This window comes from Metabacillus sp. 84, assembly GCF_050107715.1.
In the GTDB taxonomy this organism is placed as follows: Bacteria; Bacillota; Bacilli; order Bacillales; family Bacillaceae; genus Metabacillus_B.
Window position 1 is genome coordinate 1 of sequence record NZ_JBNILN010000011.1, and the last position, 111,201, is coordinate 111,201.

Here is a 111,201-nt window from a genome sequence, read left to right on the forward strand (position 1 = left end):
GCAATGAGATGCCCCTGTCTTGAAGGCTGTTCAAAACAGAAATGGACTGCGAACGTTTAGTCATTCAAGAATCCCACCCGTCACACCGTAAGGTAGGGCTTGCGGCTTTAGCCGTGGGAGTCTCAAAAGGTATCTTGTTCTCTCCTGGCAAACGAAAATAAACAACACAAACTTGAGTGCGGAAGAAGCGGCAAAGATGATCAAGGAAAAATTCCAATTATAGGATAGAAAAACCGCTTGGATGCCCAAGCGGTTTTTGGTGTTAAATTTACTGCTAATTTATTTGTTATTTTATATAACATTTGAACTGTTATTTGAACTACTTACTCTAAAAGTTCCGGACTTTTTTTTCCCATTGGTTCAAGACTGCTGCGTTAGCTGTATTTCCGATTACATTCAAAGCGGTTCTAAATCCATCTGTAAGCCGGTCTACACCAGCAACTAGACCGATGGCAGCTAAAGGTAGATCTGCTGCGGCCAGTACAGTAGTCATCATGATGATTCCTGCACCGGGAACTCCTGCTGTACTGAACGATACGAGAAGCGCACTGACAAATACCGCCATGATGAGAGAGGGCGTTACAGGCACATCAAACAGCTGCGCAACAAACAAGGCATTAAAGCCTTGAAATACTGCCGCTCCATCCCTTTTAACTGCCGTTCCAAACGGAAGGGCGAAGCTTGCAAGGGTTTTGCTCATCCCATAGCGGTCCTGGATATTTTCCATTGCCACCGGGAGGGATGCGTTTGAGCTTGCTGTTCCAAAAGCCAGAACAAAAGCGGGCGAAAGACTTTTAAAAAACAAGGCCGGTTTGGCCCCTGCCGCAAAAAGCAAAAGGGCATACAACCCAATCATAAAAAATACCGCCATGATTAACCCGATTACATAAAGGCCTAATTTTGCTACAATATCCAGACCTTGAGTAGCAGCTACGGAGGCAAGGAGGGCAAAGACACCAACCGGTGCAGCCTTTAAAATAATCTCAAGGATTTTGCCTGTGATCTCATATAAACTTTCAGTAAAGGAAAGAAAGGGACGGCCTTTTTCCTCGCTGATCAAGTTTATGGCTGTACCTATAAGAATCGATGAAATAATGACCTGCAGCAGGTTTGCCTCTGCAAGAGCCTCAAACGGATTCATCGGGATAATGCTTACCAGCCATTCCAGTATCGACTGGCTTTCCCCGTTTTCAGGTCCACCGCCCGGCAAGCCTGTTACCCCGGCTCCCGGCTTAAGCAAAAACGCAATAAGCATGCCAGCCCCCAGGGCAATAATGCTGGTTACGATATAGAGAGGGATGAGTTTCGCTGTATATCTTCTGATTTTACCTGTCCCTTTCACACTCGTCAGCCCGATAATGAGAGAGGTAAACACGACCGGCACTACTATAAATTGAATGAGTCGAATGAAAGCATTGCCGATTGGATTAAATACATATTGATCAGCCGGCTTTACAAATTCCGGGAAGAAGACATTCAGAATCAAGCCGAACGCGATTCCCGCTGCCAGGCCGATAAGAATACGGGTTGAAAGCTTCATTAAAACCAACCTTTCATATAGAATTAGTTTACATCCAAAAGAATCTTACCACGTATTCTTCAAAGAATCCCCCAATATGCATCATTTTAGCCTGAACTGCACTTGAGGAGCCTGACAGAAAGCGCATTCAGAACAAAAAGATAAGCGGCCTTCAAGCGGTCCTCCAGCACAGCATAGAATGACTGCCCTGCTCTGATACCTTTAAGCGGTAAATACAGGGGAATTGGAAGTGGAAGGAAGCTTGCTTTGTCTCCGCTTAAAAAAAAAGTGCTCAAAGCAACGCTATGAGCACTTCAAGAATGTTCAGTTTTGTCTTAACGAAGCAAAGCTTTCCCTTTCTAAATGAAGACGCAAACCTGCCGCCCGTTGAGCGGCAGAGCATAGCGAGTCAGGACACAGAGTTCGAAGTAATGGCTGCAGTGTCTGTCAGGAGCTTCTTCAGTTCCCTGTAAACTGAGGCTGGCGCTTTTCGAGAAAGGAAGAAATGCCTTCCTTATGATCGCCCGTTTGCCTCATTTTATATTGGGAGGAGGTTTCAAGGCTAAGGATAGCCTCCAGATTTCCTGCGCTTCTGGAGGTAAAGATTCTCTTTGTTTCAATCATGGCAGCTACCGGCTTCTCGAGCCATTCAGAAACCTTTTCTTCAACTGCACTCCTCATATCTCCCGCGGCCATCTGATCAATCAGGCCGGCCTGCAGAGCTTCCTCGGACGACAGTCTCCTGCCCTCCCAAATCATATGCTTCGCTTTGGTTTCTCCCAGTCTTTTTTCCATAAAGAAATGGCCGCCTCCATCCGGAATTAGCCCAATGCCTATGAAATTCATAGATAAAATGGCCGTTTCATGTGCAATAATATGGTCGGAAGCTAGGGCAAGACTGAACCCTAAGCCTGCTGCTGCACCGTGGACTGCACTGATGGTAAGCTTAGGCATCGTATAGAGCTCGAGTATCATCTGCGAGATGGTATGCATAACCGATGAAAAAGCGGATTGATCCATGTCAGACAGCATGGATTTAATGTCGCCTCCTGACGAGAACCCTCTTCCTGCTCCGGATATAACCAAAATATCAGCATCACTGTCTCTTACTTCTTTGAAAGCTGCCAGCAATTCGGACAGCATCTCTCCGTCCATTGCGTTTAATACATCAGGTCTGTTTAATTCAATTCTGGCAGTACGTCCCTCATAGGCAATCTTAACCGTGTTCATTGCTTCATCCCCTTTTACATTCTTTCAATGATCGTGGCGACAGCCATTCCGTGGCCGATGCAAATCGTCACCAAGCCAAGGCGGCCGTTTCTCCGCTCCAGTTCGTGCAGCAGGGTCGCCATCAGCTTGACACCAGTTGCCCCCAGCGGATGACCGAGTGCAATAGCCCCGCCATTAACATTTACTTTCTCTTTATGTGCCTCCAATTCCTTCATCCAAGCTAAAACGACCGGTGCAAATGCTTCATTAATTTCAACTAAGTCGATATCATCAAGTGTCATTCCCGCTTTTTGGAGTACCTTTTTAGTAGCTGGGATCACGCCATCGAGCATGAGAATCGGATCTGATCCGACCACCGCATTTGCGAGGATTCTGGCACGGGGCTTGAACCCGAGATCCAGCGCCTTTGATTTTTCCATTAGAAGGATCGCTGCTGCACCATCACTCATTTGGCTCGCATTTCCAGCTGTAATACGCCCATTGTCTTTAAAGACGGGCTTCAGGGCGGATAATGCCTCAAGCGAAGTATCTGCACGGGGCCCTTCATCCTGTGTGACCGTGATGTTTTTTCCTTCCTTATCGATTCCCGGAACAGGAGCTATTTCCTGATCAAACCGACCGGATTTTTGTGCATCAAGCGCTTTTTGGTGGCTTCGCAAAGAGTAACGGTCCAGCTCCTCTCTCGTAAGACCGTATTTTTCAGCAATCAGCTCCGCAGACACTCCTTGATGAACGAACTCGTATTTTTCCTTTAAAGACCTCGGGATGGTTTGTTCATTCCCGTCGCTTAAGATGGGAACCTTGGACATGCTCTCTACCCCTGCCGCTACTGTTATGTCCATGTCCCCGGATGTAATCTCCTGGCAGGCAAATTGGATCGCCTGAAGCCCTGAGCCGCACATCCTGTTGAGCTGGACAGAGGGAACCGCTACCGGAAACCCTGCATCAAGCGAAGCAAGACGTCCGATATTCAGCCCCTGCTCCCCAATCGGGCTTACACATCCCATAACTATATCCTCAATAAAAGCGGGGTTTAAATTGGAACGGGCTGTTAACTCCTTTAACATTCCCGATGCGAGGTGCACAGGGTGCGTGTTCCGGTAAACCCCATTCCTTCTTCCTGCAGGGGTTCGTACCGCCTCTATAATGACTGCTTCTCTGTTCATCGCTTACTCGTCTCCCTTTGCTCCTTATAATTGTAGAAGCCTTTTCCGGATTTCCGCCCAAAATGACCCGCTTCGACCAGCTTCCTTAATATCTGAGGGGGCAAAAACCGTTCGCCGTAAGCTGCAGCCAGTCCCTCACTGACAAACAGCATCGTATCAAGTCCTACTAAATCTGCCAGTTCAAGCGGTCCCATCGGATAGTTCAGCCCAAGCCGGATTGCTTTATCGATATCCTCCGGACCGGCCACATGTTCTTCATGCATTCTTATGCACTCCAGCATATGTGCAGTAAGCGCTCTTGTCGTGACAAATCCCTGCCTGTCCTTAACCAGAACCGTCTCCTTGCCAATTTCCCGGGAAACGTTCTGTACAGCTTCAATGGTTTCAGCGTTTGTTTCTTCACCCTGCACAATCTCAATCAGCCTCATGACCGGGGCAGGATTAAACCAGTGCATTCCCAGTACTTTCTCCGGGCGGCTTGTGGCGGACGCAATGGCTGTTACACTTAATTCTGACGTATTTGTTGCTAATATCGCCTCTGGAGGAGCGAGTCGGTCAAGCTCTTCAAAGACCAGCTTCTTCAACGTCATGGATTCCGGAACGGCTTCAATAACCAGTTCCGCATCCTTAACAGCAGAGCAGACATCATGAACAGGCCGGATGTTCTCCATTGCTGCAATCACTTCGTGCTCCTCCATTGTTCCTGCTTTGACCAACCGTTTTAAGCTCTTTTCAATCGATGCCTCCGCCTTCTTTAACGCTTCTTTTGAAGAGTCATAGAGAGCAGCCTGCTTGCCCCCCATAGCCAGAGACTGAGCAATTCCACTTCCCATCAGCCCGGCTCCGATGACAGCTGTATTCTTTAATCCCATCTGTCTTCCCCCTAAGTTTTACAATCCCATCCGTTTAGCGATAATGGACTTCATAATTTCGTTTGTTCCGGCGTAGATCGCCATCACCGGGATATCCCGGTATCGTCTGGCCACTTCATACTCTTCCATGTAGCCATATCCTCCATGTAGCTGCATCCCTTCTCCTGCGACCCGTTTAGCCATATCTGTAAGCCACCATTTAGCCATAGAAACCTTTTGAACGGCATCCTTCCCCTCCATATGGTCCTGAATGGCTTCGCTTAAAAAGGAACGCCCGATTTGCACCTCAGTGGCCATTTCAGCAAGACGGAACTGGATGGTCTGAAGCTTGCTGATCGGATTTCCAAACGCCTCCCTTTCCTTTACATAGGAGGTCGTAAGCTCTAAAATTCTCTCAGCAGATGCCTGTGCGCAAATCCCTGCCAGAAGACGCTCCTGCTGCAGCATTTTCATCAAATAGTAAAAGCCCTTTCCTTCTTCTCCCAGAAGGTTTTCTGCGGGCACCATCGCGTCCTCAAAAAATAATTCTGCCGTATCCTGTGCGTGCAGACCAACCTTGTCCAGCTTTTTGCCTTTATGAAAACCAACCGTATCTTTCTCTACAACGAGCAGGCTGATTCCTTTATGCGCCGGGACAGCGTTCGGATTTGTTTTGCAAACCACTAAGACGATGTCCGCATGGATGCCGTTTGTAATAAATGTTTTCTGCCCGTTTAGCCTGTAGCAGCTTCCCTCCCGCACGGCAGAGGTTTGGATCCCGGCAAGGTCAGACCCCGCTCCGGGCTCGGTCATCGCAATCGCCGCAATAATATCTCCGCTCACACAGCCCGGAAGCCAGCGCTGCTTTTGCCCACGGGTTCCATACTCATTAATATAGGGAACCGTAATATCGCTATGCAGACCGAATCCTATGAGGCTTGAACCAATCTTCTCCATCTCTTCATTTGCAATGGCCGTGTATCCGAAATCTGCATTCAATCCTCCGAATTCTTCATCCACCCAGGGGCACAAAAACCCCTCTCTTCCGGCCTTTATCCAGAAGGACCTTGGAATCATCTTTCTTTCTCCCACTGGTCATAATAGGGAGCGGCTTCCTTTTGCAGAAATTTCTTCAGCGATTTTCTGAATATCGCATGCTCCTCTTTTATAAATGCAGGTGCTGTCATTCCTATTCCATCCTCTCTGCTAAGCTTTCGTCTGACCGGCCAGCTGCTCCCTCAGCAGGAATTTCTGAATTTTCCCGCTCGCATTCCTCGGAAGCTCATGAGTGAAAATATACTTGCGGGGACGTTTATACGCGGCAATCCTGTCACTGTTTTTGCAGAAATTCTCCAGGTCTTCCTCCGTCAAAGCCGCGTTCTTCCTAACGATATACGCAACAACTGTTTCTCCCCATTTTTCATGCGGTTCGCCCAGAACGGCTGCATCAAGCACCCCTTCGTGTTCATGGAGCGCATCCTCTACCTCACGGGGGTATACATTTTCACCGCCGCTGATGATCATATCGTCGACCCGGTCTGCAACGTATAAATATCCATCTCTATCCAGATAGCCGAGGTCGCCTGAATGATACCAGCCTTTATAAAGCGCCTTTTCACTCGCTTCCGGCCGTTGATGGTAACCGGCCATCACAGAGGGACCTTTTACTAAGATTTCTCCAACCTGATAGGGCTCAAGACGGTCTTCCGGTTCAGATGGGCCATCTTCCTTTGGGGTTACGATAATCAGTTCATGTCCAAAACAAACTCTTCCTGCTGAACCTGCCTTGGCCAGCTGTTCATCCTCTGCAAGGAAAGTCACGGCAGGTCCCATTTCTGTCATTCCATACGCTTGAACGAGATCGATTCCGGCTGTCTCCTTCAGCGCTTTTACAAGAACAGGCGCCATGGGAGCCGCCCCATACAGACCGACCCTCATGCTGGTGAAGTCCGCTGAATTCAGCTCTTCCTGAAGAAGCATATTCCACATGGTTGGCGCTCCGAACATGATGGTAATCTGTTCCTTTTTGATGACTTCCAAAACTTTTACTGGGTCAAAATGATGAATGATCACGTTTTTTGCACCGATCAGGACTCTCGGGAGAAAACAGCAATGGAGCTCAGCACAATGGAACATGGGAGCCGCCGTAAGTCCGCAGTCGTTCGGTGACAGCCTCAATGCCATCGCACATACCATAGCCTGATCAATCATATCCCGGTGCCGATGCAGGACTCCCTTCGGCCTGCCGGTTGTACCGCTTGTATACATAATGGCGTATAAATCATTCTCGGACACTTCTGTCTTGATTTCTGAAAAAGGAGCTTTTTTAAGCTCATCATAAAAATAGGCAGCATATTCCGGCGGTCTGGAATCGATGGACCAGAATAGCGTAAAGGGGAACTGTTCCTGAAGACTATCAATCTCTGGAGCGAGAGCGCTTTCGAACAAAACGAGTTTAGGAGTGCAGTCTGTCAGAATATAGGCAATTTCCTGCTGCTTCAGCCTGAAATTAATCGGGTTCAAAACCGCCCCGAGTTTGGCACAGGCGAAAAATACCGTTGCCAGTTCAGCACAATTAAAAAGGCAAGTCGATACCCGATCCCCTTTTTTCACTCCGGCATTAGCCATTGCGTTTGCACATTGGTTAACCTCTTTTTGCCACTCGGTAAACGTTCGCCTGATGCCGCGTGAAACATCTGCCAGCGCCTCTTTATCCCTTCCTTTTTCAACCGCCAGGTCAAAAAGCTTCCCGATTGATGAATACATCCTATCCCCTCCGATAATTTGAAATCGCTTTCATTTTTGTGCGCAATCAAAACAGCTCTCTTTATACTTTTCTATCACCATACAATATTCCTCCTTTTTTGGAGGGCAAAATTAGAGGGAAGCCAATGGGATCGTAAAGCTCGTGAAGGAGCAGTCCAGACGGGGCACCCTTCCCGCTGGAGTACCGCCTTTTGGCTTCAAGCATTAACTTAGCAAGGGAGACACTGGAATGCGTCTTCCTTGCTGGATTGATGTTTCCTTTAAGACAGCCCTGTCTCAAATCAAATGCTTCATCATCAAAACTTGGAGCCCTTTATTCCGATCATTGTAAGTATAGCCTGCTTCTTTAAAGCCGAGGTGCTCATAATAGGGCTTGTTTGAAGCTTTTGTTGTGCACCACAGCCCGCTGATTCCTAATTGTGCCAGCAGGTTTTCCCCGAAAAGAATAAGCGTCTGTCCCCTCAATTCGTTTCTGTGGTCAGGATCAATTGCGAGACCCCTCAGACGGTACATTCCATCCCCTTTAATTTTAGTATGCTGTTCCTGGTAGAAGGAAGCCGCTCCTACGAGCTGATCCTGTGCATATGCCCCTATATGAATGGTCTCATGATTCTCATCACCATCGTATTTACACTCCTCCAGTGGTGTCACAGGCAAAATAACCCGCTGCCGAAGCGCTGCTGCGTCTGCAGAATGAATCTGTTTAATTTCAAACATAATCTATGCCCCCTGTCCCTTTTAGTAAAAACCGAAAGGAAGTATTAGTTTAAAAGACGTTAGGCAGGTTGTAAAGTTACAGATTGATATTCAAAGTCTTCTAAAGTCTGCCTATCGAGAAAAAAGGCTCTTCCCTTTTACGTTTGGTTTATTGCCCCTGATTTCCGCTTCTCGCTGCCTGAGCGGCTTGCGGCGGAAGGTGCCTGACGTCAGCGGGACAGGTGAGACCCCGCATGGGAAGAGGCTCGCCGGCCCGCCCATCCGGCTTTTTTTCCACAAAGAAACCCCCGGTCACATCGGGGGTAATCCACTCCTATATTTTTTTGGAATAGGACTATTTAGACAGCCCCTGCCTTTATACCTTCACAGCAAATAATTCTTTCATGATTCTGATTTTCTCTTCTGTATAGTGTTTAAATCCCTCGTTATACGATTTGGGATCCTTCGGGTTGCTGAAATGTGAGATCTTCCCGGTTTCAGGATGGCGGAATTTGCTGGCAGCGCCGCACCCCAGACCTAAAATGGTTTGCTGTTCTTCCATAATCATGATGTTGTACAGCGAATCCTGGCCCTCAAGTGCATAGCCAACGTTTTCCAGATTGCCGAGAATGTTTTTTTGCCGGTACAGGTAGTATGGTTCGTACCCGTTTTTCTTCGTCCACTCAACAGCCAGAGTCATCATATCACTTGTTTCTTCACGGCTTGCGACTTTATAGCGTTTTTTATTTTGTGTCATTTCAGAAGCACGCTTGAATGAGAGGGTATGGACGGTAAGGGATTCAGGCATGAGCTTTTCCGTTTCCGATAAGGAATGGCTCATTTCTTCCACCCCTTCATTCGGGAGCCCGATAATAAGATCCATGTTAATATTGTTCATTCCATGTTTTCTTGCCAGATGGAATTTATCAATCGTTTCCTCCACCGTATGATGGCGCCCAATTGCCTTTAAGGTCTCTTGTGTATAGGACTGTGGATTGATGCTGATCCGGTCGATGCTGTATTTTTTCAGAACGTCGAGCTTATCTGGTGTAATGGTGTCTGGACGGCCTGCTTCTACTGTGATTTCACGGATGTTCTGTATGCCGGGAAATGCGTCCGTCATCCTTTCATACAGGCTGTCCATTTCTTCTGCTGTGATGCTTGTCGGAGTTCCTCCGCCATAGTATACAGTTGTGATTTTAATGCCGCTTTCCTTTAGATATTTACCGATTTCCTCCATTTCATAATGCAGACCGCCAAGAAAGGAATCCACTCTCCCCTGCTTTCCATTCATGGCAAAAGCCGGAAACGTGCAGTAAGCACATTTGGTCGGACAAAAAGGAATGCCAATGTAGATGCTGATTTCTCTGCTTAGGTCATGGAGGTCCGGAATTACTTTCAGCTGTCTGTCTACAATCGTTTGCATCAATTGGATCTTTTGCTCTGTAATCAAATATTCGTCACGCAGCTTTTGATGGGCTGCTTCCTGTCCAATCCCATCCTTCAGCATTTTATGAAGAAGCTTAACCGGTCTCATACCCGTCAGAATTCCCCACTGCTGAATCATCCCCGTTTGTTCCTGCAAAAGCATCAGATAAACGTGGGAGAGTGTATTTTTCACCTGTCTAAATCGGTCTTTTTCAGTTGCATAGCCTGTGAGGTCTTTTTCCCGGACCGCTTCATGACTGTTGGATCCGGATGCTAATACACCTGAAATACAAATCCTGTTTCCGTCCTCTTTTATAGTAAATGAAGCCGATATTTCAGCCTCTTCTTTATCAAAGAGTAATTCGGTTTCTTCAAAGAATAAATTTGAGATCAGCGTAAGGGGCCGCTGGAAGCGTTCATCTGTTATTCCATTTATTTGAATGCGCAACATGATCACCTTTTTACATTATTAGTTCTGTTAAAAAACTGCTCTTAGTTTACATGAAGGCCGTTTGGAAAACAATCCGCTAGTCACAGAATTCCTCTATGACCTGTGCCTTCATTTCTTCGATTGGAAAATGGTCTGGATAGCTGCTGTTCATCAGCATGATGCCATGCAGGGTTGAAGAGAACAAAAGCGACCGTTTCCTTGGTTCGGGTACGCCGAGCTTTTCGAATATCGTACACTGGAATTCAAACTGCTTTTCAAATTCCTCTCTAAGGCGTGCTGCATATTTGGCAAGGATTATATCATGCTGGGGCTGCGTTTGGATATTCAGAAAAAAGCGGTAAAGCTCTGGCTGACGGAATACGTTTTCAAGTGTTTCTTCGGCAATATAGCAAATCCGGTCCAGAGGCAGCTCTTTTTCCTCTGCCCCTTCTGTAACCGCGCGCATATTTTCAATCCGCATCTGCACCATGGCAGCCAGCAGACCTTCTTTTCCTTTGAAATAATGATAAAGAAGGCCTTTGGAAACCTGCGCCATCTTTGTTACCTCTTCTATCGAAGTAGAGTGATATCCCTTTTTCATAAACAGACTCATTGCAGCTGCTAAAATTTTTTCGCTCGTTTCTTTTCTGATTTTCATAAAAGCTTCAGGGGTTCGAGGCATTATTGGCTGGCTTCCTCCTTCATAAAAGCTAAGATGTAATCCGCTATTTCCTCAGGATGGGTAAGGGTTGACATTTGATCAGCACGCGGAATAATAACAAATTCGATGGATGGCACTTGTTCATACCATTCTCTTATTTGATACATATCTTCAAATTCCTTTGTGCCCTGGATAAATAAAGTGGACGCCTGCATTTCCTTCAGCCGCTGAATGGCAGGAGGCTCGGGCCAGATTACTTCATAACTTTTCCATTCAGTCGTTGCTTTTTTTAAATAATGTTCCATCATTTCTTCAAAAAAGGCAAGTTGTTCAGAAGCGCTGATTACCTTATGGTGGGGTCCGTCTATTATAAACTTGGTCATTTCTGAAATGTTTTTCGCATCATTTACTTTCTGCACCCAGGTATTGTACTTATAGGTATACTCATAGCCGGTTAAAGAGGGAGAGATTAAAATCAATTTCTCAATGCGGGAAGGGTCGGTCAGGGCAAAATCGGCTGCAACTTGTCCTCCCCTGGAGTGTCCGACAATTGTGGCTTTTTCAATATGATAATTGTCCAGAAGCATCTTCAGATCTTTGACAGGGTCCATCGGCTCCAACGGAGAAGGAGACTTGCCTGCTCCGCGTACATCGTATGCAATGACTTGGCACGTCTCTAACAGAAAGGGGATGATAAAACCCCACTCACGTAAATCCTGTCCGGGTCCATGAATCAATACAACGGGGCGGCCGCTGCCTTTCACTTCGGCATGCAAATCCATATAAGCCCTCCTAAATTATCTGACACGTTCATGCTACCTTATGATTGAACACTTGGTCAATGAAAAACAGGCTGTTTTTACAACCTTTCCTTCTTTTTAATATTAAAATGACATATAATCTGATAGCCTATTTTGAATTCCGGAGGGATGGCAATGGCAATAAAGCCGCCGATCTTGCAGCGGGGGGATACGATTGGCATCGTGACACTCGGCACACCGCTCAGTGCGGAAACAATCAACCAGGGGATTGCCATTTTGAAGAATCTGGGTTTTAAGGTGGTGCTTGGAGATTATGTGTATGCTTCTGAAGGTTATTTAGCAGGAACAGATGAGCAGCGTGCCGCCGATTTAATGAAGATGTTCTCAAATTCTGCTGTTAAAATGATTCTCCCTTCAAGAGGCGGAGTGGGTGTGGCTGGTATTCTCCCTTACCTTGACTATTCCGTTATCCGCCAAAACCCAAAGATTTTAAGCGGCTACAGTGACATTACCGTTCTTCAAAATGTGTTGCTGCAGTATGCTGATTTAATTACCTTCCAAAGCCTTCTGCTGCTGGATTTCGCACCGGAAACTCCAGCCTATAATTTTCAGCAGTTTTTTGCAGCGGTTGCGACCCTTCAGTCTCCAAGGCAAATCGTCAACCCGCCCGGGATTCCTCAAATAAGCAGAATCCCAGGCAATGTATCAGGAGAAACGGCAGGCGGTAATCTGACTTCTTTTACCGATACAATCGGAACCATCTATGAAGTGGATACAACAGGAAAAATTCTTATCCTCGAGGAAATCGAGGAACCGGTAAACAAAGTCTACCGGTATGTTAACCATTTAAAGCTCGCGGGTAAATTTGAGGACTGTGCAGGGATTGTGCTTGGAGAATGTACGAAATGCGAAGAGGCTTATGGCAAAACGTTCGAGGATTTAATCCGCGACTTTCTTATTCCATTAGGAAAGCCTCTTATGACCAACGTGACGACCGCTCACGGGTATTACAAAGCCGCCATTCCCATTGGAGCAAAAGCGAATTTAAATACAGAAAACAACACTTTTACAATTCTTGAGCCTTCCGTCAGGCCTCTTTAAAGCGAGCAGCCCCACCGCGTTGAGTAATGTTAAGCTATACTATTTCAGCCAGCAGCCCATGGGGGGATTTATGTTTTTCCTGTACAAAAAAAGCCGACCTGTCAGGTCAGCCATTCGTTACCGGTTCAGCTTGATTTTTTCAACAAAACCGAGGCGGTACTGTTTTCTAAAATGCTCTTTAATCATATAAGCAACTCCGGATTCTTCATTTGACCGCGTTATCCAGTCAGCTGCCTTTTTCACTTCAAACGGCGCCTGGCCCATAGCCACGCCCAGCCCGGCATTGGCGATCAGTTCGCGGTCATCTGCGCTATCTCCGATGGCTACCACTTCACTCATGGAAATTTCGAGATTCCGGCAAAGCAAGCTTAAGCCGGATGCTTTGGACACGCCTTTTGCCGTTAGGTCAAACCTCAGTGGATTGCGGTCCGTAATGGTTATCTCGCTGAACGTTTCATTCAAAAAGAGTATGGCAGCCTCCTTCTCGCGCTTGTTTTGAAAGAGGACCTCCATTTTAGGTGCATCGATCGGTTCATCCCTTAAAGCATCTCCAAGCGACTCTACATATTGATTCGGATAAAATAATGGTTCAGATGACTGGATGACCGTACTTCCGGTCATATGCGGTGTTACCTTTACCCTGTTCCCTATGCTGTACCGTTCGTGAATAATCCGGATATGACACTCATAATTTTCAAGAATCTGCACAAGATTGAAGGTCAGCTTTTCTCCAAGCCGCCTTTCAAAAAGCGGCTCATCTATTTTTTCTGCGATGAAAGCGCCGCTGTGGGTAACAAGGGCGGATTCGATTTTTAAGGCTCTGGCAAGCTTTCTTGCAGACTGGAAATGGCGATTGGTGACAAGGGTCACATAAACGCCTTTATTCTGGACGAAATCAATGGCTTCTTTTGTTGCCTGATGAAGGCGGCCGTTTGAACGGAGCAGTGTTCCGTCTATGTTTAATGCAAGCATGCGGTAAACCACGCAGGCTCCCCCTCTCTGGATGTTTGAAGCTTTCCCTTATCAGCGTATTCAGGGAACGAGGGGGCTAGAACAAGGCGGTTTGTTTCAAACAGATTTTTCTCTGCAGCTGCCTATTTCACACTGATCCGTCCGAGAAGCTTCGATGCGTTCTCTATGCTTATAGAAGTCTTTTCAGGTAGAAAATCTCTGACTGAAAGTCTCCTCCTCTTTTGGCCCAGGGTCCGTTAACGCCATTGAATTCCGGAGAAAGATTCACCCCTCTCCTCATCAGTTCATCTCCGTGATGCGGCTTGGTTTGTCCATTGATTGTGTAAGAAGCATCCGGATCCAGTCCGGCAAGTTTAATGATTTGCCCGTTTTTCGGATTTGGAGCTGCAAGCATTTTATACCACCCTGCCAGCGCCTCTGACCGGTCCTTTGAAACAACCATCCAGAGCAGTTCATTGGAGGTGAACGGGCTGCGCAGTCTGTAGAAATCTCCATCCCGGATCAGCGTTCTGTATTTCTTATAATTCAGGATTTGGATCTTTACTTCTTCTTTTTCTTCAGAGGTCATTTGATTTGGATCCAGTTCATATCCGAAAGTCCCGAAATATGCAACATCCCCGCGTGTTTTAAGAGACGTGTTTCTTAAGGTCTGGTGATTTGGAATAGCAGATACGTGGGATCCCATGCTGTAAAGCGGATATACAAAAGAGGATCCGTATTGAATTTTCATTCGCTCAGCTGCATCGGTATCATCGCTCGCCCAAGCCTGCGGTGCATAATACAGCATTCCCGCATCAAAGCGGCCTCCTCCTCCCGCACACGATTCAAAAAGCACGTCAGGAAATTCAGACGTAAGCCTCTCATAGAGATCATAAACTCCAAGAATATAACGGTGGAAAAATTCTCCTTGATGTTCAAAATCCAGAGAGGCGGAAAAAGCTTCTGTAATGTTCCGGTTCATATCCCACTTAATGTAGCTGAGCTGGGCAGATTTGATAAAGGAAGACATCCGTTCATACATATGATCAACGACTTCTCTCCGGGTGTAATCGAGAACCCATTGGTTCCGCCCATATGATTTAGGCCGGTCCGGATCATGAACAACCCAGTCAGGGTGCTCTCCGAACAAAAGACTTTCCTCATTCACCATCTCCGGTTCGAACCATAGGCCGAACTTTAACCCTTCTGCACGAACGGCTTCGGATAATGCTTCCATTCCGTCCGGAAGCTTATTCTCATCGGTAAACCAGTCGCCAAGCGATGTCGTATCATCATCTCTTTTGCCAAACCAGCCATCATCCAGAACAAAAAGCTCGATTCCCAGCTCTTTTGACTGCTTGGCTATCTGGATAATTTTTTCTGCATTAAAATCAAAATAGGTTGCCTCCCAGTTATTGATCAGAACCGGGCGCTCCTTTTTTTGCCAATTTGAGGATATAAGATGATGACGGAATAGGTCATGAACACTCTGTGTTAACCCGTTTAAGCCTTGATCCGAATACGTCATTACCGCTTCAGGTGAATGGAAGGTTTCTCCCGGATTTAGCTGCCAATTAAATTGGAATGGGTGAATCCCCATCATCACCCGTGCTGTATCGTAATGGTCCACTTCGATTTGGGCAAGAAAATTCCCGCTGTAGATAAAATGAAAGCTGATGGCTTCCCCAAGCGTTTCCGTTGTTTCAGGCCGGCGAAGTGCCAGGAATGGATTGTGATGATGGGAGCTCGCTCCTCTGGCACTTCCAACCGATTGGATTCCGCTCTCAAGCTTACGTTCCTTTATATGACGCTCTCTCGACCATGCCCCCGAAAGCTGCATCATCATATATTCACTGTCGCTCAAATCCAATGAAAGACTCATTACCCGTTCAAGCCTGATTTTCTCATTCCCGATGTTTTCAAGGACCGTTCTTCTGGCGATAACAGGCAAGTCCTGAAACAGCGTATAGTGAAGGGTCAGCTTTAAACCAGCCGTTCTGTCAATGAGGGAAACCTCAAGGTTCTCCGCTTCCCCGGGCTTTGAATAGGTAGCCGGCAGCCCTGGTATCCGCTCTTTGCCTTCAGTCACAGTGTATCCTTCAAAATCAAACCGGTGGATGGAGCTGCCGCTTTCTCTTTTAATGGAAAGAGCCGGTTCCCTGAAATCTGTTGTTCCATAGCCCGGGTATTCCTGTTTTACCGTTTCCAGGGAAAAAGCGGGATCAGCTTTTTCAGCATGGCAGCTCGCTGCAGTGGGTATTCCTCCGTCCTGAAAATGCGAAAAATCAGCCTGGTGCTTAATGGCTATTCCATAATACAAGTGCCCGAGCTCCCCGTTTTTCAATACATGAAAGATGTAGCTTATTTTCCCGTTTGTTAAGTGAAATTGCTTCGCTTCTGTATTAATATGAATACTCATCGACTGTTCCTCCTCTTAGCCTAGCATCGGCTGGTCCAGTAAGCTGATCATGCTGGTATCCGTACCCTCGAGCTCCAGCACAAGGATCTCGTTTTCTCCTTCTCTTAAAAGCGGTGCAGGGATATATAGCCGCTGCTGTGGACCTTGCGGCTGCCAGTAGCGGCCAAGATTGAAAGAATTCACCCATACAAATCCTTTCGTCCATCCGGTCATATCAACAAATGTGTCAGCGCGTTCCTGAACGTTTACTGTACTCTTGAAAAACTTTGGGAATCGATGATCCGATCCGGCTATCCATTCCAAGTCACCGCCCTCCAGACTGAGCGGTACCACTTCCCAGTTAAACCAGTATTGTCCGCCAATCCAAAGATTCTCAATTATCCCTTTACGGTCTTTTAAGTGCTTGCCGTAATTGACCCGGCCCATATTTTCCACCAGAATCTCAAGGGTATTCACAGGAAGATCAAATGGCAGCCTGATCATTTTTTCCTGATCATTGCGGTACACGGTTTTTACATGCTGTCCATTGATATAGATGAACGCCCTGTCCCTGATCGGGGAGATATCCAGCTCCAGATCACCTTGCTTTTCGACGTTCGTACGATATAAGATCAGGCCATAGTTTTGTCCATACACTTCCATGGAACGGGGGCCGGTCGTACTAACCGGGGTTTTACTGGCGATTGTATGAAACAGGCTCGTTTGCTCGGTAAGCAATACCTGCCCATACGTCTTTTTAACAGCAGGTGCCGGAATTTCTTCAGGAACTTCCACTATTTTCTTAAGAATTTTCTTGACCTCAAAATACTTCTTAGAAGGGTCCCCCCATTCTGTCAGCAACGCATCATAATCATAGCTTGTGATGGTCGGCGTATAAGCCTCATAATGGTTTGCCCCGTTCATAAACCCGAAGTTCGTTCCTCCATGGAACATGTAAAAATTAACCGACGCCCCTTTCGAAAGCATCTCTTCATATACAGCTGTCATATCGGCTGAATCCCGTCTATGATGCTCACCGCCCCAGTGGTCAAACCAGCCTATCCAAAATTCTGCGCACATGAGCGGAGACCCGGGCTTGAAGGATTTCAGCTTTTGAAACGCATCCTCTGCCCTTGATCCGAAATTCAAGGCAGTTACAGCATTTTGCAGGGAACCGTGCTTGATATATTCAGGACCATCAGATGTAAAAAGCAGTACATCGATGCCCGACGTTTTATACAAATCCTCTAAATAGGTTAAATAGACTTGATCATTCCCGTAAGCCCCATATTCATTTTCAATCTGCACCGCAATGACAGGCCCGCCATTAGTACTGAGGTACGGAACAAGCTTCGGCAGCAGAACTTGAAAATAGTCTGTCAGATGCTCCAGGAAAGCCGGATCTGAGCTCCGGAGCTCCATATCCTTTCCCTTCAGCAGCCATGCCGGGAGACCTCCGAACTCCCACTCCGCACATATATAAGGTGCCGGTCTTAAAATAACATGCAGCTTCAGCTTTTGAGCAGCCTTTATAAATCCTTCTATATCGGCCAGCCCCTCAAATCGAAAGTACCCTTTTTCCGGTTCGTGAACGTTCCATGGAATGTACGTCTCAACCGTATTCAAGCCAAGCATTTTCAGTTTTTCAAGACGGTCCTCCCAATACTCTGGAACGACCCTGAAATAATGAATGCTTCCGGATAGGATTACAAATGGCTTGCCGTCGAGCCAGAACCGGCCGTCTTTTTCTGTAAGCATGTGTACCCTCCTTATTTAACCGCGCTTCCAAGCATTCCCGAAATAAACTGTTTCTGCAGAACAAGGAAGAAAATAATAATCGGGATGGTTGCGATGGAAACTCCGGTCATGACTTGTCCATAATCGATATAGGAGAGACCAAGCAGACTGGAAAGAGCAACAGGGAACGTATGCATAGATGAATCGTTCAGGACAACGAGCGGCCACAGGAAATTGTTCCATTGTGTCATAAATAGAAAAATAGATGCTGCAGCAAGTGAAGGCCGCATTGCAGGCATAACTACCTTTGCGAAGATTTTGAGCTCACCTGCTCCGTCAAGGCGGGCTGCCTCAATAAGCTCAGTCGGAAAGGCCAGGAAATTTTGCCTCAGCAGAAAAATCGCAAACGGATAGCAGATCTGCGGAGCAATCACCGCAAAATAGGTGTTAAGCAAGCCCGCAGAAGACATCATCTGGAATAGCGGAATCAAAGTAGCCTGATAAGGGATCATCATTGAAAGCAAAAATGCAGTGAAAATCAGGTTTCTCCCCTTAAATTCGAACTTAGCAAGAGCATAGGCTGCTAATGAGCATACGATCAGGGCCGAGACGACATAAATCAGCGATACAAACAATGAGTTAAACAATACTCTCGTTACATCAATGGTGGAGTTAAGGTTTTGCAAATTCTCTGCAAACTTTGTCCCAGGGAGAAATGTCGGCGGGTTTGTAAACATTTTTCCTGATTCATTTGTAGAACCAATGAACATCCAGTAAAAAGGAAAAATGGATATAATCAGAAACACGCCCAGAAGCACATACATTCCAATCTTCTGCGGAAGATTCCGGCTGTTTTTTTGATGAGCTGCAGCTGTATAGCTGGATGTTTTCATTATCGATCACCTGCCACTTTAAATTGGATGAAGGTTAAGACCGCCACAAGGACCACGACTACATAGGCAATTGCTGAAGCATAGCCGAACTGGAAATATTCAAAGCCATTTTCATAGATGTACAGCCCAAGCGTCATTGTCGCATCTGCCGGCCCCCCGTTCGTGAGGTTGAAGGGCTCATCAAACAATTGAAGCGTACCGATTGTACTTAAGGTTCCGGCGAATAAAATGACAGGCTTTAACTGTGGAATGGTAATGTAAAAGAATTGTCTTATTTTACCAGACCCATCAAGAGATGCTGCCTCATAGATTTCTTCTGGGATGTTTTGAAGTGCTGCCAGGAAAATCACCATATTGTAGCCTGTCCATCTCCACGTCATAGCCAGAATAATGGATGCCTTTGCCCAAAAACCATCAGTAAGCCAAGGGACTGCCGCAATGCCAAGGTAGCTTAGGGCATTGTTAATTATCCCCTCTTCCTGAAGCATAATCGAAAAAAGGATCGAGTACGCAACGAGAGAGGTTACTGCGGGAAGGAAGAAGGATACCCTGAAAAACCCCTTCAGCTTCAACAGCTGGCTGTTCAGGGCACCTGCGAGGATCAGGGCGAGCAAAAGCATTACCGGCACCTGAAAAATAAAAATGATAAATGTGTTTTTAAGCGCTGTCCAAAAGATTTCATCATTGAACAGGCGGATGTAGTTGTTTAAACCATTAAACACATAAGCCCCCGCTTCAAATTTTTGAAAACTCAATATGAACGAGGCGATTACCGGATACACGGTGAAGATGATAAACAAGATCAGTGCCGGTGCCAGAAACCAATATGGAAACATACGTGAACGAATCATTAGCAATCCCGCCTTTTCGAGAAGGAGCTCATAAGCTTCTTCTATTTTTTTAAAGCATTCTGTTTTTCAAGCGTTTTTGCGCCGCCTTGAAGGCCTCCTGGATAGAAAGTTTGCCGCTCATAGCTTCTGATTGGGCTTTAACGGCTTCATCCTTCGCGTATGGGAAGGATCCGGTGTAATTGACGGAAGGAATATCGTCCATCTGATCAGCCAGAGTCTTCCAGATTGCCTGTCCCCCGAAGAAGCTGACCCCCTCAGTAAAAACAGGTTCATCATAGGTGGATGTAAGAGAAGGGAAAAGACCGCCCTTCATCGCCTCAACCTGCGTCTGTTCATCTGTAGAGAAATATTCCAGGAAATCATAAGCTGCTTCAGGATTTTTTGAGGATTTCATAATCGTATAGTTGCTGCCTCCAAGGTTTGAAGCACGGTTGCCCCCTTCTTTAAACGCCGGGAGCGGAATCACTCCCCATTTCCCTGCAGATTCTTTTCCCTGCTGTTCAATGGAACCTGCAAGCCATGCTCCGGATGGGGCTGTCGCTACATCCCCCTGCACCATGGAACCAATCCAGGCATCCCATCCTACCGTATTTTTAATAAGATCTGCTTCTTTCAGCTGTCTATGGACTTCCATTGCCCGGTAGGATTCAGGAGAAGTTAGATTTGGCTCCTCATTACTATCAAAATAAAAGGTCCCTTGCTGATTCAGCATCATTCGATACAGCCCGTCATCTCCATTTAAATCAAGGCCAATCATATCTTTTCCGGTTTTTTCTTTAATGGTTTTTCCGGCTTCCGCATAGTCCGTCCACGTCTTAATGTCTTCAGCTTCTATACCGGCATTTTCGAAAATATCCGTTCTATAGAACATTCCTGTAGGTCCGGCATCAAAAGGGAACGCATACAAATCCCCTTCCTTTGAAACCAGATCTCGTTTAAACTCTGGAAACTGGGCCGCTTTTTCTTTATCAAATCCCTGTTCAGTCAGATTCAGAAAAGCATCCGGGAAGGAATGAATGTATCCTTGAATCCGGTCATCCTCAACAAGGACTATGTCCGGGAGTCCCTGCCCCCCTGCAAGCAGGCCAGTCGTCAGCTTTTGATAAACATCTGCTGTACCCATTTCGACAATATCGAGCTCAAATTCGGGATGGTCTTTTTGGTAGCGCTTTTCCGCAGCCTCAAGGACCGGTACATTGACGTTCCATACCCACGCCGTCAGCTTATTAGGATTTTCCGCCTTGCTTCCCGAACAGCCTGCAAGCAAACCAAACAATAGGATCAGACATAGCCTTACGTTTATTTTTTTCATCATTTCCCTCCTCCTTTAATATCCCGCTGAGAAACCATTACTTAATTAAATTACAAAACTAACTTTGCAAAGGTACACCGCCCCCGGCTGCTGAACTAACAAGCATGCATCCGGAGGCGTGGCCGTATGATGCTGCGCGCCTGCGAATCCCGCCTGCTCCATCTCAAAGGAGGAACCTCACCCCTTATATCTATAAACCTTATAAAATCTCTTTCCGGTTCTCATAATGAATAGAAAACATCTCAGCCAGAATGAGTGTAACTGAGCCAATAAGGGCCGCATGATCACCAAGACCTGATTCCACAATCACTGTTTCCTTTGCATCATCATTAAGCGCCCGCTGCTTCACCACTTCTCTAATCGGATCCATAATAAAATGGCCCGCCTTTGAAATCCCTCCGCCGATAATAATTTTGGAAGGATTCATGATGTGAATCAGATTGGTGATAGCGGTTCCAAGATACCGTCCGGCATTCCTGAAAATTTCAATCGCCAGTTCATCTCCCTGTAAAGCTGCTCTGTAAAGCAGCTCTCCGCTTATCTGGTTTTCATCTCCTTTTATCAACTCAGTGATCAGCGTTTTTCTGCCAAACGAAATCTCTCTCATAGCTGCCCGCTTTAAACCATCATGTGCGGCTAACGTTTGAAGACATCCGTAATTTCCGCACGTGCATTTCGGTCCATTTAAATCTGCAGCCGTATGTCCGATTTCTCCAGCAAGCCCGTGCCGCCCCCTGAATAATTTGTTATTCATGAGTATTCCTGCACCGATGCCGTAGCCCACATTTACACAGATCAGATCCTCCGCCCCTGCCCCGTTGCCGAACCAGGATTCCCCAAGCGCCATGGCCCGGGCATCATTTTCAACTTTTACCAGAGTTTGAAATTCTTCCTCCAGCCGCTGCTTCAGGGGAATATTTTTAAGGTGAAGATTCGGTGCAAAGAGGGCCACACCTTTAGAGGCATTCACAATTCCATGCATGCCGATCCCGATGCCAATCAGTTTATCGTTAGAAATCTCTGCCTCTTTTATTAGTTTTCTAAGTTCGGAGATCATCATGCCTACTAAAGCTTCTTCCGTCATGGAGTGGTGAATGGGAACGGTGCTCTGGAGGACAATTTTCGCTTCAAGATCCGTTATCGCGAAGCGAATCTTACTTACACCTACATCTACTCCGGCAACAAAGAAAGAACGGGAATTAATTTTCAAAATAATCGGTTTTCTCCCCCCGCTCGAAGGTCCTTGCTTCCCTTCAACTACCAGCCCGGCCCGCAGCAGCTCATTGGCAATATTCGTTACTGTAGGAGGTGTCAGCTTTGTTTTCTTTGCAATTTCTGCCCTCGATATACCGCCAGTAGAACGGATAGTGTTGAGAATTAAAGATTTGTTAAGCGATTTCATTAATTGAAAGCTTCCAACGAGATGACTCGTCATCCGTTCACCCCCTGCTATTAACCTGACCAACTTCCAGAAAATTAATTATTTTAATAATGTTAGTAAGAAAGCACTTACATGTATTATGGCAAGCGTTTTCAAATTTAGCAAGAGCGGATTGAATCTTTCTCTTTGGATTTACGGATTTTCTTCGGCCTTGTACACGCAGCGGATTCAAAATTTAAGGCCCGGACACGCTTTGGCTATGCTCTCGACTGGGTGTCTGAAGCTTTTTCTATTGTATGGTATTCCGGTAAGGAAAAGCGTTCTCTTTTCAGGCTCTAAGTTTTTCCTAAAACTTCTTAGCAGGAGGCGGAATGTGTTTCTCTTTTTAGCAGCTATTGCATCGATTGTCACATGGAGTACAGGATCCCTGGAGCTTTCTCCGTCAGAAAAGCCGAATGAAAAGAACAGGCCAAAAATAGTGGCCTTATTGTCCGCTTGGACCTTATCAACGTTAATTATGACCATTTCACTCTTTCAGACGGTCCAGTTTTGACAGCCTTCCTCCTATGGATAGGCTTATTTAGTTTTTGCGAATTAGGATCGGATTCTACGAAAAAATTGTGTCGAATGATATCGAAAAGTCTTTATATCTGAATTTCGGACAATATATTGAAAGTACGGACAATATCTTTATAAGTACGGACAATAAAATGAAAGTACGGACAATATCTCATTGAGTACGGACAATAAAATGAACATCCAGGCAGATACACTGTAATTCCGGCCGGTAACCTCTTTCAGTTACTCATAATACCGCCACAAAGCAAGGTGTTTTAACAAACCATCAAGTTCTTAGCCCGGACACCTCACATTTTTTTACCTAAACACTTAAATCAAAGCAAAAAAGCCGCTTAACCTTACTAAAAGCGGCTTCACAAGAGAATCTTATAAGCAGAAACCTCAATTCACAGCTAAATGAGATTTCAGCTTAGGAAAAACGAGCTCTGCAAAACGGTATGCTTCTTCAAGGTGCGGATAGCCTGACAAAATAAAGGTATCGACACCCGCTTCTTCGTATTCTCTTAACCGTTCCGTCACGATATCAGCATCCCCGACAATGGCAGTTCCTGCCCCTTCACGAGCCAGCCCGATTCCTGCCCAGAGGTTTGGTGAGATTTCAAGATCTGAACGGATTTTCGAACCGCCGTGAAGAGAGGATTGAGTGGTTTGGGCAGCAGAATCAAAAGTGCCGTGCCGTTCCGCAAACGTCCGGATTACTTCCTCATTCACATGACTGATGAGCCGCTCCGCAGCCTCCCAGGCTTCCTTTTCCGTTTCCCTGACGATCGCATGAAGGCGGATTCCGAAGGTAAGCGTTCTTCCTTCCGCAGCCGCCCTCTCCTTCATTTCTTCAATTTTTTCTTTAATTTGGGAAGGCGGCTGTCCCCATAGCAAATAGACATCTGCATGCTTTGCTCCAACCGCTTTTCCGGCCGGGGAAGAACCGCCAAAGTAAAGCGGCGGGTATGGAGTCTGAACAGGAGGCTCCGGAATGGCTGCACCCGTAACATCCAGATGCTTCCCATTGTAATTTACCCGTTTTCCTTCCATAACCTGTCTCCAAATATCTAAAAATTCATCGGTAACTTCATATCGTTCGTCATGGCTATGGTAGCTTCCGAATCCTGCTTGTTCCGCAGGGTCGCCTCCTGTTACGACATTTAATAACAGGCGCCCTCCGGAAAAACGATCAAATGTAGCAGCCATTCTTGCGGAAAGAGTCGGAGACATCAATCCGGGTCTAAGCGCAATCAGGAATTTTAATTTGTCCGTAACGGATGAAAGATAGGAAGCGGTTACCCACGAATCCTCACAGTTTGCTCCTGTAGGCAGCAGTGCCCCATCGTATCCAAGGCTGTCAAGCGCACTGGCAATCTGCTTCAAATACGCTATGCCGCTTTTCCTTTCTCCCACCTTTGTTCCTAAGTAATGGCCGTCTCCTGCAGTCGGAAAAAACCAGAATATGTTCATTTTTTACCCCTTCCTGTCTCTATAGAAATCCTTTCTCCTATCCAATTTATGTTTTTTTGGATGGGACATGCCGAACAATCTATACATTCATTTTAAAGTTGATAATTCCGATAAGTCAAGTAAACTATCTAAAAAGACTGGAAATTCAAATTTTTTATATTTAAAGGGGATCGTTGTTGAAGTTTTCCGGCAATAAAATATGGATTTTTAACTTTTCGTTCAAAACTTTAAAAACTGGCTGCAGGGGTTCAGCGGGGACTGTGGAGCGAGGCCAAAATAAAAAACCGCCTTAAAAGGCGGTTTCATTATCCCTATTCCACCGCGCCGTATAGTTCTTCCAGCGGTTTCATGATGATTTTATTCAGTTCGGCGATGATCATGCTCATGCGCTGCTCGGCTTCCATCAGTTTGGCGATGGTCGGGTTCTGTTGAACAAGTGCAACCGACTTTTGAGCCTGATCGACTTCTTCCTGTGAGATTTCCTCCCCGGCCATTTGCTTTTGCTGAAGCTTAAGCTGGATGTCCCGGAAGTTATCGAACATATTTTTAGCAGCTTCGTCTGCGTTCACCTGATCATACAGCGCTCTCAGCTCTTGATATTCTGTGCTTTCACGCAGCGCTTTTTCGAGACCATTGGCCTCATTGTATAGGTTCGTTGACATGTGATCGCCCTCCTTCAATTTCGGTCCATGTTTCGGACCCCTTCCAACTATAACAGAAATGCTTTTGTTTTTCATAGATGAACCCGTCTTCTATCCCTGCATTGTTGCGATGACTGCTTGAACGACGCCAATCATTCCTCCGAGCAGGGCACCCAAGTAAGTAATCATTTTCAATTCGCTGCTCGTAATCGAGAGAACCATTTCCTCGAGCCTCTTAGTGGAGAACGTATCAACCTGCTCCTTGACGATCTGTTCCAGGTTCATCTGTTTCAAGAGGCTGTCCATGTTCCCGGTAATGCCTCCTATTGCTATCGAGACTATGTTTGGAATCAATGATTCCCGGATGGTTTGATGATAGGGAGCGGTTATTTCATAGACCGACTTCCCATAAATTTCTCTGATTCCCAGTGCCTGAATGGCACGGTTTTTCATATCTGCAGCTGCTTCATCAACATTCAGCTTTGCTTTCACTTGTTTAAACGTAAGCTTTTTAGCCTTCTCCCATTCGCTCGTAATCAGGTCGCCTATAAATGCTTCGGTTTCCCCATTTTTCAAGAACTTAAGAAGCTCGGGCTGAACAAGATCCGTTAAGTTCATGTTTCCGGTAAACATTTGAATCATGCTGCCGAGGCGGCCCCGTTCTGCAAGGAAATCATCAATCATATTCCGGATTCTGTTCCGCCCCTCGTAGCTTTCAAAATATGCAATGCCTGAAAGCACAATATAGCGGGCCACTTCTTTTGCCTTTGCATCGAGCTTTTCCTCAAGCGCGGGCGGCATAAGCTCTGACAGGGTTTTATCCTGATTTTCTTCCTGAAACTTTCTCCACTTTTCATCAATGATCGAGATGACCAGTTTTTCAGTTTTTTCATCTGCCTGATTGACCCCTGCCTTTTCCAGTACAGCAAGCAGCGTCTGTTCTTTTTCCATCCAATCAAACACTGTATTTTCAGCCCACTTCTCAAGGGCTTGTCCGAATGCAGATTCGGTCATTTTCTTTTTAAGCCCTTCGGCTGTCAAAAGATGCTCAATTACCATTTTGCCCATCTGTTCTGCCATTTGATCTCTTCGCTTCGGGATAAGGCCAGGTGTGAACGGCAGTCTCTTCCCGAAAAGATAAACGGGGTTATAGGGTCTGAACAGCATCTTTATTGCAAGGTGGTTAGTGATGCCGCCAATTGCAGCTCCAATGGCAATCATTAAGATAAACGTCAGCAATACATTCATTTCAACACTCCATATCTTCACATACTTTTCCTTTAATCCATAAACTGCTTATACGGACATATGCCTAGAACAAATTATAGTTCTAGTTAAGCCATTCGGCAAATGAGGGATTGTGATGAATTCGATAAAAACCGATATTTTTCTCCATGATGACCCGTTTCCATCTATTCAAATCAGCACAGGACTTCTTCAAAAATCAGGATGGTCTTCCTATCCGCGGCAAACCTCCCTGCTGATTGGAAGGAATAGTGTGGCCGTCCGGGTCGTAATTATAAATGATAAGAGTATTTTTCTGTCCCTGTCCAAGAGCATTCTGGACGCGTCCTCATTGCCGGATATCCTCTTCAGCGGCAAGTCGCTTCATGCAAGCATGAATCAAGAGAGCATTTCACTCGGCCCTGTTTTTGCTGTCCTTACGGGAATAAAGGCATCTGACGGAAAAATAGCTCTTGGAAATATGGAGGAATATTGTAAGGAGCTTGCGGCCTATTGTAAGGAAAAAGGGGGACTTTTTTATCTTTTTTCTTTAAACGACTGGAATGGGAAACCATTAAAGGGCTGGATTTACCATGATGAAACATGGCAGCGTGCTCCGGTTCCGCTTCCCTCTGCGGTTCACAACCGGCTGCATGAGCGGAGGACGGAGCAAAATCTTTTATTCACCGCAGCGGCCGCAGAATTTGATCAGCTCGGAATTTCTTATTTTAATTCACGCTTTTTAAACAAATGGGAGGTTCATGAATGGCTGGAGGCCGATCCGGTCCTCATGCCTTATATTCCAGCTTCCAGGAAACTAGGTTCAAAGAGAGACTACGAAGAGTACATCAAATTGTACGCGGATTTTTTCATCAAACCGATTTATGGAAGCCAGGGGAAAAAAATCTTCCGTATCAAGGAGACGGACAGCGGCTATTTACTTGATGACACTTCATCAATTGGTCCCCCATCCGCATTCAACGAAACCGAAGAATTATTCAGGCATATGCATCCCCGGCTATCCAGAGAGCCATATATGCTCCAGGAAACCATCAGGATCATTCACTACCGCAATAAGCCGATGGATTTCCGTATGCTTTGCCACAAAAAAGGCGGACACAACTGGGCAGTGACCTCCATGACAGCGAGGGTATCCTCTGAGAACTCGTTCGTTTCAAACCTCTATCAAGGAGGCGCTGCTTATTCCGTCATAAAAATACTGAATGAACTATATGGTGAAAGAAAAGGACGTAGTCTGCGGCATATGCTTTCCGAGCTGTCTATTGAAATTTGTCTTGCTGTGGAGCGAGCAGCAGCGGGCTGCTATGGTGAGCTCGGAATTGATTTAACGCTGGATGAGGACGGCAGGCTTTGGATGATTGAAATTAACTCTAAACCTTCTAAAAGCTCAGAATATGTAACGGGGAACGTAAAGGTTAGGCCATCCGCTAAAGCAGTAGCGGATTATGGATTTTATTTAAGTATGCAAAGCGGGGTGTAATGGGAGTGGAAAAAACATTAGGGTTTATGACGCTTCACCACGATGCTGAGAAATCGTATTCGACAGAAATTGCTAAAAGAGCCGAGGCCTATGGTTTAAATGTTTTCCGGTTTTGTCCAGCAGATATCCAGCCAGGCACCGTGCTTGTCAAAGGCTTTTTATATGGGAACGAAGGATGGAGCCCCACTCTTCAGTCCCTGCCGGCTTTTATTTATGACCGGTGTTTTTACAGCAAGGACTCACGCTCCTCCAAGTCCCGTCCTATAGCAGAATGGCTGAAAAACAGGCCTGACACCATTTTTTTAGGAAAGGGGCTGCCCGATAAATGGTCAGTTTATGAAGCGATTAAAAAAGACTCCACCTTATCTTTTTATCTGCCGGAGACTTCCCTGCTGCATACAGCCAAGGATGTTCTTCCGCTTTTGTTAAGAGAAAGACAGTGCATGCTTAAACCGGTTTACGGTTCACAGGGCCGCGGAATTATTGCTCTAACGTTAAGCGGCAAATCGCTTGAAGCTGTTTATCACAGCGGGGTTCATAAGAAAAGTAAGACCTTTCCTTCGATTGAAGACTTTGAAAAATGGATGGATTTATTTTTAAAACAAGCCGCTTCTGCCTATATGGTTCAGCCTCTCCTTCCCCTTTCAGACCGGAACCGGTATCCTTTTGATATAAGGATTCTGATGCAGAAGGATGATAAAGGAATGTGGACAGAACGCGGACGTGGAATCCGGAAAGGATATCAAGGATCTTTTATATCCAATCTCGGCAGCGGAGGAGAGAGCATTTCCTATGAGGATTGGCTGTCCAGATTGTCCCGCCGCCAAGCTTTTCTTTTCCAGGATGACCTTGCCACCATTCTGAAGGAGATGCCTCCAGCACTTGAAGCAGCCTTCTCCCCATTATTTGAGCTCGGTATTGATATCGGCTATTCGAGAGACGGATCCATCTGGATTCTTGATGTAAATTCAAAACCCGGAAGACAGCTGATTATGCAAACCATCCCTGAAAAAAGGAACAGTCTGTTCGAGGCTCCCCTCGCTTATTGCAAGTATTTGATGCAGACTGACAGGAGCAAAGCAAACCCGATTTGATGTACCACTATTACTCGTACTAGATGAAAGGAGTTTGAATCCCTTTATGCCGGATATGTATTCGCTTTACTTACTTGATAAGGATGACAGCGGACCTGAGTTTCTATTTCCTTCGGGCCATGATGTCTTTCAGGATGTAACCCATGCAGCGTTTGGAACATTCTGCCTTCCCTGCACATCAGAATTTAAAGAGAATGATGATAACAGCATCGGCCTGCATCCGGCACTTGCAGAAAAACTTAAGCTCCCATTTGCGGGGAAAACACGGATTCTCATCCATGACGGCATCTTGTACCTCGGTCCGCTGATTGGCATATTTACAGCTGGGTTTACAGATTCCCTGCTGAGGCCAATAGGGGAACGTTCGTTGTTTTTTGCAAAAATGATGAGCATGGATCAAACAGCCGGGATGTATACGGTGGTTTTTGGAGCTCATCACATTAATTGGGAAAGCGGCACGGTTAGAGGCTTTACATACGGCCAAAAAGGATGGAGCGAGCTTGAATTGCCTTTCCCGAACGTCGTGTATGACCGCCTGCCAAACCGAAAAGTCGAAAATCACCAGGCTTTGAAGCTTGTTAAACGCCGTCTCATAGAAGAGTATGGAATTCCCTGGTTCAATCCGGGCTTTTTCAATAAATGGGATATCCATCAAACACTTTCCAGCATTCCGGAAGCTAAAGGGTTTTTGCCGGAAACGGTTCTTGGACCGTCTCTTGAGCAGCTGGAGCAGATGCTCAGCTCCTATAGAAGCATTTACCTTAAACCTTCAAACGGCAGCCTTGGACTTGGTGTATTTCAGCTCATGTATGACAGAAAAAGGGAATGCTACACCTGCAAATACCGGGATGAAGCTTTTCAAAATAAACTGAAGCGATTTCCCTCACTCGAACATTTTTTTAAGCATGCTTTTAAAGAGAGAACACTGGAAACCTATCTTGCGCAGCAAGGAATCGATCTTATCCGCCAAGAGCAGCAGGCAATCGATTTCAGAGTGCACACAAACAAAAACGCAGAAGGTGAATGGAATGTAACAGCAATTGCTGCCAAGGTTGCCGGCCGCGGCAGTGTGACCACCCATTTAAACAGCGGAGGCATTGTTAAGACGCTTGAAGAGCTTTTCGATGATCCACAGAACCGCATCCGGGTTCTGAATGATCTGACGGAGGCATCGATCCTGCTCAGCCGCTGTATTGATCGGGAGATATCCGGATTTATTGGAGAAATCGGCTTTGATTTAGGTCTGGATCATCAAGGGAAAATATGGCTGTTTGAAGCAAATTCCAAACCGGGACGATCGATCTTTTCCCATCCAAAGCTAAAGGACGGGGATTTGCTGACAAGAAGGCAATTTCTGGATTACGCCATGTTTTTAATGAGAAAATCGATTGAATCCCCTGAGGACATCGTCCAATGACAGCCATCCAGCCGAGGATTGCCATCCTGACATCACCCGGCAAAAAGAAGCGGTCCTTTCTCGGCAGTGAACGGTATTTTAAAAAACTGATTGGAGAAGTCTCGCGTCTTGGAGGGCTTTGTTACGTTCTAACTCCGGAAGGGATAAAAGAAAAATACGCGGAAGGTTACAGTTTTTTTGCTGAGAAGCACCAATGGAGGGTCATCAAAGCTCCGCTGCCGGATGTTATATACAACCGCATCCCTACCAGAGCAGCAGAACAAAACGCTGCCGATTGCCTCAAATCACTCCAGGAAAAACGGGGGACAATTTTTAACCCCGGTTTTTTTAACAAGTGGGAAGTCTTTCAGACTCTTAACGGGATTCCCCTTCTGCGCCGGTTTTTGCCGATCACGGCTATGGCGGAAAGGCTTGAGGACATAAAAGAGTGGACAGAAAGGCTCGGACAGATTTATTTAAAGCCTGTCCATCAGTGCAAAGGGAAAGGGATTATCAAGCTTACGGCACTGTTCGGGCAAAGCGTCCTTGCTGAAACCATAGATGACCCTCCTTATCAAACGGAATATGCTTTGATCTGGAGGCAAATCTCGGACTTCCCTGTCCTTGTTCAGCAGGCGATTGATTCTGATTTACTTGATGGGAGGAAATATGATCTCCGCCTGCTTGGACTGTTTAACGGGGAAACCCACGTTTTGGCAGGAACAGGGGTCAGGGTATCCAGCAGACAAAATCTCACCACCCATGTGCCAGCGGGAGGCACAATCGTTCCTTTTGATTTGATTGAAAAAAGAGTGGATAAGGCTCAGCTTCATCTAATTGCCGAAACCGCAGGAAAAGCACTGGCTGCCCGTTATGGCCTGATTGGAGAATTCTCAATTGATGCCGGTCTTGATCGGCATGGCAATTTATATATCTATGAAGTAAATTCCAAGCCGATGAAGTTTGACGAGCATCATATTGAATCATACAGAATTTCCCATCTCGCCCGTTTGTTTATCCATCTTGCTGAAAAACGCCCTTTTTGACCACTTTTTGGCAGAAGGGTTTTTTCATTTTTTGCCGTATTCCTTAAGTAAGACTGCAAAAAGGAGTGATTGTCATGGTACAGCATTTTCAGTGGAAACCGCTTTTCAAGCAAACAAATTTGCCGGGCTGGAAGATATCCTTCTATTTTAAAGGAACTCATTACGATGGCATTTACCATAAAAATGGACAGGTAGAGTGGGGAACAGTCCTGCCGCCAGGTGACCAGGAAGAGCACTTGCTGTCACAGATCCATGAGCTCATGCTTTTCCATGTGTACGAGTGAGAATGATCCCCTTTTATTCATTTCTTTTTGACTGGTATAATAAAAGAACCAATTCAATGAAGGAGTAAAGCCATGCTTCAGCAATTGCAGTTATACTACGGGGAAGATTTCATCACCGGGTTTGATCCGGACAGAAAAGATCACTATAAATGGTTCCAGACAAGCAGCGGGGAACGTTTCGGGATTCAAAAATCAAGGCTCTCTGAAAAAGAAGAACAGCTTCTTGTAGCCTTATTCGCCAATGAGATCAGCGGTTGCATCCCTTTTAGCGGCGGGAGTGTTACCGAAAAAGCCTGGTACAACTATTTAACAGGAAAAGAGCATCCGCTCCCGCCTGACACGCTTCCTGTCCGTTTTATATATGCTGAATTTAGCGACAGTATGGACGATAAAGGGTCCTTTGGCGAAGCAGTAAATGGTTTTATGGAGGAAGCGCCCATTGTCTGGCTAACCAGCCAGGCAGCGGTTATTGTGGAAAAGGCACCTTCAGGTCTGATGGATATGGAATCCATTACAGCCCTCTCCTCCTCCCTGCTTAGTGATCTTTATATAGAGCCCGCTTTTTTTATCGGGCAGATTCATGACAGCAATGAACGTCTGAAAGATAAGTTTCTCGCAGAAAGAGAAATTTTTAATGAGCTCTATAGCAGTTCCTCAAAGGGCAGGGCCGCAACCTTTTACGAGGCCTGTCCTCTTTTTCTTACAGGAAACCGCTATCCCCTTCTTCGAAACGCCATTTCTGACCGGCTCCTTGATACACTTAAAGAGGATGAACTGATTTCTACGCTGAAGGTATTTTTCTCAAGCAATTTGAATGTATCATCTGCCTCTAAGGCTTTATACATGCACCGCAACAGCCTGCAATACCGTATTGACCGTTTTATCGAGAGAACCGGCATTGATGTAAAATACTTCGCTAATGCACTTGCGGTTTATCTGCTGATCCTTTACATGGAAAATCCTCTCTCTCCGGTCAAATAGGCAACGTGCACGAAAGCCCTTTCATTTTTTTGTGCAACTTGTCTATTTACGCATTCCCTTCCATTTTCTAAAATGAAAGCAGATATAAAAACGCTTTCATTTAATTACATGCAATCACACTGGGAGGAAAAAAACATGGCAGAATTAGTATTGGATTCCATTCACAAAATTTATGACAATAAAGTAACAGCAGTCAGCGACTTTAACCTTCACATTAAAGATAAAGAATTTATCGTATTCGTTGGCCCTTCAGGCTGTGGAAAATCGACGACGCTTCGGATGATCGCAGGGCTTGAAGAAATCTCCAAAGGGGATTTTGTCATTGATGGCAAACGCATGAATGATGTGGCTCCTAAAGACCGTGATATTGCCATGGTATTCCAAAACTACGCCCTTTATCCGCATATGAATGTATACGATAACATGGCGTTCGGCCTTAAGCTCCGTAAATTTCCGAAGGACGAGATTGACCGCCGCGTTAAAGAAGCAGCGAAAATCCTCGGACTTGATCAATACCTTGACAGGAAGCCAAAAGCGCTTTCCGGCGGTCAGCGCCAGCGTGTTGCATTAGGCCGTGCAATCGTGCGTGACGCAAAGGTATTCTTAATGGATGAGCCGCTTTCCAACTTGGATGCAAAGCTTCGTGTACAAATGCGCGCAGAGATCTCCAAGCTTCATCAGCGCCTTCAGACAACGACTATTTATGTAACGCATGACCAGACAGAAGCAATGACAATGGCAACTCGCCTTGTCGTTATGAAAGATGGGCTGATCCAGCAGGTTGGAGCACCTAAAGAAGTATACGAAAAGCCTGAAAACGTATTTGTCGGCGGATTTATCGGATCTCCTGCCATGAACTTCCTTACAGGGAAACTTACGGACGGATTCTTCGAAATGACAAGCGAAAAAGTGGCAGTTCCAGAGGGGAAAATGAAGTTCCTTCGCGAGCAAGGCTATATCGGCAAAGAGATCACCATGGGGATCCGTCCTGAAGACATCCATGATGAGCCGGTATTTGTTGACGCATCTTCCGGATCAAAAATTGATGCAAAAATTGAAGTGTCTGAACTTATGGGTGCAGAAACCATGCTATACTCTCAAGTGGGCGGACAGGAATTTATCGCTCGCGTTGATTCCCGTACCGATATTGACCCAGGTCAAACACTCGCATTGGCGTTTGATATGAACAAAGTTCACTTCTTCGATAAAGATACTGAACTCCGAATTCGCCCTGCAAGCGAGCAGACCAAGGCGGAACTTGCCTAAAAACATTTAATGGAGTTCTCTCCGAACCCCAAAAAATGATTAAGATACCCAAGGAACGCTTTCAGGATAAGCGTTTCTTGGGTTTTTACCGTATATACGAAATCTATTTCATTCCTGTATTCCCTGAGTTTCCTCATGCAGGCAAACAGGACAGAAAAACAGGTGGACACATAAATGGTTTTCCAGAGAGGCAACATCTCCGTCAAACAGCTTCATCGTGTCAATCTCCATGTAAGCACTGTAATCGTCGAGGTAATCTGCCGTTCTTCCATGATCCTTCATGATTGTGCGGCAGTTTCTGCAAAGCGGCTCTTTCTCCTCCAGCCCATTGCACAGGGGACAAATCCTCATTTCACTCAAACTCCTTTTCCATGCGTTCTCCCTGTATTTTTCTCTTCTCCTCTTCAAATATGTGAACCCCAAAGGTTTATACATTTATTTACCAACTCCCAGACTGGATGAAAATTTCATCGCTGAAACATAATACGTAATGTAGCAGACACAATGGGGCAGCCGATAGTGGCAGGAGGTTCACATGCTGATTCTCCGGCTGGTGCAAGTCCAGCTGGCCCAACCAAAATTTTACGCATAGGAGTTGAAAAACATGGCAAACAACAACAGCTCAAACCAACTAGTAGTACCTGGTGCACAACAAGCTATTGATCAAATGAAATATGAGATCGCTACTGAGTTTGGTGTAAACCTTGGAGCAGAAACTACTGCTCGCGCTAACGGTTCTGTAGGCGGAGAAATCACAAAACGTCTAGTACAAATGGCTCAACAGTCTTTCGGCGGAGCTCGCTAATTAAATACTTTGGATTCGAAGGGAGATGCTTCACGCATCTCTCTTCTTTTATTTTGGCCGGAGCGAAACAAAACACCCCTCCATATAATGGTATAAACAATTTAATGGAGGGGTTGAACTCATGTATGCCCAGCTTGATTGGGGTCTGCTTGGATTTTTATCGCTGTATTTCATCCAGGAAACAGACTTGGTATACCGTCTTTGCCTTTTAAGCTATATGAAACCGAAAGCAGGTCAATGACACGGGACAGCTTGATACTATCCGGACAATCCGTACCTAGGGCAACTCCTAGAGAGCTTCTCATAAATTGCAGCCTCTCATGGAATAGGGAGTTCTGGTTAAGATTCAAGCAGCTCGTTTTGGCTTTTAGAACGCATCTTTATTTTCCTTACCCCCATCTCTGCGTTACCATTAGGAGTAAAGGAAGTGATCAAAAATGAAGACAGCTGTTTTTGGAAGTACGGGCAGAGTGGGGCAGGAGCTTGTCCGGATGTTCGCTCAAAATGGACAGCCTGTTAGAGCCCTGGTAAGAACACCTGAGAAGCATATTTATACAGGGTCTGCAGAAATCATTAAAGGAAATGTCCGAAATCCGGAGGCGGTTAAAGAGTCGGTTAAAGGATGCAGCAGCATAATCAGCTGTTTAAACACGGATGGGGATGACACTTTATCTGCTGGTTTGTTTACTATTATCGATGCAGCGTCCCATGCCGGCATAAAAAGGATCATCACCGTCGGGACAGCGGGTATACTGAAGGCCAGATCAAATCCTTCCCTTTACCGCTACCAATCAGACGAATCAAAAAGGCGCTCAACGAGAGCGGCGGAAGAGCATGCAAAGGTCTATGAAATGCTGCTGCGAACCGAATTAAATTGGACCATTGCTTGTCCAACCTATCTTCCTGACGGGAAATTGACTGGATCGTACCGCTGTGAAGCTGAATTTCTTCCTGAAGGCGGCACCTCCATCTCTGTTCAGGATACAGCCGATTTTGTTTTTAAAGAATGGCAAAATCCCAGCTTTATCAGGAAACGTGCAGGCTTGGCGTACTAGTTTTAGTAAGTGCTCTTACGTTTCAGGCAGGTGGCCGGCTTAGCCTGAAACAGACTGTCTTGAATGCAAAGTCATGCTTCAGTTGTTATTGACACCATACATAAAAACCCGGGAATGCTTTTGCAGCTTTCCCGGGTTTTCTCTTGTCTTTTTCCTATCCTGCCAGGCTGCTGCCCGTGGTTTGCTTCCCATGCTGCAGCTTATACATTTGAAAATATTTCCCTTCAAGCTTCATCAAGTCATCATGACTTCCCTTTTCCACGACCTCTCCGCGCTCCAATACAAGAATTTGGTCGGCATTCTTGATTGTAGACAAGCGATGAGCGATGATAAAGGTCGTTCGTCCTTTTTTCAGCACTTCCAATGCTTCCTGAATGACCGTTTCCGTTTCTGTGTCAATGCTTGCAGTCGCTTCATCCAAAATGAGAATGGCCGGATTATAGGCAAGTGCACGGGCAAAAGAAATGAGCTGGCGCTGCCCCGATGAAAGAGTGCTGCCCTTCTCAATCACCGGCTCATCAAAGCCGTTCGGCAAGTTGTTCAAAAGATTCTCAGCTCCTACATCCTTTAAAGCCTTCTCAATTTGCTCTCTTGAAATATCTTCATTCTCCAGACTTACATTCGAAGCAATGGAACCGGAAAATAAAAATGGATCCTGGAGAACAATTCCCATATAATTCCTGACTTCCTGACGTGACAGATCCTTAATGTCGACTCCATCAATCGTAATTTTTCCGGTTCTTGCATCATAAAAGCGGAAAAGCAGATTCATGATCGAGCTTTTCCCCGATCCGGTATGGCCCACAAGTGCAACCGTTTCACCCTGCTTTGCTTCAAAATCAATATTTTTCAGCACATCATGGTCCTCCGTATAACCAAAGGAAACCTGATCGAACACAACATTGCCTTTATAGCGCCAGTTGTTTGCCTCCTCTACGTCAATCCCTTTTTCGTCAAGCAAACTAAACACCCTGTTTGAGGCGACACGCGCCTGTTCAAGCTGGGCAAACTGGTTCACAATCCCTGAAATAGGCTGGAAAAGCCGGTTTAAATAATCAACAAACGCGTACAGGACACCAAGAGAAACCATTGAGCCCGGAGTAATAGAGGCACCGCCGAAATACCAGATAAGGGCCACAAATGCCAGATTACGGATAAATCCGACCATGTTATGGGATAACAGAGAATTGATGCTGAGCAGCTTGTTCTGATAATGAAAATGCGCTTCATTCAGCTGTTCAAATTCTTTCGTCGTCTCCTTTTGGCGGCGGAATGCCTGGATGATCGTCATACCTTGAATCGATTCATTGATCATGGCATTAAGATCGCTGACTAGCGTCCGGATTTTTTCGTTATAAGCTGAAGAAAATTTACGGTAGGTAATCGTCCAAAGAACAAGAATCGGCAGAATAACAAGACAGATCAGGGCCAGCTTCATCTCGAGCAGGAAAAGTGCAATGAAGATTCCCGTAATATAAATAGCGCTTGTAAAGAAGGTGGCAAGCACCGCTACATAAAGCTCTTTGATGGCTTCTGTATCGTTTGTTACCCTCGCCACTACTTTTCCGGCCGGCAGATTATCAAAATAGTTTATCGGGAGACGCTGAATGTGCCCGAAGATGTCCAGTCTCATTTTTTGAATGATCCGGTTTGAAGTAACCTGCAAGAAGAACCTCTGTCCGTAATTAAAGAACGAAGCTAATACGAGCAGTCCTAGATAAAGAGCCATTAAAGTTATGATCCCGTTTACCTCGGGTTTGTAAAATTCAAGCAATTCATCCTTGCTAAGCTTCTCCGCAGGGTATGAGGCTTCTCCCTCACGGCTGGTTATATAAAATTTCCCATCCTTCGCTTTTCTTTCTCCATCCCCTTCCACAGGCTCAGGGATGAAATAATAATTAAGCTCGGTCTGCAGAATCCGAACCTCGCTTCCCTTTTCTTCCCCTTTATTAAACCGGTCTTCCCGCTTATACAAACGGCCTTTGTACGAAACCGAATCTTTCCCCGCCGTTTCTGTTTCATACCAGGGTTTTTCAATTCCAATAATGTGGTCATCAATCATCTTCTTTGCAATAATCGGACCTGTAAGCTCCGCACCGACAGCAACCGTCAGCATCAGCAGAGCGGCAATCAATGTTTTTTTATAAATGAGCGCGTATTGAACTAGACGTTTTCCGGTATTCATGCGCCCACCCCGCCTTCATTTTGCGCCTCTATCTGCTGGCGCTCATATTGTGTTTTGTACCAGCCGTCATTTTTCATCAGCTGCTCATGTGTCCCCTCTTCAATCACACTTCCCGAATTCATAACCAGAATCCGGTCTGCATGCTCAACTGCTGATAGGCGGTGAGTCGTTATAAAGGTCGTTTTCCCTGCCCGCTCCCGGCGGAGATTTTCAATAATGGCGGATTCTGTTTTTGCATCAACAGCAGAAAGAGAGTCATCCAAAATCAATATTTCCGGGTCGGCAATGAGCGCCCGTGCAATGGAAATCCTTTGCTTCTGGCCTCCTGACAAGGCAACGCCCTTCTCTCCCACAAGGGTGTTCAGCCCTTCAGGGAGCATGCTGATGTCTTTTCGGAAAAAGGCGGATTCAATCGCTTTTTCAACATCTTCCTCCGTCCCATCAGGTTTTCCAAAGAGAATATTTTCACGGACACTTCTTGAAAAAAGAACATGGTCCTGAGGAACATAGCCAATCCATTTTTGCAGAGTTTCCATCGGAATCCGCTGAATGGGGACCCCTCCAATAAGAATTTCCCCGTTACCAAGCGGATATTGTCTCAGCAGCTGGCGGATAATGGTTGTTTTTCCGCTGCCTGTCTTTCCGACAATCCCAACTGTTTCTCCCTTTTCCGCTTTAAAGGACAGCATTTTAAGGTTTTCTGATGCCGAAGATGGATATTGAAATGTAACATTCCGGAATTCAATCGTCTCCGGATTTTCAATTTGAATGGGATGCTGATGATTTTTAACATCCGCTTCATAGGCAAGCGTTTCATTTACACGATCCAATGAAGCATTCCCGCGCTGCATGATGTTAATGAGTTCGCCAATGGCAAACATCGGCCAGATCATCATACCAAGGTATACATTAAATGAGACAAGTTCTCCGAGTGTCAGCTCCTGGTTAAAAACAAGATAGGCCCCATACCCAAGGCCAATCATATAACTCATCCCGACAAGCAGTTTAATGGTTGGATCAAAAAGAGCATCAATCTTCGCTACCTCCACATTTTTACGGTAAACATCATCGGTCATGCTGCTAAACCGCTGCACATCCTGCTTTTCCTGGACAAAGGCTCTTAAAACTCTGACACCCTGAACGGATTCAAGAACTTTATCATTCAAGTCTCCAAACGAATCCTGCGCATTCATGAACCGTTCATGAATTTTCTTGCCGTACAAATTCATAGCAACAGCCATTAAGGGAAGGGGCAGAACGGCTGCGATCGTCAGCTTCCAGCTGATCAGCACCGCCATGGAGAAGAGAATGGTCAGCATAAATAAGCTCGAATCAACCAGAGTAAGAATTCCGAAGCCGGTTGTCATCGAAACTGCTTTTAAATCGTTTGTCGCTCTTGCCATCAGGTCACCTGTCCGGTTTTTCTCATAAAATCGAGGAGTCATTCTGATGAGATGCCCCATAAATCTTGATCGGAGGAGCTTTTCGATAAGCTGAGCCCCTCCAAACAAGTTGTACATCCAAAAATACGTCATCGTATACGTCACAATGCCAAGCCCTAGAAACAAACCGATGTAGACCATTAATGATTGAGCCGAGAACGTTCCTGCTTTAATTTCATCAATAACTGTCCCAAGAAGCTTCGGCGGAATGACCTCCATAACGTTTACGATTTGAAGCAGAATGATCGCGATCGTGTAGCGAAGCCAGTATTTCTTAAAAAACCACTTTAATTTTCCTAAAACTGAAAACATGCTTTGTTCATCTCCCTTTCGTTCTGCTCATAAACTAGCCGCTATCTGGATCTCCTTCATTCAGAAGCAGTCTGGCAATTCTTTTTCTGGTCATCGTATTTCCTCCTCTTAATGGAATCGGTTATTTATATGGCAGTGTTAGACTGGCTGCAGAATTCACAGCGGCTCTAATCAGACCATCTTTTAAAGGCCGCAATGACCTTAAAAAGCAAAAAAAGGCATACCGCAGCGATATGCCTTTCACCAGCAAAAAAGGCATGGTACTGCGCTGTTGACGCAGACCATGCCTTAACTAAAAGCAGCAATGATTTATTGCTGTTTATACGTTATAGGAAGGCCGCGTCTGATAGACGTACAGAAACAGGCGTAACTCTGCAATCTCTTTTCATGACGCGTCCCTCCTTCCAATTATTGTTTATCGTCCTTGTAAAGATATCATTTGTGACAGCTTTTTGTCAATTCAATATTCAAAAATTTCAAAAAGAAAGGCCGTTCGGGCTATAGCTGCTGGAGTGACGACTATACCTGCAGCTGCATCGCTGACCTTTACAGGCTATCCTTAAATGAATGCGGCTGCGTCTCAAGGCTAACGCCACAAAGGTCTAAATACCCATTTTTCCGATTGACAGTTTCAGATTTCTTGAAAAGAGGTAAATGAAATATAACAAACAAACTTAAATCAGCTTCTTAACAGGAGGTTATTAAAATGGAAAAATCTACATATATTTTAGGGTCCAAACTAAAAATGGAGCAGGCAATTGAATTGAATCAGCTAGCTAAAACGCTTAATACCGACATATATATCAATGCGAGCGAAAGGTCTAAAGTCGATGTTTCCAAACTCCCATCTCTTGTCGCATTTCTGCTGACCGTCTCATCTGATAAAGAGCTTCAAATCATTTGTGACAAAGATAAATATGATCAGGTAAGCAATAAGCTTTCAGCTATATTCACAGGTTCAGGTTCACTTGCGGCCCAGCTTCATTAAAAGGGCATAATCATCTCAGCAAAGCAAATACTAATAAAAAATGTCAAAGGAGAATGCATAATGCTTCGTACTATTCTAATGGTTATTGGCGCAATCGTTGTTATTGCCTGGATCGTAAATATGCTTTAAAGAGGAGAACCTGCCATGCAGGTTTTTTTCTATGTTGGCTTTGTTAAAGCATGGTGTTGATTCTTCACACCTGTTGATATTGGAGCGGAAGGCGTGAGACTCATGCGGGCGCAGCGGGACAGGTGAGACCCCGCAGTCGCGAAGCAAGGAGGAGGCTCACCGCCCGCCCAAGGATAAGCGAGCGCCTGCAGCGGAAATCAGCAGCCAAGTTTAACAGAACTTCTATGTTAAAGCATGCTGTTGATTTTTAATACATGCTGGTCGGAGCGGATGGCGTTTAGACTCTAAGCTAAAAGCAGCGGGAAAGGTCAGTCCACCCTGCGCAATGCGGCACGGGGAGGCTTGTCGCCGTCTATTTACGCATAAGCGAAAGACTGCAGGCTGCAATCACAGTCAAATTTAAAAGAGCCTGGATTTTACAAAACCCTGCCGGCAAAAGCTGGCAGGGCTGATTTCTATCCATTTTTAAATTGATCCGTGATCTTCTTCTTTTCCTCTTTAATTTTTTCTCTTATTCGGTCTTCAGCATTATTTTTGTTCTCACTGCCTGCTTCTTTTTTATTTTCCTTGTCTTTTTTATTTTCCTTGTCTTTTTTATCCTTGCTTTTTTCATTGCCTGCTTTATTCTCTTTAGCTTCAGGCTTAGGTTCCTTGTACTCTGGCAGGTTAAAGCTTTGCTTTTCCTCATTTTTCAAAGCCCGCTCCATGATTTCTTTATATAGAGGAGCAGCTGTTTTACTGCTTGTCGTATGCAGGATATTTTCTGAATCTGTTTTGTCATAGCCGATCCAAAGCGCGCCTGCCAGGTTCGGCGTATAACCGGCGAACCATTGATCCTTCGTTCCGTCACCGCCATGCGGATCCTGGGTTGAACCCGTCTTTCCTGCCATTTCCAAGCCATCGATTTTTGCATTTTCCCCGGTTCCTTCTTTTACGGTGCCAAGCATAAGCTGTGTAATTTTGTCTGCCGTTTCAGGGCTTGTTGCTCTTGATTTTTCGCCCTTCCATTCCCCAACGGTATTTCCGTTTTCATCCACAATCTTTGTAATTGAATGGGATTCATTCCGGACACCTTTATTCGGAAAGGCTGAGAAGGCTTCAGCCATTTGCAGTGGCGAAACGCCTTCATGAAGCCCTCCGAGTGCAAGACCAAACTGACGGTCCTCAGCTGTAACCGGAATGCCAAACCGCTTAGACGCATCAAGTCCTGAACTGATGCCCGCCTTGCTGAGCGCATAGACAGCTGGTACATTATAGGATTGTGTAAAGGCCTCGTACACCGAAACGGCTCCTCTGTACTGTCCATCAATATTTTCAGGTGAATAATCTCCAAAATCCATTTCTTTATCGGCAAGCTTTGAATGAAGGGAGTACCCTTTTTCCAGGAGGGGAGTATAGGCCGCGATTGGCTTCATAATGGAACCTGGCTGCCGCTTTAACTGCGTTGCGCGGTTAAACTGGCGGAAGGAATGCTCTCCTCTCCCTCCGATCAGCGCCTGAATTCCCCCGGTTTTCGGATCAATAAGCACGGATCCTGCCTGCACAGGCTGATCTGTGCTGCTTTCTGGAAAAAGGCTGTCATCCTTGAATATTTCTTCAAGTCCCGTTTGCATATCCTGATTCATTTCAGTGTGAATGTTATAACCGCCGGCAAGAAGCTTTTCCTGGGAAATTCCGTAGCGCTTGCTGGCTTCTGATATGATTTGATCTACATAAGAAGGATATTTCCCCTTATATGGATCTGTTGATTTTTCTCTTAATACCAGTTCTTCACCGCGGGCCTGGTCAGCTTCATCTTTCGTCAAGAAGTTCTGGCTTTCCATCAAATCGAGGACCACGTTGCGTCTCTCAATCGCCTTGTCATAATTTTTAACCGGCGAATAATTTGATGGGGCCTTAATCAGTCCGACTAAAATGGCGGACTCACTGTCAGACAGGTCTTTGGGAGCTTTTCCGAAGTATGTCTGAGCAGCATTTTTCAGCCCCCAGGCTCCTTCCCCAAAATAAACCTGATTGGCATATAGCTCAAGAATATTCTCCTTTGAATACTCCTGCTCAATTTTTTTCGCTAAAAAATATTCATCAAACTTGCGGGTAAAGGTTTGATCCTGTGATAAAAATGCATTCTTGGCCAGCTGCTGGGTAATGGTACTTCCTCCTTCCACTACTCCTCCGGCTGTAACGTTCTTGTAGGCCGCTCTTACAATACCCAGATAGTCGATTCCCTTATGTTTATAATAATCGCGATCTTCAGTAGCAACGAGCGCTTCCTCGAAATTTTTAGGCATTTCTTCGTAATCCATCCATTCAACCTTGGAGGACGACAGCTTGCTCGCAAGCTTTCCATCCTGATCATAAATGGCTGTCGGCTGCGTAACCGACTTCTCAAGCTTGCTTACATCTGCAGAAGCAATCAGCATCTGATGGGCTATTAATCCTGCAAGGACAACAGCCAGTGCAGCAGCGATTGATAGTTTAGTGATAAATTTTTTCTTCATAATATCCCCGCATTCTTTATTGAAATTAGGCGTATGGCTTTTTTGCTTATTACCTTTAAAAAAACACAATGATAAATCATACGAAACGCTTTGCTCATTCATAGGGGTCACGCAGCAAGGATTAATTATTGCCAAATGGGGTATTGTTTTACAAATACGAACAGAGGATGTGGAGAAGTTGAATACGATTCGGCATTTACTGGTAGCTTTCCATGATACGGAAGACAGCAAGGAAGCATTATCAGCAGGAATGGCCTTAAGCAAACAGCTCAACGCAGATTTGTCCGTCCTGCATGTGTCTGAAAATGAAACAGAACCGCCTATGACTTCAGCGTCCACCCAGCCTTTTTTTGCCAACCGGATGAGCGGGGATGGTCTGACTAACTATCCTGTTCCCCCTGCGGCTGATAGCCGCAGTGCAATAAATGAAGAAGAAAATCATATCCAGAATGACCGTTCAGGCAGAATTACAGCTGAGGTTCAGTCAATCCTGCAGGAAAACCGGATACCCGGTCAAGTAAAAGTATTAGATGGAAACCCGTCAGATGCGATCATCTCTTATGCAGAAGAAATCGGAGCAGATCTGATTGTCGTAGGCCACAGAAACATCAGCGGATTCAGAAAACTGATTTCCTCAAGCGTGAGCGATAAAGTCGCAAATGAATCGGTTATTCCGGTTCTGATTGCAAAGTAAATTAGCGAAAATGAAAAGAAGCTGGCCCCTTGTCAGCTTCTTTTTCATGCGTCTGAACAGCTTTCATTTTAAAGCACGGGGTTCATCATGGAGGCCGATGCTGTTGCCGGATAATAATGAAACCATTTTTCCCAGCCGGTATACACTCAGAACTCCTCCTTCAGAGCCGTTTCCTGACTTTTTCAATCGCAGCTGCTCCTTGCACCAGCCTTCTGACTCCTAATCGGCGCATATCAGTTCCCCTGCATTTTCCCCATGCCCGGCATTGACATATAGTGATAGCTTGCTATAATACTTTTATGCACAAAAGCACAAAAGCGTTTAAGTAAAAAAGAAGGAGCACGACTTCATGGAAAGGGAAAGCGTTCGATTTAGTACATCTATTATCCTGCTTACTGGTATGCTCGGTACGATTTTTACGTGCCTGTTCTTTATAAAAACTGAACCTCATTTGCCGCTTTTTCTTTGCTTAGTTTTTCTCGCTCTATTCGGGACAGCTAAAGGCACTAAGTGGAAAGATCTTGAACAGGGGATTGCCGGCGGAATTCAGAACGGTATCCAGCCAATCTTAATTCTATCTCTCATCGGGATGCTGATTGCGGCCTGGATGTTCAGCGGTACCATTCCTACTGTCATTCATTTTTCACTATCTGTTATTGAGCCTCAATTTCTATTACTAACCGGCTTGATTTGCTGCATGATTGTGTCCATTCTGGTAGGCAGCAGCTTTACTACGGTCAGTACGGTGGGAGTTGCGCTGATGGGGATTGCGGCGGCTTCTGGAATCCCGCTGGAATGGGCAGCAGGAGCCGTTATTTGCGGGGCTTGCTTTGGGGATAAAATGTCTCCTATGTCTGATACAACAAACTTTGCAGCGGGTGTGGCATCTGTTTCCATTGTGGAGCATATTCGCCATATGAGTAAAACGACGATTCCGGCCATTTTGATTACAGTGGTCATCTTCTTCATCATGGGCCGCTCTTTGACAATTAATCCAGCGGGTTCAGGTGAAATGCAGGAAATTATGCGTACCATCGTTTCAACGGTTACGATCGGTTGGTTTACCCTGCTCTCTCCCATTGGGGTCATTATACTGGCTGTGATGAGAAAGCCTATTATTCCGACCTTGATCTTTGGCATCGCTACGGCAGGGATGACAGGAATTTTTTCCGGTAACGGGGAGTTCGGCCAATTCCTTGGTGTTCTTCAGAATGGCACAAAATTTGATATTAGCAATGAGCAGGCTGCATCCATCCTCAACCGCGGAGGACTGCAATCGATGATGTGGTCTGTATCTCTGATCATGATTGCATTTGCCCTTGGGGGATTAATGGATAGGCTCGGTGTAATCCGGGCTTTAATGAACGGGCTGATCCAAAAGGTAAAAACACGCGGCCAGCTGATTGCTTCTACGGCAGCCTCTTCTGTAAGTGTGAATCTTGCAACCGGGGAACAGTATATGTCCATTCTCATACCCGGGCAGTCTTTAAAGGCACTCTATGAAAAACTCAATTATCCCGGCAGATACATGTCACGGACATTGGAGGATGCGGGTACCCTTGTCAATCCGCTCATTCCATGGGGAGTCAGCGGAGCATTTTTCGCCCAGTCGCTCGGTGTTGATGTCATTCAATACCTGCCATTTGCGTTCTTTTTGTACCTCTCTCCAATTTTTACAATCGTATTTGGCTTTCTTCCTGACAGAAAGGAAAAGCTGACCGCGTAGCAAAAAGAGAAGCATGCCAAACTGGCTGCTTCTCTTTTTGGCTGGATTTGTAAATGCAGCGTGTTGTTTTCACCCCTGTTGTTTAGAGGGAAAGGAGTGAGACCTCGAGCTGTGAGCAGCAGGAAGAGGCTTACCGCCCCCCATTGGAAAAGCAAACGCCTGCCAGCTGATCACCAGCCAAGTTAACAGAGGTTTTTTGTTATGGAGAGATCGAAAATACAAGGCTGGTGAAAGCTGCTCCTGAAAAATGATAGGCAGCCAGAACACCGCCGTTTCCCCATCAGTAAACATCTTTTCCAGTAAACAGAAAGAAGGAAACCAATAGGCCTGCTATAGCCCAAACCGAAAGCACAGCCATTGAAAAACCCAGCGTCATCCCTTCTATCGGCGGAGCCATGCCGCTAATGTAATCCGTAAGCTTCAGGTTTACCATAAACAAATACTTAGCTGAGTCCCAGGATGCAACCATATTGGCCAGGATTGCTCCTGCAATCAGAGAAGCGAGCATCACACCCATGACCGATGCCGTACTTTTCATTAAAGCGGAAAGAGCAAAGGTTAGCGTACCGACGACGGCTGCTACAAACCATACCAGGCCGAAATCCATCAGAATATACTGCCAAAGGCTCATCATTTGGACATTGCTAGTATTCAGCTCGCTTCCTTCAACCGCAAATCCCGTTAACACAGGCACGTCCCAGCCGCTATAGCCTAATGCAATCCCTGAAACGAGATACGTAATCACCCCAACGGAGAGAACAATAAAGGAAATGGCCAGGAGCAGCGTCACATATTTACTTAATAGGATTTTCCATCGTTTAATCGGCCTCGTCAATAACAGCTTAATGGTTCCATTTGTATGCTCTGATGAAACGATATCGCTTGCGATGACCATTACCATCAGGGGCAAAAGCAGATCAATGGAGTTCTCTGCAAAAGTTTTCATAAAAGTTGGGGCTCCAGGTGCATTAGGGTTAATATCGCGATCCAGGTAGTATTGCTGCTGATTAACGCGAATTTGGAGGAATTCCTTCCACTCTCCCGAAATCCCCCCCGAACTCAGCCTGTTCTGCGTGTTGATGATCTCCTGCTGCACCTGTGTCCGCCAATCCTCTGTCCCTGCTTCTTTTACGGCTTCTTCATGCTGCTTGACCTGAGCATATGTAAAAAGGCCTGCCAGTACAGCGATTATTCCCATTATAATAAACAGCCGCTTTTTCCGGACAATCTTGATCATTTCATTGTAAATAAGATTAATCAATGGTTTCACCTTCCGTCAATTCGATAAAGAGATCCTCGAGTGTCGGAAGCTTCACTTCAATCCCCTTCACCCTAACTCCTTCATGAACAAGCTTTTCATTCCACTGATCAATCCGGTTTTCATCGTTTGCTGTAATAAGTCCATGGATATTCTCTGAAAGGATGGCGGTTTCTTGCTCCAGAATTTTCTTGGCTCTCTCTTGAGGATCCACATTCCATATCACCCTTTCCTTTTCAGTCAGCAAAGAAGACACGGCATCAATGCGCAGGATGGTTCCTTTCGACATAATGGCAACCCGGTCGCACATTAATTGGATCTCACTGAGCAGATGGGAGGAAACAAGAACCGTCAAGCCTTCCTTCTCTGCAAGGTAGCGGATAAATTCCCGCATTTCCCGAATCCCCATCGGATCCAGACCATTAGTCGGTTCATCGAGAATCAGCACCTTTGGACTGCTGAGCAGCGCCTGAGCAATTCCAAGCCTCTGTTTCATTCCAAGCGAATATGTACTGACCCGGTCATCTATACGGTGTTCAAGTCTCACGAGGCGAACGACTTCCCCGATTCTCTGTTTTGACACACCTGGAAGCATGCGGCGAAAATAATCAAGATTCTCCCGTCCGCTTAAGTAAGAATAGAGCTCTGGGTTCTCCACAATGCAGCCGATATTGCGGATTGCCTTTGTGAAATGCTTTTCCAGATCATACCCGCAAATGGAGATCCTGCCGGAAGTGGGCTTTATCAAACCGACAAGCATGCGGATCGTTGTGGTTTTGCCTGCGCCGTTCGGTCCCAGAAAACCAAATACCTCTCCTTTTTGCAGCTCAAAATCGAGACCTTTAATAATCTCCTTTTTTTTGATCCTTTTTTTCAGACCGCTCACAGACAGCGTTACATCCTTCATCATTGCTCCTCCCCTCCCCCGCTGAATAGGATGAGCGAAGCCAGGCGCTCCCCTATTAGCTGATAGCCCTCACTGTTCGGGTGAAATTTATCGCTGTACAAATAGTCATTCACATTTTGTTCAAACAAATCGAAGGTGGGGACCACAATGGTCTTTTTATACTTGGCTGCTTCTTCTGCTGTGTAAAAATTCCACTCCCGGACGATACCGGAAGTTGTCTTGCTGTTTGAAAGATCATTGAACGGATTGTAAAGGCCGATATAGTAAACGGCTGCTTGGGGGTTTACCGAGCGGATTTGCTGAAAAATACTTCCGAGCCTTTCTAGAAAAGCTGCTCTCGTATTTTTGATGGATTCATCCGATAAATCCTCCATCACCTGTCCGCCTGCGAATAAATCGTTTCCTCCGATTGTCATAATGACGGCATCCGCCTTGCTGAGCTGACGCTGAATTTCCGGCTGATTCAGCTGCTTTTCAAGCTGAACGGAGGTCTGGCCGCTGATGGAGAGGTTTGTGAGCTGCAGCTTCTGCTCTGTCCTGTCCCGCAGCTGGCCTATTGCATAACCGGCATAGCCTTTCCCGCTTTCATCCCCTATTCCTCTAGTGAGGGAATCACCCAAGCCGACTATGTTGTATTCCTCATCCTTCTTCTGAGGGTTTTCGAGCTCAGCCTTCTTAGAGACAGCGGGAGGAGGAGCTTCTCTATTTTGAAAAAACTGGCTATTAATCGTAAACGCTAAACTTCCCATCCATAATAGTCCTGCTGCAAGAGAAATAACCGCCATTATTTTTACACTCTTCATAGGAATTGTAGGCACCTTTCGTCAAATTTCTGATAGTTCCATTGTACCTTTATCACTTATGGAATGCTTCTTTGAGTGCTTTCTCCGGATAACCTGATTGAAGCGGAAGCCGGGAGATTCCCCGGGAAGCTGCATTGAAAAAATCGAGGAATAAAAAAACAACCCGGATATCACTCTTACAGCGAGCAACTGCGGGTTGTAAATGAGGATGTTTCCTATCAATGCAGCTTTTTTGACATCAGACTTCAGGACATTATAAAACGCTGTCCCTGTTTTAGTCCGTCAAAAGCTCCCGGAACGCTTTTTGAATTAGTAACGTAATCGGGCCGGGCCTGCCTTCGCTGTATGACCTGTCATCAATTTTGACCACAGGCATCACCTCAATGGTTGTCGAGGAGATAAACACTTCGTCATATTGCCCAAGCTCAGATGCCATGATTTCTTTTTCCACTGTATCCACACCTGCATTTTGGCATGCTTCCATAATTTTCAGCCGCGTGATGCCATTCAGTATGAAATGGTTTGCAGGGTGGGTATAGACCGTTCCATCCTTGACGGCATAAAAATTGGTGGAGCTGCCTTCTGTGACAACACCATCCCTTACAAAAATGGTCTCATACTTCCCTGCGTCCGCCGCTGCCTGTTTAGCCATGACATTCCCCAGAAGATTCAGGCTTTTAATATCACAGCGTTTCCAGCGGATATCTTCCGCTGTCATCACTTCAACGCCTGATTTCTGCAGCTCCGCCGGACGTTTGGATGGAATTGGATAAGCGGCCAGCTGGGCTGAAACATCAGATCCTGGAAAAAGATGATTCCTTGCACTGACACCTCTCGTCACTTGCATATAGATGCCGCCATCCCGCACCTGATTGACCGAGACCAATTCCCTGATTCGATTTTTAAGCGTCTCTAACTCATAAGGCAGTGAGATTTTGAGCTCCCCCGCGCTTCTTTTTAACCTCTCCAAATGCTCATCGATTGTAAAAACTTCTCCATTGTAAACGCGGATGACTTCATACACCCCGTCACCGAATTGATAGCCTCTGTCTTCAATATCTACTTTCGCCTGCTCTCTATCAATCAGTTCATCATTCATTAAAATTTTCATAGAGCACCTCGGAATGTATAGGATTTGTACTTATCATTACATATGGCCTGACTGGCCCTTGTCAAGACTATCCCGGCAAATAAAAAAGAATATTTTTGAGGGTTATCAGTTGTAATTCATATTCTTGTCCTATAATATGTATCTATACCCAAACACAACATATAGAAGTTTCCGAAAATAAAAGCCACTATATATTGATTATATTCCGCAGCAAACGGTGCTAATAAGCTTAAAAGGGAATCCGGTAAAATTCCGGAACTGTCCCCGCAACTGTAAGTGTGACGAAATGGGCAAACCACTGTACGATATCGTACGGGAAGGGCTCAAAGTAGGAGAAAGCACAAGTCAGGAGACCTGCCGATGCTGTATATGTTTCGCTTTTCCCGGGGATTGGGAAGATGAAACGGTGGAAGTAAAAGAATCCTCTTTTATTCTATCGTTTGATCCGCTCAATTGCCAAGAGCGGATTTTTATTTTTCCTTGGAGGAGGATGGCTATGACTACTGAAACCGTAACGATGATAACAAATGAACAAGGCTTAAAAAGGCCGTTTGACGAGCAAGAATTTACAAAATGGATCAAAAAAACAGGGGAAGGCTTCCCTGAACTTGATTTAAACTCCTATATAGAGAGAATCATTCATTCCATTTCATCAAGAGATACATATACAGAGAAGCAGGTCAAAAACCTCTGTATCCTTGAGGGCCTGTCCAACATATCAGAATCTGAGCCGGACTGGACTTACTTTTGCTCCCGCCTGTATTTGGACCAGCTCTATACAGAGGCAGCAAGAAACCGCGGTTATGACTCCACTGTTCGATATGGATCTTTTCTCGAGCTGATCGATACACTTCACAGCATCGGCATTTATGGCGACTTGATTCCCGATGCATACTCAGCAAAGGAAATCTGTGAGCTTGGTGAAGAGATTGATCCGGAACGCGATCTGATTTTCACCTATATTGGTCTCAGGACACTTGCTGACCGCTACATTGCCCGTGACTACAGCAAAAACGTAATGGAGCTCCCTCAGGAACGGTTCATGGTGATTGCGATGACATTGATGGCAAACGAGCCCGCTGAGCACAGAATCCATCTTGTGAAAGAAGCGTACTGGGCGCTCAGCAATCTTTATATGACCGTTGCCACCCCTACTCTTTCAAACGCCGGAAAATCTGTGGGACAGCTGTCCAGCTGCTTTATTGATACGATTGATGACAGCCTGCAGGGGATTTTCGACAGCAACACCGATATTGCAAACCTTTCGAAAAGCGGGGGCGGAATTGGTGTCTATCTTGGCAAGATCCGCAGCCGGGGCAGTGATATACGCGGATTCAAGGGGGTTTCCTCAGGTGTGCTCCCTTGGATGAAGCAGCTCAACAATACAGCGGTCAGCGTAGATCAGCTCGGCCAAAGAAAAGGCGCGATTGCGGTCTACCTGGATGTTTGGCACAAAGACATCTTTTCTTTTCTCGATTCAAAACTGAACAATGGGGACGAACGCCTCCGAACCCATGATTTGTTCACAGGTGTCTGTCTTCCCGATTTATTTATGGAACAGGTAGAAGAGCGCGGCGACTGGTATTTGTTCGATCCTCATGAAGTGAGAAAAACACTTGGCTACAGTCTTGAAGATTACTTTGACGAGAAAAAAGGCAGCGGCAGCTTCCGGGAAAAGTATTGGGAGTGCGTCCGCCACCCTGACCTGGCCAAAGAGAAAGTTCCTGCAATCGATATTATGAAGCGGATCATGATCAGCCAGCTGGAATCCGGAACACCGTTTATGTTCTACCGGGACGAAGTGAACCGGATGAACGCGAACGCACACGCCGGAATGGTATACTGCACCAATCTTTGTACAGAAATAACCCAAAACCAAAGTGCCACGACGATGGACGAACAATATACCGAGGATGGAAAAATCATCACCGTAAAAACACCAGGCGATTTCGTTGTCTGCAATCTTTCCTCCATCAGCCTGGCTAAAGCCGTGAGAGAGGATGTGCTCGAACGCCTCATCCCGATTCAGGTCAGGATGCTTGATAACGTAATTGATCTAAATGACATTCCGGTTCTGCAGGCAAAGCTTACAAATTCCAAATACCGTGCCATCGGCCTTGGAACCTTCGGCTGGCATCACCTTCTTGCCCTTGAAGGCATTAAGTGGGAAAGCGGGGAAGCGGTGCAGTACGCTGATAAGCTCTATGAAAAAATCTCCTTTTTAACCATTCAGGCGAGCTCGGAGCTGGCAAAGGAAAAAGGCTCTTATCCAGCCTTTGAAGGATCCGGCTGGGAAACCGGCACGTATTTTGACGCCCGCGGCTACCGATCAGACCAATGGCAGGAGCTTCAGCAGCAAATCGCTGAAAACGGCATGCGGAACGGCTATTTGATGGCCGTCGCACCGAACGCGTCCACATCCATTATTGCGGGCAGCACGGCAAGCATCGATCCAATTTTCCAGAAGGTCTATTCGGAAGAAAAGAAAGACTATAAGATTCCTGTAACAGCCCCTGATTTGAGTCCTGAAACGACCTGGTATTATAAATCCGCTTATTTCACGGATCAGCATTGGAGCATAGAGCAAAATGCGGCGAGACAGCGCCATATCGACCAATCAATCTCGTTTAATTTTTACGTTCTGAACACAATCAAAGCAAAGGAACTGCTTGATCTTCATATGAGCGCTTGGAAGGCCGGGCTGAAAACGACGTATTACGTCCGGTCCACTTCCAGTCTCATCGAAGACTGCGATTCCTGCGCGAGCTAGGAGGAGAAACAGATGACAGACATCGCACTATCTCAGCGGACCATTATGGATCCTGAAGCGCCGAACCGTTCCACGGCACTGATCAACGGCCGAAGCTCTAACATATTAAACTGGGATGATGTAGCTTATCCATGGGCGTATGCCAAATATAAAAAAATGCTCTCCAACTTCTGGACACCGTTCGAAATCAATATGTCCCAGGATGTAAAGCAGTTTAAGGATCTCGAGGAGCACGAAAAGGATGCCTTTTTAAAAATCATCGGGCTCCTCGCCCTTCTCGACAGCATCCAAACCGATTATGCCGGAAAAGTAGCGGACTATATTACCGATTCGAGCATCAATGCACTCATGATCATGCTTGCCCAGCAGGAGGTCATTCACAATCATTCCTACTCATACGTGCTATCGAGCATTGTACCGAAAAGCAAGCAGGATGAAGTGTTCGAGTATTGGCGCAGTGAGGAAATTTTAAGAAAACGAAATGACTTTGTCACAAACGGCTATAAAGCCTTTGCAGAAAATGCAAATGTAGAAAACCTGCTGAAATCACTTGTATACGACGTCATCCTTGAGGGGCTGTTCTTCTACTCCGGCTTCGCGTTCTTTTACAACCTTGCGCGCAATCAGAAAATGGTCGCCACAAGCACGATGATCAATTACATCAACCGGGATGAGCAAATTCACGTCGATTTGTTTGTGAAAATTTTCAGAGAGGTCCTTGTTCAATACCCGGAGTATAATACTCCTGAGCTGAAAGTGTTCGTGGAAAGCACAATAGTGGAAGCTGCCGAGCTTGAAATAGAGTGGGGCCGGGAAATTATCGGCAGCAAAATCGAGGGCATCAGCATGAAGGATGTTGAAGACTACATTAAATTCTACGCCAACGTCCGTTCCAACCAGCTCGGCTATGACCGGCCTTTTGAAGGCTACCGGACGAACCCGCTCAAGTGGATTAAAGCATACGAAGACGTCGACCTCGGCAAATCTGATTTCTTTGAGCAGAAATCAAGACAGTATACAAAAGTAAACAATGTGGATAATGGGTTTGATGATTTGTAATTGATTCCAATGAACCTAAGCGGGCCGGATGGGCATGTCAATACTGCTCGGCACCAATAGAGTTATGCATAACGAAAAAAATGCATTATGTTCAAGATGTGAGACTTTAACGGGTGTCTTTGATCGCTATTCGCGGTGACGCCTTTCTCACATCTTTTTTTGAAGCTATTCAGGATATTACGACCGTTCAGACCCATTCAACAGGGTGTTCGGGACTTGAGGGTCTCGGTTCGGTCTGTTTACATTCCTTTTTTAGCTGTTTCTGGCGGTGAACAACGAAGATTTCGGGCGGAAAGTCAATCAGATCGCTGGGACACCCTTATAAATCCCATGTAGATTTGACGATTTTGTCCGTGGCCGGGTTTTATTGTCCGTACTTCTGATTTATTGTCCGTATTCTGATTTTATTGTCCGTACTTTAATTTTATTGTCCGTACTTATACTTTTATTGTCCGTACTTTTCATATAAAGACTTTTCGGCAAAGTTCGAGCATATTCGCGCCCTCCTAAGTGCGGATATTCATCCCAGTGTTGTCCTGCATATTTATATATGTTCCTTATTCTGGTTTTATTGTCCGTACTTCCGATTTATTGTCCGTATTTATACTTTTATTGTCCGTACTTTTCATATAAAGACTTTTCGGCAAAGTTCGAGCATATTCGCGCTGTCCTAAGTGCGGATATTCATCCCAGTGTTGTCGTGCATATTTATATATGTTCCTTATTCTGGTTTTATTGTCCGTACTTCCGATTTATTGTCCGTACTTATACTTTTATTGTCCGTACTTTTCATATAAAGACTTTTCGGCAAAGTTCGAGCATATTCGCGCCCTCCTAAGTGCGGAAAATCACCCCAGTGTTGTCCTGCATATTCATATATGTTCCTTATTCTGGTTTTATTGTCCATACTTCTGATTTATTGTCCGTATTCTGGTTTTATTGTCCGTACTTCCGATTTATTGTCCGTATTCTGATTTTATTGTCCGTACTTATACTTTTATTGTCCGTACTTTTCATATAAAGACTTTTCGGCAAAGTTCGAGCATATTCGCGCCCTCCTAAGTGCGGAAAATCACCCCATTGTCGTCATGCATATTCGCGCTGTACTAAGTGCTGTAATTGCTTCATTTTTTACTTGCCCCCTACTTATATGCCAGTCCCGCAGTCCACAGCCGGCTCAATGCTCCGGCTCCTGTACCTATATAGGCCGCGGTCTGGCATGTAAACAATGTCCCTGTGACAAACAGCACTTTTTATTATTCCGGTTCCCCTGTTTCATCTTCTTCGTTTTCCTCGTTTTTTTGTTCATTTTTTAGCCAATTCAGCCATTCCGGCTGCGGCTCATCCGGGTTCTCGCTGAAGACTTCGGTTGATCCGCTTTCCTCCTGATGGGAAAAAATATCATGAATGTCATTACCATCTCCGAGAATGGTTCCAAATCCCTGGTTATGCTTTTTAAGGCTTTTAAAACCGGTTGGAAAATTATTTCCGAAATTTACGGCGGATGCATCTTCTACGGCCCCGATTTGAATATCGCCGATGCTGAATGTGGCAGAGAGCGGCATCTCAGGCTCCGGAGACTCTTGATGATTGTGACGTATTTTATATGGAAGCTGCTTGCCGTTTATTTGAATAGAAATCTCATCAGGGGGATTCCGCCCAGCCTTTGCCTGGTGTCTGGTTTTAGCAGGCGGAAAGGTGGTGCCGATATTCATGGTCCCGCTCAGCTGCTTAACATCGACTTTTCCCAGATGATATGCAAGCTCCTGAATATTCATCGTCTCAATGTGTTCAATATGAAAGGATTGGTGTACACGGCTTTGATTATTTTCGATTGATTGCTCTAATGCTTCCACTCTGCTTTCCAGCTGCCGGATCCTTTTTATATAGGCCTGTTCATCCATTTTCATGCTGTTTCAGCCTTTAGCACATCCTGCCGCTCATCCGCATATAATTGATTGGGCCGGCTGGGCTTACATTTAACATGACGGGAGAAATTATGAGAAAAAACATTCATTTCCCTGAAATCCTCTTTCACAACCTCGACGTACAGGAAATAGCCAATAATGCAGGCATTTTTATTGGGAGAAACCGGCAAATACATTGGAACACCTCTTTGGAGAGCCATTGTTCAGGATTCGGTACGGTTTCAGGGAATCATAACGAACTATCGAGTAATACACACCTTGTCCTTAAAAGCCCTATTGAAAAATAGCATGATAAAAAGGATCAGTACATGGTTATGGAAAAATTCCGGACCTTCAACCTAATTGTTTAAGAAGTCTCCTTTTTTTCCTGTGTACCGCCTATTGTCAGGTTATTTGAAATTTTGTTTGAGCTTCCGCTTATTCTTCCAAATCCTTCATAGGACTTTGATTTATTCCTCCATTTGTATTGAATATTTTCTCCGTAAAATACTCCTGAGCTGTTCTGAATAAGCTTAACGCTTATGGATTTGAAATGAATTTTAGGCATTTGCAAACTCCTCTTTTTAGCTTGTCCCGGAAGAAATCTTTTCCTTATTAGTCATTTATATAGATTATGATGCAAAAGTATACCCTCAAACTGCCTGCATTACGAAGATTGTCAGACACATGAAGGAAAGCCATCCAGATCGGATGGCTTTTGCCTTAACTCTGATGAACAGGCTGATTATTCGATTCCTCGTTCTGGGTAAAATCTGAATCCATCACATCGTCATCCTGCACAATATTCACATTGTTTATGGATACATTGTTTTCTCCGATGATTTTTCCGAATCCGGCATTGCTCTTCATGCTGACGGTCCAATCATATTGCGAGTTGGTGCCGGTAAATACTCCTGAGTTGGCGGACAGCGCTGAAATATTGATGCTGTTAAAATGGATCGTTAAGGTTTTCATGCTTAGATTTGGGACACGGGCTGCGGATTTATATTTTCAGGCTGGGAAATCGCCATATCGAAAAGATCCTGGTCATTAATGATATTCGTACAGCCAATTGCACATGAGTTTACGTAATTTCCGTTACCTGAATTGAACTTCCCTTGGGCGTTCCAATCAGGCTGGCTGTTCTGCCCAGAAGATATAATAGAATTTGCCGCCATGCTTACGACATTAATTTGATTAAATACGACGGATACCGGCATTCTCCAAACCTCCGTTTCTATCCTGCGAGTTTACGTTACTATATGTCTGGGATCAGGATCCTGTGAATGATGGAAAACCTGTTTGGAGCCTTTCATAGTAACATCCTTCTCTCCGCAAACATGCTTATCTATTTTTGCCATTCCATTTTAAACAGCAGTTTTGCTTCGACTAATATGGTAGAATCTGTTTCAAAGGGGGTTGATGTATGCAGGAGAAAGAATGGAAAGCCATCGTGACATGTGACCCCTCCTATGACGGACTGTTCTTCTACGGGGTACGGACAACAGACCGTCATGCCGGTCTAAAACTCCACTAAAAGTAAATGTTCTAACCCACCCCTCTTCAGGTTATTTCATTCATCTCAATTTCCGTGCATGCAAAAGGTGCAGGCCTGGCGCGGAAAAAGACTGGGGACCGAAACTGCAGCTGATAAACCAGGCTAAAGAGCTCATTCATGAAAGGTATAATGAGGATCTGACTCTAAAAGCTTTATCTTCCATGCTGTATATCAGCCCTTATTATTTCCGGAAGATATTCGAGGAACTGGAGGGAAAATCCCCCTCCCGCTATGTACTGGAAACCCGGATCAACGCAGCTATGCCTCTTATTAAAGAAGGTTCTTATTCGATCATGGACATCTCCCGCATGACCGGATTTAAAACACCTTCTCATTTTTCAAGAGTTTTTCAGCGGGTCACCGGGGCTCCGCCATCCTATTACAGACAGAAGGTGCCGCAATGATTCGGATATACGCTGCTCTTGGAGGCCTCAGCCTTATATGGGGGCTTTCCTTTGTTTTTATAAAAATGCTGGTTGGACCGGCCGGCATGTGGGGGACGGTTTTTTTAAGATGTGCAGCAGGTGCTGTCCTCCTGCTGCCGATTTTGCTGGCAAAAAGAAATACGATTCCGCGTAGCATTCCGTGGGTTCCGCTCCTCATAGTCGGGGTTTTAAATACCGGGGTGCCATGGGGCTTAATCGCCCTTAGTGAAACGGTCATATCAAGTAGCTCCGCATCGATCCTGAACGCTACTGCTCCATTGTGGACCGGATTGATCGGCCTGCTCTTTTTTTCGGCTGTTCTAGCCATAAGACAGTGGATCGGACTGTTTATGGGACTGATCGGTATCCTGATTTTCATAGACTTTGACGTTTTGAAGCTTGCACAGGAAAACTTTACGGGCGTCGGCACCATGCTGATTGCAACGTTATGCTATGGAACCTCAGCCCAGCTTACAAGAAAGTATCTGGGGAACAGCGGGGTGCTGTTTACCACGTCTGTTTCTTTACTTGTTGGAGCGCTCGTAGGTCTGGTTGGCCTGCTATTCTCTCAGCCAATGGAACTCTCCGGGCTCGCAAATGGTCAGGTTATTCTTGCCGTGATCGGCCTCGGCTGTTTTGGATCAGGCATTGCCCAGCTTCTTTTTTATTACATCACGAAAGAAGGCGGTCCGGAGGTTGCGGTTTCTGTGACCTTCCTGATTCCGGTTACCGCCTTGCTTTGGGGAGCTTTCCTCTTACAGGAGACAATTAGCTCTCATGCTATTTGGGGACTTTTAGTCATTTTAGCCGGCGTGTATCTTTCCACAAGGAAAAAGAAACCAGCCATTGCGGTCAGCGAGTCTGCGTAGAGGAAAAAAAGGAGAGTGTGAAATGTTGGTTCCAACTGAGATCCGGGTTGTTATCGGGGCAGGTCCCTACAATAATAATCCCGGCTGGCTGCATACACAGGAAGAAGAGCTCAGCCTTCTTAATCCCCATCAGTGGGAAAAATGGTTTGAGCCTGATTCTGTCACCGCAATCCTAACAGAGCATGTTTGGGAGCATTTAACCTTTGAAGAAGGGGTTGAAGCAGCAAAGCTGTGCAGGCGATTCCTGAAAAAAAACGGCTACATCCGGTGTGCCGTTCCAGATGGTTTGTTTCCGGATGAAAGCTATCAGAGACTTGTGCAAATCGGGGGGCCTGGACCGGCAGATCACATTTGCGCCTCTCATCAAATCGTCTACAATTATAACACTCTGGCGAAGATGTTTGAGAAAGCCGGATTTATGGTCAAACTGCTTGAGTACTTTGACGAAACAGGCACCCCCCAAGTTCCGGATTGGGATGGAGAAAAGGGCGTAATTTTCCGTTCAAAAAAATACGATCCGAGGAACCAGGGAGAGCAGCTGCAATTTGCTTCCCTTATAGTGGATGCGGTGAAAGAATAATCTAGTTGTTATTCCCTTTACTGGATACATTATTTTGTTATACGGGACACAGAATGTGAAATCCTGAATTCATAAAGTTTTTCTGCCAGAAAACTTGCTGCCAGCCCGATCAGCAAAGGCATAAAGGAGCCAGCGGAAAGGGAAAGTCCATTCTCATTAATAATTAAACTAAACTCAAAGCTTAGCCATGGGATCCTATATAGTTGGCCGATTGCTGTAAACAGTGCAGCTGCTCCTGCAAAACTCAGAAAAGCAATTAAAATTTTTTTCAATTCAAGCACCTCCCTTTTTAACGATGCCATATATTTACCGTATTCCACATATTGATGGGGCTATATCTTAGATGCTATTATGAGCTCAATTCATATGCCCCCTTCAAAAAAACAGACCAGGTCGCCCCGGTCTGTTTTTATTATTCTTTCCACCAGCCGTCAAACATTGTCGCAGGCAGCTGCCTCTTATGCTCAGTGACGGAATAGCGATTTTCAATTTTTTCAGCCGTTACTTTTGACACTTCCTTGCCTTCCAGATAGTCATCCAGTTCATCATACGTAATTCCGAGCTCCGTCTCATCAGACTGCTGAGGTTTATCATCAAGCAAGTCCGCGGTAGGAGCTTTCATATAGAGGCTTTCCGGGCAGCCTAGTTCTCTTAGAAGAGCTTTACCCTGCCTTTTTGTCAGCCCTGTCAGCGGGAGAACATCGGCACCGCCATCTCCATATTTTGTGAAGAAGCCGGTAACTGCCTCTGCAGCATGATCCGTACCGGTTACAAGTAAACCGTGCTGACCTCCGAATGCATATTGAGCGGTCATCCGAATCCGTGCTTTGACATTTCCTTTATGATAATCGGCAAGCTTTTCTTCATCGGATTCATTATATGTACTTGTAAATCCGTCAACGGCCTGTGAAATATTAAAACTGACAACCTTATCCGGTTTGATGAAATCGAATACAAGCTCCGCATCTTTTTCATCATGCTGAACGTTGTAGGGAAGCCGAACGGCGAGAAATGTTGCTTCATAGCCTTCTTCGCGCAGCTCTTCTACAGCCATCTGATTCAGTTTTCCGGCTAAAGTTGAATCCTGGCCAAGACTGATGCCAAGTACGTAGCCCTTTGCTTTCGTGGCCTTAATATACTCTTTTAAAAAATCGACCCGTTTCCTGATTTCCTTTGCCGGATCAAGATCAGGCTGCACGTTTAATGCTTTCATGATTTGTTTCTGCAAGCTCACTATTACGTCCTCCTTCTGGAAATTAAGACTGATAAAGACCATGCTCTTTTATATAGTCATAACAGGCATCAGGCAGCAGGTAACGCGGTTCTCCGCCTTTTGCAAGCTCATCCCTTATATAGGTGCTGCTGATTTCCATAGCTAAACCCTTATCAATCAAATGGAAGCGGGTTCCATCATCATAGTTGCGCAAAAAGGGAGAGCGGGAAATTGTCTTTAACATATCTATACCATTTCGGGCCATGACGATAAACTTATTATTGGCAATTAGTTCATCGGAATACTTCCATTTCCCTCCCGCAATGTCTTCAAGCAGATCTGCTCCCATAATAAACGACAGTTCATCATCCGGAAAAACCGTATGAAAATGCTGCATCGTATGATAGGTGTAGACGTTCCAGCTTTCCTGCTTCATTTCATAGTCATCAAGTGAAAATTTGGAATTGTTCCTGAGAGCGAGCTTGAGCATGGAAATACGGTGTTCATCTGTCGTATTCAGCCGCTTATCTTTTCTTTTGCTCGAGCAGGGAAGAAAAATAACACGGTCCAGCTTGCAGCGGTGTGCTACCGTGCTTGCCGTCCATAAATGAACATTTGTCACGGGATCAAAGGAGCTTCCATAGATACCGATTTTAGCCATTCATCACTCACCCTTTTCTGATTTGCTCGACCTTATCCTTAATCTCCCGTATGTTTCTCATCTTATTTTCCCAGCATTTCTCACTAAGGTCCACCGGATAATCCTCAGGGTTAAGCTTTCTTCTGTACTCATCCCAAAGCTCCTCCAGATTTTCCCTAACTTTGCTCTGTATTTTCTGAATAGATGGGAGATCATAAATCATTTTCCCATTAGCGAAAATATCCTTGTGAAGGTCGCGGGCCACAAAATCAGTTACAAACTTGCTGATGTACGTATGGACAGGATGAAACATTTTCAGCCGTTCCTCTTCATTCGGGTTTTCTTCTTCAAGTGCAATATAATCGCCTTCTGATTTATGATTGTTGGTATTAATGATCCGATATATCCGCTTCATCCCCGGAGTAGTCACTTTTTCGGGATTACCGCTTATTTTGATCGTATCCGCCATTACTCCATTTTCATCCTCTATGCTAACGAGTTTGTATACCCCGCCTAAAGCCGGCTGATCGTATGCAGTTATCAGCTTTGTGCCGATTCCCCACGTATCGATCCGAGCCCCTTGAGACTTTAGGTTCATAATGGTGTCTTCATCCAAATCATTTGATGCAATAATGTGTGTCTCGGTAAATCCGGCTTCATCCAGCATTTTTCTGGCTTTTTTTGAGAGGTATGCCATATCGCCGCTATCAAGGCGGATCCCTTTAAAGTTGATTTGATCCCCAAGCTCCTGGGCAACCCTGATCGCGTTCGGAACGCCTGACTTCAGCGTATCATATGTATCAACAAGAAACACGCAATCTTTGTGGCGCCGCGCGTATTTATGGAACGCTGTATATTCATCACGGTAAGCCTGAACGAGAGCATGGGCATGGGTGCCGGCTGCCGGTATTCCAAATAGCTTTGCCGCCCGTACATTCGAAGTCGCTTCAAGACCGCCAATAAAGGCCGCCCTTGTGCCCCAAAGAGCCGCATCCATTTCATGAGCTCTTCTGGATCCGAATTCCATGACGGTCTGGTCTCCCACAGCCTGCTTAATTCTGCATGCCTTCGTTGCAATGAGAGTCTGGAAATTTACAATATTCAAAAGTGCCGTTTCAATGAGCTGAGCTTCTGCAAGCGGAGCCTCGACCCGAATCATTGGCTCGCCTCCAAAAACCAGCTCCCCCTCTTCCATCGAACGGACCGATCCTGTAAACCTCATATCCTTTAAAAAGGTCAGAAAATCATCCTGATAGCCAAGTTCTTTTAAAAATTCCAGATCACTTTCCGTAAACTGAAATTCTTCCAGGTATTGAATGACGCGCTCAAGTCCTGCAAAAACCGCATACCCATTCCCAAATGGCAGCCTTCTGAAAAACAATTCAAAAACAGCTTTCCGGTTATGGACTCCATCCTCCCAGTACGTCTCCGCCATGTTAATTTGATAAAGATCCGTGTGAAGCGCCATGCTGTCATCTTCATATTTGTGTTGCATTGAAACGATCTCCTCTCCATCCAGCTACAGAATTTGTGCGTTTAAGCTGCCTTTAAAATGTCTCAGTGCCCATTTGTGGCCTTCCTGGTCAAAGCTTGCAGCTGCTTGTTCATAAACGGTGATTCTAAATCCTTTGTTGTAAGCATCAACAGCCGTATGAAGAACACATATATCCGTACATACGCCGATAAGATGAATGTCGTTGATTCCTCTCTCTCTGAGAAGGATTTCCAAATTTGTTCCTGCAAATGCGCTGTACCGTGTTTTGTCCATCCAAATCACATGATCAGCCTGCTTGTTTTTGCTGTAAACTTCTTGAAGCCTGCCGTAAAGGTGCCTTCCCTCTGTCCCTTCGATATTATGCGGCGGATAAAGAGCCGTCTCCGGATGGAACGGGTCATTCCTTTTATGAACATCCACAGCAAAAATCACCGGTTCCTTTAACTCTATAAACTCTTCGGTAATTCTGACGATCTCCGGTTCGATTGACTGACCCGGCTTTCCGCAAGTAAGCGCCCCATCCTCAGCTACAAAATCATTTGTGTAATCAATCACAAGTAAAGCTTTGGTCATTTTCATTCCTCCTGTTCAATAGCGAGCTGTATAAATCGGCTTGATAACGTCCAGATCTGTGAACCGGTACAGTTTGGCAGGTTTCTTCGATGTTCTCGCTGTCATTTTCCCTTCAGCTTCTTTAATAAAAGGCAGGGTCTTTATTTTTCTGGCAAACGATTGATCGCTTTTGATGGCCGGATCATCGGTCACTGTAAGCAAAACGGCCTGAAGCTCGGAGTAAGTAAATTCGCCCGGCAAAAAATTTTTTACGGCTGTAGTCTGCAATAAATCAGATCTTATTTCCCTGATGGCATCAGTGATCAGCCGGCTGTGATCAAAAGCAAGCTGGATGGAATCCAAATCCTCGAGTCGGAAAAGCTGCACTTCAGCCGCATCATCCTCAGCCCGTCTATCTTTAAGGGCATCTTCCGGGACAATGGCGTAATGAGCGTTGGATAAAATCCAGCCGCGCGGGTCTCTGCCAGGTCTGTCATACATCCCGTAATGCTTCATATGGATCCCGCGTACACCTGTTTCCTCCAGCAGTTCTCTGTGCGCAGCTTCAAGCGCGGTCTCATCCGGCTGGACAAAACCTCCCGGAAGTGCCCATTTGCCGCCCTCAATATTCGGGATTCCTTCTGCCGTCATTTCTGTTCTTTTAATCAGCAATAGCATTAAACTGACGACCGGGGGCTTATGCTCCATTTTTTCTGAGTGAAGGGTAAACACTGCGATATCGGATGTATAGCCATCCGGCGTTCTGTAGTCGCTCACACGGTAATGCTCTAAGGCTTCATGATTCGGGTTCTTTTTTTCCAATCGATCACCAACTTTTTAATTAACATTTTGTTAATTGCAATTGTAATACACAGATGCCTGGAAAGTCAACAAGGATCCTTTAAACAGGTAAAATTGATGAGTATTCTTCTTCACGCTTAATTTGGGATGTTTTAACCCTTTCGTGTGCTGAAGAACTATGAAACCCTTTGGGACAGATGGACTCCAGGAAAAGCGTTTGAGGAGCAAGGCGATTCGTCAATAAAGCGGACGGCTGCAGAAGAAATGGATCAACAGAAAAAAACAGCGTGGCCGCTGCTTCTCACTTGTTTTTTCCGAGGGTCGTTACCAGTCCATTCATACTGACTGTAAGCTCTCCCAACGATTCGATGATGCTTCGCACATGATGAACGGCCTGTAATTGCCCTTCCATGCCAGAAGCGATCTCTCCGCTTGCTGATTGGCTTAGCTGAAGAGCAGCCGACATATTTGAAATAGAATGGCTGACCTCGGTTATGTGCTGGACAAAACGGCCGACTTCCTCCGCCACCCTGTTTGTCCCGGCAGCCACCTCATTTGAAGCGGCATCAATCTGCTCAAACGCAGCAGCTGCAGTTTCCGCTTTAAGCAAACCTTCTTCTACTACCGAGGTACCGCTGTTCATCTCCTCTGTTACTTTCCCAATGTTGGTTTGAATCGTTTCAATTAAAGACCGGATCTTCTCTGTTGACTCGTTTGATTTAGCTGCGAGCTTGCGGACTTCGTCAGCAACTACGGCAAAGCCCTTGCCCGATTCGCCCGCTCGTGCCGCTTCAATGGCAGCATTTAACGCTAGAAGATTGGTTTGATCTGCAATGGAAGAAATTTCAGAAACAATGCCTCCTATTTCAATCGATTGTCCCTCAAGGGACTGGACAGACAGGGCAAGTTTTTCAAAGGTTTGGTGAATTGTCTGAATTTGCTGCTCTGTTTTTCCAAGTGACTCTTTACCTGCCGCTACAAGCTGATTGGCTTTTATTGACCGGTTCAGAATCTCTGATGCGGCGCTGGCAATTTCCGAGGCTCCCGTTTGCATGGAAAGCATTTTTCTCTCACTCTGTTTGGCTTCTGCCACATTTGCAATTGCACCTGCAGCTGCTTCAGCCGCTGTCTTTTCAATGGAGCTGCTCACTGCCGTTGTTTCTTCGGCATGCTCGGTCAGTTTATCAACATTTTCTACAATCCGGCCCGCAGTATAGCCAAGTTCTTCAGTCAAACGCTCGAGGGACTGCTTTTGCCATTCGTTTTTCCGAAGGAGCTCCTCGGTCATTTTATTCTTCGTATAAATTTGCCATGAAATCCCTCCAGAGGTAAGGACCAGATAGAAAGCGTGTATAAAAAACATGAACCACGTATAATCGTGATCCCCAAAAAACAGATCCGTAAAGGCGAACATGGCAAGAAGATGCGGAATGGCAAATAACACGGTCATCACTGAAATAAGTTTAATAGTGTCATAGTATGCAGCCAGTGCAACCACTAAAAAGATTGAAAAATGATAAACAACCATTCCTTCACCTGAAACAATCATCGCAATGCTGGTAAACGTAAGCGTTAGAATGATGAAGAGCGGAATGAGTTTGTGGCTGCTGTGCTTTTTATAGAAAGAGATAGCGAATAGCAAAAAAATAACCGGAATAAGGATAGAGGCCAGTATAATGGGTGAGTAATGGTCAGCATGCTGCTTTTCCCAATGCATGGGCGAAATACGATGAATGCTTTGTATACCGCAGGCGATCAGGATTCCTGCAGCGGATACCCATAGCATGAGTCTGTTTTTGGATGCGATCAAGGTAAATCCTCCTATAAGATATCGGTGATGCTTTTATGTAGTTATGAATATATCGTAAAAAAGTCCTATTGTCGTCGCAGGATGTGCTGAATAATAAACTATTTTTCGACAAAACGAAGGGGACAGCATGTCCATTTGACGCCGTCCCCTTCGTTCATCGTGTTTCTTTATCCTCTTTGGCGAGAAGCCCCCCACTTCCTGCAAAATGTTCAAACGTTTAATTGTATAAACATTTTGCCCGGAGTGAATCATGTTTACTTAAAGATCACACTCTTCTTCTATTTTAAATATTAGCTGTTTAAGCAAATTGACAGACTGATTCAATGACAATGAATAATACCGCTGGGTTCCTTTTTGCTCAATCTCTACAAGGTGATTGTCCCGTAGAACCTTGAGATGGTGCGAGATTGCCGGTCTGGAAAGATGGGACTGCTCAGCGATTTGATTTACCGTAAGTGTATCGTGTTTTGCCAGCAGTAAAATAATATCCTGCCTTGCAGGATCTCCAAGCGCTTGAAAAATTGGTGTACAAGAGCGAAAAATTTCTAAAACGGATTCTGACATGCAAATCAGCCTTTCTTCAATCAATTACATTTATTATACACCAGTGCAGATCTTCCTGGCATCGTTATTGATCCTTTCCCTGAACCTTCCTTACAACAGATGTAACCATTTTTCTCGGCATAAAACGGACAGAACCAACCAGAAGTTTATTCTGGATCCCTGGGATGATCACGGTTTTTCCATTCATCCACCCATCAAATCCAATCTTTGCCACTTGATCAGCCGGCATCACTCCATTTTTAAACAGCTTAGAATTTTCAAGCTCTGCTCTTTCGAAAAAGCCGGTTTCAGTAGGACCGGGGCAAAGTGCAGATATATGGATATTTGTTTTATTTAGTTCATTTTCAAGAGCCTCTGTAAAGGAAAGAACATATGCCTTTGTAGCATAATATACAGCCATTAATGGCCCCGGCTGGAAAGCAGCTATGGATGCAACATTTAGAATTCCTCCCTTGTTTTTTTCTGCCATCCCCGGGAGGAACATCTTGGTTAGATGAGTAAGAGACCTGATATTTAGATCAATCATATTTAATTCATCCTGAAGATCTGTATCCAGAAATTCTCCATACAGCCCGAAGCCTGCATTGTTGATTAAATAGGAGACGTGGATTTCTCTGCTCTTAAGCACCTCTCCCAGCTGGCTGATTTCCTCAGGCTTAGATAAATCCGCCGGGTGGATGATCACCTGGGCATTGTACTCTTTTTCAAAGCTTTGCTTAATTTCATAGAGTTTTTGTTCGTTTCTGGCGCTCAGCACAAGGCTGTGGCCTTTACTGGCAGCCAGTTTGGCAAGCTCTAACCCAATCCCTCCGGAAGCACCTGTTACCAATGTATAATCTTTTGAGTTCATACGTTTATCCTCCTCTTTCATTATGTTTAACATTTTAAACGTTTAATCTTACGAACTTAATATACATGGTAATCGCATTTTAGTCAAATGAATGATCAGAAATACGGAAAGCCTGTTTGTTTAAATGGTAACAGGCATCCGCTAATCTATGCTGCTTGCCGCGGCAGACATGAAGTCAACGTTTGAGCCAGGCTGAGCTGATCAGGGAAGATTGAGACCATTTTATTATGTCTGACATTGTTGTCTGACATTCACCCTTTCAGGCGCGTTGTCTGACATTGTTGTCTGACATTTACCCTTTCAGGCGCGTTGTCTGACATTGTTGTCTGACATTTACCCCCTTCAGGCGCGTTGTCTGACATTGTTGTCTGACATTCACCCTTTCAGGCGCGTTGTCTGACATTCTTGTCTGACATTCACCCTTTCAGGCGCGTTGTCTGACATTGTTGTCTGACATTCACCCTTTCAGGCGCGTTGTCTGACATTCTTGTCTGACATTCACCCTTTCAGGCGCGTTGTCTGACATTCTTGTCTGACATTCACCCTTTCAGGCGCGTTGTCTGACATTGTTGTCTGACATTCACCCTTTCAGGCGCGTTGTCTGACATTGTTGTCTGACATCATTGTCTGACATTCACCCCCCTCAGGCGCGTTGTCTGACATTCTAACAGAGCCAAACAAAAAACCTCTGTAAAATCCAGAGGCGTTACAATGACTTTTACAGCTCCAGCTTTACAGAAAGCTGTCTTGCTATTTCACCGATGGATTCATGAATGACGAGATCGAATAAATTATCCATCATTGTTGGTTCACGGTTGATGAACACCATCCTTTTGTTACCCCTGAAACGGAAGTCCTTTGGAATCTGGTTGACTGGATAGACTTCCAGTGATGTGCCCATTACAAGCAGCAGATCCGATCGGTCGACTGTATGATAAATGTCCTCTATATGCTGAACCATGTCACCAAAAAGAACAACATCCGGCTTCAGGATAGAGCCGCACCTGCTTCCGCTTTCTAAGCGGGCATTACATCTCGGCACATCCTCCTCATGAATACTGGTCAGATCATATGCTGCGGCGCATTTAGGACATGTAGCAGTCTGAATGGAACCGTGCATGTTGTAAACGGATCTGCTTCCGGCTTTCTGATGGAGTCCATCCACGTTTTGAGTAAAGACATGGACCTCTTTCCCGGCAAGCTCCAAATCCTTCAGAAACAAATGTCCTTTATTTGGCTGATGCTGCATGCTTAATTTTGTTTGAAAAATTTCCTTAAAGTATTTCCAAAAGAGTTCAGGATTTTTTTCATAATAGGACCGGCTCATCACCTCTGTACGGGAGAAATCCTCCGTCCATAATCCTCTGGAAGAACGAAAATCCGGTATGCCGGATTCCGTGCTGACACCTGCTCCTGTCATTACTGAAATGACCTTTGATTCTCTCAGCCATCCGGCTAATTGATGAACGTTTGGATTCAAAGCAAAAACCTGCCCCTATGCTGTAGAATTTTCAAGAATACTGCTTTTCTTTAGCTTGACTATCATCCTTTTGAGAGGTTTGCTCGATATACAGTGTCTGGCTTGGGAATGCGAAGCTTGCACCCTCCTCTTCCAATATACTCATAATTTTCAAGTTAATGTCTTGCTTAATTTTCAAATGCTCCCCGTATATGGTTGTTTTCGTAAAGCAATTAATCAGCACGTCCAGGCTGCTGGCACTAAATGCGTTAAATGTAACCTGCACGATTTCATCATCGATTCCATCATGATCGATCAGCATCTTTTCAATTCTTCGGACACAATCCTTAAGCTGTTCTTGTGTTGTCCCATAAGTAACTCCGATGGAAAAGTTGATCTGCCTCTTCCCCATTTTCGTCCAGTTGGTGATCGGTTCATTTGAGAGAGTTGAATTCGGTACGGTGACCAGCGCCTGCGGAAACGTACGGATTTTCGTGCTTCTAAACGTAATATCCTCTACAACGCCTTCCACACTTGGAGCTTTAATCCAATCCCCGATTGTAAAAGGTTTTTCAGTAATGATGACGATTCCCCCAAGAAAGTTTCCGATTGTATCCTTGGCGGCAAGGGCAAAAGCAAGCCCCCCGAGGCCGAGCCCTGCCACGAAACCATTCACATCATAATCAAATTCCTGGGCCACGATACTGAAGCTTAGCGCTACGATAACAAACCGCATGAGTTTTGAAAGAAACGGGACTAAAATATCATCAATACCGAGATCGAATCTTGTATTCACCTTATTGAAAAACAGTGAGGATGAGCCTGTCAGATTATACAGACCCCACGAAATTACAATGACAATGGCGGAACGGTACAACTCATGGACAATTTCCATGCTGTTTGTAAAGAATGGGGAGTATACGATGGCCAGATAGACACCAATTGATACAAACAGCCAGCGCAGCGGTTTTTCAAATGACAGGAGGACATGGGTGAAAAATTCTGTCGGAGTTCTCCTGCTGATTTTCATAATTAAGTGAAAAATGTATTTTGTAAAAAGCTTTCTCAGAATTAAAAACAACACCAGGATCCCAATGCTGATTCCCATCTGTGTTAAGTTCTCATATGTAAAAAGTGATTCCGGCACTCCTTCGTCTCTCCTTTTCGCGTTCGTCGAACAGAATTATACTATAGCATTCGTTACAAGTGCTGGAATCCTGTCCTTTTTTCTTATATACCTTGTTTAGAGGATAGTAAACAGATGGATTGAAAAAAGCTGCCAGTTTCGGGGGCTGGCAGCTTAAAGCAAGGACGGAATGTTAAATATCGTTTAGTGAAAAGGCAGTGCGGCTTTGATTCATGGAATTGGGATTATTTCTTTTCCTTTGTGCTATTCTGGTCAACGAGGGTGGCTTTGTACATTTCTTCATTAGTCTCAACTTTAATACGCTCCTCCACTCTGATTCTTCCCTTTCCCATTGTCTCGCCTCCTTTTCCATATCATAAATTTTTCAGAATATTTAGTAAATGAAACAGAATGCCTAAATTAACCCGATGCTTTAGCAAAATTCGAAGGACCTTCGTTTGCACCATTTGGGGATAAATGCTGAATATTCAGGAATTTCATTGAATGGAGGCAGCTAAACATGCCTTAATATATTTTAAAAAAGGGTCTATTTTTCTAGGTGAATAGACAGGCATGGCGCATAGATAGCATCCAAAATTATTTTAATTGAACAAGCGGTTCGTTTTCTTAGCCTTGTTTAGTCTGCGCAACCTAATGCATATCTTTTCCTCTTTTACATATATTTCACTTTTCATAAGTAAATAGTTGTGGTTAACTCTAATTATACTGACTATTTTATAGGTAATTTATACTTTCATACATTAGGAGTGAATCATCGTGAGATTTTGTAAAAATTGCGGAAACAAAATGACTTCAGAAACGGAGTATTGTACAAATTGTGGACAATCCCTGCAAGAGCATGCCTCTGAGCAGCCTGCACCTCAGAGAGCACCAAGACAGCCGATGAGCAAAAAAACCAAGGTTATGGCAATAAGCATTGCCGCGGCAGCGATTTTGTTCTTCGGGGTTTATAAATTGTTGGACTCCATGTACTCTCCTGTTAAAACGGCCGAACAATTCATTCAGGCAATCGAGAAAAAAGATGCAAAGCAAATAGCTGAAATGATTCAGCATGGGAACGCACAGCTTAAAACCGCTGATGCAGCCCAGGCATCGCTATGGCTCTCCTATTTGGACAATAATCCAGATTTGAAGGACGGTTTAATCAATTCCCTAACTGAATCCGCTCAAACCCTAGAATCCGGCTCTTTAGAAAATGGCGGCACGGCTGGGTTTGAAGAAAGTCAAATACACCTAATTCCAAAAGGGAAGAAGTGGATGATATTTGACGAGTATGCTGTATATGCCCAGCCTGTCTATATTGAGGTTCAAGTAAATGAAGACGACACACTCGTTCAAATTGATGGAAAGAATGAAAAGACTGCCTCGAAAGAAAAAGCGTTAACGTTTGGCCCTTATCTCCCGGGAGAACACACGGTTTCCGGACTGCGTGAAACAAAATTCGCAAAGGTAGAGCAAAGCGAAGTCCTTGAATCATGGAATGATAGCGAAAAACTGTATACAGAATTGGATATGTCAGGGGATCAAGTGTATGTATCTTCTAATTATTCCGATGCCATCCTGTTTGTAAACGGGAAATCTACCGGGATGACGATAGAGGAAGCGTACGAATTCGGTCCTATTACAGCCGATGGGTCATTAAAGCTTCACGCAGAGCGCAAGGAAAATGGTAAGACGTTCAAGAGCAGCATCCAGCCGGTAGTCAATGCAGAAGAAAGTCTGGACCTATGGTTTGAAGAAGAAGCTGCAGAAGACCTGTTTGACGATTATGAGGCTGATCCGGAATTTGCAAGCAGCACAAGCGAGATTGAAGACGTGATCCGGTCTCATTACACAAGCATTTCCAGTGGTGAGTACGAAGCAGCATTTAACCTGTTTGATTCTTCAAGACAAGCAAAATATACAGTAGACAACTGGGCAAAAGGCATGAAAGATAATATCTCTAACGAAATCCTCTATGTTTCGGTTGACGAAGACGATGGGATCAATGCTTCTGCGAGCTTTGAAATGATTTCCCGGGATAAGCAGGAGGACGGTTCCGTGCTTGTTCAGTCTTGGAAAGGAAGTTGGACGCTTGTTAATGAAGATGGGGCATGGAAACTAAAGTCACCGAGCATTGATCAGACAGGTTCACGAACAGAATAGATGAAAAACAAACCTTTTATCCTTCCGGCAATTTTGATTTTGCTGATTGGACTTTCAGCTGGAATTTGGTATTGGATGGCGTCAAATCATTCAGAAGGAAAAAAAAGCCCTTCCATTCACACAAAAAAAGAAGGGTTCTCTTCAAATAAACCTGAGCCTGAGAAAGAAACCTTGCCTCCTGAAGAGGAAGCAAAAAAAATCCTCTCTTCCATGACGGCGGAACAAAAAGCGGGGCAGATAATGATGGTCGGCATCAGAGGAAAAGAAGCTGCTGGGGATGCCGCTGATTTTATTAACAACCGTTCAGCTGGCGGGATTATATTATTCGACCGCAATATGGAGTCTCCCGGACAAGTGGCTGAACTGACAAATTCCCTGCAAAACGCTGCCAAAAAGAGCCCGTTATCCCTGCCCCTAATGATCTCTGTGGATCAGGAAGGCGGAATGGTTACCCGGATGAAAGAAAAGGTGTCTCCAATTCCTTCACAGCAGCAGCTGGGGCATACATCGACTGCAGCAGATGTATACGATGTAGCCAATTTAAACGGGAAAGAGCTTTCAGCAATGGGAATTACAATTAACCTTGCACCTGTTTTAGATTTATCTTCGACAGATACCCGGTCCTTTGGAGAAAATCCTGAAAAAACATATGAGTATGGTACTTCTTCCATAAAAGGACTGAATGATGCCGGAATAACGGGTGCACTTAAGCATTTTCCCGGAAACGGACGAAGCCAGGTGGATCCTCACAAGGATTCCTCAGCAGTCGAGGCAGATCAGCTTGATTTGGAGAATTCAGACATTTATCCGTTTAAACGGATCATTGCGGAAACAGATAACCAAAACTTTTTTACACTTGTTACGCATATAAAATATCCGGCTTATGATAAAGAAAAACCAGCAAGCCTTTCTCCCGTCATTATAAAAGATCTCTTGCGGAAAAAGCTCGGCTTCGAAGGAATTGTAGTGACGGATGATTTGGAAATGGGTGCCGTAAATAAGTACTACACCTACAAAGATATGGGAGTAGAAGCCGTAAATGCAGGGGCAGATCTTTTACTGGTCTGTCACGAATACAAAAATCAGGTGGAAGTGTATGACGGAATCGTGGCAGCAATAAAATCTGGAAAAATCAAACAGGAAAGAATAGATGAAGCTGTAAAGCGCATCCTCATTTATAAGCTTTCATCAAATGAACCGGAAGAAGCAGACCCCCAAAGAGCAGAAGCACTGGTTGGAAACAAGGCGAGCCGCGATTTTCTGAATGGGTTATAAACAATTGGACTATCTGAAAACAGGGAGACGCAAATCAGCGTTTCCCTGTTTTCTTTATGAAGCCTGGACCAGGGCAGCGGAACAGGAAGCTGTATTCTCCAAAGTTCCTTTTGGAATTTACGTGCCATTCAAAATCCTTTTTTAAACGTGTAGCCCGACCTCTCATACCCCATCTTCTCCTCGTAAAACCGGTGGGCCGCTGTTCTTTGAAGATTGGAAGAGAGTGCAATCCCTTCATAGCCATTGTCTTTTGCCTCATATTCCACGTGCTCAAGGAGACGTTTTCCAAATCCTCTGGACCGGTGATTCTGATCAGCTGCTAAATCTGAAACCCAGATGTATTTTCCATAATATAGAGTAATCATCGGCTGGAATCCAATATAGGCTACTGGCTCTAATCCGCTGTACATAAGCTTCACCCGATAATTTTCCTCCCGGGCTGCTAAAGCGACTAAATCAATAAACGTTATTTCATCCAAATGCGGCCGAAGCTGTTTAATGATTGGGTAACCCTTTATCCATTCAGACTCTCCGATAAGCTCTCCTACTCTCTCCATTTCTCATTCCTCCTTTATGATAAGATGAATATAACAAGAATCTGGAATGGCCGGGAGAGTCAGTTTTTTCATTTTCGGCAGGTCCAGAGATGGAGGGAGCTGTTTATGGAAACTCTATTTTTTCATCAAAATAAGCCCATGTTCATCCAAATTTATGATCATATTAAAAGGAATATTGCCAACGGCAGCCTGCACCCCGGGGCAAAGCTCCCTTCAAAGAGAAAACTGGCTCTTCTTCAAAATGTCAGTATTAATACAGTAGAGTCTGCATACACCCAGCTGGAGGCAGAGGGGTATGTTAAATCCATTCCCAGAAGAGGCTGGTTCGTGCTTGAGTTTGAACCCGGAGTCATTTGCTTTGAAGAAAAACCGGCACCTGCTGATTCTGAACCTGAGACCGTGATAAATGGAAACGTCATTGATTTCAGCCAGACAGTGGATCCTGCAAAATTCCCCTACGCCCAATGGAAAAAGTGTTCAGCGGAGGCTCTTGACCATGAGGAGCTTTACCATACAGGCCATCCCTTTGGCGAAGCTGCATTCAGGAGGGAAATAGCCCGCTATCTGCACCAGACGAGAGGGGTAAGATGCCGTTCAAATCAAGTCATAGTAGGATGCGGCACACAAATGCTTCTCGGAAAAATTTCACGCATGCTAAAGGATAGCTGCATTGCAGTAGAAGACCCCGGTTACCACCGGACACGGCAGACGCTAAGTAATCACCGGATCGAACCGATCGCTCTTGATGAAAGCGGCATTCAAGCAGAGGCTTTGGCAAAAACCCCGGCATCTGCTGTGTATGTAACTCCTTCCCATCAATTCCCGCTGGGCACAGTAATGCCTGTACAGCGAAGAATGGAACTTCTAAACTGGTCTGCACTGCGAAGCAATGCATGGATTATAGAGGATGATTATGACGGAGAATTCAGGTATGAAGGAAAACCGATTCCCTCTTTACATAGCTTAAGCGAAAACGGGGATGTTCTATACTTAGGCACTTTTTCAAAAACCTTCATCCCTTCCCTGCGTATTAGCTACGCGGTTCTTCCCCTAAAACTGCTGGAGTCGGGACAGGAGGAGCTTATGACGGAAAAGCAAACGGTATCCAGGTTTCATCAGCACGCCCTTTCTATTTTTATGGCAAACGGATGGTGGGAGCAGCATTTAAACAGAATGAGAACCCATTACCGGAAAAAGCATTCGCTGCTGCTGAAGCACGTAAACGAGGTTTTCAAAGGAGATGTCCGATTCATTGGGGAAAAATCAGGCACCCATTTTCTGCTTGAAGTCATGAATGGGATGAGCGAAGCAGAACTGATTGCCTCTGCTTCGCAACACGGGGTCAAAGTCTACCCGACCTCCCCCTATTACATCCATTCACAGCCGGATCGCCCGCTGATTTTCCTTGGATTTGGAGGGGTGACAGAGGAGGAGATTAAAACTGGGATGCTGTTATTGAGAAAAGCGTGGTTTGACAAATAAACAGTATTCCCCGATTGTTCATACAGCCGGCTTTCGCCCTTTATGGCAACAGCCGGTTCATGAACAATTATACATGGTCCACTTGCCTATATCCTTGAATCCAATCCGCTTATAAATTTTCCCTGCTTCAGGATTATCGTAAAACAAGCAAAGTTCCCGGCCTTCCTCAAGCACTTCTTTGCAAAGCTTTAGCATGCACCGGGTCGCATAGCCTTTCCGCTTATGTTCGTTCAAGGTGCAAACTCCGACAATCATGGCTGACAGTGTATTTTCAGCCGCAGTAGAAGCCGCGCTCACCATCAATCCATTTTCCTCCACATAGCACGTTCTGGAAACACCCTTTTCCATATTTCTGCGCCGGCTTTCTGCATTATCACTTCCTGAAGTAAATTCATCGATTTGTCTGTACAAATCAATTATTCTTTCCGCATCCTCGAGTACAGCCCTTTTCACCGCTACATAGGATTCCCTTTCAGCAATTTGCTCAAGCTTATCGCATTTCGCATAATACAGCACCCGCTTCTGAATGGTCCGATCTAGAAATGGTTCTAGCTTTCGTGTTACCTCTTCAAGACCTGAAAGCATTCTCCATTCCGGATCGCCTTTCATGATTTCTGCAAAGCCTTCCGCATCAAAATCGCCATCCGCATAAGGAATATAGTTGATTTCGTATTTTAAGAGCACTCCTCTCAATGTTCCCTTGTCATCAAAATCACCCCAGATTTTCTGAAAAGGTTCACTGTAGCCGAATGCTTCAATATCTCCTATAAAAAAAAGATTTTCAGCAGGCTTTTTCGCTACAAAAGCATAGCACTGCTCATGATCCTCTGCCGTCAGCTGTCTGATCATCCCTTGCCCTCCCTAAGCTTTAATTTGCTGCCCTCCTATCAATGTTCGATTTTCCGTCATAGGCCGCCCCAGAAGCAGCCCAAATTCGATATGTATCCTGTATTCTGATCATCCTGTTTGCTCACTTATCCGTTTTTTTATGCCTGCTGCCAATCCCGTTCACATCTAATATCCGTTGGCATCCAAACTTATGTGATTCTTATTATATGGATTATCCTCTCCCTTTTCACTACTATTTCAAAATTTCTGTCATATGTTTTATGGAATCTGGCTTAAAAGGGGATATGAGCATGCAGTATTCTAATCAACAGGAGTATCAGCGGCAAATGAGGCAGAATGCGCTGATTGCAAAAGATATTGCTAAAGCGTTAGTTGAGAGTACAGTGCCATAAATTGCTATGAGGTTTTGGCAAAACAAGCCCCTGATCAGGCTCAAAAGATCAGATTCTGGAAATACGGAATGATGAGAAAAGACATTACGAATTTTCGCAAATTTATGTTTCGTTGACAGGAAGGCAGCATAAGCCGAAACAACTGGAAGGATGTCCGCCGGCATACGGAGAAGGTTTATATGCTGCATTCAAGGATGAACCGGAAACAGGTGATTTTGATTTTGACCTGTCCGATAAGTCCACAAATGCCTATATGAAACGTATTTTCAGAAGAGCGGCAGCCGATGAACAAAACCATTCTGTTTGGTTCCTCTATTATTTAACAAAGCTATAAGCCAATAGCCGCCAGAAGGCGGTTTTTTAATTGTGATTTTAACAGCCTATCTTAATCAATAGGGTCGCACTTTCTTCCATGCCGCAGCACTTCATAGATTGCCATCCCGTCACTTGGATGGTCATCAGAATAACGGACAGGCAGCAGGGCAAATATGACATAGTAGCTGGAAAAATAGGCGAATTGGTAGAAAAACAAATGAGGCTCCACCACTCCTTGTACAATTAGAAAATTCACCAGCAGTATTGAAAGCAGATTAAAAAGCGCTCCCCCGCCGTATACGAGGGCGTGGGTTGCCCGGTTGTCATATCTCAGTCCTTCATACTGGCAAAAAGAGTCTAAAAAGTAAAGACGTTTGACCGTCAGATTTTTAAACGAAAAAAGCGTCTTGCCTCTCCCAATCGTAAATGTTCCTTTTCCGCCGAATACCAGCGCCATCACCGTATGTCCAAGCTGGTGAACGAAGGATGCAATCGGCAACACAATGCATAAGGACCAAAGCAGTGTTAAAACGTCTTTCAACTCGAACATGAATGTTACCTCCTTATTGTGAATCTAAGCTGTAATGGCTATTTCCCCATTTTTCATACCTTAAACAAAATGACAGGAGAGCATTGTTACGGTATGATAAAGAGGCTCCACCAAAATTCCAAAACAAGGAGGAAATGACTCATGCGCTTTGACGATCAGCCACCAGCGATAAACGAGAATGTAAACGTTTTTACAGACATCCCTGAAGACGGTACCGTTATTGGAACAGCTACCCAGGATGAACTGCAGATGGCCCAGGACTTGGAGTGCAGGCACCTAGCCCATATGCGTCTTATGGATTCGAATATTCAGATTCAAGGAGCATCCTATAAGGATCTCATGCAGGAATATCTGGAATTCGAAACAAAATCCGCTGAGTTTTGGAAAAGCATTTATAAAAGACTGGATGTTCCATGGGAATGGATTCTCCGCATAGACTTAGCCCACGCTTATATTTACGTAATCAACCCGTTTGACGATGATGAAGTAAATTAAAAAGAGGGCCTGCCCCCGCAACAGGGCAGGCCCTTTCTTTGGGCTGCTTTTTTTCTCCTGAGTGGCCTGAGGCCAGAAGCATATACTGGTCAGTTCCAGCCAGACAAACCATCCCGCCAGATGCTTTTTCAGCAGGTCTCCTCCTTTACGCCGATGGCAGAAGCGTCGGGCCATTGCTCCATATTGTATGCCATTTCCCAAAAAGCCAGTTCATACTTGCAGCTGATAGTAAAATGATGAAGCATTTTCTCTTTTTCTTTTTCGGATGCTGCAAGCGCCAATTCATCCAGCCGGTCAAGCTGCTCGTTTACTAATTCTTTAAACCACTCTCCCCCATATGCTGCAATCCATTCCTGATAGATCGGCTCTTCCGGTCTGCATTCTTTTAATTTTTCTCCAATTTCGTAATAAATCCAGTAGCACGGTAATATGCAGGCGATGATTTCACCGAGGCCCCCGTTTATAGCAGAACGATACATATGGGAGGTGTAGGCATAGGCGGTTGGGGACGGTTCAAAAGCGAGCTTTTCCTCCTCAGATATGTCTAACAGCGCTGAGAACTTTTCGTGGAGGGACAGTTCTGCTTCATACGTTCCTTGAGCATGAAATGCCATCCTGGCCGTTACATGAAGATCATCGGCTTTGCTGCCTGCAAGCGCCTGTACTCTTGCAAAGTGGGACAGATAATACGCATCCTGTTTTACATAATAACGAAAATTTTCTAATGGAAGGGTGCCGTCACCGATTCCTTTGACAAAAGGGTGCCTGAAGTTTGCTTCCCAAATTGATTTTGTTTTTTCTCTTAGATGCTGTGTAAATGATTTCATTGAACCGTTCCCCCTATTGCTGCTGAGTAAAAATAAAAAAACCGCTCTCAGCGGATAAGAGCGGGAAAGATTAGAATAAGCCAATCTCCCGCTTCCCTCCGCTGGAATTAACCAGATCAGGTTCAAAGGGTCCCGGGTCATTCCGGTCTCAGCCTCAACAGGCTCCCCTAGCGGCAATGCGGTATTTTATTTTCCATTTTTATCATACCATGTTCAGGAGAAACTTCAACTATCGTTTGGTAACCGCTTCCGGAATCTCTTCCATCCATTGATGTTCAATCATCATTCTTCCGCCTTGCTTGGCGAAGGAATAAATATCTCTGGCGGCCAGTGCCATTTTAAGAGGAAGATCCGGTCTAAGGCTATATGTCGTTCCCAGGGCGTTGCTTGTCAGTCCCAGGCTGCTGAAAAGGTTGACGAGGTACATAATAAGCTTGTCGGAGAAGGGTGCGGTTTTCGTCTCGGTAATCACTGCTCCCGGCAAAGCCGATACAGGGATCCCGCTGTGCTCCATTAATTTTCCGAACGATACATACAAATCAAATGCGAGCTTTTCTCCTTTTTTCAAATAGTTCCTGACTTCAGAATGAGTTACAACCTTGGCAAAGCCTTTCATCATCTGGGTGCCAAAATTATTATTTTCAACAATATGGTAAATAATCGCAAGCTCTATCGCGTTCAAGTTTCTCTTTTTAAAGTGAAAGCCGGATAAATAGCTGTCGGTTACGACAAATTTAGGATGATCAGGCATCTGTATAACAGGTGGAATGGACCCATTCCCTACTTGCAGAAGACAATTCGTACACATCCCGAATACTTTATTGGAATGAGCAGATGTTCTTGAAAAAAAATCATGGATATCGTTTCTATAGACCATTGAGAGGTGCACAGCGTTGAGTCCGATTCCGAGCTTCATGATCATACGCAAAAATCGGATATAAAAATACTGATCGAACAGCCTGTCTGCGTTCCTGTTTACATCGGTTTCGTTAAATCCCTCTGGAACTGCTGCCCCTGCTTGTTCTAAAAGCTGAGCGATTTCTTTTACGAATTTCGACTCTTCCTGATACGCGTACTGCAGAATGGAGGTGATGTCCTTTTGGGTTGTGACATCCGAAGCATGTTCTAAAATTCGGAGAAGCATCGTTTTTTTCTGGTACGTAGACCAGAGGTTACCTAATTCAGAAGAAGACATTGGTTTCATGCAGCAGGCCTCATTTCAGTAAAAATAGATACCGTTATTTTTCCATTAAGAGGCGTTTTTATGTTAAGAAATTAAAAAAGGTGGCCTTAGAATAGACCACCGGAGTTTATCTTTTTTTATTTTTCAGCGCTTTTGTAACAAGGTTTATGGCTTTTTTGGTTTGATCGGGATTTTTCTTGGCGTAATCCACGGCCTTTTTCAGAATGGATGTTTTGTTATTCATGATCTTCACCTTCTTTACCGTCAGTATACCATATTTCAGCAGGGCTGCATTTCCTTCTGCTTCAGCAATCTTCAAGCCAAGTTCTTTTCATCGGGTGGGGCCCATTGATTACAGTTGCATTATATTCACATAGTCATTCAGCTCTGCAAAGAATGCTTAAGGCTCTTCATCATGATGAATCCGGCACCCGTCTTATGTTCTTCGGCCGAGCCCTTCTTCTTTTCACCCGCCTGGCTGAATGTTCACCCCTCAAAAAGAAGAGCCTGCCTATGAGTAAAAGGCAAGCTCTTTTGTTAATGGTCCTATCCTTCCAGCCTAACGATCTTTGACCCTCAGCAGCCTCAATCCATTCAATGTGACAATCAAAGTAGCTCCCATGTCAGCAAAAATGGCAATCCATAACGTCAGCCAGCCTGGTACAACGAGAAACAGGGCGGCCAGTTTAATTCCCAGAGCGAAGATTATATTTTGTTTGATAATGCGCAATGCTTTTCTGCTCAAGCTGATTGTGAAAGGGAGCTTTTTCAAATCATCACTCATGAGAGCCACATCGGCGGTTTCAAGAGCGGTGTCCGTGCCGGCGCCCCCCATTGCGATTCCAATTGTGGAAGCAGCTAATGCGGGAGCATCGTTTACTCCATCTCCGACCATTGCGACACGTCCGGCTTTTTTTCTCATATCTTTTATAAGCTCCAGTTTGCCCTCTGGCATCAGTTCCGAACGGATTTCGTCTATACCCAATTCAGTTCCGACCGCTTCTGCTGTTATTCGGTTATCGCCGGTGAGCATAACCGTTTTTTCGATGCCAAGCTCCTTTAGTTTTTTCACTGCCTCCACACTGGTCTCCCTTACCTGATCGGCAATGGCTGAAATGGCGAGGATCTTTTCCTTCGTGCCAAACAGGATGACCGTGTTTCCCTTCCGCTGGAGAGCTTCAATCTGTTCTTTTATACCGGCGGCGTGAAAGCCGCTGGACCAGGTGCTAAAGAAAGAAGGACTTGCGGCGGCGTACTCTTTTCCTTCAATCGTTCCTTTGATTCCTTTACCCGTTATGGAAATAAAGTCATGCACGTTAATTTTTTCGAACATAACTCTGTCAAGGTCCGCTTTTTTCAAAATGGCGGCAGAAAGAGGATGGCGGGACTTATGTTCTAATGCAGCGAAATGAGCAAAATTCACTTCAGCGTTTCCAAATGCCTCAAAATGGACAACTTCCGGTTTACCGGCTGTTAAAGTCCCGGTTTTATCAAAAGCAATTGCTTTAAGGGAACCCATTTCTTCCAAATAGACGCCGCCTTTTATGAGTACGCCGTTTTTTGCTGCGTTTCCGATGGCCGTTACAATGGCAACAGGAGTAGACACTACCAGTGCGCAAGGACAGCCGACCACCAGGACAGCGAGACCCTGGTAGACCCATGTGTTCCAGTCAGCACCGCCGAATAATGGCGGCCCAATCATGACGAACAGCGAAATCAGAATAATGGCAGGTGTATAATATTTCGCAAACTGATCAACGAATGCTTGCGATGGGGCTTTCTCTGCCTGGGCTTCCTCAACAAGATGGATAATCTTAGCTAACGTTGTATCTTCGACCCTTTTTGTCACCTGAATTTCGAGTACCCCATCCTCATTGAGGGTCCCGGCAAATACTTCGTCCATTGGATTTTTTAGGGCCGGCATGGATTCTCCTGTTATCGCGGCCTGATTAACCGCAGACGATCCGTGTACAACGACTCCGTCCATTGCAATTTTTTGGCCGGGCCTGACGATCAGGATATCGCCTGCTTCTATGTCCTCTACGTCCACAATCCATTCTTTGCCGTTTCTTTTAACGGAGGCTTCTTTAGGTGCAATATCCATGAGGGAACGGATTGAATTCCTTGCTTTATCCATTGAATAGCGTTCAAGTGCTTCACTGATTGCAAACAGAATAACGACAATTGCCCCTTCGCTCCACTCTCCAATTATCGCTGCTCCAATAATAGCTATGGTCATTAAGGTCCGCATATCAAATTCCAGCCGGACCAAATTTTTCAGGCCGGTTAAAAAAAGGCCGGATCCTCCAATTAAAATGGAAGCAGCAAAGCTTAAGATCGTCAGGAGGTTATCTTCCCCGAGCCTGTATTGGAGCACAATAGCAGCGAATAGAAAGGCTCCGGCAAGAAGCAGCAGCATATATCGTCTCCAGAAAGGCTGTGCAGGTTCCTCTTCAGCCGCTGCACGAAGGCGGTCCGGCTGTATTCTTAAATTTTCGAATGCACCTGCATGTTCAATTTCTTCAATTGAAGCTGATCCGAACACGGTAAGCTTTGCAGCCCCAAAATTAACCTTTGCCTCATCCACTCCGCTGATCGCCTGAACATTCCGCTCAAATTTCCCCGCACAGTGAGCACACGTAAAACCCTGAACCCTGTATACGTTTTTATTCTGAGCTTCAGCCACGGGCAGTCACCTCTTCCTGATGGGCAAACGCAATTTCGATCAGCTGTTTCACATGGTCGTCATCAAGAGCATAATAAACCTGCTTTCCTTCTTTACGGAATCTGGCCAATCCCATTGTTTTTAGAAGACGCAGATGATGGGAAGCCGTTGCAGTGGATGATCCGGTAATTTCCGCCGCATCGCAAACGCAAAGCTCACCTTCCAAAAGCAGGGCATAGGCAATCTTCATCCTTGTTTCATCGGCTAAAGCTTTAAACAAATTGGCTACAGCCCCTGGATTTTTCACCTGAAGATTCTGTTTTATTTTTTCAATTTTTTCATTCGTTCCGCAAACGTCTGTACATTGATCCTTTAATTCTTCCATAAAAAAGGCCCCTTTATTCAAACGATTATTTGAATATAAGTTTAGTATGTATTTTCAGTATAGTCAAATGGTTGTTTGAACGTTCCTTGAAATAGTAAAATATCAGCACTCAGATTGTCTATTTTTTGTGTAATTTCCAAAAGCAGCGGCCTCTCCTTAACTTTTGGTTCCAATTAACCCAGCTTTTTATGATTTTTTTGCAAAAGAAAACCCCCGGATCATGGGGGTTGTTTCAACTTATTCAGCAGCACTTCAGCTCCCAGCTGCGGGAGTGTCAAAGACCTTTTCCTATCCAATAACCAACAAAAGCCAGGGCGATCCCACCTATATAAGATGCAGCCGCATACAGGAGAAACACCTTTATTTTTTTGCTTTCTGCCTGCATCCACAGCTCAAGATTCAGCGTTGAAAATGTTGTAAAAGACCCAAGAAACCCTGCCGCTGCGAATAAGGATGCATGCCCGGCTATTTCTGCTCCAGTCATGCATCCCAGTAAGAAGGCTCCAAGCCAGTTGACAAAAAGGGTGCCGATTGGAAATGTTTTCCTTTTTATTCTTTTACTTATAGCCGCTCTGGCTACCGTGCCGAGAAAGCCTCCGGCTGCGATGTATAGGTAAGTCATAAACGGGGCTGCCTTTCAGAAAGTTTTTTTCCCATTATAAATCCTGCTGAGGCAAACAAAAACCCTAAAATTGCACTGGATAAGACATATAGGACTGCTATTCCCAGCTTCCCTTTTTCAAGGAGCTGAACCGCTTCAACACTAAAAGCTGAAAAGGTCGTATAAGATCCAATCAGCCCGGTTCCAATTGGTGCAGCAAGTTGCTTCGGGAACTTGTCCAGACGAAAAACCCCGGCGGTTAAAAAGCTCAGCAGGAAACAGCCGATCATATTGGCTGTAAAGGTGCCTGCAGGAAAGGCTGATGCATTTCCCGCAAGACCGGTCAAATACCTGAGGATAGACCCTGCAGCACCTGCGATACCTATGGCAAGATAATTCATGTTTCCTCCGTTTTTTCATTCATTATACCTTATTCACCATGATTTTTATAAAATCAGAAATAAAATGGCGGTAGTCGAACTGCAGCCCGATGAATCGTTTGCTTCCGTCATTACGGCTGGAGCTTCTTAAATCTGCTTCACTTGTTCCGCGTCCCTCCTGGCAGGTTAAAACGGTAATTTTCCGTTCTTTTGTCAGGACAAAGGCAGGGTTCATCAATTGATAAAACGGGATCACGTCATGGATAGGGGCTCCTTTCATTCCAGGGTTCATTTTTTGATAGTAGGCAGAATAATAATCGGTCACAGGCGGGATCAGATTTTTGAAAGGTGAAGCAGACTGGTTATAAATAAAATTGGCTATCTCTCTTGTGACGATTGCTGAATTGGTGATGTTCAGCGGGGAGATGACCACCTCAGCAGCGTATTTCAGCACTACATTGGCTGCAATCGGATCTCCATGAAAGTTTGCTTCCGCCATCGGGGTTACGTTTCCCGGCACCAAAAAAGCTCCGCCCATCAGACTGATTTTTTTCACTTTCGTCATGAGACTTTGATTTAAGTTGAAGGCTGCAGCCAAGGATGTGCTTCTGCCAACATCAACGATGACCAAATCCTGGATATTCCCCTCAATGATTTTGTATAAATAGTGAAATTCCTGATAATTTCCTTGTACAGACCCTGGCGGCCGGATCGGGCCAAGTCCTTGTGAACCATGAATTTCCGGATAATACACCGTATTCTCTCCGGATAAAGGGAATTCAGCACCGGATATGACCGGTATATCATAACGGCCTGCCAGACCTGCCAAATAAGCTGCGTTCACAGTTGCCTGATCCTTCGATACATTTCCATAGCTTGTTACTATTCCGAGCAGCTCAATATCAGGATGCATAAGCGCATAAATAATCGCAAGAGAATCATCGATTCCGGGATCGCAGAATAAGAGAACCTTCATTCCATCACCTCTGTGTATTACGTATGGATCGAGGCTTCGGAATAGACCGCATCAAGTAAAAAAGAGCCGTTTGAACCAGTTTCGTTCATTAGTTTAGGCACATGGAATCAGGGGTATTTTCTTTATACATATCCTCAAAAAAGAAAAAACAGAAGGCCGGCTTTGCCTTCTGTTTTCATTTCCTAACTTTTCCCGGCTAATAGAACTTTCCCTCTCGGGGCGGGAAGGTTCGGTTCGTTCTCTACCGTTATTGCAACCGTATCCCAATCAAATTCTTCGTTATCCACCTCATATACCAGCGCACCGTTTCCATTTTCATCCGGTTTAAAATGCCCGGCTGGAACTGGCTGATCGCCTTTAATAAGCCAGACCTGATATAACTCTCCCTCTTTTATTTCAGGCAGGCCATCTGCCTGAAGAACCATAAATTGATTATCTTTTTCCTGAAGAAAAGAAGCAGTTGCATTAACTGAATCCTGTCCTTCCATGGACGCCAGCGTCACTTTTTTCTGCAGGGCCTCGCTTTGGAGAATGGATTCTCCTTTATCTTCTGTAAGCTGTATGACGTTCGCTGCAAGCGATAGCACCAGACCTGCTGCCAGACTGCCGATCAGCAGAGCATGACTTCGCTTTGGTTTCTTTAATTCAGGTTCATTATGAATAGGCTTATTCAAAAGCTGCTGCTCAAGCTCTGAAGGTGCTCCTTCCTGCTGTTCTTCTTCATATGCCGCCTCCAATATTCTGCTTTTAAGACCTGCTGGCGGATCAGCTGGTTCAGAAAGGAAAGGAAGGTCCTCAGTCAGATTCTGCAGCTCTTCCAGCTCTTCCCTGCATTCTTTGCAATCTGCAAGATGGCGTTCAAATTCTGCCGCCTCTTTCTGCGTTAAGGCTCCATTAAAATAATCAATTAAATCATGGCATCTTTCATGCTTCATAATCGGACCTCCCTCCTTTCTCCATTGTTTCCCTTAGATGTTTTAGTGCAAGGCGGATTCTTCCTTTAACTGTCCCAAGCGGAATCCCGCATTTTTCGGAGATGTTCTGCTGGCTGAAGCCTTTAAAGTAAAAGAGGTCAATAACCTTTTGCTGATCTGGATTGAGATTGGCTACGGCCTTCCGGATTTCTGCTTTTTCTTCATTCCACTCTGCCATTATATCAACCGGCTTTTCATCGCTGATCAAGGCATCCTTATCCTGCAGTTCATAATGTTCGTGTTTTGCATATTTTCTTATCATATCAATCGCCTTATTTCGTGTAATAGTAAGCAGCCAGGATGAAAACTTTCCCTTCTTTGAATCGAAGGCATGGGTTCCATTCCATAGTTTTACGAAAACATCCTGCATCACTTCCTCGGCTAAACCATGATCTTTGGTTATTTTGTAAGCAAAGGAAAACAGCAGCTTTTCATAGCGGTCATAGAGAGTTTCAAAGGCCTGCTTATCTTTTGCAGCAAGCCGCTCGTAAAGTACTGCGTCATTTTTTTCGACCATAGTTATCTCCTTTATCGTTAGGGCTAAGAAAAAAATACCATATATAATACCTAAAGTGGAAATGGAATGGTCTATATAGGTAACGGAAAAATAATGAAAACAGATCATTGTTCACAGGCTTTTTTTATCCTTGCTGTTTGCCTTGAGCAAATGGAGAGTGTTCAATCGAAAGTTTGTGTATAATTAAATGGAATCCTTCCCTCATGATGCTCCTTCTTTAACCCTCTGCTATACAGCGTTTAAGCCGCTTCTGCGGCTAATGTGCGATTCATTTACCAGCATTATATCAATTACTCTGCGGACTGATTCTGAGTGAACAGCAGGATTTTTGGAAAGAAAGGTGTTCGGTTAGATTGAATTTTTCTATAGACAGCATCATTTTTGTACTTGCGTTATTACTCATCATTGGTGTATTAACAGCCAAATTTTCTACAAGGCTCGGACTGCCTGCATTGGTATTCTTCGTAGCTGTTGGAATGGGCCTTGGAGGCTACGTTTATTTTGATAACGCAAAAATTACACAGCTATTTGGTATTTTAGCATTAATCATCATCATTTTTGAAGGCGGAATCCAAACAAGGTGGAAAGATCTTCGCAGCGTGCTTAAGCCTGCAGGCTCGCTTGCAACGGTAGGAGTCCTAGTCACTACTGTTGTTGCAGGGCTCTTTGCTAAATTTATACTGGATTTAAGCTGGCTGGAAGGGCTCTTGTTTGGTGCAATCGTAGGTTCAACTGACGCTGCAGCTGTATTTTCCGTATTGGGCAGTAAAAACATCCGCAAAAAACTTACCTCCACGCTTGAAGCAGAGTCAGGATCCAATGACCCTATGGCTTTGTTTCTGACCGTAACACTCGTTGAGCTGATTCAGCATCCCGAAGCTAATGCCGGAACACTGATCCTGACTTTCTTTTGGGAAATGGGCTTCGGTTTAATCATGGGGTACTTAGTAGGGAAGGGATCCGTATGGCTGATTAATAAAATTGACCTTGATTCCTCAGGGCTCTACCCCGTTTTGACACTTGGACTGGCCATTTTAGCTTATGGTGTAACAACGACCCTTCATGCCAGCGGGCTGCTTGCCGTTTATGTGACAGCGGTTATCATCGGGAATTCTCCACTTTCATACCGGCACAGCATCATCCGTTTCCACGAAGGATTTGCGTGGATGATGCAGATTCTCATGTTTATTCTTCTCGGTCTGCTTGTGTTTCCTGAACAGCTGGTCGAAGTCACGTGGTCCGGAATATTGCTTGCATTCCTTCTCATGCTCGTTGCACGGCCTTTAGGTGTCTTTATCAGTATGATGTTCAGTAAATATTCATTTAAGGAAAAGCTGTTTATTTCCTGGGCGGGGCTTAGAGGAGCGGTTCCCATTGTTCTGGCAACTTACCCGCTTATGGCCAACATCGAAAACGATAATCTCATCTTCAATGTCGTTTTCTTCGTCGTCCTGCTTTCCGCCTTGTTACAGGGAGCAACGATTTCTCCCCTTGCAAACAGGCTTAAGCTCTCAGAAGGGGAAACGAAGGTGCAAAGCCATACGCTTGAACTCGTCTCCATCGGGAAAACAAATAATGAACTGATTGAACTGGAAATACCGAAGGAAACCCCTTATGCGGGCATTGAATTGAAAAACATTGATTTACCGACAGATACGCTCATTACCGGAGTTATCCGCGGGGAAAGGCTGATCACCCCGCGTGGAGATACCATCCTTCAAGGGAAAGATACTCTTTACATTCTTGTCTCTAAAAAAAACCGGGATACCATTCAAGAGCTGTTTGAGGAAAAAGAGAGCGATGATTCTGTTTCATGAAAAAAGGACCTGAAAACAGGTCCTTTTTTTGATTCCTGATTCCTGCTTAAAGCTCAATCTCTTTCAGCACCCTTGCAGGATTTCCGCCGACAACACAATTCGGCGGCACGTCTTTCACGACAACGGCCCCGCCTGCGATAACCGCATGATCGCCAATCGTGACACCTGGATTAATGACTGCCGCCCCGCCAATCCATACGCTGTCCCCGATGGAAACCGGTTTCCCATACTCTTTTCCGCTATTGCGCTCTGCAGGGTGCAGCGGATGGGTAGCCGTATAAATATGGACACCGGGACCAAGCATGCAATGGCTGCCAAAGCGAATCTCACATACATCCAGGAAGACACAGTTGAAGTTAGCAAAAAAGGCTTCTCCTGTATGAATGTTATAGCCGTAATCACAGCGAAAGGACGGCTCAAGCCAGATTTCCTCTCCAGTAGAACCGAATAGCTCTTTTATAATGCGGACTCTTTCCTCCTCTGCTGAATCTTCTGTTTCATTCAGCAGCCGGGTCAGCCGTCTGGCGATTAGGCGTTCCTCCATCAGCTGCGGGTCATTGGCTTTATATAATTCGCCCGCCAGCATTTTTTCTTTTTCTGTTTTCATTTGCTCCCTCCCTAATTGCAATGGTCATGGCTGGTTTGGTTTTCTTCATCTATTTGTATGGTTGTATGATGCAAATCAAACTCTTCACGCAGAAGCTGATTTGCAAGCTTAATGATTTGCTTCCCGCTGGATCCTTCCCGAACCGCCAAATGGCAGCTCAAGGCAGGGAAATCGGATGTGATGGACCAGACGTGCAAATCATATACACCGCATACACCATCTATTTTGACCAGTCTTTCTTTTACCGCATCTATCGGTATATTCGGCGGCACACCCTCCATTAATACATGGAAGGAATCCTTTGTTACTCTCCACCCGCTGACCGCTATTAATCCGGCTGTGAAAATACTGGCAACAGGATCTGCTGCTCCCCAGCCAAAAAAGAGAATGAGGAATGCGGCGATAATGGCCCCCGCTGAACCCAGGAGATCTCCTAGCACATGGAGAAATGCACTTCTGACGTTTAAATTGTCCTTTTTATCACCCCTCATCAAAATAAAGGCGGCTGCGGCATTTACAAGGAGACCGAGAAACGAAATAACAAGCATTCCCGTACCGGCAATCTCAGGCGGCGAAGAGAATCTTTTGACAGCCTCCCAGATAATTAGAAGAGAGAGTATCATCAAAGTGAGCCCATTTATAAATGCAGCCAGAATTTCAAATCTTTTGTAGCCATAGGTTTTGGATGCGTCTGCCTTTTTTACGCCGAACTGAATGGCAAAAAAGCTCAATCCAAGTGCTGCGGCATCGGAAAGCATATGTCCGGCATCTGAAAGCAGAGCCAGACTGTTGGTCAGGATTCCGCCGACAACTTCGACCAGCATAAAAACGGCTATTAATAGGAACGCCTGTAAGAGAGCGTTTTTATTGCTTGTTCCGTGATGATGCTGATGATCATGATTGTGTCCCATATTGTCCTTCACCTTTTTTAGTGTTTTCCCTTATATTCTCCTTGATCTGGCAAAAATGAACATGATCGTAAACAGTTTACGCCATTGCATTCATGAACTGATTTCGGTCTGTATGTTTATTCCTTTATGATGGTCCCCTGGTGGAAAGTCATCTGCCACGTATCGTTATGTTTTTTCCAGATAGAGCTTCGCATGGTTATTTTGAATTGCCCCTCATGCAAGATTCTATAGAAGGTTTGTACCATCTCTTCGCTTAAGAGACGGCATGAAAATTCTGAGAGCTTCATAGCTGGAGTTTCCAGCCCGTCTAAACAATCGTGCTTGTTTTTAATCATTCCAGAGCTGGTAATTTCGATGAATTCCTTCGCGATCAGTCTGTTCAATTCCAGGATGTCCTGGCGTGTTTCAGGCTGAAGCAGCCGTTCTTCAAGAATTTTAATATGCCCGCTTAGCTCTTTTTCCATCAGTATGCTCCTTTCATCAACAATCAGCCGCTGGGGAAATTTCAAAAAAAAGACCGGAATCCCGGTCTTAAAGTACTTCGTTCATTGTATTGAATTTCTTGACCATACCAATGATGGCTTTTGCCAGCTCATCCGTATTCCCTTCAAACATATGAAAGTTTAACGAGGATTGAAGGTGCACAAATTGCTCATGAAGATCATCTATTTGGTTAAACTTTGCTGACCAGTGAATATCAGGGACTGCTGCAACATATTGTCCAGTGGCTGTTTGGTGCAAAAATACTTCGGCTACCCGATTACCGGATAAAACCATCTTTTCAAGAGCCGTGTTCATTTGCATCATTCCTATCTGTCCGAAGATTTCCGAACGTTCGTTTCTATTATAACACAGATAAAAACTTTGCATAACCACTGGAAGCGAATGTTAAACCTGTTTTTGGGAATTGCGCCCTTTTACCTATTTTACTCAATACTCCAGCATCCATTGACGTTCCGCTCAGTACCCAATCTGGGGATTTTTAACGCAATGTTGATATTCTGTTTATTTTCCAAACAACAGGTCTCAGCACATCATCCGGTTTAAGTGAGCCACAGACGGGAAGAGACAAACAACCTTAGAATGAGGAGGAATCAGGCATGAGTGAAAAAACGTTAAATGAGGGACAGAACTATACTGCACGCAGCCTGGAAACGTACCTTTCAGAGAATGACGCAGTCCTGGTTTCCAGCAATAACAGCAGCCTGTTCAAAGATCCGGATAGGGAATACAAAGTGGTTAAAGAAATGGAAGGTTTTTTTGAGCATAAAGAAAACGAAGGCAGCAGTGGATTTACTGAGAAAAGAACCTATTATGTAGAAAAGGTGTAAGTGATTTCTTTTAAACTCCCACGGCTGAATCTTACATCCGGAGGCCGCAGTCCGATGCCTAGAAAAAATGACCCCGCATTCAGCGGGGTCATTTTTATAATGTCTGGGAGGTGTTTCAAACCTATTCTTTTCTATTATATTCCTGCAGATTTTTTCAGACGGTCTGCAATTTGCATAAATTCATCAGGCCCGATACCAGGGGCGAACTGCTGCGGCAGCTCATGATACTCCGGGGTTTCAAATCCTTCCGGCATGCCAGCGTGCACCGATAAAGGCTGCCCGTCAATCGGATGAGTCCCTTTCCAAATCTGGTCGATTGATTGATAATCTGCTTCGCTCCATGTATATAACTTTGTATGCCGGCCCTCTTCTTCATACTTTCTGGCATGGTCAAAGCGTTTATTATCCAAGTCGGGGATCGGCAGTAATTTTCCAATCTCCACTCCTGTAGCAGCCTCAATCGCCTTTGCATAGGCTACAACGTGAACACCTCCGCGGACTAGAAGGTAGCCGACCATTTCTCTGATTACCGGGCTCTCAGTCATCTCGTATACTCTCATTTTATGTGTGCGTGCTCCGCATTCCAAAAAGAAATTGTGAAGCAAATCCAAAATCAGATTTCCGCTGTTGAACACATTGTCTCCTGTCCAGGGCTGTCCGGAAGATGAAACCGGCAATGCGGATTGTGCAGCAGGGACAAAGTGGAATTTATTCGGCATAGAACTTGCTGCTTTTAACGGGGCACTGTCTGGCTCTCCCTCACTCGTAACACCCTCTAATGATGAATTAATCGCGTGACTTACTAATTCGACATGGCCAAGCTCCTCGGCAGTAATGCTTGAGACTAAGTCAAAAAATGGGCGCAGCTTCTTTTTGCCGCGGAAATTAAAGGATTGAAACATATAATTGTTCAGAGTCGACATCTCTCCGAACTTCCCCCCCAATAATTCCTGTGCGGCAGCGGCGCCTTCCGGGTCTGGATGTTTAGCGGCAGGAAGATCAATAAGCAGCTTATCAAATCTTGCAAACATTTCATCACCCCTATTAATAGTAAAGTCTTTAGTCTATACCCTGTAAAAAATTGGACAAACCGCCTGCTGAACAATTTTCACCTCACACTACCTGTCCTCCCGCTTTTGCTGCAGGCGTTTCACCCCCGTTCATGGGGGGGGGAAATCTTTCTTTTTCTTTATGGACGTTTACATCCACTTTTAGAAGGATATACAAAAAATAACGGCTAACAGCGGAATGGAGGACTAATATGGAAAAAAGAATCTCGCTTTCCGGCCGGAATGCCTGGTCTGGAGTCCTGTTCGGTCTTGGAATGGTAGCTTTTATTGATGAAACGATTTTCCATCAGCTGCTTCATTGGCATCATTTTTACGATAAATCCACTACGAATGCCGGATTGGTATCGGATGGCCTGTTTCATTCCTTTAGCTGGTTTGCGACAGTAGCTTCTTTATTTATGGTGGCAGATTTGAGAAGAAGGAACTCATGGCGGGTCAAGCGCTGGTGGGGCGGGGTTTTAACCGGAGCCGGTTTCTTTCAGCTTTATGACGGTACGATACAGCATAAAGTGATGGGCCTGCATCAAATTAGGTACAACGTGAACATTTTGCCTTATGATCTGGTCTGGAACATAACTGCTCTTCTTATGCTGGCAGCGGGAGCGTATTTGCTGATTAAAACAAAGAGAAATCGCGGAGCCGGCGGCTGATGCATCATCATCATGCAAACCCAGACCTTTATTTGGCAGGTCAGATATTGCTGGCATTGCCTTTTTTTGCCTCCTTGGTTCTGTATGTGCTGGCAGCCAGTAAGCAAAAGAATTGGCCGGGTTACAGGATTTGGCTTTGGGCAGCAGGATCTGCCGCATCACTCTTTTCTGTAGCCGGTCCCCTGGCTGAGCGTGCATTATCGGATTTTACTGCTCATATGATCAGTCACCTTCTTTTGGGCATGCTGGCACCGGTGCTCATGGCAATTGCTGCACCTCTGACTCTCGTTTTCCGATCAGTCCCTGTCCAAACCGGCAGAAAGCTATCCGCAATTCTTAGAAGCGCTCCAATCCGATGGCTTGGAAACCCTATAACCGCCTCCCTGCTGAACATCGGAGGCTTGTGGATCCTCTATACTACTGATCTTTACGGGTGGATGCACCAGCTATTATGGCTTCATATCCTTATCCACCTTCATATCTTTCTAGCCGGTTATCTGTTTACCATTTCATTTATTACGATCGATCCTCTCGCTCATCGGTCCTCATATACATTCCGAAGCATTGTACTGGTACTGGCTTTTGCAGGCCATGGCATTCTTTCTAAGTATGTATACGCGCACCCGCCAAGCGGTGTAGGCAAGGACCAGGCAGAAATCGGCGGAATGCTCATGTACTACGGCGGTGATGCAATTGACATCTTTATAGCAGTCATCTTTTGCTTCCAATGGTATAAAGCAGCGCGTCCGAGGCCAACTCTTCACAAGGAAGCAAACACCCTCTAAATAATGGAAAAAAAGAATACACTTCCTGTCTTCCAAGGTGTAGAATAGGAGCTGGAAATATCCGCTTGAGGAGGGGCCGTATGAAAAAACGCACGAAAGAGTTACTGTCACTGGCGGGTTCTTTACTGGCAGCTGTTATTGTGGCGTTTATATGCCGGGAATTTATTTTCACCCCCGTTACCGTAGAAGGAAAATCAATGATGCCTACTTTTGAAAACAATAACCGGATTATTGTTTCCAAGCTTAGTCAAATTGACCGCTTCGACATGATTGTCTTTCATTCACCTCTAACCCGGGATGATTACATTAAGAGAGTCATCGGTCTTCCCGGGGATACAATTAAAATTAAAAATGACAATCTTACCATCAACGGGAAAACGTATAGTGAACCCTATCTCGAATCCAACAAAGAAGGACTTGCCCCGCGCGAGAATCTTACGGAGAATATAGAAGTAACGGTTCCTGATGGATACCTGTATGTATTGGGGGATAACCGCCGCGGCAGCATGGACAGCAGAGTTTTCGGCTGCATTTCAAAAGAATCGGTAGTCGGGGAAGCTAAATTCAGGTTCTCTCCCATTGAAAAAATCGGAACGCTAAAATAAATATAAACGCAGCTGTGCCCGGCAGGCACAAGCTGCGTTTTACTCTTTAGCAGCTATTATTTAACATGGACTTCTTCAAAATAAGGCGCAAGAGTTTTTCTTAGGACAGCAGCGCTTTGAGCAAACTTCTCTTTCTCTTCCTTATTCAGATCCAGCTCAATGACTTCGCGGATCCCGCGTCTATTAATGACAGAAGGAACCCCAATATATACGTGCTTTTCTCCGTATTCCCCTTCAAGCAGAGCAGATACCGTCAATACACTGTTCTCGTTATGAAGGATGGCCTTTGTTATCCGGACAAGGCCCATTGCAATGCCGTAAAAGGTTGCTCCCTTCCTTTTTATGATTTCATACGCTGCATCTCGTACATGAACAAAAATCTCATCCAGATCTTCTTTTTTACAAGCTTCATCGCGTTCAATCCGTTTTAAAACCGGCACCCCGCCCACATCTGCTGCGCTGTATACCGGCAGTTCACTGTCTCCATGCTCTCCAATGATGTACGCGTGCACATTATGAGGAGCAACCTTAAAATACTCGCCCAGCTCAAACCGGAACCGTGCTGTATCGAGAATCGTGCCAGAACCAATCACCCGTTCCTTCGGAAGACCGCTGTATTTCCAGACAGCATAGGTTAGAATATCGACAGGATTCGTAGCCACAAGGAAGATCCCATCGAAGTCCGCTGCCATTACCTGATCTGTAATGCTTTTAAAGATCGTTAAATTTTTCTCTACTAAATCCAGCCTGGTCTCACCTGGCTTTTGATTGGCACCGGCACACACCACCACTAAATCTGCAGCTGAACAATCCTCATAGCTGCCCTGCCTGATCGCTGTCGGGTATGGAGCAAAAACCTTTCCATGATTCAAATCCATTACATCGCCCATAGCTTTTTCTTCATTCATATCAATCATAATCAATTCATCTGCAATCCCCTGATTCATAAGTGCAAAAGCATAGCTAGATCCGACAAATCCTGTTCCAATCAAAACAACACGGTTTGTTCTTTCGCTTGCCATAATGACTCATCCTTTCAGAAATCGAGAGTTTATTCAAGAATTTCACTTCATTGTGAATTAATTCACATGTTTATTTTACACCTTATATTGGAAAATTCAAATAGGCAGAAACGAAGATATTTGTCTATTTTGTTTCAGATTCTACAGCTGCAGTCACCCGCTGCGAAGCAATCAAGTTTTCCAGTGGGAAGTATGGTAGGTTAGAAAGAGAAGTAAGCATTCTAAAAGGAAGTGGCAAGTTGAAGAAGAAAATAATCGTACTCATTTGTACAGGAGCTGTTCTCATGCTTTCTTTCTGGTTCTTTTATCATTCAGGAAAACCCGTTAATCCGCTTGCGGATGTAACCCGCTATAAAATCTATTATGGATCTCCCAATGAAAAAATTATTAAAAAGCTTGCTGAGTTCCCTCTGGTGATCATTGAGCCTGTATTTTATTCCGGGAAGCAAATCAGCGAGATCCAAAAAGATGGCACGCTGGTTTACGGCTACATAAACTCGATGGAAGCCGACCGCTGGAATCATGATCTATTTAAGAAATTCACAGAACAGGACTTTTTTAAAAAGGATGGGAAAAAGGTCTATATAGAAGAATGGGATGCCTATTTAATGGATATGAAATCAACGGGATACCGTACGAAGCTACTGAACGAAGCAGACAAACAGATTTCTGATAAACAGCTTGACGGTGTTTTTATGGATACTGTGGGGGATATTGATGACTATTTTGCTGATGATCCTAAAGAAATGAATGCTCAGCAGGAAGGGCTCATTCTTCTCTTTCAGGACCTGGAAAACCGCGGCCTCTCCATCATCCAAAACTGGGGGATGAATACCGCTGCCAAAACTGCACCCTATATTGATGGCTTTATGTGGGAGGGTTTTCAATATACGAAAATCAGGGAGGATCAATGGTCTTTAAATTGGATAAAAAAAATGCGCGGCTTGTCAGATGAGCACGGGTTCAAAATTTTTACCGTTTCAAGCAAGGAGAAAGCAAAGAGTGCAAAATATTCAGCTGATCATGGATTTGTTCACTTTTATACACCGAAGGACTATCAGGAATGGTAAAAGATTTTGACAGGCTGATGCGCAAGGAAATGGAGTACCGGGACTATCCTTCTATTAAAACCCTTCAAAGGAGTGCAATCGATGCTGTTGCCTGATTTAGCGGACAAAATTGTGGAAGAAGTCAAAAAAGTAATTCATGAAGATGTCATTGTCGTTTCTTCTGAAGGAACCATTATTGCCAGTACAGACGAAAGAAGAAAAGGAAGCTTTCATGAAGGCGCCAGAACAGCCTCTGTCGGGAAACGGAATGTCATCATCTCAACAGAAGATGAAAAGAAGCTTTCCGGAGTAAAGGCTGGCATGAATCTGCCGGTTTTCTTTCAGGGGGAGGTTGCCTGTGTAATCGGAATTACCGGGTCGCCAGAGCGCATCTTGCCTTTAGGGGAAGTAGTCCGCAAAATGACAGAGCTGCTTATAAGGGAAAACTATTACTCAGAGCAGCTCAATTGGGAGGCCCGCAGCAGGGAAGCCTTCATCTTTGATTGGATCCAGCTGAAAGAATGGTCTGATCCGTTTATCAGACGGGCTCAGGTATTGCATATTGATCTGCTGCCTCACAGAATGGCGGCGATTGCTGTATTTCAAGAGGAAGCCCTTTTCCACAAAAAAATTTCCGCGATTCTGCAGACGTGGCAGAACAGCCACCAGGAGGATATCTTCGTACGATGGGGTCACAACCGGATTGTGATGCTTTTTCAAGCAGAAAATCCAGCCTATACCAAAAGCAGAATCGCGGCATATCACACTTATTTGGAGGAACAGCTCAATCAGCCTGTTTATCTCGGTGCTGGAAAAACTGTCAAACCCCAAAGGCTATCAGAATCTTATATCCAGGCTGAAAGAGCCCTAAAATCTTCAGGAGTAAAGCGCAGAGTGATTTTTGATGAAGATTTGACGGTCGAAATGCTGCTATGCGAAGTCCGGCCGGAAACAAAGGAAGAGTACATTGAACGGATTCTATCCCCGCTGCTGCCTGAGAGAGACCTGTACCAAACCCTTATCATGCTTTTTGAGAAAAACCATTCACTCAAAAAAACAGCAGAAGGACTGCATATCCATATCAACACCTTACATTACAGGCTGAAGAAAATAGAAGAGCTGACGTCTTTGAATCCATCGAGTATCAACGATGCCCTTATTCTCTATCTCGCTGTTCTGCTCATGGATGATCACCCAAAACCTAATGGTATATTCTAATCTATTTTTATAGGAATCTACATAGCGGGCTGAGCCCGCTTTCTTTTATACTGTTAGAAAGCGCTTACTTATAAAGGTGGGATTGATATGCTGAACGCAGAATTCAAAGAAAGATTGATTGCCGCTGTCGGCAAAAGCAACGTAGAAGACTCGAACGCAAGCCGTCTTGTCTATTCCTATGATGCGACACCGAATTTCCAGGCGCTTCCGGAAGCTGTCGTATCACCCAGATCTGCTGGAGAGGTATCCCAGGTAGTCAAGCTTTGCGGACAATACAGTGTCCCGATTGTGCCTAGAGGATCCGGTACGAACCTTTGTGCCGGGACCTGCCCGACAGAAGGCGGGATTGTCCTCCTATTTAAGCACTTGAACAAAATTCTTGAAATCGATGAAGAAAACCTGACTGTCACAGTTCAGCCTGGGGCGCTTACTTTGGATATCATCCATGAAGTTGAAGCAATTGGACTGTTTTATCCTCCAGATCCCAGCTCTATGAAAATTTCTACAATCGGAGGAAATATCAGTGAAAATTCCGGAGGACTGCGCGGACTGAAATACGGTGTTACCCGTGATTATGTTATGGCTTTAGAGGTTGTTCTCGCTAATGGAGACATCATCCGGACAGGGGGAAAGCTTGCGAAAGACGTGGCAGGCTATGATTTTACCCGTTTGTTTGTCGGCTCTGAAGGAACACTTGGAATTGTAACTGAGGCAACACTGAAGCTGATCCCAATGCCGGAATCAAAAAGCACGATGCTCGCCATGTATCAGGATCTGGAAGCAGCCGCAAAATCCGTTTCAGCCATTATCTCCGGAAAAATCATTCCTGCAACGCTTGAATTTTTAGATCAGCCGACCTTGAAGGCAGTCGAAGACTTCGCCAATATTGGACTGCCGACGGATGTGAAAGCGGTTCTGCTTATAGAGCAGGACGGTCCTGAAGATCTTGTAGCAAGGGATATGCAAAAAATGGCGGACATCTGCAAAAAGGAACAGGCCGTTTCGGTTCAGCTTGCGCAAACGGACCAGGAAGCAGAAGCACTGCGGACTGCGAGGCGGTCAGCCTTATCCGCTCTTGCCCGATTGAAACCTGCAACCATTCTCGAGGATGCGACTGTACCAAGATCCGAAATAGCAAACATGGTCAGAGCCATCAATGAAATTGCGTTGAAATACCGGGTTCAGATTTGTACGTTCGGACACGCAGGCGACGGGAACCTCCATCCAACTGCTGCAGCCGATGCCCGGGACAATGACGAAATGGAACGGGTTGAAAAAGCATTTGCAGAAATATTTGAAAAAGCAATAGAACTCGGCGGGACCATTACCGGAGAGCATGGAGTCGGTGAAATGAAGGCACCTTATCTCGAATTAAAATTAGGGGCAGCTGGCATATCGGCAATGAAAGCTGTTAAAAACGCGCTGGATCCCGGCAACATCATGAACCCGGGGAAAGTATTTGCGAAAGACACAAGAAAAAGGGTGGTCGTGTCATCATGACAACAGAACAGGAAAGGGAAAAAATACAAGACCAGTTCAAGCAGCGCATGAATGAAGATGAACTGCTGAACTGTATGAGATGCGGCTTCTGTCTTCCCTCCTGCCCGACATATATCGAGTCAGACTTTGACGAAGCCCACTCACCAAGAGGAAGGATCGCTTTGATGAAGGGCGTCGTCGATGGATTGATCGAACCTGATGAAGATGTGGAGCGGTCATTGGATCTTTGCCTTGGCTGCCGGGCATGTGAGCCGGTTTGTCCATCAGGTGTGAGGTACGGACATTTACTGGAGGAAGCACGCGATATTATCAATCAAAATAAAAAGCATTCCCTTCCTGTCAGGGTGTTGAGGAAGGCTGCATTCCACCATTTGTTCCCCCATCAGAGCAGGATGAGAAATATCACCGGTCTGCTTGGGTTTTATCAGCGGTCGGGCTTGCAGAAGATTGCCCGGAATATCGGGGTTCTGAAGCTGTTTCCTGAAACGCTGGCGACAATGGAGAAAGTGCTCCCTCCCGTACCGCCGATGAAAGAATTGAAAAATCGTCCTGAATTCCTGCCCTCTCAAGGAGCGGCCTCTAAACGTGTGGCCTTTTTCAGCGGCTGTTTAATGGATACGATGTTTATGGACACCAATAATAAGACCGCCAAGCTCCTTCAGGCAGCTGGCTGTGAGATCGTCATTCCGAAAAACCAGGCATGCTGCGGGGCCCTTCACGGACATAGCGGAGAAAAAGCGGAAGCAAAAGAGCTTGCAAAACGAAATATTCAGGCTTTTGAGAATCTGAATGCAGACTATATCATCACCAATGCAGGCGGCTGCGGAGCCTTTCTTATTGAATATGGTCATCTCCTGCAGGATGAACCGGACTGGCGGGAAAGGGCAGAAGCGTTTTCCGCAAAACTTAAGGATTTTACAGAGGTGCTGATTGAGTGCGGGTTTCATCACAGCATCCCTCTTTCTCTCTCCTCCAGGGTAATTACCTATCAGGATTCCTGCCATCTTAAGAATGTCATGCGCACCTCCTCCGCTCCCAGAAAACTGCTTCATGCCATTAAAGGAGCCGAGCTCAGGGAGATGAAGGATGCAGACCGCTGCTGCGGGTCAGCCGGAATTTACAATATTGTTGAATCAGAGATGAGTATGCAAATTCTTGATCATAAAATGGAGCAGGCAAAAGCCTCACATGCAGCGGTAATCGCAACCGCCAACCCTGGATGCCTTCTGCAAATGCAGCTCGGGATTGAACGGGAAGGGCTCAGCGATAAAATGAAAGCATATCATCTTGCAGATATACTGTATGAAGCAATGGAAAAAGGAGGCTAAGCCTATATAAGGGACATAGTCCACTGCAAAACCCAGTAACGGAGGTGCCTAATCCAGGTCAGTTCCTTTCTTTCACCGCCACTCTGGTTCCTGATGCCCAATCATGAATGAATTTTCTGTCATGATTTAAAAAAGGGACAATCAAATAAACCAAGGCGGCACCATTTGCAGCGTAGGCAACCATGATTATGACCAGCTCTGGCAAATCGGTCGGCAAAAAAAATCTCCAAACGGCAAAATGAGCCATCTCCCAAGGTAAAAATTTTATCATCGATCGAACAAGTGACCTGGATAGACTTACCCCTGTATTTACTGAGCCCGCTACTCTTAATTTTGCTGCTCTTTTCCCCAGGGTCGTCTGAAATGGAGAAGCTTCAAAAATGCTAAAGTACAAATACACAGGCAACGTTAAAATAAAAAAGCTGCTAAGATGCGCAGTAAACGCATTACCCATAAACAAAGGCGATAACAGAGGAGATAAAAGACCCAATACCATCCCATATCCCACTATGATTATGTAGTCAATCAAAAAAGCAGTGAAACGGCGCCTCATAAACATTCCCCCCCTCTTTATGTAGATCATATGCGTTACAGGTAAAACACTGATCCATATCAGGGTTGATTTTTCATGAGGGAGGGATACGTTGGATTTACTTTAAGTGTGAAATAAGAGAATGGGTGCAGCCGCTATTTATTGCATAGCCTAAAGGCGCAGCTTATCCCCTTAACAACGGAAGAGTACAGCATCGGAAAGCGCCACCTGATTTAATAATTTCCGATAGATCGGCTTCGATGATTTCATAACCAAGTTTCTTCAGCTGATTATTTGTGTGCTTGTTACCTGGCAGGGCGATCAGCTTCTTATAGTCGATCGAGAGCACATTCACACCCAGTCTGAATTGATCCTCTTCGTTTACTTCAATCATGTTAAATCGTGCCGACAGCTTATCAATTTCATCCTGATTAAGTGCCGGTGGATATAAAAGCGCTTCATTTTCCGAAATAATATTAAACACACAATCCAGATGGAGGTATTCTTTTTTAATCGGAACAGGAACGATTTCATACCCCGGCAAATAATTTTGAAGCAGTGGAACACTCTCAGAGGAAGTTCTTTCGCTGATCCCTACATAAACGGTCCGGCCATGAATGAGGACATCTCCCCCCTCAATTCCAGCCCCCTTCAAATCCACGAATTCAGCATCTGCGTTTGTCAGCCATTCCTTTAATAAAGCTTCTTCTCCAAACCTGATGTCCATTTCCATATTGGCAATAAATATCTTCCTTCCGATCGTAAACCCTATATCTCTTGTGAACACTTGCTCGGGGTACTTTTCAGACGGTTCCAGAAGGTGCGTCTCAATACCCTGAGACTCAAGAATCCGGACAAACTCTTTATGCTGCCTGGCAGCCTTTTCTGTGTTTAATTTTTCATGCTGATAATGTTTTTGTGTCTCATTAATAACCTCTTCAATTTTCAAATATTTCGCAGGGCACAATAAAACATGCTTCAATGGAGCAAATTCGGTTTCGCAGTAGATCTGGAACTCAGATTCAGACATCGATAATCCTCCCAGTAAGCTAATGATTATGAGAATTAGTGTCTCCATATAGATGCCAGTTAACCCATTACGAGTGCGAAGCTATCGGTTTATATGAAATACATCCATAAATGTTCAGATTTTGTTAAAGAGCTGCTCCGCACAATATTCAATAATTTCCCTCCTGCGGATAATACCGATAAATATCCCCTGATCATCCACTACAGGAACAAAATTCTGTTCCATTGCCCTGGAAATAATCTCTTCCATTTTGGCATGTATGGGAACAGGTTCGTTCGTTCGGTGCAGTTCTATTTCACTGATACTGATTCTATTCGTCGTGTCAAAAGTTAAGTTGGGAGTATTTTTTAATTTCCAAAGCAAGTCGCCTTCCGTAAGGGTGGCAACATATCTTCCTTCATCATCTAAAAGCGGAAGGGCCGTATAACGGTGGTATTCCATCTTTTCCAGCGCCTGTCTCATGGTCGATTGAACGGGCAAGTGAATGACTTCTTTTTTTGGGAGCAAGAAAAACGCTATGTTCATTTTGCATATTAACCCCTTTTTGATTTCGTATATAGTTCGGCAATACAAAAAGACCGTCGATTTCCAAAAGGCAAAAGCTGCAGAAAAAAACAGCATAAAAAGCCCTTTAGAACAAGGCGGTCTCGTGACCTCCTTCGCTTTAGCCTGCGAAGTTAGCTGACGGGCAGGATGGCGAAAGAGTTCTTTCATCCCTTCTATAAATAGAATTAGCCCCTGAAAATTGGTTCCTCCGCTCCCGCTGTGCGGGATTAAGCCATTTACATTTTCATGTCTATATTACTCTCACCCATAGCCCTATGTAAATGTGAGATTTTTACTATAAGCCAGCCTGTGATTCATTGCCGTTCCAATATCCGGAATTTGCTCTGAATTTCATACTTTTGCGGAAGATTATGACTTTTTACTTGTTCCTATTAAGAAAACGAATTCATTTTTTTCAATTAACCCCTTTCTTATTAGTTGGAAATCAGTATAATAGGAAAGGGCATTCGACGTCATTAATCGACAGTTTTTTCTGCAGCCGTGTGCTAGCTTGGGAAAGTTTGGGTAAAGATAAGTACATGCAGCAATTGCTTATACGGTCCCTTGTCATCATTCGTTTACTACATAAGGAGGTTTCAGCATTGAATATCATCATTCCGCTACTAGGGATTGCGGTCGTTCTGCTGCTGGCGTATTTAGTCAGCAACAATAAAAAACAAATTAAGTATAAACCGATCATCATCATGCTTGTACTTCAAATAATCTTAACCTTCATCCTCTTAAATACAGGCATTGGTTTGTTTATCATTGAAGGAATTTCTGCCTTATTCACGAAACTGTTAGAGTATGCCGCAAGTGGAATCAACTTTGTTTTTGGCGGAATCGCAAACGCAGAAGAAATGCCTTTTTTCCTGAATGTCCTGCTTCCGATCGTATTTATCTCCGCTTTAATCGGAATTGCCCAGCACATTAAACTTCTTCCGCTTATCATCAAATACCTTGGATTGGTCCTGAGCAAAATAAACGGTATGGGCAAACTTGAGTCTTATAATGCAGTTGCCTCAGCTATTTTCGGTCAATCTGAAGTATTTATATCCGTTAAGAAACAGCTCGGATACCTGCCGGATCACCGGTTGTACACATTATGCACATCAGCTATGTCAACGGTCTCGGCCTCTATCCTTGGAGCATATATGACAATGATCGATCCGAAGTTTGTCATTGTAGCTTTGGTGCTTAACCTTTTCGGCGGATTTATTATCGTAAATCTTATCAACCCGTACGAGGTTACAGATGAAGAGGACTTCGTCCAGGTTCAAGAGGGGGAAAAGCAGACCTTTTTCGAAATGCTTGGCGAATACATCATGGACGGATTCAAAGTAGCGATTATCGTTGGAGCTATGCTGATTGGATTTGTTGCTCTTATTGCAGCGATTAATGACCTGTTCAGCATTATTTTCGGTATCACGTTCCAAACGATGCTTGGTTATGTATTTGCTCCATTTGCCTTCATGATTGGAGTACCTGCAGCAGAAGTTGTACAAGCCGGTACAATAATGGCAACCAAGCTCGTCTCCAATGAGTTTGTCGCCATGCTGGATCTGTCGAAAATGACAGAGCTTTCCGAACGGACGACAGCGATCATATCCGTTTTCCTCGTTTCCTTTGCAAACTTCTCCTCCATCGGTATTATCACCGGTGCCGTAAAAGGATTGCACGAACAAAAAGGAAACGTCGTGGCCCGCTTCGGAATGAAACTGCTATACGGAGCTACCTTGGTCAGTTTCTTATCAGCAGCAATTGTCGGTTTGCTTATTTAAAATAGCCGCGCGGCTTTTGATGCCGCGCGGCCTTTTTATTCGTCTTCTATAAGGGTTTCAGCAAGAATGGCATGGCCCCTCTGCACCTTGTTTGCCTGGCAAGATTGCCTGAGCGCTGGGTGACTAAACTAATCTGCCGGCTATTTTTTGGCCTCGCTTCGGCGCTGTTTAACAGGACTTAAAGGTACAGAGGCCTAAGGCCCCGTATTGTTTCATGTCAAATTACTTTTTCCGGCCGGTATAGACATAAATAGCATCTCTCAAAAATTCAGCGAGTCCGGGCTGCTGCTCATCATAATACGCTTTAAACCGTTCGTCTTCTGCATACATGTCCCCCAGTCCCGCATGTGCCTCTTTGCTGTACTCTGCCCAGTAGTGATTGAGCCATTGCTTGTGGAGGCGGACTGTATTTTGCGCTTCAGCGCTAGCAGGATCACCTGTTTTGTAGGCTTCAGCTAATGCCGTTTTCACTTTCTGTTCAAGCAGGGTTACTTCCTCGTACTGCTCTTTGGACATGTTTTTCAATTTTTCATTTGACCGCCTAATGGCATCCTCTCCGTATTTACTGCGAATTTCCTTTCCATACTTTTCCTCATTTTCGTCTATCTGCTTTTGTTTAAAGCCTTCGAACTTTTCGTGATCTGACATGGTTATTCTCCCTTCGTCCGCTGCGATTGTCTTTTCCACATTGGAAATGAGCAAATCGAGCTGCTTCCGTTTTTCCAGGAGTTTTTCACGATGTTCTATAAGGGCTTTGGCTCCGCTGAAGGAAGGGTCAGCCAGTATTGCCTGAATTTGTTCGAGACTGATGCCCAGTTCACGGTAGAAAAGAATCTGCTGCAGCCGATCTACTTCTGCAGCCCCATAAATTCTGTACCCCGACGAGTTCATTCTAGCCGGCTTTAGAATGCGGATCTCATCGTAATATCGCAAGGTTCTGGCTGTAACTCCCGAAATCTTCGCAAGCTTCTGCACAGTATATTCCATCTGTGTTCACCTCCTGATAAGTTCAGATTACACCTTGACGCAGCGTGAAGGTCAATGGCTTTATACATTTTACATTTCAGCCATATTTTAGATGCCGGCATGCTTCATAAGCAGTGGAAGCAGCTTTGAATCAGATTAAAAAAGAGTAGAGTTTATGTTCACGTACCTCCATAATGGATATGAATTCTTAAAGGAAGGGAACCGAAATGAACATCCGACATGATCAGCAGAAGCATTTAGAACGAGTCATCGATTATATAGAAGATAATATCCAGGAGGCTCTCCCGCTGGAAAAGCTTGCAGCCGTCTCCACGTATTCGGCCTTCCATTTTCAGAGGCTGTTTAAGAGGATGACAGGCGAAACCCCTGCCACCTATGTAAAGCGGCTTCGTCTGGAGGATGCTGCCCATTTGCTTATTTATGAGCCAGACCTTCCTGTAACTCATGTGGCACATCAGTGCGGATTTTCATCATTATCTTATTTTACCTCTTCTTTCAGGGAAGCATTTGAAAGCAGTCCGAAAGAATGGCGTGAAGGATCTTATTTGGCACGCTTTCCGCGTGAGTATAAAGATAGCAAGAAATCGAAACTTTTCAGCAAGAATAGAGAAGCAATATGGACCCCTCACCACTATAATCAGTTTAGGTGGCTTGACTTAAGCAAGGTTCAGATCATTCATCTCCCTTCCTGCAAAACTGAAAAAAGACATCATATGGGTTCTTACATCAGCGGAATTCCCCAGACTTGGGGGGAACTCTATCACTGGGCTAACGCGAGAGACCTTATACATCAAGATGCGCTGATGCTTGGTTATCCGAAGAATAACCCTTACATTACCCCGCCAGAGAAGAGCCGGTACGAATGTCATATAGAGCTAGAAAGCAGGACCGCAGAGGGTGTGAACCTGTCCTCATTTCATGGAGGGAAGCATGTGCTGTATGAATTTGATGAGCCGGTACCATACAGCGATCGGGGAATGCTGATTGAGTGTTATTCTGAACTATACAGCTTCTGGCTTCCCGGGAGCGGGTTCAAATACTTAGGAAAACCTGTTGAACTGGTTCAGGTGAGACCTCTGCCAGGAACCCTCAAGCTTGATTGCAGGATCAAAGCCATCGCACTTGCTATTGAACCTAAATAGAATAGGAGGAAAAATATATGGGAATTGACTGGACACAGATGAATGTTTGGGCGATTTTAGCCGGCGGTGCACTATACATGTTCTATGGAGCCATTTATTATTCTATTTTACTAAAAAATAAAGGTGAATTTGCCGCTAATGAAAGCAAAGGGCCGGGCAAATATGCCGCCTCAGCTGCAATCGCGTTCATCAGTTCACTTTTAATTGGAATTCTTGTCGTTTCGGCCGGTGCCGAAACATGGATTTCTGGAGCCGCTGCAGGTTTCATAGTAGGGCTGATCATCACTCTCGTTTACTTGAAAAATTCTTTGTTCGGCTTACTGAGCAGAAGAGCTCTTTTCATCGCGGCCGGTGACCATCTCATTATTTTCACCCTGCTTGGAGCAGTCCACGGAATTTGGTCATGAAAGAGCCGTACTCGTCTTGAGTACGGCTCCTTGTTATTTTTTCATAAGCAAATACATAAAGTACGGGGCTCCAATGATGGCTGCCACGATTCCTGCCGGTACCCCCTCTGGTTCGATTACATTCCGGCCTATTGTATCAGCCAGCAGCAGGAGCCAGCCGCCTAAAAGAATCGCAGCAGGCATGAACAATTGGTGTCTTGGGCCGAGTATTGCTTTTGCGATGTGCGGGGCGAGCAGACCTATAAAAGCAATTCCTCCTGTCACAGAAACGGCAGAAGCTGCAAGTGCTACAGCTGCAAGCAGCAGAACAACCCGTTCCTTCTCAAGTGAAATCCCAAGTCCGATTGCCGTTTGGGCGTTAAGCCCGAGGATGTTAAGCCTGTTGGCTTTATATAAAGAAAATGGGATTAGAATCACCAGCCATGGAAGAAGAGCCCACACGAAGGGCCAATCTGTCCCCCAAATACTGCCCGCAAGCCATTTTGAGATAAAATCGACTTTCTCCCTCTCTGCAGACGAGATGAGGACAATCATCAATCCTGACAGGGCGGCAGAGAAACCAACTCCGACGAGTACCAGTCTTACCGGCTGGAGGCCCTCCTGTTTGCTGAACGAGAAAAGATAAATCAGGCAGGCAGTAAGCATGGCTCCCATAAATGCAACAAACGGAAGCAAATAGATAAACGTACCAGGGTCTATTGGAGAAAACAAAAAGAAAATGGCGATTGCAGCACCGGCACCCGAATTGATTCCGATAATACCTGGTTCAGCTAAATCGTTTTTCGTAACGCCTTGTAAGATCACGCCTGAAAGAGCCAAAGCCATACCGGCAAGCAAGGTGATCACGATTCTCGGAAGACGGATCGAGAAAAGGATAAACTCTTCTTTAAACGTCCCTTGACCGAGCAGGACCGGGACAAAACGATCCAAAGAAATGGAGGAGTATCCTAACCCCATTCCTGTAAATACAGTTAAGAAAATACATACAGCCAGCCCAATCAGCACAAGCTTCTGTTTTTTGAGAAGGGATGAAGGAATCACGTAAAAGCTCTCCCTCCTTTATGAACAATATATAAAAAGAATGGCAATCCGAGTATAGAAATGACGGCCGCAACAGGAGTCTCATATGGGGCATTGATTAAGCGGGCCGCTGTATCAGCCAGCAGCATGAATGCGGCCCCTCCAATTGCAGACATTGGAAGGATATAGCGGTAATCCGTACCGACAATCCATCTGACGATATGAGGGACCATTAATCCTGCAAAGGCCATATTTCCAGCCAGCGCCACAGCGGCACCTGTAAGAATGATAATCACGATAAACAAAATCGCTTTTATTTGACCGGTCCGCTGCCCTAAGCCTACCGCAACCTCTTCACTTAAACTGAGAATCGTCAGCTGCTTCGACAGGAGGATCGCGATCAGGATGCCGACGGTTATGCTTGGAATTACAAGCTGAAGCTGTGTCCATGTTGTTCCGGCCATCCCGCCTGCGGTCCACATTGAAACATCCTTTGATAGTTTAAAATAAATGGAAAGCCCTTCCGCTATAGCGAATAGAAAGGCCGATACCGCTGCTCCGGCCAGTACAATCCGAAACGGTGAAAAACCTCCTTTTTGAGAGGCACCTATCGCCATAACCATCATTGCACCTGCTGCTGCTCCGGCAAAACAGGCGCCCATAATAACAAAATAATTGGCTCCAGGAATGAACGCCAATGTCAAGGCCAGGGCTGCATTGGCTCCTGCTGTCAGACCGAGCAGACCCGGGTCTGCGAGAGGGTTGCGTGTCATACCCTGCATGATCGCACCTGCTGCAGACAAACCGGCTCCGACAAAGATGGCTGCCAGTTCACGGGGAAATCGGATTTCCCTAAGAATCGAAAGCTTGCCGCCGGATTCATCTGTAAACAGAGCCTTCCATACATCGGAAAATGTCGTTTCTGCCGCCCCGGAGACCATAGCATAAATAAACACAAAAGCAAAAACAGCCAAAGCAATCAGCAGTTTATAAAAATATGGAAATTTTCGTTCTTTCTCTCTCATTTCTGCTCATCTTTTCTGCTCAAATTTTGGGTGTGCTTTCAAGAATCCTTTTATAGAATTACAGCTAATCGTCGAGAGGGGCAGATAACCAGAACTCTTTCGCTTTCACTTCAGGAACCTGGCGAAAAAGCGGCGCCGTCTTCCCGCTGCTTCCGCCGGAATTTTTTCATCGGATCCTTAACCTGCTTATATTAAATTATAGGTTAAGCACATTGGCTTGTTTGTTCTCGGATCGCGCCCTACCTCTGCATCGATCTGAAACACTTTCTTTAGAATATCAGGATGGATGACTTCTTCACATTCCCCGCATTTTACAATTTCCCCGTCTTTTAAGGCAATCATGTAATCGGCAAACCGGGCTGCCTGGTTCAAATCGTGAAGGACCATAACAATTGTTCTTCCCTGCTCTGCATTCAGTTTTTGCAGCAGCTCCAGGACTTCAAGCTGATGAGCCATATCCAAATAAGTTGTTGGTTCATCGAGGAAGATGATGTCTGTTTCCTGGGCAAGAGCCATGGCAATCCATACCCGCTGACGCTGTCCGCCTGATAAAGCATCTGCCGGCCTGTATTTGAAATCCTTTGTTCCGGTAACTTCAAGCGCCCAGTCTATGACTTCCAAATCCCTTTTTGACAGCCTTCCGAACCCTTTCTGATAAGGAAACCGGCCATAAGAAACAAGCTCACCCACAGTAAGCCCGCTTGCGCTTTCCTGTGTTTGAGGCAGAATCGCCATCTTCCTTGCCAAAACCTTCGTCTGTTCCTGGGAAATGTTTCCTCCATCTAATATTACAGCACCAGATTGCTGGGTTATTACACGCGTGATGGTTTTTAAAAGGGTAGATTTCCCGCAGCCGTTTGGACCGATAATCGCTGTGATTTTTTTGTCCGGGATTTCTACACTGAGATTGTTTACGATCATTCGTTCACCATAGCTGATTTGTAAGCTATCTGTGTAAAGGCGAACCATATGGAAACCCCCGTTTTCTATAGCAAAATAGGCAAATGACATTGATAATGATTATCAATGTCGCATCTTTTCTCATTTTCATCTATTTTTATAACACTGTCAATCATTAATTTGTTGTCAAGCACCGTTATTACAGGTATATTTGAGTGAGAATGATAATCAATCACATTGAATCGGGGGAAGGTACTCATGGGTGAGCTGTTTGACGTTACCATTATTGGAGGAGGGCCGGCGGGTCTTTACTCTGCTTTTTATAGCGGTTTAAGAGAAATGAAGACTAAGATTATTGAGTTCCAGCCGGAATTAGGCGGGAAAATCCATGTATACCCCGAAAAGATGATTTGGGATGTAGGAGGTCTTACACCGCTCCCAGGCGCTAAACTAATGAACCAGCTCATCGAACAAGGGCTGACGTTTAATCCTGAAGTTGTTCTGAATGAGAAAATTGAAGCTGTTGCAAAAAGGGAAGATGGGGTTTTTGTTCTGCGTGCTGCTTCAGGCAGGATGCATTATTCAAAAACGGTGATTGCGGCGGTAGGAAGCGGCATACTAAAGCCTCAGAAGCTGGCCATTGACGGCGCTGAAAAATTCGAGGTTACCAATCTGCATTACACGGTGAAATCGTTAGAGCAGTTTAAAGGCAAGACGGTGATCATCTCAGGCGGAGGAAACTCAGCCATCGATTGGGCAAATGAATTGGAGCCCATTGCCAAGAAGGTATATTTGGCGTACCGTAAAGAAGCTTTGGCCGGGCATGAAGCCCAAGCCTCCCAAGTCATGAACAGCTTGGTCGAATGCCTGCCTCATACCGCTATCACAAAACTAATCGCAGAGCGGAGCCACGAAAAAATTGACAGTGTTGAACTAAGCCATCAGGAATCAGGGAACGTTTACTCTCTGTCTATCGATGAAGTGATTGTCAGTCACGGGTATGAGCAGGATGCCGAACTTCTCCAAAACAGCAGCCTGGATCTTGCAATCGCTGACAGCTTTTATCTTTCAGGCAACGCTTCAAGTGAGACGTCTGTTCCCGGTTTCTATGCGGCTGGTGATATTCTTAAGCACGATGGAAAACTCCATTTAATTGCAGGGGCCTTTCAGGATGCGGCCAATGCTGTGAACAAGGCAAAGCAGTTTGTCCAGCCAGACGCACAGCAGCACGCTATGGTTTCATCCCACAATGAAAGATTCAAAGAAAAAAACAGGAAGCTAGTGCAGAGAATGCTGATGCAGGGATAAACCATTTTCAAAATCGGCTTTTGATTGCTTCTGCAGGAGGAACGGGTGAAACAGATAAATCAGGTACCCCCTTTTGCTTGAGCAGACCGGTTATTTTATTCAGATGCCCCTCGTCTTCAACAACAGCGAATCGCTCACCGCTGTAGTGGTTTTTTAAACGGACCGTCAGCTTGAAGGCTCCATTGATACGTGAATCCAGCCCATATAGCGCGTGAGGACGATCGATTTCTTCTGCACTAAACCCTTTTACTTTACGGTAAGCATAATATCGGCCATTTAAAATCATTCCTTCCGGCAACATATACAAGTTCCCGGGGTGCTTAACAAGATGAATAATTGAGATAAAAGCGTACACGATATTTAAAACATAGTATTCAGGAGAATCTGCCGTCAATATGAGCCAAACGACTCCAAACATACACAGCGCAAGAACGGCGGTTCCCCACTTCACCATCTGATAGGACTTCGATTGCTTCGTAATCGGCTTCATCTCTTTCCAGTCTGCAGGGATCAGCAATGTGTCGAATTCATCCTTTGAAACCGGGTACAAGGCTTTCTCTGCAAGATCAGCTGCAAGCTTGACATGAAGTCTGTGGCGAATGAGCCAGTACATGGCTGCGGCAAAGATTAAAATAAACATAATTTTCAGCAATTTGCATCCTCCTCGATGTCTTGTACCCTTTTATACGGTTTACCCCCTACTTACGTTTCTTTTTTTATCAGGCTCTTTGAGACTCCCACGGCTAAAGCCGCAAGCCCTACACCTTACGGTGTGACGGGTGGGATTCTTGAATGACTAAACGTTCGCAGTCCATTTCTGTTTTGAACAGCCTTCAAGACAGGGGCATCTCATT

General features: G+C 45.0%; 108 protein-coding genes, 2 pseudogenes and 3 riboswitches. Of the genes and pseudogenes, 36 read left to right on the forward strand and 74 right to left on the reverse strand.

What is annotated here, in order from left to right:
- Positions 1–328 precede the first annotated feature (328 nt).
- The 10 genes and pseudogenes from ACQCV8_RS15895 to ACQCV8_RS15940 form a co-directional block, all read right to left on the reverse strand.
- Positions 329–1,540 carry a dicarboxylate/amino acid:cation symporter gene (locus ACQCV8_RS15895; RefSeq protein ID WP_426846033.1) on the reverse strand — a complete coding sequence of 404 codons (1,212 nt, stop codon included), beginning with the start codon at positions 1,538–1,540 and terminating at the stop codon, positions 329–331.
- 438 nt (positions 1,541–1,978) lie between these two features.
- Complete coding sequence (locus tag ACQCV8_RS15900) at positions 1,979–2,749, reverse strand: enoyl-CoA hydratase (protein ID WP_426846035.1); 771 nt, start codon at positions 2,747–2,749, stop codon at positions 1,979–1,981.
- Between the two features lie 14 nt (positions 2,750–2,763).
- Complete coding sequence (locus tag ACQCV8_RS15905; protein ID WP_426846037.1) at positions 2,764–3,915, reverse strand: thiolase family protein; 1,152 nt, start codon at positions 3,913–3,915, stop codon at positions 2,764–2,766.
- The gene (locus ACQCV8_RS15910) at positions 3,912–4,787 is read right to left on the reverse strand and encodes a 3-hydroxyacyl-CoA dehydrogenase family protein (RefSeq protein ID WP_426846039.1); all 876 of its coding nucleotides are present in this window, start codon (positions 4,785–4,787) and stop codon (positions 3,912–3,914) included. The genes ACQCV8_RS15905 and ACQCV8_RS15910 overlap by 4 nt, the downstream gene beginning before the upstream one ends.
- An 18-nt stretch (positions 4,788–4,805) precedes the next feature.
- Positions 4,806–5,953 (reverse strand): annotated as a pseudogene (locus ACQCV8_RS15915) (acyl-CoA dehydrogenase family protein).
- Between the two features lie 19 nt (positions 5,954–5,972).
- Positions 5,973–7,532, reverse strand: a complete 1,560-nt coding sequence (locus tag ACQCV8_RS15920) for a fatty acid--CoA ligase (protein WP_426846041.1) — start codon at positions 7,530–7,532, stop codon at positions 5,973–5,975.
- A 276-nt stretch (positions 7,533–7,808) separates the two neighbouring features.
- Entirely contained in the window at positions 7,809–8,249 is a 441-nt protein-coding gene (locus ACQCV8_RS15925) for a GNAT family N-acetyltransferase (protein ID WP_426846043.1), read from the reverse strand.
- 355 nt (positions 8,250–8,604) lie between these two features.
- Positions 8,605–10,104 carry a coproporphyrinogen III oxidase gene (locus ACQCV8_RS15930; RefSeq protein WP_426846237.1) on the reverse strand — a complete coding sequence of 500 codons (1,500 nt, stop codon included), beginning with the start codon at positions 10,102–10,104 and terminating at the stop codon, positions 8,605–8,607.
- Between the two features lie 79 nt (positions 10,105–10,183).
- Positions 10,184–10,768, reverse strand: a complete 585-nt coding sequence (locus tag ACQCV8_RS15935; protein ID WP_426846045.1) for a TetR/AcrR family transcriptional regulator — start codon at positions 10,766–10,768, stop codon at positions 10,184–10,186.
- The gene (locus ACQCV8_RS15940) at positions 10,768–11,529 is read right to left on the reverse strand and encodes an alpha/beta fold hydrolase (protein WP_426846047.1); all 762 of its coding nucleotides are present in this window, start codon (positions 11,527–11,529) and stop codon (positions 10,768–10,770) included. Before ACQCV8_RS15940 ends, ACQCV8_RS15935 begins: the two co-directional genes overlap by 1 nt.
- A 153-nt stretch (positions 11,530–11,682) precedes the next feature.
- Here ACQCV8_RS15940 and ACQCV8_RS15945 point away from each other — a divergent pair, with 153 nt between their 5' ends.
- Positions 11,683–12,609 (forward strand): S66 peptidase family protein, encoded by a 927-nt coding sequence (locus ACQCV8_RS15945; protein WP_426846049.1) that lies wholly within the window; start codon positions 11,683–11,685, stop codon positions 12,607–12,609.
- 117 nt (positions 12,610–12,726) lie between these two features.
- Here the strand turns inward: ACQCV8_RS15945 and ACQCV8_RS15950 are convergent, their stop codons facing one another.
- The 11 genes from ACQCV8_RS15950 to ACQCV8_RS16000 all read right to left on the reverse strand — a co-directional run bounded on the left by ACQCV8_RS15950 (position 12,727) and on the right by ACQCV8_RS16000 (position 26,052).
- Complete coding sequence (locus tag ACQCV8_RS15950; protein WP_426846051.1) at positions 12,727–13,593, reverse strand: Cof-type HAD-IIB family hydrolase; 867 nt, start codon at positions 13,591–13,593, stop codon at positions 12,727–12,729.
- 157 nt (positions 13,594–13,750) lie between these two features.
- On the reverse strand, positions 13,751–15,979 hold the full coding sequence (locus tag ACQCV8_RS15955; protein WP_426846053.1) for an alpha-galactosidase: 2,229 nt from the start codon (positions 15,977–15,979) through the stop codon (positions 13,751–13,753).
- Between the two features lie 15 nt (positions 15,980–15,994).
- Positions 15,995–17,716, reverse strand: coding sequence for a glycoside hydrolase family 35 protein (locus tag ACQCV8_RS15960; RefSeq protein ID WP_426846055.1), 1,722 nt, complete (start codon positions 17,714–17,716; stop codon positions 15,995–15,997).
- 11 nt (positions 17,717–17,727) lie between these two features.
- A complete protein-coding gene (locus ACQCV8_RS15965) occupies positions 17,728–18,588 on the reverse strand; it encodes a carbohydrate ABC transporter permease (RefSeq protein ID WP_426846057.1) in 861 nt (286 codons plus the stop codon).
- Complete coding sequence (locus tag ACQCV8_RS15970; protein WP_426846059.1) at positions 18,588–19,439, reverse strand: carbohydrate ABC transporter permease; 852 nt, start codon at positions 19,437–19,439, stop codon at positions 18,588–18,590. Before ACQCV8_RS15970 ends, ACQCV8_RS15965 begins: the two co-directional genes overlap by 1 nt.
- A gap of 49 nt (positions 19,440–19,488) precedes the next feature.
- Complete coding sequence (locus ACQCV8_RS15975; protein WP_426846061.1) at positions 19,489–20,754, reverse strand: ABC transporter substrate-binding protein; 1,266 nt, start codon at positions 20,752–20,754, stop codon at positions 19,489–19,491.
- A 196-nt stretch (positions 20,755–20,950) separates the two neighbouring features.
- On the reverse strand, positions 20,951–22,186 hold the full coding sequence (locus ACQCV8_RS15980; RefSeq protein ID WP_426846063.1) for an ROK family transcriptional regulator: 1,236 nt from the start codon (positions 22,184–22,186) through the stop codon (positions 20,951–20,953).
- 174 nt (positions 22,187–22,360) lie between these two features.
- Complete coding sequence (locus ACQCV8_RS15985; protein WP_426846065.1) at positions 22,361–22,657, reverse strand: hypothetical protein; 297 nt, start codon at positions 22,655–22,657, stop codon at positions 22,361–22,363.
- A 435-nt stretch (positions 22,658–23,092) separates the two neighbouring features.
- On the reverse strand, positions 23,093–24,163 hold the full coding sequence (gene ssuD, locus ACQCV8_RS15990) for an FMNH2-dependent alkanesulfonate monooxygenase (protein WP_426846067.1): 1,071 nt from the start codon (positions 24,161–24,163) through the stop codon (positions 23,093–23,095).
- Between the two features lie 311 nt (positions 24,164–24,474).
- On the reverse strand, positions 24,475–24,825 hold the full coding sequence (locus tag ACQCV8_RS15995) for a YlbF family regulator (protein ID WP_426846069.1): 351 nt from the start codon (positions 24,823–24,825) through the stop codon (positions 24,475–24,477).
- A gap of 90 nt (positions 24,826–24,915) precedes the next feature.
- On the reverse strand, positions 24,916–26,052 hold the full coding sequence (locus tag ACQCV8_RS16000) for a DUF445 domain-containing protein (protein ID WP_426846071.1): 1,137 nt from the start codon (positions 26,050–26,052) through the stop codon (positions 24,916–24,918).
- Positions 26,053–26,167: 115 nt separating this feature from the next.
- On the opposite strand from ACQCV8_RS16000, the gene ACQCV8_RS16005 reads away from it, so the two are divergent.
- The 7 genes from ACQCV8_RS16005 to ACQCV8_RS16035 all read left to right on the forward strand — a co-directional run bounded on the left by ACQCV8_RS16005 (position 26,168) and on the right by ACQCV8_RS16035 (position 33,596).
- Positions 26,168–27,529 (forward strand): YheC/YheD family protein, encoded by a 1,362-nt coding sequence (locus ACQCV8_RS16005; RefSeq protein WP_426846073.1) that lies wholly within the window; start codon positions 26,168–26,170, stop codon positions 27,527–27,529.
- A 5-nt stretch (positions 27,530–27,534) separates the two neighbouring features.
- Entirely contained in the window at positions 27,535–28,623 is a 1,089-nt protein-coding gene (locus ACQCV8_RS16010) for a YheC/YheD family protein (RefSeq protein WP_426846075.1), read from the forward strand.
- Between the two features lie 46 nt (positions 28,624–28,669).
- Complete coding sequence (locus ACQCV8_RS16015; RefSeq protein WP_426846077.1) at positions 28,670–30,040, forward strand: YheC/YheD family protein; 1,371 nt, start codon at positions 28,670–28,672, stop codon at positions 30,038–30,040.
- Positions 30,037–31,065 carry a YheC/YheD family protein gene (locus ACQCV8_RS16020; RefSeq protein ID WP_426846079.1) on the forward strand — a complete coding sequence of 343 codons (1,029 nt, stop codon included), beginning with the start codon at positions 30,037–30,039 and terminating at the stop codon, positions 31,063–31,065. Before ACQCV8_RS16015 ends, ACQCV8_RS16020 begins: the two co-directional genes overlap by 4 nt.
- Positions 31,066–31,139: 74 nt before the next feature.
- Entirely contained in the window at positions 31,140–31,349 is a 210-nt protein-coding gene (locus ACQCV8_RS16025; RefSeq protein WP_426846081.1) for a YheE family protein, read from the forward strand.
- 72 nt (positions 31,350–31,421) lie between these two features.
- Entirely contained in the window at positions 31,422–32,330 is a 909-nt protein-coding gene (locus tag ACQCV8_RS16030; protein ID WP_426846083.1) for a helix-turn-helix domain-containing protein, read from the forward strand.
- Between the two features lie 135 nt (positions 32,331–32,465).
- Complete coding sequence (locus ACQCV8_RS16035; protein WP_426846085.1) at positions 32,466–33,596, forward strand: ABC transporter ATP-binding protein; 1,131 nt, start codon at positions 32,466–32,468, stop codon at positions 33,594–33,596.
- Positions 33,597–33,704: 108 nt separating this feature from the next.
- Here the strand turns inward: ACQCV8_RS16035 and ACQCV8_RS16040 are convergent, their stop codons facing one another.
- Positions 33,705–33,947, reverse strand: coding sequence for a hypothetical protein (locus ACQCV8_RS16040; protein ID WP_426846087.1), 243 nt, complete (start codon positions 33,945–33,947; stop codon positions 33,705–33,707).
- Positions 33,948–34,200: 253 nt separating this feature from the next.
- Here ACQCV8_RS16040 and ACQCV8_RS16045 point away from each other — a divergent pair, with 253 nt between their 5' ends.
- The gene (locus ACQCV8_RS16045; protein ID WP_426846089.1) at positions 34,201–34,401 is read left to right on the forward strand and encodes a small, acid-soluble spore protein, alpha/beta type; all 201 of its coding nucleotides are present in this window, start codon (positions 34,201–34,203) and stop codon (positions 34,399–34,401) included.
- Positions 34,402–34,838: 437 nt separating this feature from the next.
- Positions 34,839–35,456, forward strand: coding sequence for an NAD(P)-dependent oxidoreductase (locus ACQCV8_RS16050; RefSeq protein WP_426846091.1), 618 nt, complete (start codon positions 34,839–34,841; stop codon positions 35,454–35,456).
- A 154-nt stretch (positions 35,457–35,610) separates the two neighbouring features.
- On the opposite strand, the gene ACQCV8_RS16055 is transcribed toward ACQCV8_RS16050, so the two are convergent.
- Together ACQCV8_RS16055 and ACQCV8_RS16060 are read right to left on the reverse strand one after the other, a co-directional pair.
- Positions 35,611–37,641 (reverse strand): ABC transporter ATP-binding protein, encoded by a 2,031-nt coding sequence (locus tag ACQCV8_RS16055; protein ID WP_426846093.1) that lies wholly within the window; start codon positions 37,639–37,641, stop codon positions 35,611–35,613.
- The gene (locus ACQCV8_RS16060; RefSeq protein WP_426846096.1) at positions 37,638–39,395 is read right to left on the reverse strand and encodes an ABC transporter ATP-binding protein; all 1,758 of its coding nucleotides are present in this window, start codon (positions 39,393–39,395) and stop codon (positions 37,638–37,640) included. Before ACQCV8_RS16060 ends, ACQCV8_RS16055 begins: the two co-directional genes overlap by 4 nt.
- A 706-nt stretch (positions 39,396–40,101) precedes the next feature.
- Between ACQCV8_RS16060 and ACQCV8_RS16065 the strand changes: the two genes are divergently transcribed.
- Positions 40,102–40,383, forward strand: coding sequence for a hypothetical protein (locus tag ACQCV8_RS16065; protein ID WP_426846098.1), 282 nt, complete (start codon positions 40,102–40,104; stop codon positions 40,381–40,383).
- Between the two features lie 584 nt (positions 40,384–40,967).
- On the opposite strand, the gene ACQCV8_RS16070 is transcribed toward ACQCV8_RS16065, so the two are convergent.
- Entirely contained in the window at positions 40,968–43,010 is a 2,043-nt protein-coding gene (locus ACQCV8_RS16070; protein ID WP_426846100.1) for a transglycosylase domain-containing protein, read from the reverse strand.
- 178 nt (positions 43,011–43,188) lie between these two features.
- Here ACQCV8_RS16070 and ACQCV8_RS16075 point away from each other — a divergent pair, with 178 nt between their 5' ends.
- A complete protein-coding gene (locus ACQCV8_RS16075) occupies positions 43,189–43,704 on the forward strand; it encodes a universal stress protein (protein ID WP_426846102.1) in 516 nt (171 codons plus the stop codon).
- Positions 43,705–43,767: 63 nt separating this feature from the next.
- On the opposite strand, the gene ACQCV8_RS16080 is transcribed toward ACQCV8_RS16075, so the two are convergent.
- Entirely contained in the window at positions 43,768–43,890 is a 123-nt protein-coding gene (locus ACQCV8_RS16080) for a hypothetical protein (protein WP_426846104.1), read from the reverse strand.
- Positions 43,891–44,053: 163 nt separating this feature from the next.
- Here ACQCV8_RS16080 and nhaC point away from each other — a divergent pair, with 163 nt between their 5' ends.
- Complete coding sequence (nhaC, locus tag ACQCV8_RS16085) at positions 44,054–45,430, forward strand: Na+/H+ antiporter NhaC (RefSeq protein ID WP_426846106.1); 1,377 nt, start codon at positions 44,054–44,056, stop codon at positions 45,428–45,430.
- 280 nt (positions 45,431–45,710) lie between these two features.
- Here nhaC and ACQCV8_RS16090 read toward each other — a convergent pair whose 3' ends face one another.
- The 4 genes from ACQCV8_RS16090 to dat form a co-directional block, all read right to left on the reverse strand.
- Positions 45,711–46,691: an ABC transporter permease gene (locus ACQCV8_RS16090; protein WP_426846107.1), complete on the reverse strand. Its 981-nt coding sequence runs from the start codon at positions 46,689–46,691 to the stop codon at positions 45,711–45,713.
- A complete protein-coding gene (locus ACQCV8_RS16095) occupies positions 46,684–47,598 on the reverse strand; it encodes an ABC transporter ATP-binding protein (protein ID WP_426846109.1) in 915 nt (304 codons plus the stop codon). The genes ACQCV8_RS16090 and ACQCV8_RS16095 overlap by 8 nt, the downstream gene beginning before the upstream one ends.
- Positions 47,595–48,398, reverse strand: coding sequence for an SGNH/GDSL hydrolase family protein (locus tag ACQCV8_RS16100; protein WP_426846111.1), 804 nt, complete (start codon positions 48,396–48,398; stop codon positions 47,595–47,597). The genes ACQCV8_RS16095 and ACQCV8_RS16100 overlap by 4 nt, the downstream gene beginning before the upstream one ends.
- A gap of 274 nt (positions 48,399–48,672) precedes the next feature.
- A complete protein-coding gene (gene dat, locus ACQCV8_RS16105; protein ID WP_426846113.1) occupies positions 48,673–49,509 on the reverse strand; it encodes a D-amino-acid transaminase in 837 nt (278 codons plus the stop codon).
- A 198-nt stretch (positions 49,510–49,707) separates the two neighbouring features.
- Positions 49,708–49,884: riboswitch (cobalamin riboswitch) on the forward strand.
- Between the two features lie 121 nt (positions 49,885–50,005).
- On the opposite strand from dat, the gene ACQCV8_RS16110 reads away from it, so the two are divergent.
- Both ACQCV8_RS16110 and ACQCV8_RS16115 read left to right on the forward strand, forming a co-directional pair.
- Positions 50,006–52,279 (forward strand): ribonucleoside-diphosphate reductase subunit alpha, encoded by a 2,274-nt coding sequence (locus tag ACQCV8_RS16110; protein ID WP_426846115.1) that lies wholly within the window; start codon positions 50,006–50,008, stop codon positions 52,277–52,279.
- 12 nt (positions 52,280–52,291) lie between these two features.
- Positions 52,292–53,338, forward strand: a complete 1,047-nt coding sequence (locus ACQCV8_RS16115; RefSeq protein WP_426846117.1) for a ribonucleotide-diphosphate reductase subunit beta — start codon at positions 52,292–52,294, stop codon at positions 53,336–53,338.
- A 1,256-nt stretch (positions 53,339–54,594) separates the two neighbouring features.
- Here ACQCV8_RS16115 and ACQCV8_RS16120 read toward each other — a convergent pair.
- From ACQCV8_RS16120 to ACQCV8_RS16140, 5 genes are all read right to left on the reverse strand, one after another.
- Positions 54,595–55,248, reverse strand: coding sequence for a hypothetical protein (locus ACQCV8_RS16120; RefSeq protein WP_426846119.1), 654 nt, complete (start codon positions 55,246–55,248; stop codon positions 54,595–54,597).
- A complete protein-coding gene (locus ACQCV8_RS16125; protein WP_426846121.1) occupies positions 55,245–55,442 on the reverse strand; it encodes a hypothetical protein in 198 nt (65 codons plus the stop codon). Before ACQCV8_RS16125 ends, ACQCV8_RS16120 begins: the two co-directional genes overlap by 4 nt.
- Positions 55,443–55,612: 170 nt before the next feature.
- Positions 55,613–55,813, reverse strand: coding sequence for a hypothetical protein (locus tag ACQCV8_RS16130; RefSeq protein ID WP_426846123.1), 201 nt, complete (start codon positions 55,811–55,813; stop codon positions 55,613–55,615).
- A gap of 155 nt (positions 55,814–55,968) precedes the next feature.
- On the reverse strand, positions 55,969–56,220 hold the full coding sequence (locus ACQCV8_RS16135; RefSeq protein WP_426846125.1) for a hypothetical protein: 252 nt from the start codon (positions 56,218–56,220) through the stop codon (positions 55,969–55,971).
- A gap of 2 nt (positions 56,221–56,222) precedes the next feature.
- Positions 56,223–56,465, reverse strand: a complete 243-nt coding sequence (locus tag ACQCV8_RS16140) for a hypothetical protein (RefSeq protein WP_035405661.1) — start codon at positions 56,463–56,465, stop codon at positions 56,223–56,225.
- 206 nt (positions 56,466–56,671) lie between these two features.
- Between ACQCV8_RS16140 and ACQCV8_RS16145 the strand changes: the two are divergent.
- From ACQCV8_RS16145 to ACQCV8_RS16160, 4 genes and pseudogenes are all read left to right on the forward strand, one after another.
- Positions 56,672–56,799 (forward strand): annotated as a pseudogene (locus ACQCV8_RS16145) (Ada metal-binding domain-containing protein); the annotation flags it as partial.
- Between the two features lie 117 nt (positions 56,800–56,916).
- Complete coding sequence (locus tag ACQCV8_RS16150) at positions 56,917–57,207, forward strand: helix-turn-helix transcriptional regulator (protein ID WP_426846239.1); 291 nt, start codon at positions 56,917–56,919, stop codon at positions 57,205–57,207.
- Positions 57,204–58,097, forward strand: a complete 894-nt coding sequence (locus tag ACQCV8_RS16155) for a DMT family transporter (RefSeq protein WP_426846127.1) — start codon at positions 57,204–57,206, stop codon at positions 58,095–58,097. Before ACQCV8_RS16150 ends, ACQCV8_RS16155 begins: the two co-directional genes overlap by 4 nt.
- A 22-nt stretch (positions 58,098–58,119) precedes the next feature.
- Positions 58,120–58,677: a class I SAM-dependent methyltransferase gene (locus ACQCV8_RS16160; RefSeq protein WP_426846129.1), complete on the forward strand. Its 558-nt coding sequence runs from the start codon at positions 58,120–58,122 to the stop codon at positions 58,675–58,677.
- A 29-nt stretch (positions 58,678–58,706) separates the two neighbouring features.
- Here ACQCV8_RS16160 and ACQCV8_RS16165 read toward each other — a convergent pair whose 3' ends face one another.
- The 12 genes from ACQCV8_RS16165 to ACQCV8_RS16220 all read right to left on the reverse strand — a co-directional run bounded on the left by ACQCV8_RS16165 (position 58,707) and on the right by ACQCV8_RS16220 (position 69,540).
- On the reverse strand, positions 58,707–58,949 hold the full coding sequence (locus ACQCV8_RS16165; protein WP_426846131.1) for a hypothetical protein: 243 nt from the start codon (positions 58,947–58,949) through the stop codon (positions 58,707–58,709).
- Positions 58,950–59,089: 140 nt separating this feature from the next.
- Positions 59,090–59,911 (reverse strand): ammonia-dependent NAD(+) synthetase, encoded by an 822-nt coding sequence (gene nadE / locus ACQCV8_RS16170; protein WP_426846133.1) that lies wholly within the window; start codon positions 59,909–59,911, stop codon positions 59,090–59,092.
- Positions 59,912–59,933: 22 nt separating this feature from the next.
- Positions 59,934–60,551 carry a nicotinate (nicotinamide) nucleotide adenylyltransferase gene (gene nadD / locus ACQCV8_RS16175; protein WP_426846135.1) on the reverse strand — a complete coding sequence of 206 codons (618 nt, stop codon included), beginning with the start codon at positions 60,549–60,551 and terminating at the stop codon, positions 59,934–59,936.
- 7 nt (positions 60,552–60,558) lie between these two features.
- A complete protein-coding gene (locus ACQCV8_RS16180; protein WP_426846137.1) occupies positions 60,559–62,025 on the reverse strand; it encodes a nicotinate phosphoribosyltransferase in 1,467 nt (488 codons plus the stop codon).
- Between the two features lie 24 nt (positions 62,026–62,049).
- Positions 62,050–62,598, reverse strand: coding sequence for a cysteine hydrolase family protein (locus ACQCV8_RS16185; RefSeq protein WP_426846139.1), 549 nt, complete (start codon positions 62,596–62,598; stop codon positions 62,050–62,052).
- A gap of 15 nt (positions 62,599–62,613) precedes the next feature.
- Positions 62,614–63,399 (reverse strand): NUDIX hydrolase, encoded by a 786-nt coding sequence (locus ACQCV8_RS16190; protein ID WP_426846141.1) that lies wholly within the window; start codon positions 63,397–63,399, stop codon positions 62,614–62,616.
- A gap of 280 nt (positions 63,400–63,679) precedes the next feature.
- Positions 63,680–65,188: a methyl-accepting chemotaxis protein gene (locus tag ACQCV8_RS16195; protein WP_426846143.1), complete on the reverse strand. Its 1,509-nt coding sequence runs from the start codon at positions 65,186–65,188 to the stop codon at positions 63,680–63,682.
- A 258-nt stretch (positions 65,189–65,446) separates the two neighbouring features.
- Positions 65,447–65,752 carry an ArsR/SmtB family transcription factor gene (locus ACQCV8_RS16200; protein ID WP_426846145.1) on the reverse strand — a complete coding sequence of 102 codons (306 nt, stop codon included), beginning with the start codon at positions 65,750–65,752 and terminating at the stop codon, positions 65,447–65,449.
- A gap of 64 nt (positions 65,753–65,816) precedes the next feature.
- A complete protein-coding gene (locus ACQCV8_RS16205) occupies positions 65,817–66,602 on the reverse strand; it encodes an SDR family NAD(P)-dependent oxidoreductase (protein ID WP_426846147.1) in 786 nt (261 codons plus the stop codon).
- 718 nt (positions 66,603–67,320) lie between these two features.
- Positions 67,321–68,082 (reverse strand): NAD-dependent protein deacylase, encoded by a 762-nt coding sequence (locus ACQCV8_RS16210; protein ID WP_426846149.1) that lies wholly within the window; start codon positions 68,080–68,082, stop codon positions 67,321–67,323.
- A gap of 31 nt (positions 68,083–68,113) precedes the next feature.
- Positions 68,114–69,169, reverse strand: a complete 1,056-nt coding sequence (locus ACQCV8_RS16215; RefSeq protein WP_426846241.1) for a mechanosensitive ion channel family protein — start codon at positions 69,167–69,169, stop codon at positions 68,114–68,116.
- Positions 69,170–69,432: 263 nt separating this feature from the next.
- Positions 69,433–69,540 carry a YhdX family protein gene (locus ACQCV8_RS16220; RefSeq protein WP_426846151.1) on the reverse strand — a complete coding sequence of 36 codons (108 nt, stop codon included), beginning with the start codon at positions 69,538–69,540 and terminating at the stop codon, positions 69,433–69,435.
- A gap of 424 nt (positions 69,541–69,964) precedes the next feature.
- Between ACQCV8_RS16220 and ACQCV8_RS16225 the strand changes: the two genes are divergently transcribed.
- Both ACQCV8_RS16225 and nagZ read left to right on the forward strand, forming a co-directional pair.
- The gene (locus ACQCV8_RS16225; RefSeq protein WP_426846152.1) at positions 69,965–71,353 is read left to right on the forward strand and encodes a zinc ribbon domain-containing protein; all 1,389 of its coding nucleotides are present in this window, start codon (positions 69,965–69,967) and stop codon (positions 71,351–71,353) included.
- Positions 71,354–72,628: a beta-N-acetylhexosaminidase gene (gene nagZ, locus ACQCV8_RS16230; RefSeq protein ID WP_426846153.1), complete on the forward strand. Its 1,275-nt coding sequence runs from the start codon at positions 71,354–71,356 to the stop codon at positions 72,626–72,628. It abuts the gene before it with no gap.
- 128 nt (positions 72,629–72,756) lie between these two features.
- Here nagZ and ACQCV8_RS16235 read toward each other — a convergent pair whose 3' ends face one another.
- Positions 72,757–73,185, reverse strand: a complete 429-nt coding sequence (locus ACQCV8_RS16235; RefSeq protein WP_426846155.1) for a GNAT family N-acetyltransferase — start codon at positions 73,183–73,185, stop codon at positions 72,757–72,759.
- A 105-nt stretch (positions 73,186–73,290) separates the two neighbouring features.
- Here ACQCV8_RS16235 and ACQCV8_RS16240 point away from each other — a divergent pair, with 105 nt between their 5' ends.
- Positions 73,291–74,667 (forward strand): PLP-dependent aminotransferase family protein, encoded by a 1,377-nt coding sequence (locus ACQCV8_RS16240; protein ID WP_426846157.1) that lies wholly within the window; start codon positions 73,291–73,293, stop codon positions 74,665–74,667.
- Positions 74,668–74,724: 57 nt separating this feature from the next.
- Here the strand turns inward: ACQCV8_RS16240 and ACQCV8_RS16245 are convergent, their stop codons facing one another.
- On the reverse strand, positions 74,725–75,516 hold the full coding sequence (locus ACQCV8_RS16245; protein ID WP_426846158.1) for a GNAT family N-acetyltransferase: 792 nt from the start codon (positions 75,514–75,516) through the stop codon (positions 74,725–74,727).
- Between the two features lie 777 nt (positions 75,517–76,293).
- Positions 76,294–76,773 carry a hypothetical protein gene (locus ACQCV8_RS16250; RefSeq protein ID WP_426846160.1) on the reverse strand — a complete coding sequence of 160 codons (480 nt, stop codon included), beginning with the start codon at positions 76,771–76,773 and terminating at the stop codon, positions 76,294–76,296.
- Positions 76,774–76,914: 141 nt separating this feature from the next.
- Here ACQCV8_RS16250 and ACQCV8_RS16255 point away from each other — a divergent pair, with 141 nt between their 5' ends.
- Positions 76,915–77,268, forward strand: coding sequence for a hypothetical protein (locus ACQCV8_RS16255; protein WP_426846162.1), 354 nt, complete (start codon positions 76,915–76,917; stop codon positions 77,266–77,268).
- 128 nt (positions 77,269–77,396) lie between these two features.
- Here ACQCV8_RS16255 and tenA read toward each other — a convergent pair whose 3' ends face one another.
- The 10 genes from tenA to ACQCV8_RS16305 all read right to left on the reverse strand — a co-directional run bounded on the left by tenA (position 77,397) and on the right by ACQCV8_RS16305 (position 85,776).
- Positions 77,397–78,095 carry a thiaminase II gene (gene tenA / locus ACQCV8_RS16260; RefSeq protein WP_426846164.1) on the reverse strand — a complete coding sequence of 233 codons (699 nt, stop codon included), beginning with the start codon at positions 78,093–78,095 and terminating at the stop codon, positions 77,397–77,399.
- 76 nt (positions 78,096–78,171) lie between these two features.
- Positions 78,172–78,274, reverse strand: a riboswitch (TPP riboswitch).
- Between the two features lie 50 nt (positions 78,275–78,324).
- Complete coding sequence (locus tag ACQCV8_RS16265) at positions 78,325–79,299, reverse strand: DUF3231 family protein (RefSeq protein ID WP_426846166.1); 975 nt, start codon at positions 79,297–79,299, stop codon at positions 78,325–78,327.
- A gap of 106 nt (positions 79,300–79,405) precedes the next feature.
- Complete coding sequence (locus tag ACQCV8_RS16270; RefSeq protein ID WP_426846168.1) at positions 79,406–79,597, reverse strand: hypothetical protein; 192 nt, start codon at positions 79,595–79,597, stop codon at positions 79,406–79,408.
- Positions 79,598–79,837: 240 nt separating this feature from the next.
- Entirely contained in the window at positions 79,838–81,964 is a 2,127-nt protein-coding gene (locus tag ACQCV8_RS16275) for a heavy metal translocating P-type ATPase (protein WP_426846170.1), read from the reverse strand.
- Positions 81,957–82,328 (reverse strand): ArsR/SmtB family transcription factor, encoded by a 372-nt coding sequence (locus ACQCV8_RS16280; protein WP_426846172.1) that lies wholly within the window; start codon positions 82,326–82,328, stop codon positions 81,957–81,959. Before ACQCV8_RS16280 ends, ACQCV8_RS16275 begins: the two co-directional genes overlap by 8 nt.
- Before the next feature lie 274 nt (positions 82,329–82,602).
- Positions 82,603–82,950: a fluoride efflux transporter FluC gene (locus ACQCV8_RS16285; protein ID WP_426846174.1), complete on the reverse strand. Its 348-nt coding sequence runs from the start codon at positions 82,948–82,950 to the stop codon at positions 82,603–82,605.
- Positions 82,947–83,330, reverse strand: a complete 384-nt coding sequence (gene crcB, locus ACQCV8_RS16290) for a fluoride efflux transporter CrcB (RefSeq protein WP_426846176.1) — start codon at positions 83,328–83,330, stop codon at positions 82,947–82,949. Before crcB ends, ACQCV8_RS16285 begins: the two co-directional genes overlap by 4 nt.
- 22 nt (positions 83,331–83,352) lie before the next feature.
- Positions 83,353–84,285 (reverse strand): nucleoside hydrolase, encoded by a 933-nt coding sequence (locus ACQCV8_RS16295; protein ID WP_426846178.1) that lies wholly within the window; start codon positions 84,283–84,285, stop codon positions 83,353–83,355.
- 182 nt (positions 84,286–84,467) lie between these two features.
- Complete coding sequence (locus ACQCV8_RS16300) at positions 84,468–85,220, reverse strand: anti-sigma factor (RefSeq protein WP_426846180.1); 753 nt, start codon at positions 85,218–85,220, stop codon at positions 84,468–84,470.
- Positions 85,210–85,776 carry an RNA polymerase sigma factor gene (locus tag ACQCV8_RS16305; protein WP_426846182.1) on the reverse strand — a complete coding sequence of 189 codons (567 nt, stop codon included), beginning with the start codon at positions 85,774–85,776 and terminating at the stop codon, positions 85,210–85,212. Before ACQCV8_RS16305 ends, ACQCV8_RS16300 begins: the two co-directional genes overlap by 11 nt.
- 353 nt (positions 85,777–86,129) lie before the next feature.
- On the opposite strand from ACQCV8_RS16305, the gene ACQCV8_RS16310 reads away from it, so the two are divergent.
- A complete protein-coding gene (locus ACQCV8_RS16310) occupies positions 86,130–87,593 on the forward strand; it encodes a potassium/proton antiporter (RefSeq protein WP_426846184.1) in 1,464 nt (487 codons plus the stop codon).
- A 46-nt stretch (positions 87,594–87,639) separates the two neighbouring features.
- On the opposite strand, the gene ACQCV8_RS16315 is transcribed toward ACQCV8_RS16310, so the two are convergent.
- The 4 genes from ACQCV8_RS16315 to ACQCV8_RS16330 all read right to left on the reverse strand — a co-directional run bounded on the left by ACQCV8_RS16315 (position 87,640) and on the right by ACQCV8_RS16330 (position 89,909).
- The gene (locus ACQCV8_RS16315; protein ID WP_426846186.1) at positions 87,640–88,200 is read right to left on the reverse strand and encodes a sugar O-acetyltransferase; all 561 of its coding nucleotides are present in this window, start codon (positions 88,198–88,200) and stop codon (positions 87,640–87,642) included.
- 11 nt (positions 88,201–88,211) lie between these two features.
- On the reverse strand, positions 88,212–89,111 hold the full coding sequence (locus ACQCV8_RS16320) for a cation diffusion facilitator family transporter (protein ID WP_426846188.1): 900 nt from the start codon (positions 89,109–89,111) through the stop codon (positions 88,212–88,214).
- A gap of 116 nt (positions 89,112–89,227) precedes the next feature.
- Entirely contained in the window at positions 89,228–89,575 is a 348-nt protein-coding gene (locus tag ACQCV8_RS16325) for a DUF4440 domain-containing protein (protein WP_426846190.1), read from the reverse strand.
- Between the two features lie 67 nt (positions 89,576–89,642).
- Positions 89,643–89,909 carry a YueH family protein gene (locus ACQCV8_RS16330; RefSeq protein ID WP_426846192.1) on the reverse strand — a complete coding sequence of 89 codons (267 nt, stop codon included), beginning with the start codon at positions 89,907–89,909 and terminating at the stop codon, positions 89,643–89,645.
- Positions 89,910–90,211: 302 nt separating this feature from the next.
- Here ACQCV8_RS16330 and ACQCV8_RS16335 point away from each other — a divergent pair, with 302 nt between their 5' ends.
- Positions 90,212–90,442: a hypothetical protein gene (locus ACQCV8_RS16335; protein WP_426846194.1), complete on the forward strand. Its 231-nt coding sequence runs from the start codon at positions 90,212–90,214 to the stop codon at positions 90,440–90,442.
- 134 nt (positions 90,443–90,576) lie between these two features.
- Here the strand turns inward: ACQCV8_RS16335 and ACQCV8_RS16340 are convergent, their stop codons facing one another.
- Positions 90,577–91,473 (reverse strand): manganese catalase family protein, encoded by an 897-nt coding sequence (locus ACQCV8_RS16340; RefSeq protein ID WP_426846196.1) that lies wholly within the window; start codon positions 91,471–91,473, stop codon positions 90,577–90,579.
- 230 nt (positions 91,474–91,703) lie between these two features.
- Between ACQCV8_RS16340 and ACQCV8_RS16345 the strand changes: the two genes are divergently transcribed.
- The 3 genes from ACQCV8_RS16345 to lepB all read left to right on the forward strand — a co-directional run bounded on the left by ACQCV8_RS16345 (position 91,704) and on the right by lepB (position 93,552).
- Positions 91,704–92,162, forward strand: a complete 459-nt coding sequence (locus tag ACQCV8_RS16345; protein WP_426846197.1) for a DUF2243 domain-containing protein — start codon at positions 91,704–91,706, stop codon at positions 92,160–92,162.
- On the forward strand, positions 92,162–92,947 hold the full coding sequence (locus ACQCV8_RS16350; protein WP_426846199.1) for a cytochrome c oxidase assembly protein: 786 nt from the start codon (positions 92,162–92,164) through the stop codon (positions 92,945–92,947). Before ACQCV8_RS16345 ends, ACQCV8_RS16350 begins: the two co-directional genes overlap by 1 nt.
- A gap of 80 nt (positions 92,948–93,027) precedes the next feature.
- Entirely contained in the window at positions 93,028–93,552 is a 525-nt protein-coding gene (gene lepB, locus ACQCV8_RS16355; protein ID WP_426846201.1) for a signal peptidase I, read from the forward strand.
- A gap of 56 nt (positions 93,553–93,608) precedes the next feature.
- Here the strand turns inward: lepB and ACQCV8_RS16360 are convergent, their stop codons facing one another.
- Entirely contained in the window at positions 93,609–94,574 is a 966-nt protein-coding gene (locus ACQCV8_RS16360) for an L-lactate dehydrogenase (protein ID WP_426846203.1), read from the reverse strand.
- 239 nt (positions 94,575–94,813) lie between these two features.
- On the opposite strand from ACQCV8_RS16360, the gene ACQCV8_RS16365 reads away from it, so the two are divergent.
- From ACQCV8_RS16365 to ACQCV8_RS16380, 4 genes are all read left to right on the forward strand, one after another.
- Positions 94,814–95,644, forward strand: a complete 831-nt coding sequence (locus ACQCV8_RS16365; protein ID WP_426846205.1) for an endo alpha-1,4 polygalactosaminidase — start codon at positions 94,814–94,816, stop codon at positions 95,642–95,644.
- Positions 95,645–95,725: 81 nt separating this feature from the next.
- Entirely contained in the window at positions 95,726–96,841 is a 1,116-nt protein-coding gene (locus ACQCV8_RS16370) for a CdaR family transcriptional regulator (RefSeq protein WP_426846207.1), read from the forward strand.
- A gap of 87 nt (positions 96,842–96,928) precedes the next feature.
- Complete coding sequence (gene glcD / locus ACQCV8_RS16375) at positions 96,929–98,341, forward strand: glycolate oxidase subunit GlcD (protein WP_426846209.1); 1,413 nt, start codon at positions 96,929–96,931, stop codon at positions 98,339–98,341.
- Positions 98,338–99,669 carry a (Fe-S)-binding protein gene (locus ACQCV8_RS16380; RefSeq protein ID WP_426846211.1) on the forward strand — a complete coding sequence of 444 codons (1,332 nt, stop codon included), beginning with the start codon at positions 98,338–98,340 and terminating at the stop codon, positions 99,667–99,669. Before glcD ends, ACQCV8_RS16380 begins: the two co-directional genes overlap by 4 nt.
- 58 nt (positions 99,670–99,727) lie before the next feature.
- Here the strand turns inward: ACQCV8_RS16380 and ACQCV8_RS16385 are convergent, their stop codons facing one another.
- The 3 genes from ACQCV8_RS16385 to ACQCV8_RS16395 form a co-directional block, all read right to left on the reverse strand.
- Positions 99,728–100,222, reverse strand: a complete 495-nt coding sequence (locus ACQCV8_RS16385) for an RDD family protein (RefSeq protein ID WP_426846213.1) — start codon at positions 100,220–100,222, stop codon at positions 99,728–99,730.
- Positions 100,223–100,385: 163 nt separating this feature from the next.
- A complete protein-coding gene (locus tag ACQCV8_RS16390) occupies positions 100,386–101,231 on the reverse strand; it encodes a dimethylarginine dimethylaminohydrolase family protein (RefSeq protein WP_426846215.1) in 846 nt (281 codons plus the stop codon).
- 114 nt (positions 101,232–101,345) lie between these two features.
- Entirely contained in the window at positions 101,346–101,756 is a 411-nt protein-coding gene (locus ACQCV8_RS16395; protein WP_426846217.1) for a CBS domain-containing protein, read from the reverse strand.
- Between the two features lie 126 nt (positions 101,757–101,882).
- A riboswitch (cyclic di-AMP (ydaO/yuaA leader) is annotated at positions 101,883–102,021 on the reverse strand.
- 358 nt (positions 102,022–102,379) lie between these two features.
- Between ACQCV8_RS16395 and ACQCV8_RS16400 the strand changes: the two genes are divergently transcribed.
- Positions 102,380–103,558 carry a NupC/NupG family nucleoside CNT transporter gene (locus ACQCV8_RS16400; RefSeq protein ID WP_426846219.1) on the forward strand — a complete coding sequence of 393 codons (1,179 nt, stop codon included), beginning with the start codon at positions 102,380–102,382 and terminating at the stop codon, positions 103,556–103,558.
- A 222-nt stretch (positions 103,559–103,780) separates the two neighbouring features.
- On the opposite strand, the gene ACQCV8_RS16405 is transcribed toward ACQCV8_RS16400, so the two are convergent.
- Positions 103,781–104,545 carry a MerR family transcriptional regulator gene (locus ACQCV8_RS16405; protein ID WP_426846221.1) on the reverse strand — a complete coding sequence of 255 codons (765 nt, stop codon included), beginning with the start codon at positions 104,543–104,545 and terminating at the stop codon, positions 103,781–103,783.
- A 206-nt stretch (positions 104,546–104,751) separates the two neighbouring features.
- Between ACQCV8_RS16405 and ACQCV8_RS16410 the strand changes: the two genes are divergently transcribed.
- On the forward strand, positions 104,752–105,687 hold the full coding sequence (locus tag ACQCV8_RS16410) for an AraC family transcriptional regulator (protein ID WP_426846223.1): 936 nt from the start codon (positions 104,752–104,754) through the stop codon (positions 105,685–105,687).
- A gap of 17 nt (positions 105,688–105,704) precedes the next feature.
- Positions 105,705–106,094: a DUF1761 domain-containing protein gene (locus ACQCV8_RS16415; RefSeq protein ID WP_426846225.1), complete on the forward strand. Its 390-nt coding sequence runs from the start codon at positions 105,705–105,707 to the stop codon at positions 106,092–106,094.
- 33 nt (positions 106,095–106,127) lie between these two features.
- Here ACQCV8_RS16415 and ACQCV8_RS16420 read toward each other — a convergent pair whose 3' ends face one another.
- From ACQCV8_RS16420 to ACQCV8_RS16430, 3 genes are all read right to left on the reverse strand, one after another.
- Positions 106,128–107,135, reverse strand: coding sequence for a FecCD family ABC transporter permease (locus ACQCV8_RS16420; RefSeq protein WP_426846227.1), 1,008 nt, complete (start codon positions 107,133–107,135; stop codon positions 106,128–106,130).
- A complete protein-coding gene (locus tag ACQCV8_RS16425) occupies positions 107,132–108,139 on the reverse strand; it encodes a FecCD family ABC transporter permease (protein ID WP_426846229.1) in 1,008 nt (335 codons plus the stop codon). The genes ACQCV8_RS16420 and ACQCV8_RS16425 overlap by 4 nt, the downstream gene beginning before the upstream one ends.
- Before the next feature lie 186 nt (positions 108,140–108,325).
- Positions 108,326–109,108, reverse strand: a complete 783-nt coding sequence (locus tag ACQCV8_RS16430; protein ID WP_426846231.1) for an ABC transporter ATP-binding protein — start codon at positions 109,106–109,108, stop codon at positions 108,326–108,328.
- Between the two features lie 189 nt (positions 109,109–109,297).
- Here ACQCV8_RS16430 and ACQCV8_RS16435 point away from each other — a divergent pair, with 189 nt between their 5' ends.
- Complete coding sequence (locus tag ACQCV8_RS16435) at positions 109,298–110,347, forward strand: NAD(P)/FAD-dependent oxidoreductase (protein WP_426846233.1); 1,050 nt, start codon at positions 109,298–109,300, stop codon at positions 110,345–110,347.
- A gap of 7 nt (positions 110,348–110,354) precedes the next feature.
- On the opposite strand, the gene ACQCV8_RS16440 is transcribed toward ACQCV8_RS16435, so the two are convergent.
- The gene (locus tag ACQCV8_RS16440) at positions 110,355–110,999 is read right to left on the reverse strand and encodes a hypothetical protein (protein WP_426846235.1); all 645 of its coding nucleotides are present in this window, start codon (positions 110,997–110,999) and stop codon (positions 110,355–110,357) included.
- Positions 111,000–111,201 lie beyond the last annotated feature (202 nt).

Bases quoted from the DNA above. Each gene is read 5' to 3' on its own strand.
- ACQCV8_RS15895 (WP_426846033.1), bottom strand. From the start codon at position 1,540: ATGAAGCTTTCAACCCGTATTCTTATCGGCCTGGCAGCGGGAATCGCG.
- ACQCV8_RS15900 (WP_426846035.1), bottom strand. From the start codon at position 2,749: ATGAACACGGTTAAGATTGCCTATGAGGGACGTACTGCCAGAATTGAA.
- ACQCV8_RS15905 (WP_426846037.1), bottom strand. From the start codon at position 3,915: ATGAACAGAGAAGCAGTCATTATAGAGGCGGTACGAACCCCTGCAGGA.
- ACQCV8_RS15910 (WP_426846039.1), bottom strand. From the start codon at position 4,787: ATGGGATTAAAGAATACAGCTGTCATCGGAGCCGGGCTGATGGGAAGT.
- ACQCV8_RS15920 (WP_426846041.1), bottom strand. From the start codon at position 7,532: ATGTATTCATCAATCGGGAAGCTTTTTGACCTGGCGGTTGAAAAAGGA.
- ACQCV8_RS15925 (WP_426846043.1), bottom strand. From the start codon at position 8,249: ATGTTTGAAATTAAACAGATTCATTCTGCAGACGCAGCAGCGCTTCGG.
- ACQCV8_RS15935 (WP_426846045.1), bottom strand. From the start codon at position 10,768: ATGCCTCGAACCCCTGAAGCTTTTATGAAAATCAGAAAAGAAACGAGC.
- ACQCV8_RS15940 (WP_426846047.1), bottom strand. From the start codon at position 11,529: ATGGATTTGCATGCCGAAGTGAAAGGCAGCGGCCGCCCCGTTGTATTG.
- ACQCV8_RS15945 (WP_426846049.1), top strand. From the start codon at position 11,683: ATGGCAATAAAGCCGCCGATCTTGCAGCGGGGGGATACGATTGGCATC.
- ACQCV8_RS15955 (WP_426846053.1), bottom strand. From the start codon at position 15,979: ATGAGTATTCATATTAATACAGAAGCGAAGCAATTTCACTTAACAAAC.
- ACQCV8_RS15960 (WP_426846055.1), bottom strand. From the start codon at position 17,716: ATGCTTACAGAAAAAGACGGCCGGTTCTGGCTCGACGGCAAGCCATTT.
- ACQCV8_RS15965 (WP_426846057.1), bottom strand. From the start codon at position 18,588: ATGAAAACATCCAGCTATACAGCTGCAGCTCATCAAAAAAACAGCCGG.
- ACQCV8_RS15970 (WP_426846059.1), bottom strand. From the start codon at position 19,439: ATGATTCGTTCACGTATGTTTCCATATTGGTTTCTGGCACCGGCACTG.
- ACQCV8_RS15975 (WP_426846061.1), bottom strand. From the start codon at position 20,754: ATGATGAAAAAAATAAACGTAAGGCTATGTCTGATCCTATTGTTTGGT.
- ACQCV8_RS15980 (WP_426846063.1), bottom strand. From the start codon at position 22,186: ATGACGAGTCATCTCGTTGGAAGCTTTCAATTAATGAAATCGCTTAAC.
- ACQCV8_RS15985 (WP_426846065.1), bottom strand. From the start codon at position 22,657: ATGGTCATAATTAACGTTGATAAGGTCCAAGCGGACAATAAGGCCACT.
- ssuD (WP_426846067.1), bottom strand. From the start codon at position 24,163: ATGAACATATTCTGGTTTTTTCCGACTGCAGGAGACGGCCATTACTTA.
- ACQCV8_RS15995 (WP_426846069.1), bottom strand. From the start codon at position 24,825: ATGTCAACGAACCTATACAATGAGGCCAATGGTCTCGAAAAAGCGCTG.
- ACQCV8_RS16000 (WP_426846071.1), bottom strand. From the start codon at position 26,052: ATGAATGTATTGCTGACGTTTATCTTAATGATTGCCATTGGAGCTGCA.
- ACQCV8_RS16005 (WP_426846073.1), top strand. From the start codon at position 26,168: ATGAATTCGATAAAAACCGATATTTTTCTCCATGATGACCCGTTTCCA.
- ACQCV8_RS16015 (WP_426846077.1), top strand. From the start codon at position 28,670: ATGCCGGATATGTATTCGCTTTACTTACTTGATAAGGATGACAGCGGA.
- ACQCV8_RS16020 (WP_426846079.1), top strand. From the start codon at position 30,037: ATGACAGCCATCCAGCCGAGGATTGCCATCCTGACATCACCCGGCAAA.
- ACQCV8_RS16025 (WP_426846081.1), top strand. From the start codon at position 31,140: ATGGTACAGCATTTTCAGTGGAAACCGCTTTTCAAGCAAACAAATTTG.
- ACQCV8_RS16030 (WP_426846083.1), top strand. From the start codon at position 31,422: ATGCTTCAGCAATTGCAGTTATACTACGGGGAAGATTTCATCACCGGG.
- ACQCV8_RS16035 (WP_426846085.1), top strand. From the start codon at position 32,466: ATGGCAGAATTAGTATTGGATTCCATTCACAAAATTTATGACAATAAA.
- ACQCV8_RS16040 (WP_426846087.1), bottom strand. From the start codon at position 33,947: ATGAGGATTTGTCCCCTGTGCAATGGGCTGGAGGAGAAAGAGCCGCTT.
- ACQCV8_RS16045 (WP_426846089.1), top strand. From the start codon at position 34,201: ATGGCAAACAACAACAGCTCAAACCAACTAGTAGTACCTGGTGCACAA.
- ACQCV8_RS16050 (WP_426846091.1), top strand. From the start codon at position 34,839: ATGAAGACAGCTGTTTTTGGAAGTACGGGCAGAGTGGGGCAGGAGCTT.
- ACQCV8_RS16055 (WP_426846093.1), bottom strand. From the start codon at position 37,641: ATGAATACCGGAAAACGTCTAGTTCAATACGCGCTCATTTATAAAAAA.
- ACQCV8_RS16060 (WP_426846096.1), bottom strand. From the start codon at position 39,395: ATGTTTTCAGTTTTAGGAAAATTAAAGTGGTTTTTTAAGAAATACTGG.
- ACQCV8_RS16065 (WP_426846098.1), top strand. From the start codon at position 40,102: ATGGAAAAATCTACATATATTTTAGGGTCCAAACTAAAAATGGAGCAG.
- ACQCV8_RS16070 (WP_426846100.1), bottom strand. From the start codon at position 43,010: ATGAAGAAAAAATTTATCACTAAACTATCAATCGCTGCTGCACTGGCT.
- nhaC (WP_426846106.1), top strand. From the start codon at position 44,054: ATGGAAAGGGAAAGCGTTCGATTTAGTACATCTATTATCCTGCTTACT.
- ACQCV8_RS16095 (WP_426846109.1), bottom strand. From the start codon at position 47,598: ATGATGAAGGATGTAACGCTGTCTGTGAGCGGTCTGAAAAAAAGGATC.
- ACQCV8_RS16100 (WP_426846111.1), bottom strand. From the start codon at position 48,398: ATGAAGAGTGTAAAAATAATGGCGGTTATTTCTCTTGCAGCAGGACTA.
- dat (WP_426846113.1), bottom strand. From the start codon at position 49,509: ATGAAAATTTTAATGAATGATGAACTGATTGATAGAGAGCAGGCGAAA.
- ACQCV8_RS16110 (WP_426846115.1), top strand. From the start codon at position 50,006: ATGACTACTGAAACCGTAACGATGATAACAAATGAACAAGGCTTAAAA.
- ACQCV8_RS16115 (WP_426846117.1), top strand. From the start codon at position 52,292: ATGACAGACATCGCACTATCTCAGCGGACCATTATGGATCCTGAAGCG.
- ACQCV8_RS16120 (WP_426846119.1), bottom strand. From the start codon at position 55,248: ATGAAAATGGATGAACAGGCCTATATAAAAAGGATCCGGCAGCTGGAA.
- ACQCV8_RS16125 (WP_426846121.1), bottom strand. From the start codon at position 55,442: ATGTATTTGCCGGTTTCTCCCAATAAAAATGCCTGCATTATTGGCTAT.
- ACQCV8_RS16130 (WP_426846123.1), bottom strand. From the start codon at position 55,813: ATGCCTAAAATTCATTTCAAATCCATAAGCGTTAAGCTTATTCAGAAC.
- ACQCV8_RS16135 (WP_426846125.1), bottom strand. From the start codon at position 56,220: ATGAAAACCTTAACGATCCATTTTAACAGCATCAATATTTCAGCGCTG.
- ACQCV8_RS16140 (WP_035405661.1), bottom strand. From the start codon at position 56,465: ATGCCGGTATCCGTCGTATTTAATCAAATTAATGTCGTAAGCATGGCG.
- ACQCV8_RS16155 (WP_426846127.1), top strand. From the start codon at position 57,204: ATGATTCGGATATACGCTGCTCTTGGAGGCCTCAGCCTTATATGGGGG.
- ACQCV8_RS16160 (WP_426846129.1), top strand. From the start codon at position 58,120: ATGTTGGTTCCAACTGAGATCCGGGTTGTTATCGGGGCAGGTCCCTAC.
- nadD (WP_426846135.1), bottom strand. From the start codon at position 60,551: ATGGCTAAAATCGGTATCTATGGAAGCTCCTTTGATCCCGTGACAAAT.
- ACQCV8_RS16180 (WP_426846137.1), bottom strand. From the start codon at position 62,025: ATGCAACACAAATATGAAGATGACAGCATGGCGCTTCACACGGATCTT.
- ACQCV8_RS16185 (WP_426846139.1), bottom strand. From the start codon at position 62,598: ATGACCAAAGCTTTACTTGTGATTGATTACACAAATGATTTTGTAGCT.
- ACQCV8_RS16200 (WP_426846145.1), bottom strand. From the start codon at position 65,752: ATGTCAGAATCCGTTTTAGAAATTTTTCGCTCTTGTACACCAATTTTT.
- ACQCV8_RS16205 (WP_426846147.1), bottom strand. From the start codon at position 66,602: ATGAACTCAAAAGATTATACATTGGTAACAGGTGCTTCCGGAGGGATT.
- ACQCV8_RS16215 (WP_426846241.1), bottom strand. From the start codon at position 69,169: ATGGGAATCAGCATTGGGATCCTGGTGTTGTTTTTAATTCTGAGAAAG.
- ACQCV8_RS16220 (WP_426846151.1), bottom strand. From the start codon at position 69,540: ATGGGAAAGGGAAGAATCAGAGTGGAGGAGCGTATTAAAGTTGAGACT.
- nagZ (WP_426846153.1), top strand. From the start codon at position 71,354: ATGAAAAACAAACCTTTTATCCTTCCGGCAATTTTGATTTTGCTGATT.
- ACQCV8_RS16235 (WP_426846155.1), bottom strand. From the start codon at position 73,185: ATGGAGAGAGTAGGAGAGCTTATCGGAGAGTCTGAATGGATAAAGGGT.
- ACQCV8_RS16240 (WP_426846157.1), top strand. From the start codon at position 73,291: ATGGAAACTCTATTTTTTCATCAAAATAAGCCCATGTTCATCCAAATT.
- ACQCV8_RS16245 (WP_426846158.1), bottom strand. From the start codon at position 75,516: ATGATCAGACAGCTGACGGCAGAGGATCATGAGCAGTGCTATGCTTTT.
- ACQCV8_RS16250 (WP_426846160.1), bottom strand. From the start codon at position 76,773: ATGTTCGAGTTGAAAGACGTTTTAACACTGCTTTGGTCCTTATGCATT.
- ACQCV8_RS16255 (WP_426846162.1), top strand. From the start codon at position 76,915: ATGCGCTTTGACGATCAGCCACCAGCGATAAACGAGAATGTAAACGTT.
- tenA (WP_426846164.1), bottom strand. From the start codon at position 78,095: ATGAAATCATTTACACAGCATCTAAGAGAAAAAACAAAATCAATTTGG.
- ACQCV8_RS16265 (WP_426846166.1), bottom strand. From the start codon at position 79,299: ATGAAACCAATGTCTTCTTCTGAATTAGGTAACCTCTGGTCTACGTAC.
- ACQCV8_RS16280 (WP_426846172.1), bottom strand. From the start codon at position 82,328: ATGGAAGAATTAAAGGATCAATGTACAGACGTTTGCGGAACGAATGAA.
- ACQCV8_RS16285 (WP_426846174.1), bottom strand. From the start codon at position 82,950: ATGACTTACCTATACATCGCAGCCGGAGGCTTTCTCGGCACGGTAGCC.
- crcB (WP_426846176.1), bottom strand. From the start codon at position 83,330: ATGAATTATCTTGCCATAGGTATCGCAGGTGCTGCAGGGTCTATCCTC.
- ACQCV8_RS16295 (WP_426846178.1), bottom strand. From the start codon at position 84,285: ATGAAGGTTCTCTTATTCTGCGATCCCGGAATCGATGATTCTCTTGCG.
- ACQCV8_RS16300 (WP_426846180.1), bottom strand. From the start codon at position 85,220: ATGAAGCATGAAAGATGCCATGATTTAATTGATTATTTTAATGGAGCC.
- ACQCV8_RS16305 (WP_426846182.1), bottom strand. From the start codon at position 85,776: ATGGTCGAAAAAAATGACGCAGTACTTTACGAGCGGCTTGCTGCAAAA.
- ACQCV8_RS16315 (WP_426846186.1), bottom strand. From the start codon at position 88,200: ATGAAAACAGAAAAAGAAAAAATGCTGGCGGGCGAATTATATAAAGCC.
- ACQCV8_RS16320 (WP_426846188.1), bottom strand. From the start codon at position 89,111: ATGGGACACAATCATGATCATCAGCATCATCACGGAACAAGCAATAAA.
- ACQCV8_RS16325 (WP_426846190.1), bottom strand. From the start codon at position 89,575: ATGGAAAAAGAGCTAAGCGGGCATATTAAAATTCTTGAAGAACGGCTG.
- ACQCV8_RS16330 (WP_426846192.1), bottom strand. From the start codon at position 89,909: ATGAACACGGCTCTTGAAAAGATGGTTTTATCCGGTAATCGGGTAGCC.
- ACQCV8_RS16335 (WP_426846194.1), top strand. From the start codon at position 90,212: ATGAGTGAAAAAACGTTAAATGAGGGACAGAACTATACTGCACGCAGC.
- ACQCV8_RS16340 (WP_426846196.1), bottom strand. From the start codon at position 91,473: ATGTTTGCAAGATTTGATAAGCTGCTTATTGATCTTCCTGCCGCTAAA.
- ACQCV8_RS16345 (WP_426846197.1), top strand. From the start codon at position 91,704: ATGGAAAAAAGAATCTCGCTTTCCGGCCGGAATGCCTGGTCTGGAGTC.
- ACQCV8_RS16350 (WP_426846199.1), top strand. From the start codon at position 92,162: ATGCATCATCATCATGCAAACCCAGACCTTTATTTGGCAGGTCAGATA.
- lepB (WP_426846201.1), top strand. From the start codon at position 93,028: ATGAAAAAACGCACGAAAGAGTTACTGTCACTGGCGGGTTCTTTACTG.
- ACQCV8_RS16360 (WP_426846203.1), bottom strand. From the start codon at position 94,574: ATGGCAAGCGAAAGAACAAACCGTGTTGTTTTGATTGGAACAGGATTT.
- ACQCV8_RS16370 (WP_426846207.1), top strand. From the start codon at position 95,726: ATGCTGTTGCCTGATTTAGCGGACAAAATTGTGGAAGAAGTCAAAAAA.
- glcD (WP_426846209.1), top strand. From the start codon at position 96,929: ATGCTGAACGCAGAATTCAAAGAAAGATTGATTGCCGCTGTCGGCAAA.
- ACQCV8_RS16380 (WP_426846211.1), top strand. From the start codon at position 98,338: ATGACAACAGAACAGGAAAGGGAAAAAATACAAGACCAGTTCAAGCAG.
- ACQCV8_RS16385 (WP_426846213.1), bottom strand. From the start codon at position 100,222: ATGAGGCGCCGTTTCACTGCTTTTTTGATTGACTACATAATCATAGTG.
- ACQCV8_RS16390 (WP_426846215.1), bottom strand. From the start codon at position 101,231: ATGTCTGAATCTGAGTTCCAGATCTACTGCGAAACCGAATTTGCTCCA.
- ACQCV8_RS16395 (WP_426846217.1), bottom strand. From the start codon at position 101,756: ATGAACATAGCGTTTTTCTTGCTCCCAAAAAAAGAAGTCATTCACTTG.
- ACQCV8_RS16405 (WP_426846221.1), bottom strand. From the start codon at position 104,545: ATGGAATATACTGTGCAGAAGCTTGCGAAGATTTCGGGAGTTACAGCC.
- ACQCV8_RS16410 (WP_426846223.1), top strand. From the start codon at position 104,752: ATGAACATCCGACATGATCAGCAGAAGCATTTAGAACGAGTCATCGAT.
- ACQCV8_RS16415 (WP_426846225.1), top strand. From the start codon at position 105,705: ATGGGAATTGACTGGACACAGATGAATGTTTGGGCGATTTTAGCCGGC.
- ACQCV8_RS16425 (WP_426846229.1), bottom strand. From the start codon at position 108,139: ATGAGAGAGAAAGAACGAAAATTTCCATATTTTTATAAACTGCTGATT.
- ACQCV8_RS16430 (WP_426846231.1), bottom strand. From the start codon at position 109,108: ATGGTTCGCCTTTACACAGATAGCTTACAAATCAGCTATGGTGAACGA.
- ACQCV8_RS16435 (WP_426846233.1), top strand. From the start codon at position 109,298: ATGGGTGAGCTGTTTGACGTTACCATTATTGGAGGAGGGCCGGCGGGT.